General features: G+C 59.9%; 88 protein-coding genes (2 of these 88 running past the window's edge). 32 read left to right on the plus strand and 56 right to left on the minus strand.

The genetic code is table 11. The features are described 5' to 3' along the window. The 8 genes from BW686_RS04320 to BW686_RS04355 all read right to left on the minus strand — a co-directional run. Window positions 1-1519, minus strand: the 5' portion of a protein-coding gene (locus BW686_RS04320) for an ABC transporter substrate-binding protein (RefSeq protein WP_084914599.1). Its footprint begins 47 nt before the window's first position; only the first 1519 of its 1566 coding nucleotides appear in the window; the start codon lies at window positions 1517-1519; the stop codon falls past the left edge of the window. Between the two features lie 50 nt (window positions 1520-1569). Next, on the minus strand, window positions 1570-2583 hold the full coding sequence (locus tag BW686_RS04325; protein ID WP_084914602.1) for an ABC transporter ATP-binding protein: 1014 nt from the start codon (window positions 2581-2583) through the stop codon (window positions 1570-1572). Further along, the gene (locus BW686_RS04330) at window positions 2573-3589 is read right to left on the minus strand and encodes an ABC transporter ATP-binding protein (protein WP_084914604.1); all 1017 of its coding nucleotides are present in this window, start codon (window positions 3587-3589) and stop codon (window positions 2573-2575) included. The genes BW686_RS04325 and BW686_RS04330 overlap by 11 nt, the downstream gene beginning before the upstream one ends. Further along, window positions 3586-4506 (minus strand): ABC transporter permease, encoded by a 921-nt coding sequence (locus BW686_RS04335; protein WP_084914608.1) that lies wholly within the window; start codon window positions 4504-4506, stop codon window positions 3586-3588. Before BW686_RS04335 ends, BW686_RS04330 begins: the two co-directional genes overlap by 4 nt. After that, window positions 4503-5477: an ABC transporter permease gene (locus BW686_RS04340; protein ID WP_084914611.1), complete on the minus strand. Its 975-nt coding sequence runs from the start codon at window positions 5475-5477 to the stop codon at window positions 4503-4505. Before BW686_RS04340 ends, BW686_RS04335 begins: the two co-directional genes overlap by 4 nt. Beyond that, window positions 5474-6934 (minus strand): NAD(P)-binding domain-containing protein, encoded by a 1461-nt coding sequence (locus BW686_RS04345; RefSeq protein WP_084914614.1) that lies wholly within the window; start codon window positions 6932-6934, stop codon window positions 5474-5476. Before BW686_RS04345 ends, BW686_RS04340 begins: the two co-directional genes overlap by 4 nt. Window positions 6935-7297: 363 nt before the next feature. Further along, window positions 7298-8248: a LysR family transcriptional regulator gene (locus BW686_RS04350; protein ID WP_084914617.1), complete on the minus strand. Its 951-nt coding sequence runs from the start codon at window positions 8246-8248 to the stop codon at window positions 7298-7300. A 110-nt stretch (window positions 8249-8358) separates the two neighbouring features. After that, window positions 8359-9411, minus strand: a complete 1053-nt coding sequence (locus BW686_RS04355) for a GGDEF domain-containing protein (protein ID WP_179149170.1) — start codon at window positions 9409-9411, stop codon at window positions 8359-8361. Window positions 9412-9825: 414 nt separating this feature from the next. Here BW686_RS04355 and yghX point away from each other — a divergent pair, with 414 nt between their 5' ends. Further along, entirely contained in the window at window positions 9826-10713 is an 888-nt protein-coding gene (gene yghX / locus BW686_RS04360) for a YghX family hydrolase (RefSeq protein WP_084914619.1), read from the plus strand. 205 nt (window positions 10714-10918) lie between these two features. On the opposite strand, the gene ydiJ is transcribed toward yghX, so the two are convergent. After that, window positions 10919-13966: a D-2-hydroxyglutarate dehydrogenase YdiJ gene (gene ydiJ, locus BW686_RS04365; protein ID WP_084914622.1), complete on the minus strand. Its 3048-nt coding sequence runs from the start codon at window positions 13964-13966 to the stop codon at window positions 10919-10921. 153 nt (window positions 13967-14119) lie between these two features. On the opposite strand from ydiJ, the gene BW686_RS04370 reads away from it, so the two are divergent. The 4 genes from BW686_RS04370 (at window position 14120) to BW686_RS04385 (ending at window position 18729) form a co-directional block, all read left to right on the plus strand. Then, the gene (locus tag BW686_RS04370; protein WP_084914625.1) at window positions 14120-15025 is read left to right on the plus strand and encodes a LysR substrate-binding domain-containing protein; all 906 of its coding nucleotides are present in this window, start codon (window positions 14120-14122) and stop codon (window positions 15023-15025) included. Window positions 15026-15048: 23 nt separating this feature from the next. Then, window positions 15049-15966, plus strand: coding sequence for a LysR substrate-binding domain-containing protein (locus tag BW686_RS04375; RefSeq protein WP_084914628.1), 918 nt, complete (start codon window positions 15049-15051; stop codon window positions 15964-15966). A gap of 193 nt (window positions 15967-16159) precedes the next feature. After that, complete coding sequence (locus BW686_RS04380; RefSeq protein ID WP_084914630.1) at window positions 16160-17473, plus strand: MFS transporter; 1314 nt, start codon at window positions 16160-16162, stop codon at window positions 17471-17473. Then, a complete protein-coding gene (locus BW686_RS04385; RefSeq protein WP_084914634.1) occupies window positions 17470-18729 on the plus strand; it encodes a metal-dependent hydrolase family protein in 1260 nt (419 codons plus the stop codon). The genes BW686_RS04380 and BW686_RS04385 overlap by 4 nt, the downstream gene beginning before the upstream one ends. A gap of 7 nt (window positions 18730-18736) precedes the next feature. Here BW686_RS04385 and BW686_RS04390 read toward each other — a convergent pair whose 3' ends face one another. Further along, a complete protein-coding gene (locus BW686_RS04390) occupies window positions 18737-19636 on the minus strand; it encodes a polysaccharide deacetylase family protein (RefSeq protein WP_084914637.1) in 900 nt (299 codons plus the stop codon). Between the two features lie 38 nt (window positions 19637-19674). Then, complete coding sequence (locus BW686_RS04395; protein WP_084914640.1) at window positions 19675-20796, minus strand: GNAT family N-acetyltransferase/peptidase C39 family protein; 1122 nt, start codon at window positions 20794-20796, stop codon at window positions 19675-19677. A 93-nt stretch (window positions 20797-20889) separates the two neighbouring features. Between BW686_RS04395 and BW686_RS04400 the strand changes: the two genes are divergently transcribed. Together BW686_RS04400 and BW686_RS04405 are read left to right on the plus strand one after the other, a co-directional pair. Further along, window positions 20890-22476 (plus strand): RimK family protein, encoded by a 1587-nt coding sequence (locus BW686_RS04400; RefSeq protein WP_084914643.1) that lies wholly within the window; start codon window positions 20890-20892, stop codon window positions 22474-22476. A 4-nt stretch (window positions 22477-22480) separates the two neighbouring features. Further along, window positions 22481-23410 carry a magnesium transporter CorA family protein gene (locus BW686_RS04405; protein ID WP_084914646.1) on the plus strand — a complete coding sequence of 310 codons (930 nt, stop codon included), beginning with the start codon at window positions 22481-22483 and terminating at the stop codon, window positions 23408-23410. Between the two features lie 4 nt (window positions 23411-23414). Here the strand turns inward: BW686_RS04405 and BW686_RS04410 are convergent, their stop codons facing one another. The 5 genes from BW686_RS04410 to lexA all read right to left on the minus strand — a co-directional run bounded on the left by BW686_RS04410 (window position 23415) and on the right by lexA (window position 30080). Beyond that, window positions 23415-24266, minus strand: a complete 852-nt coding sequence (locus BW686_RS04410) for an urea carboxylase-associated family protein (RefSeq protein WP_084914649.1) — start codon at window positions 24264-24266, stop codon at window positions 23415-23417. Between the two features lie 61 nt (window positions 24267-24327). After that, window positions 24328-27423, minus strand: a complete 3096-nt coding sequence (locus BW686_RS04415) for an error-prone DNA polymerase (protein ID WP_084915061.1) — start codon at window positions 27421-27423, stop codon at window positions 24328-24330. Beyond that, window positions 27420-28835 carry a Y-family DNA polymerase gene (locus tag BW686_RS04420; protein ID WP_084914651.1) on the minus strand — a complete coding sequence of 472 codons (1416 nt, stop codon included), beginning with the start codon at window positions 28833-28835 and terminating at the stop codon, window positions 27420-27422. The genes BW686_RS04415 and BW686_RS04420 overlap by 4 nt, the downstream gene beginning before the upstream one ends. Window positions 28836-28842: 7 nt before the next feature. Continuing rightward, window positions 28843-29463 (minus strand): translesion DNA synthesis-associated protein ImuA, encoded by a 621-nt coding sequence (gene imuA / locus BW686_RS04425; protein ID WP_179149182.1) that lies wholly within the window; start codon window positions 29461-29463, stop codon window positions 28843-28845. Beyond that, entirely contained in the window at window positions 29463-30080 is a 618-nt protein-coding gene (lexA, locus tag BW686_RS04430) for a transcriptional repressor LexA (RefSeq protein ID WP_084914656.1), read from the minus strand. The genes imuA and lexA overlap by 1 nt, the downstream gene beginning before the upstream one ends. A 202-nt stretch (window positions 30081-30282) precedes the next feature. Here lexA and BW686_RS04435 point away from each other — a divergent pair, with 202 nt between their 5' ends. Further along, window positions 30283-31278: an aldo/keto reductase gene (locus tag BW686_RS04435; protein ID WP_084914659.1), complete on the plus strand. Its 996-nt coding sequence runs from the start codon at window positions 30283-30285 to the stop codon at window positions 31276-31278. Window positions 31279-31294: 16 nt separating this feature from the next. On the opposite strand, the gene BW686_RS04440 is transcribed toward BW686_RS04435, so the two are convergent. After that, on the minus strand, window positions 31295-31981 hold the full coding sequence (locus BW686_RS04440; RefSeq protein ID WP_084914661.1) for a hypothetical protein: 687 nt from the start codon (window positions 31979-31981) through the stop codon (window positions 31295-31297). Between the two features lie 505 nt (window positions 31982-32486). Here BW686_RS04440 and BW686_RS04445 point away from each other — a divergent pair. From BW686_RS04445 to BW686_RS04455, 3 genes are read left to right on the plus strand one after another with little or no spacing between them, the layout of a single operon-like run. Next, window positions 32487-33497, plus strand: coding sequence for an aliphatic sulfonate ABC transporter substrate-binding protein (locus BW686_RS04445; protein ID WP_084914664.1), 1011 nt, complete (start codon window positions 32487-32489; stop codon window positions 33495-33497). Beyond that, on the plus strand, window positions 33494-34342 hold the full coding sequence (locus tag BW686_RS04450) for an ABC transporter permease (RefSeq protein ID WP_084914667.1): 849 nt from the start codon (window positions 33494-33496) through the stop codon (window positions 34340-34342). Before BW686_RS04445 ends, BW686_RS04450 begins: the two co-directional genes overlap by 4 nt. A gap of 3 nt (window positions 34343-34345) precedes the next feature. After that, window positions 34346-35059: an ABC transporter ATP-binding protein gene (locus BW686_RS04455; RefSeq protein WP_084914669.1), complete on the plus strand. Its 714-nt coding sequence runs from the start codon at window positions 34346-34348 to the stop codon at window positions 35057-35059. Window positions 35060-35081: 22 nt separating this feature from the next. Here the strand turns inward: BW686_RS04455 and BW686_RS04460 are convergent, their stop codons facing one another. Then, window positions 35082-36161: a polyamine ABC transporter substrate-binding protein gene (locus BW686_RS04460; RefSeq protein ID WP_084914672.1), complete on the minus strand. Its 1080-nt coding sequence runs from the start codon at window positions 36159-36161 to the stop codon at window positions 35082-35084. A 390-nt stretch (window positions 36162-36551) separates the two neighbouring features. Between BW686_RS04460 and BW686_RS04465 the strand changes: the two genes are divergently transcribed. After that, a complete protein-coding gene (locus tag BW686_RS04465; RefSeq protein ID WP_084914674.1) occupies window positions 36552-36818 on the plus strand; it encodes a DUF1652 domain-containing protein in 267 nt (88 codons plus the stop codon). 37 nt (window positions 36819-36855) lie between these two features. On the opposite strand, the gene BW686_RS04470 is transcribed toward BW686_RS04465, so the two are convergent. The 15 genes from BW686_RS04470 to BW686_RS04540 all read right to left on the minus strand — a co-directional run bounded on the left by BW686_RS04470 (window position 36856) and on the right by BW686_RS04540 (window position 49700). Next, a complete protein-coding gene (locus BW686_RS04470) occupies window positions 36856-39345 on the minus strand; it encodes a UvrD-helicase domain-containing protein (RefSeq protein ID WP_179149171.1) in 2490 nt (829 codons plus the stop codon). A 129-nt stretch (window positions 39346-39474) separates the two neighbouring features. Continuing rightward, complete coding sequence (locus tag BW686_RS04475) at window positions 39475-40398, minus strand: sugar kinase (protein ID WP_084914677.1); 924 nt, start codon at window positions 40396-40398, stop codon at window positions 39475-39477. 26 nt (window positions 40399-40424) lie between these two features. Continuing rightward, window positions 40425-41630 (minus strand): amino acid deaminase, encoded by a 1206-nt coding sequence (locus BW686_RS04480; protein ID WP_084914682.1) that lies wholly within the window; start codon window positions 41628-41630, stop codon window positions 40425-40427. A 16-nt stretch (window positions 41631-41646) separates the two neighbouring features. Further along, entirely contained in the window at window positions 41647-42411 is a 765-nt protein-coding gene (locus BW686_RS04485) for an IclR family transcriptional regulator (RefSeq protein ID WP_084914684.1), read from the minus strand. A gap of 28 nt (window positions 42412-42439) precedes the next feature. Next, entirely contained in the window at window positions 42440-42826 is a 387-nt protein-coding gene (locus BW686_RS04490; protein ID WP_084914687.1) for a RidA family protein, read from the minus strand. Window positions 42827-42866: 40 nt separating this feature from the next. Next, window positions 42867-43658: an amino acid ABC transporter ATP-binding protein gene (locus BW686_RS04495; protein WP_084914689.1), complete on the minus strand. Its 792-nt coding sequence runs from the start codon at window positions 43656-43658 to the stop codon at window positions 42867-42869. After that, a complete protein-coding gene (locus tag BW686_RS04500; RefSeq protein WP_084914692.1) occupies window positions 43655-44317 on the minus strand; it encodes an amino acid ABC transporter permease in 663 nt (220 codons plus the stop codon). The genes BW686_RS04495 and BW686_RS04500 overlap by 4 nt, the downstream gene beginning before the upstream one ends. A 9-nt stretch (window positions 44318-44326) precedes the next feature. Further along, window positions 44327-44989: an amino acid ABC transporter permease gene (locus BW686_RS04505; protein ID WP_084914694.1), complete on the minus strand. Its 663-nt coding sequence runs from the start codon at window positions 44987-44989 to the stop codon at window positions 44327-44329. 63 nt (window positions 44990-45052) lie between these two features. After that, the gene (locus BW686_RS04510) at window positions 45053-45904 is read right to left on the minus strand and encodes a transporter substrate-binding domain-containing protein (RefSeq protein ID WP_084914696.1); all 852 of its coding nucleotides are present in this window, start codon (window positions 45902-45904) and stop codon (window positions 45053-45055) included. 336 nt (window positions 45905-46240) lie between these two features. After that, complete coding sequence (locus BW686_RS27055) at window positions 46241-46600, minus strand: 2-oxoacid ferredoxin oxidoreductase (protein ID WP_084914699.1); 360 nt, start codon at window positions 46598-46600, stop codon at window positions 46241-46243. Between the two features lie 48 nt (window positions 46601-46648). Further along, window positions 46649-47092, minus strand: coding sequence for a hemerythrin domain-containing protein (locus BW686_RS04520; RefSeq protein WP_084914701.1), 444 nt, complete (start codon window positions 47090-47092; stop codon window positions 46649-46651). 114 nt (window positions 47093-47206) lie between these two features. After that, entirely contained in the window at window positions 47207-47632 is a 426-nt protein-coding gene (locus tag BW686_RS04525; RefSeq protein WP_084914704.1) for a DUF3830 family protein, read from the minus strand. Window positions 47633-47704: 72 nt separating this feature from the next. Further along, window positions 47705-48328 (minus strand): glutathione S-transferase family protein, encoded by a 624-nt coding sequence (locus BW686_RS04530; RefSeq protein WP_084914707.1) that lies wholly within the window; start codon window positions 48326-48328, stop codon window positions 47705-47707. A 45-nt stretch (window positions 48329-48373) separates the two neighbouring features. Continuing rightward, window positions 48374-48910: a GNAT family N-acetyltransferase gene (locus tag BW686_RS04535; RefSeq protein WP_084914710.1), complete on the minus strand. Its 537-nt coding sequence runs from the start codon at window positions 48908-48910 to the stop codon at window positions 48374-48376. A gap of 88 nt (window positions 48911-48998) precedes the next feature. After that, entirely contained in the window at window positions 48999-49700 is a 702-nt protein-coding gene (locus BW686_RS04540; protein WP_084915066.1) for a DUF3053 domain-containing protein, read from the minus strand. 1046 nt (window positions 49701-50746) lie between these two features. Between BW686_RS04540 and BW686_RS04550 the strand changes: the two genes are divergently transcribed. Both BW686_RS04550 and BW686_RS04560 read left to right on the plus strand, forming a co-directional pair. Further along, a complete protein-coding gene (locus BW686_RS04550; RefSeq protein ID WP_084914716.1) occupies window positions 50747-51589 on the plus strand; it encodes a lipopolysaccharide biosynthesis protein in 843 nt (280 codons plus the stop codon). 381 nt (window positions 51590-51970) lie between these two features. Continuing rightward, entirely contained in the window at window positions 51971-53560 is a 1590-nt protein-coding gene (locus tag BW686_RS04560; protein WP_084914720.1) for an ABC-F family ATPase, read from the plus strand. 62 nt (window positions 53561-53622) lie between these two features. On the opposite strand, the gene BW686_RS04565 is transcribed toward BW686_RS04560, so the two are convergent. Then, window positions 53623-54756, minus strand: coding sequence for a lactonase family protein (locus BW686_RS04565; protein WP_084914722.1), 1134 nt, complete (start codon window positions 54754-54756; stop codon window positions 53623-53625). Window positions 54757-54932: 176 nt separating this feature from the next. On the opposite strand from BW686_RS04565, the gene BW686_RS04570 reads away from it, so the two are divergent. Next, window positions 54933-56117, plus strand: coding sequence for an MFS transporter (locus BW686_RS04570; RefSeq protein WP_179149172.1), 1185 nt, complete (start codon window positions 54933-54935; stop codon window positions 56115-56117). Between the two features lie 257 nt (window positions 56118-56374). Next, entirely contained in the window at window positions 56375-59134 is a 2760-nt protein-coding gene (locus BW686_RS04575; protein WP_084914727.1) for an autotransporter family protein, read from the plus strand. A 39-nt stretch (window positions 59135-59173) separates the two neighbouring features. On the opposite strand, the gene glgB is transcribed toward BW686_RS04575, so the two are convergent. The 3 genes from glgB to BW686_RS04590 are packed head-to-tail and all read right to left on the minus strand — an operon-like array spanning window position 59174 to window position 66757. Next, window positions 59174-61396, minus strand: coding sequence for a 1,4-alpha-glucan branching protein GlgB (glgB, locus tag BW686_RS04580; protein ID WP_084914729.1), 2223 nt, complete (start codon window positions 61394-61396; stop codon window positions 59174-59176). Continuing rightward, window positions 61393-64719, minus strand: a complete 3327-nt coding sequence (gene treS, locus BW686_RS04585; protein ID WP_084914731.1) for a maltose alpha-D-glucosyltransferase — start codon at window positions 64717-64719, stop codon at window positions 61393-61395. The genes glgB and treS overlap by 4 nt, the downstream gene beginning before the upstream one ends. Before the next feature lie 19 nt (window positions 64720-64738). Beyond that, window positions 64739-66757, minus strand: a complete 2019-nt coding sequence (locus BW686_RS04590) for an alpha-1,4-glucan--maltose-1-phosphate maltosyltransferase (protein WP_084914734.1) — start codon at window positions 66755-66757, stop codon at window positions 64739-64741. 294 nt (window positions 66758-67051) lie between these two features. Between BW686_RS04590 and BW686_RS04595 the strand changes: the two genes are divergently transcribed. Next, window positions 67052-67210 carry a hypothetical protein gene (locus BW686_RS04595; RefSeq protein WP_084914736.1) on the plus strand — a complete coding sequence of 53 codons (159 nt, stop codon included), beginning with the start codon at window positions 67052-67054 and terminating at the stop codon, window positions 67208-67210. 45 nt (window positions 67211-67255) lie between these two features. Here BW686_RS04595 and BW686_RS04600 read toward each other — a convergent pair whose 3' ends face one another. From BW686_RS04600 to BW686_RS04650, 11 genes are all read right to left on the minus strand, one after another. Then, window positions 67256-68002 (minus strand): SDR family oxidoreductase, encoded by a 747-nt coding sequence (locus tag BW686_RS04600; protein WP_084914739.1) that lies wholly within the window; start codon window positions 68000-68002, stop codon window positions 67256-67258. A 112-nt stretch (window positions 68003-68114) separates the two neighbouring features. Continuing rightward, entirely contained in the window at window positions 68115-70226 is a 2112-nt protein-coding gene (locus BW686_RS04605) for a putative bifunctional diguanylate cyclase/phosphodiesterase (RefSeq protein ID WP_084914741.1), read from the minus strand. A 169-nt stretch (window positions 70227-70395) separates the two neighbouring features. Continuing rightward, window positions 70396-71859, minus strand: a complete 1464-nt coding sequence (locus tag BW686_RS04610; RefSeq protein WP_084914744.1) for an efflux transporter outer membrane subunit — start codon at window positions 71857-71859, stop codon at window positions 70396-70398. Further along, the gene (locus BW686_RS04615; RefSeq protein ID WP_084914746.1) at window positions 71856-74963 is read right to left on the minus strand and encodes an efflux RND transporter permease subunit; all 3108 of its coding nucleotides are present in this window, start codon (window positions 74961-74963) and stop codon (window positions 71856-71858) included. The genes BW686_RS04610 and BW686_RS04615 overlap by 4 nt, the downstream gene beginning before the upstream one ends. Then, window positions 74960-78070, minus strand: a complete 3111-nt coding sequence (locus tag BW686_RS04620; protein ID WP_084914748.1) for an MdtB/MuxB family multidrug efflux RND transporter permease subunit — start codon at window positions 78068-78070, stop codon at window positions 74960-74962. Before BW686_RS04620 ends, BW686_RS04615 begins: the two co-directional genes overlap by 4 nt. Beyond that, the gene (locus tag BW686_RS04625; RefSeq protein ID WP_084914751.1) at window positions 78067-79368 is read right to left on the minus strand and encodes an MdtA/MuxA family multidrug efflux RND transporter periplasmic adaptor subunit; all 1302 of its coding nucleotides are present in this window, start codon (window positions 79366-79368) and stop codon (window positions 78067-78069) included. The genes BW686_RS04620 and BW686_RS04625 overlap by 4 nt, the downstream gene beginning before the upstream one ends. A 151-nt stretch (window positions 79369-79519) precedes the next feature. Continuing rightward, window positions 79520-80020, minus strand: coding sequence for a thiol peroxidase (gene tpx, locus BW686_RS04630; protein WP_084914753.1), 501 nt, complete (start codon window positions 80018-80020; stop codon window positions 79520-79522). A gap of 92 nt (window positions 80021-80112) precedes the next feature. Beyond that, on the minus strand, window positions 80113-81030 hold the full coding sequence (locus tag BW686_RS04635) for a LysR family transcriptional regulator (protein WP_084914756.1): 918 nt from the start codon (window positions 81028-81030) through the stop codon (window positions 80113-80115). Window positions 81031-81138: 108 nt separating this feature from the next. Continuing rightward, window positions 81139-84819: a translocation/assembly module TamB domain-containing protein gene (locus BW686_RS04640; protein WP_084915071.1), complete on the minus strand. Its 3681-nt coding sequence runs from the start codon at window positions 84817-84819 to the stop codon at window positions 81139-81141. A 5-nt stretch (window positions 84820-84824) separates the two neighbouring features. Next, on the minus strand, window positions 84825-86549 hold the full coding sequence (locus tag BW686_RS04645) for an autotransporter assembly complex protein TamA (RefSeq protein ID WP_084914758.1): 1725 nt from the start codon (window positions 86547-86549) through the stop codon (window positions 84825-84827). Window positions 86550-86608: 59 nt separating this feature from the next. Continuing rightward, window positions 86609-87280, minus strand: coding sequence for a GNAT family N-acetyltransferase (locus BW686_RS04650; protein ID WP_084914761.1), 672 nt, complete (start codon window positions 87278-87280; stop codon window positions 86609-86611). A gap of 190 nt (window positions 87281-87470) precedes the next feature. Between BW686_RS04650 and xthA the strand changes: the two genes are divergently transcribed. Continuing rightward, the gene (gene xthA / locus BW686_RS04655) at window positions 87471-88283 is read left to right on the plus strand and encodes an exodeoxyribonuclease III (RefSeq protein ID WP_084914763.1); all 813 of its coding nucleotides are present in this window, start codon (window positions 87471-87473) and stop codon (window positions 88281-88283) included. Window positions 88284-88415: 132 nt separating this feature from the next. Then, window positions 88416-89759 (plus strand): substrate-binding domain-containing protein, encoded by a 1344-nt coding sequence (locus BW686_RS04660; protein WP_179149173.1) that lies wholly within the window; start codon window positions 88416-88418, stop codon window positions 89757-89759. 12 nt (window positions 89760-89771) lie between these two features. On the opposite strand, the gene BW686_RS04665 is transcribed toward BW686_RS04660, so the two are convergent. Further along, complete coding sequence (locus tag BW686_RS04665) at window positions 89772-91001, minus strand: acyl-CoA dehydrogenase (RefSeq protein ID WP_084914769.1); 1230 nt, start codon at window positions 90999-91001, stop codon at window positions 89772-89774. A 183-nt stretch (window positions 91002-91184) separates the two neighbouring features. On the opposite strand from BW686_RS04665, the gene BW686_RS04670 reads away from it, so the two are divergent. The 3 genes from BW686_RS04670 to BW686_RS04680 all read left to right on the plus strand — a co-directional run bounded on the left by BW686_RS04670 (window position 91185) and on the right by BW686_RS04680 (window position 93586). After that, window positions 91185-92114 carry a LysR family transcriptional regulator gene (locus tag BW686_RS04670; protein WP_084914772.1) on the plus strand — a complete coding sequence of 310 codons (930 nt, stop codon included), beginning with the start codon at window positions 91185-91187 and terminating at the stop codon, window positions 92112-92114. A gap of 163 nt (window positions 92115-92277) precedes the next feature. Beyond that, window positions 92278-92670, plus strand: a complete 393-nt coding sequence (locus BW686_RS04675) for a MerR family transcriptional regulator (protein ID WP_084914774.1) — start codon at window positions 92278-92280, stop codon at window positions 92668-92670. Between the two features lie 16 nt (window positions 92671-92686). Then, a complete protein-coding gene (locus BW686_RS04680) occupies window positions 92687-93586 on the plus strand; it encodes a hydroxymethylglutaryl-CoA lyase (protein ID WP_084914777.1) in 900 nt (299 codons plus the stop codon). A 282-nt stretch (window positions 93587-93868) separates the two neighbouring features. On the opposite strand, the gene BW686_RS04685 is transcribed toward BW686_RS04680, so the two are convergent. Beyond that, a complete protein-coding gene (locus BW686_RS04685; RefSeq protein ID WP_084914779.1) occupies window positions 93869-94126 on the minus strand; it encodes a hypothetical protein in 258 nt (85 codons plus the stop codon). A gap of 231 nt (window positions 94127-94357) precedes the next feature. Here BW686_RS04685 and BW686_RS04690 point away from each other — a divergent pair, with 231 nt between their 5' ends. The 4 genes from BW686_RS04690 to BW686_RS04705 are packed head-to-tail and all read left to right on the plus strand — an operon-like array spanning window position 94358 to window position 99957. After that, complete coding sequence (locus BW686_RS04690; RefSeq protein ID WP_084914782.1) at window positions 94358-95521, plus strand: isovaleryl-CoA dehydrogenase; 1164 nt, start codon at window positions 94358-94360, stop codon at window positions 95519-95521. 13 nt (window positions 95522-95534) lie between these two features. Next, complete coding sequence (locus BW686_RS04695; RefSeq protein WP_084914785.1) at window positions 95535-97142, plus strand: carboxyl transferase domain-containing protein; 1608 nt, start codon at window positions 95535-95537, stop codon at window positions 97140-97142. Window positions 97143-97156: 14 nt separating this feature from the next. Next, on the plus strand, window positions 97157-98011 hold the full coding sequence (locus BW686_RS04700; protein ID WP_084915073.1) for a gamma-carboxygeranoyl-CoA hydratase: 855 nt from the start codon (window positions 97157-97159) through the stop codon (window positions 98009-98011). Beyond that, a complete protein-coding gene (locus BW686_RS04705; protein ID WP_084914787.1) occupies window positions 98008-99957 on the plus strand; it encodes an acetyl/propionyl/methylcrotonyl-CoA carboxylase subunit alpha in 1950 nt (649 codons plus the stop codon). The genes BW686_RS04700 and BW686_RS04705 overlap by 4 nt, the downstream gene beginning before the upstream one ends. 162 nt (window positions 99958-100119) lie before the next feature. Here BW686_RS04705 and nfuA read toward each other — a convergent pair whose 3' ends face one another. The 3 genes from nfuA to BW686_RS04720 form a co-directional block, all read right to left on the minus strand. After that, on the minus strand, window positions 100120-100713 hold the full coding sequence (gene nfuA / locus BW686_RS04710; RefSeq protein WP_005892938.1) for a Fe-S biogenesis protein NfuA: 594 nt from the start codon (window positions 100711-100713) through the stop codon (window positions 100120-100122). Window positions 100714-100783: 70 nt separating this feature from the next. Beyond that, a complete protein-coding gene (locus BW686_RS04715; protein WP_084914790.1) occupies window positions 100784-101806 on the minus strand; it encodes an acyltransferase family protein in 1023 nt (340 codons plus the stop codon). Between the two features lie 176 nt (window positions 101807-101982). Next, complete coding sequence (locus BW686_RS04720) at window positions 101983-104115, minus strand: fatty acid cis/trans isomerase (protein ID WP_179149184.1); 2133 nt, start codon at window positions 104113-104115, stop codon at window positions 101983-101985. A 331-nt stretch (window positions 104116-104446) separates the two neighbouring features. Between BW686_RS04720 and metH the strand changes: the two genes are divergently transcribed. After that, complete coding sequence (gene metH / locus BW686_RS04725; protein WP_084914795.1) at window positions 104447-108166, plus strand: methionine synthase; 3720 nt, start codon at window positions 104447-104449, stop codon at window positions 108164-108166. Between the two features lie 10 nt (window positions 108167-108176). Here metH and BW686_RS04730 read toward each other — a convergent pair whose 3' ends face one another. Beyond that, on the minus strand, window positions 108177-109277 hold the full coding sequence (locus BW686_RS04730) for an ABC transporter substrate-binding protein (RefSeq protein ID WP_179149174.1): 1101 nt from the start codon (window positions 109275-109277) through the stop codon (window positions 108177-108179). 101 nt (window positions 109278-109378) lie between these two features. Further along, entirely contained in the window at window positions 109379-109612 is a 234-nt protein-coding gene (locus tag BW686_RS04735; protein ID WP_084914799.1) for a hypothetical protein, read from the minus strand. Between the two features lie 220 nt (window positions 109613-109832). Between BW686_RS04735 and BW686_RS04740 the strand changes: the two genes are divergently transcribed. Then, complete coding sequence (locus BW686_RS04740; protein ID WP_084914801.1) at window positions 109833-111491, plus strand: nitrite/sulfite reductase; 1659 nt, start codon at window positions 109833-109835, stop codon at window positions 111489-111491. Next, window positions 111475-111969 carry a DUF934 domain-containing protein gene (locus BW686_RS04745; protein WP_084914804.1) on the plus strand — a complete coding sequence of 165 codons (495 nt, stop codon included), beginning with the start codon at window positions 111475-111477 and terminating at the stop codon, window positions 111967-111969. Before BW686_RS04740 ends, BW686_RS04745 begins: the two co-directional genes overlap by 17 nt. 303 nt (window positions 111970-112272) lie before the next feature. On the opposite strand, the gene sohB is transcribed toward BW686_RS04745, so the two are convergent. Beyond that, window positions 112273-113295 carry a protease SohB gene (gene sohB, locus BW686_RS04750; RefSeq protein ID WP_084914806.1) on the minus strand — a complete coding sequence of 341 codons (1023 nt, stop codon included), beginning with the start codon at window positions 113293-113295 and terminating at the stop codon, window positions 112273-112275. A 205-nt stretch (window positions 113296-113500) separates the two neighbouring features. On the opposite strand from sohB, the gene BW686_RS04755 reads away from it, so the two are divergent. The 3 genes from BW686_RS04755 to BW686_RS04765 all read left to right on the plus strand — a co-directional run. After that, window positions 113501-114205, plus strand: coding sequence for a histidine phosphatase family protein (locus tag BW686_RS04755; protein WP_084914808.1), 705 nt, complete (start codon window positions 113501-113503; stop codon window positions 114203-114205). A gap of 55 nt (window positions 114206-114260) precedes the next feature. Further along, window positions 114261-114578, plus strand: coding sequence for an SCP2 sterol-binding domain-containing protein (locus BW686_RS04760; RefSeq protein WP_084914811.1), 318 nt, complete (start codon window positions 114261-114263; stop codon window positions 114576-114578). A gap of 193 nt (window positions 114579-114771) precedes the next feature. Continuing rightward, window positions 114772-115343, plus strand: partial view of a phosphotransferase family protein gene (locus BW686_RS04765; protein ID WP_084914813.1) — the 5' portion only. It continues 496 nt past the right edge of the window; the window shows 572 of its 1068 coding nt (coding positions 1-572); it begins with the start codon at window positions 114772-114774; the stop codon falls past the right edge of the window.

Below are 115343 nucleotides of genomic sequence, written 5' to 3' on the forward strand. Positions count from 1 at the left end.
GCGGCTCGACTTTCAGGCCTTTGCGCGCGGCCCAGATGTTCTGGTAATGAAACAGCGGAATGATGCCAACGTCGTCACTGACCACCTTGACCGAGTCCTGAAGAATCGTGCGGCGTCTGGCTTCGTCGAACTCAGCGGTTGAATCGGCCAGCGCCTTGTCCACCAGCGGGTTGCTGTAATGCCCCCAATTGGACGCGCCCTGCCCTTTGCTGCTGTCGACCGTGGTCAGGATGTTGGTCAGCGCATAGGCCGCTTCGCCTGTGCCATTACCCCAGGCGATCACACTGATAGCCAGTTCGTTCTTGTTCGCCTTGCCCGCGTAGACCGCCCACGGCAGCACTTCCAGCTGCACCTTGACGCCGATTCGCGTCCAGAACTGCGCCACGGCCTGCATCACTTCCGGTGCTTGCGGGTAACGATCACCCGGTACGTGAACAGTCAATTGAAAACCTTCAGGAAAACCGGCCTGCGCCAGCAGGTCCTTGGCCTGTTTCACGTCATACGGGATGTTCTTGATCTCAGGGTTGTACCCGAAGGTGTTGGCCGGCATCCACTGGTTGGCCTCGGTGACCGTGCCCTGCATGATGCGTTCGTCGATGGCCGGGCGGTTGATCGCCAGAGACAACGCCTTGCGCACCCGCACATCCAGCAACGGGTTCTCGGCCAGTGGCTTGCCTGCATTGTCACGAATGAACGCGTTCGGACCGGCGCGGAAGCTCGGCTGAATGATCAGCGCACGCAAGCCCTGGTAGGCGAACACATTCACACCTGGTGTTTTACGCAGGCGTTCCACATCGGTAGGCGATACCTTGTCGATCACGTCCACGTCGCCCGCCAGCAACGCTGCCGTGCGGTTCGCAGCGTTGGCAATAAAGCGGAAATCCACCTTGTCCCAGGTCGGCTTTGCGCCCCAGTAGCTGTCGTTACGGGCAAAGATCGTGCGGTCGCCCGGCACATAGGACACAAAGCGATAAGGCCCGGTGCCGATCATCGCCTTGCCCGAGTTGTAATCGGCGCTGCTGGCGGTGGCGCCCGCGTGACGGCTGACGATGTAGATCGAATCCACGTCCGGCAGCAGGTTGGCGTTGGGCTGGCGGGTTTTGATGATCAGCGTGTGATCATCCTTGGCCTTGACTGATTCGACGGTGCGCATGGCCCCCGCGTAAGACGCAACGCTGCCGGGCACGCTGCGCGCACGCTCGAACGAAAACACCAGATCGTCGGCCTTCAGCGGCGTCCCGTCCTGCCATTTCACGTCATCACGCAGGGCAAACTCCCACGTCGTGTCATCAACGACTTTCCAGCTTTTCGCGAGGCCCGGCAGGGTCTTGTCGTCGCGACGGCTGACCAGTGATTCAAAGGCATGCAGGGCCACCGAGCGGTCGCCCGCATAGTTATTCAGCTGGGGGTCGAGAGACGAGACCGGGTCGGCGTAACCGATACGCAGGTCCTGTGCCGAAACACCGCCGGCGGCCAGCACGAACGCCGAGGCCAGTAACGAACGAACGAGTGGTTTCATGGTGATTCCTTGTACGCAATGGCAGAGAGTGACGAGCCTCGGGGGCTCGTTCAGCGTTGATCATTCAAATGGCACGCACTCAGGTGGTTCGGCGAAACCTCCCTCAGCGCTGGAACTTCCTCGCGGCAGCGCGGCATGGCGTGCGGACAACGAGGGTGGAAATGACACCCGGCAGGCGGGTTCAGCGGGCTGGGGATTTCCCCTTTGATCGCGTCATATCGGGTACTGCGAATATCGAAACGCGGGATCTGCGCCAACAGCGCCTGGGTGTACGGGTGGTTGGCCCGTGCAAACAGGTCATCGACCGAGGCGGTCTCGACCACCCGCCCCAGGTACATCACCACCACACGATCACAGAGGTGTTCGACCACCCCCAGGTCATGGCTGATGAACAGATAGGTCAGGCCCAGCTCATCGCGCAGGTCCATGAACAGGTTGAGGATCTGCGCCTGAATCGACACATCCAGCGCTGCCACCGATTCGTCGCAGACCAGCAATTCTGGCTGTACCGCCAGCGCGCGGGCGATGCCGATACGCTGGCGTTGGCCGCCGCTGAACTGATGCGGGTAGCGCTGCCGTAACTGCGGGCTGAGCCCGGCACGCTGCAATTGAGCACTGACATAGTCATCGGCACCTTTGCGGTCGGTCAGGCCATGCAGCAGCGCGCCTTCGCCGACGATACGGTCGACCCGCAAACGCGGGTTGAGGCTCGACGACGGGTCCTGAAAGATCATCTGCACTTTGAGGCGCAACGCCTTGCGCTCCTGTGTGGTCAGGCTGTCGAGAGGCTTGCCGTCCACCCATGCGCTGCCGGAAGACACCGGCAACAGCCCGGCAACCATGCGCCCCAGGGTCGATTTACCGCAGCCCGACTCACCCACCAGACCGACCACTTCGCCACGAACGATGCGCAGATCAACCCGATCCACCGCATGCGTCACCGGCTTGGGGCGTGTCAGGTGCAGGCGCTGCAACAGCCCTTGCAACGAGTGCTCGTCCACCGGTTTGCCAAACGTCTTGCTGACCTGTTGCAACTCGATCAGGGGGATCTGTTCACTGGACATCGGCGGCAGCTCCTGGGTGAAAGCAGCGAACCGTGTGGCCCGGCAGAATTTCGCGTGGTTCGGGGTCTTGCGCGCACACCTCAGACGCTCTGGAGCAGCGCGCGGCAAACGCACAGCCGGCAGGCATCGACAGCAGGTCCGGCGCCATGCCGGGGATCTGCCGCAAGCGCTGACCACGCTTGTTACGGCTGGGCAAACTGTCGATCAGCCCCTGTGTGTAAGGGTGTTGCGGACGGTCCAGCACGTCAGCGACCGAGCCCTGTTCTACGATCCGCCCGGCGTACATCACCGCCACGTCGTCAGCCAGACCGGCCACCACCGACAGGTCATGGGTAATCCAGATCAGTGACGTGCCCTGCTCGCGCACCAGCTTCTGCACTTCACTGAGAATCTGCGCCTGAATGGTCACGTCCAGCGCGGTGGTCGGCTCGTCGGCAATGATCAGGTCCGGGGCGTGCAGCAGCGCGATGGCAATCGCGACCCGCTGGCGCATGCCGCCGGACAACTGATGCGGGTAAGCACGCAGGCGCTCTTCGGGGCTGGGGATGCCCATCAGCGCGAGCGTACGACTGGCCTGTTCGCGGGCTTCACGCTTACCGAGCGGGCTGTGTGCGCGCACGGCTTCGATCATTTGCGTATCGACGCGCAACACCGGGTTGAGGGTCATCATCGGGTCCTGAAAAATCATTGCTACCCGGTTGCCCTGGATTTCACGCAGTTGCGCGGTCGAGAGCCGGGTCAGGTCACGGCCCTTGAACAGCACCTGGCCGCCGCTGATCCGTCCTGGTTCGTCCACCAGACCGAGAATCGAGAAGCCGGTCACCGACTTGCCCGACCCAGACTCCCCCACCAGCCCCAGGATACGGCCCGGCTGCACACGCAACGACACGTTGCGCACCGCAGGCAGTACACCGGCGCGGGTATGAAAGGAGGTACACAGATCGCGAACATCGAGGGTCGGCTGCTCGACGGCGACCGGCACGGACGGCACTTCAGGCAGGCTCATCGCTGCAACCTCGGGTTCAGGACATCGCGTAGACGGTCGCCTACCAGATTGATCGCAACAATGGTGATCAGCAGGGCCAGCCCCGGAAACAGGCTGATCCAGTATTCATTGCTGAGCATGTACTGAAAGCCGTTGGCGATCAGCAGCCCCAGCGACGGCTCGGTAACCGGCACACCCAGGCCAAGGAACGACAGCGTCGCTTCCAGCGTGATGGCGCGGGCGATCTGCAAGGCCCCGATCACGATCAATGGCGGCAGGCAGTTGGGCAGGATGTGGCCGATCACCAGACGCCACGGGCCAACGCCCTGCCCGCGCGCGGCATCGACGTATTCGCGACGGCTTTCAGTCAGCGCCTGACCGCGAGCAGTGCGCGCGTAATAGGCCCATTCGAGCAGGATCAGGGTGAGCATCACATTGCCGACCCCTTTGCCCAGCCAGGCCAGAATCATCAGCGCCATCAGAATCACCGGGAACGACAGCAGCAGGTCGACCAGACGCATCAGCAAGGCGTCGACCCAGCCGCCGACATACGCCGACACCAGCCCCAGCAACGTGCCGATCACCGCCGCGATCAATGCCGAGCCGATACCGACCCACAGGCTGATGCGCAAGCCATAGATAATCGCCGACACCAGATCACGGCCCTGCCCGTCAGTGCCCAGCCAATAGGTGTAACCGCTGTCCATATTGAGGCTGCCGGGCGGCATCCGCGCATCCATGACGTTGAGCTGCATCAGGTCGTAGGGGTTCTGCACCACGATCCACGGTGCCAACGCTGCCACTAGCACAATGATCACCAACAGCAGCAGACCGACCACCGCCGTGCCGGAACTCATGAACTCGACCGCCACCCGACGCCACGGCGACTGGGCCTGCAACGGCGTGCTGGCAGGCAAGGCTTTTTCAGTGACATTCATCGGGAGGCCTCGATACGCACGCGGGGGTCCAGCCAGTAGTACAAGCCATCGACAATCAGGTTGAGCACCACAAAAATCACCACAACCACCATCAGATAGGCGACCACCACCGGGCGATCAAGCATGTTGATGCTGTCGAGAATCAGCTTGCCGGCGCCGGGCCAGGCAAAAATGCTTTCAGTCACCACGGCGTAGGCGATGGTCGAACCCAGCTCCATCGCCAGCACGGTCACGACCGGGATCAAGGTGTTGCGCATGACGTGCATGCACATCACACGCATCGGCGACAGGCCTTTGGCGCGGGCAAACTTGACGAATTCTTGCGGCAGCACCTCGCGCACGCCTGCTCGGGTCAGGCGCAGCACCAGCGAAATCTTGAACAGCGCCAGGTTCAGCGCGGGCAACAGCAAGTGCTGCAACCCGTCCAGCGTCAGCCACGACCACTGCACACCGAGCCATTCCCGGGTCTCGCCACGGCCGCTGGCCGGCAGCCAGCCGAGTGTGATCGAGAACAGCATGATCATCATCAGCGCGACCCAGAACGCAGGCAGTGAAAAACCGACAATACTGGCGGCCATCATCAGTCGGGACAGCGGGTGATCCGGATAAAGACCGGCGAACATGCCCAGTGGCACGCCGATCACCACAGCCAGAAACAGCGCGCTGAACGCCAGCTCGAAGGTGGCGGGTAGCCGTTGCAGGATCAGGCGCATGGCGTCTTCGTGGTAAACGAAGCTCTGCCCCAGATTGCCGTGGACAGCGCCCTTGAGAAAGATCAGGTACTGCTGCCACAGCGGTTTGTCCAGCCCCAGATGGGCGATGGCCTGCAAGCGTTCGGCCTGATTGAGGTCTTCGCCAACCAGAATGTCCATCGGGTTGCCGATGGCGTTGAGGCCGACGAACACCACCAGCGTCATCAACACGATGACCAGCAACGACTGGGTGAGTCGGCGCAGGGCCCAGCCGATCATGGACGTGACTCGTCGGCGGTCGGCTCGCTGGCCACCCACTCATCGCCCAGCAGTTCTGGCTCGGCATACTCGCGCATGGATTCGAAATGCAGGGCGATGTCGTCGTTGAACAGCAGCCCGACCAGCGCGTGGGCCAGACGTTTGGAGCCTTCGCTGATGGCCGGAATGTCGCCGGATACCGCGCCGTAGCTCAGTGCTGCCGGGTAGCTGAAACAGTGAATATGATTCAGCCCCGGACAACTGCCTGGGGTCTTTTCCTGAAACTCGAAACAACTGCCCAGATCAGGCAGTACTGCCAGCTCCGCGTCGGCCTCGCCAGCCGGCGCCTCAAAACGGTCTTGCCAGACACGAATCTGCGACGAGAACGGTGCGAATTCGGGACGCTGCTCGAAATCTGTCCGGAAACCGGTGGCGAACACCACGAAGTCCGCCTCGATGCGCGCCTTGGATGTCTGCAACCATACCCCGCCTGCCGGACTGACTTCGGCAGAGCGCACCGGATTGTCGAGCAGAAAACGCGCCCTGCCCGAGTTCGAGACCCTGAGCGTGCTGCCGCGCGGCGGCGGCACTTGCTGCGTGTTGAGGTAATGGCGAATGCGCCACTTCCAGACATCCGGCAGGCGCCAGTAACCGTGGACCATGCCCGGATTGCCAACGCCCTTGCCCTTGTTGATCCGGGGCAGCTCGGCGCGGCGGATCAACAGGTCAACCCGTGTCGCGCCTGCTTCCAGTGCAGTCGCGGCGCTGTCCATCGCCGACGCGCCGCCGCCGATGACCGCAACGCGTTTGCCTTCGAACCATTCATCCTGCAAACCGGACGCCGAGTGTGTCCACAGATGCTTCGGCAGTTGCCGGGCGAAATCCGGCACCCACGGCCCGCCCAGCCCGTCTCGCCCTGTCGCGAGCACGACATGCCGGGCCAGCAGGAAATGCGTCTGCACAGGCGTCATGACATCCAGCTCGATCAGCCCGTCTGCTCTTGGTGCGACCCGGCTCACGCGGTGTTCGTTACGCACATCCAGCGCCAGCACCTTGCGATACCAGCGCAGGTATTCGGCCCATTGCAGGCGCGGAATCTTGTCCAGCGCGGCCCAGCCATCGGCACCGAATTGCGCTTCATACCAGGCGCGAAAGGTCAGCGCCGGCAAACCCAGCGCCGGTCCGGTCAGTTGCTTTGGCGAGCGCAGCGTTTCCATGCGCGCCGTGGTCGCCCAAGGGCCTTCGAAGCCCGCCGGAGACTGATCGAAAATCACCGCCGCCACGCCGAGATGCCGCAGCTCGGCCGCGAGCGCCAGACCGGCCATGCCGCCCCCAATGATCGCCACGTCAAGCACCGCCAGCCCGGCGCTGATCCGGGGTTTGACCCACGGCTTGGCAGGCAGGTCCAGCCAGGTCAGGTCCTGTTGCAAGCGAGCTTCCAGTGCCGCGAGACCTGCGGGGGCGTTTACATCAGACATTGATCGGTACTCGGAAAATGTACAGGCCCGAAGCACGGGCGTTGACTCAAATCAATTCAAAAACTGTTCCACATCAACAAAAAATGAATTCTTGATGCCTTTGAATGCTTAATACGAATAGTAAAAGCCGCTTTTTATTCTCGCAACACGCAAAAAAGCATATTGATATTCCTGAATGGAATTTAAGGAGGGTCTGGAGCGTTGAGTGGCGGGGATTTGTGGCGCAGAGAAACACGGGGGCGCTCCCACACTGGGGCGCGGGGAACGAGAAGAGTCAGGACTGACGCGCGTTCGTGACGCTCTGCGCCACGAAATCTTCAGCCTTGCGCGATGACAGGCCTCAACGCTGCCTGCACCGTTCGATCACTCGGCGTAGATGCTCTGCAACAGCGCATCGTGAGCACTGGCTTCGTGCATGATCATCTCCGGCAACAGGATCCTGGCAGAAATGGCAATCTCGTCGACCAACGCACGCGCGACGTCAGACAGCGGGTTGGCGAACGCTGAGATAAGGCCGAAGAAGAACGGAATGGAGCAGGCAATCGGCCTGACCACGACACCCTTCAGCGGTACGCCCATCGCAGTGAACGGGTCGACCAGCGCAATGCCCAGCCCGACCCTGGCCATCTGCATGGCAATCAGCGAGGTATTGGTGTCGAGCATGCGCGGCGGCTCGCCTCCGGCGTCGTGAAAGGCCTTGTCGATGCGCCTGCGAAAACGGTAAGGGTTGGCCATGGTGATCAGCGTCTGTTGCCGCAGCAGCTCCATCGACAAAACGTCATGAGCGGCCAGGTCAGAGTCAGCGGGCAAGACCGCCACACACGGCGCTTCGCCGATCCAGTGAATCTCCAGACCGCGGTGCTCCAGCGGCAGGCTCACCGCGCCCAGGTCCATTGTTTTCGACAGCACCGCCTGAACCACATTCTCCGGCGACATGCTTTGCAACTGGATCTGTTGCGGACGCAGGGCCTCGGACAGCCGGGACAACGCGGTGGGCAGCAGCCCGGCAGCCAGGGCCGAGATCGCCACCAGTTTGATCTGATGGTTTTCTTCCTGCGCAATGTGCTGCGCGCGCTGACGGATATTGCGGACACCCAGCAACGCGCTTTCCACCTCGCCATACATCATGAAGGCTTTGTGGGTAGGCGTGACCTTGGGGCCGCTGCGTTCGAAAAGCGAGAAGCCCAGCTCCAGTTCAAGCTCCTGAATGGCCCGGGTGACCGATGGCTGAGAGCGGCCAAGCATTTTTCCGGCGGCGGTGACACTGCCCGCCGACATGACCGCCGCGAAGGCTTCAAGCTGACGCAAATCCATAAGTACGCCTTGATCAACACACAGACTTTAGGGGCAGCCCGCAACGCAAGACTCCCCGATTCGAAGCGCGAAAGTCTACACGCTGGCGGCGTGTGCAGTGAATTCGCTGCTCACCCGGCAACCATGACCCGATTTCGCCCTTGCTGCTTGCCCATGTAGAGCGAGGTGTCTGCGCGGTTGAGTGTGACCTGAAACGTCTCTCCTGTGGCGAGCGTGGCCACCGCCAGGGTCGCGGTAACCGGAATTTCGCGCTTTTCGATCCGGCCGGCCTCTTCACTGATGCGCTGCCAGATACGTTCCGCCACCCTCAGCGCGTCTTCCGGCCTGGTGTCCGGCATCAACACCAGAAACTCCTCACCGCCCCAGCGCGCGGCGATGTCACTGCCGCGCACGCTGGTACTGATGACTTCAGCCACACGCTGGAGCACAGCGTCTCCGGTCTCGTGCCCGTGACGATCATTGATCTGTTTGAAATGATCGATGTCCAGCAGGACCAGAGAAGCAGACAACCCCAGACGTCTTCCCTCCAGTTCCCGCACGCGTTGCAGCACCCGCCTGCGGGTGTAGAGGTTGGTCAGGCTGTCACGATTGGCAATATGAAACAGGCTCAGCTGCATCGACGATGTGAAGCGTACTGACAAAGCGGTGGCATAAATCGACAAGATGGTCGCCGTCAGTATGTTGATAATGCCGAACGCGTCCAGCACGCCCTGGCCCAAGCCGTAGCCTTGTCCCATGTAGCGGCGAAAGGTGAAGCATCCGACCAGCGACAGGAGGATCGCCAGGCTATAGCCGATACGCCTGACCGGGACCAGTTGAAAGGTAAAGGCGATGATCGGGATCACGCAAAACAGGTAAAAGCTGAAGTTGCTTTCCCACCCCAGTTCCCATGTCGCGAGCAGCGCATGACCGATGATCTCCAGGGACATCAATTGCCCGGCCTGGCGGTAACGCTGCCGGCGGATCAGGTAAAGGCAATTGACATAGATCAGCGTGCTGACAATGTTTGCTATCCACATGACCTGCATGCCCAGGCCAATGAACACTACCAGCAGCACACAGTGAATGCTCAGCGCGACGTAAACGATCGTGATGTGTTTCCAGAACTGGATAGCTGTGTCCTTGAACAGCTGGGCGCGGTCTTCCGCTGGAAGAGTCATCATCACGTTATCTCGAAATGCAGGTGGAATATGAGCATGAATAGCGGGTCTGTACGAAAAATCGGCGAGCGCAGCCACTGTTCGTGCAAAGCCCAGGTCGAGATCATGATCTATTGTCGGCCTGAACCGATCACGCTGGATACGGCGGCTCGACAATAAAGTGTACCTGCAGGCGCGCAATCAAGCGTCGCGGCGTGCAGGGAGGTGTCAAATGGACATCACTTAGGGCAGGTAGTGCAATCTCGACCCCCTTTTTAAATTCGCAGACCAGATCGCAAAGGCCGCAGCTGTTCGTCAATTGGCAGTAGCGATCCCGGGTTCCTGGAAATACTATCGGCAACGGCATTGCGTTGATCGCGCATGCCTGTGGCCCGTCAAGACGCGGGCAGTCCTGAATGACTCAAAAGGAACGCACCGATGGAACGTCTCACCGCGAAAGACTTTGCGCCTGAACTGCTTGAGCTGTACGACTACTACGCACACGGCAAGATCAACCGGCGCGAGTTTCTTGACCGTGCAGCGCTGTTCTCGTTGGGCGGCCTGACCGCAGGCGCGCTGCTTGCCTCCCTCAGCCCGAATTACGCGATGGCCACACAGATCGAGTTCACTGACCCGGACATCATTGCCGAGTACGTGTCCTACCCCTCGCCCAAGGGGCATGGTCAGGTGCGCGGCTACCTGGTGCGTCCGGCCAAAGCCACCGGCAAAGTGCCTGCCGTTGTGGTGGCGCACGAGAATCGCGGTTTGAACCCTTATATCGAAGATGTCGCCCGCCGCGTGGCCAAAGCCGGGTTCATCGCCTTGGCGCCTGACGGACTCTCATCGGTCGGTGGTTACCCGGGCAATGACGACAAGGGCCGAGAGCTGCAACAGAAAGTGGACCCGGAAAAGCTCATGAACGACTTCTTCGCTGCCGTCGAGTGGCTGATGAAACATGATGCAACCACCGGCAAGGTCGGAATCACCGGTTTTTGCTACGGCGGCGGCGTGGCTAACGCTGCGGCGGTTGCGTACCCGGAGCTGGGCGCGGCGGTCTCGTTCTACGGGCGTCAGCCTGACGCCAAAGACGTGGCGAAGATCAAGGCACCGGTGATGATTCACTACGGCGAACTGGACACGCGCATCAACGAAGGCTGGCCCGCTTATGAAAAAGCCTTGAAAGCGGCCGGCACGACGTATGAGACCTACATCTATCCGGGTGCCAACCACGGCTTTCACAACGACTCCACCCCGCGCTACGACGAAGTTGCCGCCAAACTGGCCTGGGAGCGAACGTTGGGGTGGTTCAACAAGTACCTGGTGTGAGGGCTGATCCTAAAAATGCATCTTCGGCGATCATACCGACCCTTTCACGAACAAACGAAGCGTCGCCCGGCCCGCGCCCACGGCCTTCGGCCAGAATCAAAAGCGGACGTGGGTATACGCTGAGCGCCAGAGCGTACGGAACGATAATTCAAGCCATCGGGCGACGCTCCGCGTCGCATGTCGTTCTGGGCGCTCCGCGTGCTGATTAACTCGCCCGCACCCGCTCCAGCAGTACTTGCAACGGATGTTGCACAACCTTGCCATCCTGGCGTTTGACCTGGCTGCGGCATGAGTAGCCGTCGGCGACCAATCGGCCATCACCTGCGTGGCGTGCTACCAGAGGTTGCCAGGACTGGCGATAGATCGTTTCACTGGTTTTTACGTTTCGGGTTTCATGCCCATAAGTGCCGGACATGCCACAGCAGCCGCTTGCCAGCACCTCCAGTTTGAGGCCTGCGCGGGCGAAGGCTGTCTGCCAGAGGCCGATACTGCCCGGTTCGTTGGTCTTTTCAGTGCAGTGCGGCAGGAAATAATAGGTTTCGTCTGACTGAGCGTCGCTCTGCGCCTCAAGTTCGGTCGCCAGCCATTCCTGCGGCAACATCACGATCGGCACGTGCTCGCTGCCCAGAGCCTTGCTGTATTCCTGGCGATAGACCAGGGTCATGGCCGGGTCCAGGCCAATCAGCGGGATGCCGTATTCCGCCAGTTTGCCCAGTGACTGACTGTTGACGATGGCGGCCTTTTCAAACGCAGCGAGAAAGCCCTGCACCTGCAACGGCTTGCCATTGGGCGCAAACGGCGCGAGGTAGACCTGATACCCCAGACGCGAAATCAACTCCAGCCAGTCTGCTACCACGGGCGTTTCGAAATAACGGGTAAACGCATCCTGCACCAGCACCACCGTGCGCTTGCGCTGCTGATCGGTCAGCGCGGCCAGCCGCTGCGGCGTGGCGATCCCGACATTCCAGCGGGCGCACACGGCTCTGAAATCCATCAGGCTCAGCAACGGGCTGTCGACCATCCCGGCAACGTGTTCAAGCAGGTAACGCACCGGTTTTGCGCCCATGAGCGCGTTGTACAGCTTCGGAAAGCGTGCCAGGTGCGGGATGCTGAACTCCAGCGAGCCAATCAGGTAATCCTTGACCGGGCGCAGGTAGCGGCTGTGGTACAGCTCCAGAAAACGCGAACGGAATTCGGGCACGTTGACCTTGACCGGACACTGCCCAGCGCAGGACTTACACGCCAGGCAACCGGCCATAGCGTCAAACACTTCGTGGGAGAAATCCTTCTGCCCCGCCACTCTGGCCACACTGTTGAACGTTCGCTCGGCCAGGCTCTTCAGCACGTTGGCCGTGCGCGCCCTGGCACTGGCGGTCAAGACGTTCACATCCTGCTCGCCTTGCAGGCGCAGCCACTCACGCACCAGCGACGCCCGGCCTTTGGGCGAGTGAATCCGGTCGCGGGTGGCTTTCCACGAGGGGCACATGGCGTCGTCGGTGTCGTAGTTGTAACAGGCCCCATTGCCGTTGCAATGCAGCGCGCTGTCGTAGCTCTGCCACACGCGCTCGTCAATCTTGCGGTCCAGATCGCCGCGCAGCGTCACCTCGTCCACCAGGGTCAGGCGCGCGTCGGGCACGGTCGCAGGCGTGGCGATTTTCCCGGGGTTAAGCTGGTTGAAGGGGTCACAGGCAGCCTTGAGCGCCTGCAACGCCGGGTACAGCTCGCCAAAATACTCGGGAACGTATTGCGAACGCAGGCCCTTGCCATGCTCGCCCCACAACAAGCCGCCATAGCGTTTGGTGAGCGCCGCAACGGCGTCAGAGATGGGGCGAATCAGCGCTGCCTGCGCCGGGTCTTTCATGTCCAGAATCGGTCGCACATGCAGCACGCCGGCATCCACATGGCCGAACATGCCGTATTGCAGGCCATAGCTGTCCAGCAACGCGCGAAACTCCTGGATGTAATCGGCGAGATTTTCCGGCGGCACGGCGGTGTCTTCTACAAAAGGCTGAGGCCGGGCCTCGCCCTTGACGTTGCCGAGCAATCCCACCGAGCGTTTGCGCATCGCGTAGACCCGATTCACCGCCGCACTGCCGATTGCCAGCGTATGACCGAGGCGCACGACAGAGGTGTCTGCCTGCAAATGGCCGACGAAGGCATGCACGCGCTGCTCCACGTCGCTCAACTCATCGCCACTGAACTCGATCAGGTTGATGCCCAGCGTCGGTGTTGCCGGGTCCTGCGGAAAGTACTCGGCCACGCCGTGCCAGACGATGTCCTGCATCGCCAGCATCAGCACCTTGGAATCCACGGTCTCGATGGACAGCGGCTTGTGCGCCATCAAGGCCTTGGCGTCGCGCAAGGCGTCCATGAAGCCTGCATAGCGCACGTTGACCAGGATCGAATGCTTGGGAATCGGCAACACATTGAGCCTGGCTTCGACGATGAAGCCCAGCGAGCCTTCAGAGCCGCACAGCACGCTGTTGAGGTTGAAGCGCCCGTCTTCCTCACGCAGGTGCGCCAGGTCGTAGCCGGTCAGGCAGCGATTGAGTGGCGGAAAGACATCTTTTATCAACTGCGCCTGAGTGTCGGCAATCTGCTGGGCACAGCGGTACACGTCACCGGCCCGGTCGACGCGTGCCTGCTCGCTGGCCAGTTGCTCGGCGCCCATTGCCTGGCTGTGAACATACGAACCACCGAGCAAAACGGTGGTCAGTTCCAGCACATGGCCGCGGGTCTTGCCGTAGGTGCAACTGCCCTGCCCGCTGGCGTCGGTATTGATCATGCCGCCCACGGTGGCGCGGTTGGAGGTCGACAGTTCAGGCGCGAAAAACAGCCCGTGCGGTTTGAGCGCGGCGTTGAGCTGGTCTTTGACCACGCCCGTCTGTACACGCACCCAGCGCTCCTCGACATTGATTTCGAGGATGGTGTTCATGTGCCGCGACAGGTCGACAACCACCCCATCGGTCAGTGACTGGCCATTGGTGCCGGTGCCGCCGCCACGCGGGGTCAGCACGACGTCCTTGTGCTCGGGCCGCGCAGCCAGACGGGCAACAATCGCCACATCGTGGCTGTCCATCGGGAACACCGCCGCCTGTGGCAGGCGCTGATAGATGGAGTTGTCGGTGGCCAGCACCGTGCGCGAACCGTGATCCCTGGCGATTTCGCCGCGAAAGCCACCTTCACTCAAGGCATTGAGAAAACGGTCGTAGTGACCGGCCTGCTCGGAGGTCGGTTTCAACAGCGCGATCATGGGGTCTTCCTGGCTGGCTAGGCGTTTTATATGCAAAGCACGTATGCTTTGAAACGCTCGAATGCATGGCGTTATCAACGGTTACAGGGATTCTCCAGCCTGTCACGCGTCGGTGCAAACGTAAAACCTGCCGTTTTTCCATGAGTTTTATGAATGAACACGCGACGACTGACGCCCTCGATGTCACTGCTGCTGGCTTTTGAAGCTGCGGCGCGGCACGGCAGTTTCACCAAAGCGGCCGACGAACTGGCCCTGACCCAGAGTGCGGTGAGCCGACAGGTACAGGCGCTGGAGGCGCAACTGGACGTGGAGCTGTTCAAGCGTGACGGCCGGCGCATCGAGCTGACCACAGCAGGTGCGCTGTATCAGCACGAACTGGCCGCTGCACTGGGTCGCATCCGCAGTGCAACCTTGCAGACCATTGCGCACAAGGCCGAAGGCGGCACGCTGCACCTGGCGGTACTGCCGACGTTCGGCTCCAAATGGCTGCTGCCGCGGATGAATGACTTTTACGCCAGGCACCCCGGCTACGTGGTGCATATCCATTCACGCATCGTGCATGCCGACCTGACACCTGCGGCCAGCGAAATGAACGCCATCATCTGTGCCGGCCACGGCAACTGGCCAGGCTACAGGGCTCATTCGCTGGTCAGCGAAAAGCTGGTGGTCATCGCCAGCCCGACGGCGCTTCCCGGTTACCGGTCGATGACCCCGGCGCACGTTGCCCAACAGTCGTTGCTGAGCGTCGTGTCCCGGCCCAATGCCTGGTCGGACTGGTTTGACAGCAATCACCTGGCCCACCACATCATGCGCCCCGGCCCGAGCTTCGAGTTGACCTCGCACCTGATCCAGGCTGTGGCGGCGGGTATTGGTATTGCACTGGTGCCACGCATTCTGGTGCAGGACGAAATCGCCAACGGCGAACTGGTCACGCTGTTCGAACCGCTGGACAGCGGGCGCAGTTACTACCTGGTCTATGCCACGCGCTTTCAGAACCTGCCGTCGTTGTGCGTGTTCAGAGACTGGCTGCTGTCGACGCCCTTTCCTGATCCTTTGTAAACCGGCCCGCAACAGGAGCCATTGTGCGTATAGAACCGCTTCCGCCGCTGCAGAACCTGATCGCTTTCGAAGCCGCTGTGCGGCACGGCAGCTTTACCCGCGCCGCCACGGAACTGAACCTGACGCAGAGCGCGATCAGTCGACAGGTCGCGCAACTCGAAGAATTCCTCGGTCGGGCGTTGTTCCGTCGCGAGCACAAGCGCATTCACCTGACGGTTGCCGGGCAGGTCTACGCCGAGCAGATTCAACGGATGCTGACCCTGTGTGCCGAGGCCACCGCACAAGTCATCGCCCACAGCGGCGAACAGCAACTGACACTGGCCTGCTCCAGCGGTGTCGCCGCCCTGTGGCTCGGCCCGCTGCTGGGGCGTTATCGCGATGCGTTCCCGGCGGTGGACATCCGTTTGCGAGTGGTCGACGGGCTGGACTCGCTGATCCGCGCCGAATTCGACCTGGCCTTGTATTTTTTGCGCGAAGTGTCACCGGCAGGCCTGGACAGCACGTTGCTGTTTGCCGAATCGGTGAATGCCTACTGTTCGCCCGACTACCTCAAAGGTCAGGTGCTTGAGCCTGCCCGGTTGCTCGATCATTGCCTGTTGATGCTGGAGGACGGACAGCGTCAGTGGCTGTCCTGGGCTGACTGGTTCGACCGCCAAGGCGTGGATGCGTCAGTGATCCGCCAGCGGATGACCGTCAACCTGTACCCGGTTCTGGTGGACCTGGCGCTGGCCGGTCACGGCATTGTGCTCGGCTGGCAACCGATGATTGATCGTCATGTGCAATCCGGCGCTCTGGTGCCGGCCTGCAACTCCAGCGTAGGTGCCGTCGGGGGCTACTACTTGCTGACACCCAGCGGCAAGACGCCTCGGCGGGCAGCGCGGGCCTTCGAGAAATGGCTGACCGACGAAATAGCGCTGCACCCGGGCACCCCGACACCTTGAAAGCCTGACAACTTGCATGCGCCCTGCGCATGCAAATCTGCGTAATGAACGTTTTCTCAAAAACCGCCTAGCGCCTACTCTCGAATGACGCGGGCAAAAGACCCGCCTCTGCTGCACCAAGCCCATTCTGCCCCTTAATCAATGCAGCCAATGCAGGGGCTTCCCTGCGTGAATCGCATGCAGGAGCCCACTCGTGAGCACGACTACACAACAATCCGCCTCACACACGCATGATCAGAAAGCCCGTCGCGCCGTCACTGCCATAGTGATCGGCAATGGCCTGGAGTGGTTCGACTTCACGGTCTACAGTTTTTTCTCGGTGATCATCGCCAAGGTCTTCTTCCCCACCGGCAGCGAACTGACCTCTTACCTGCTGGCACTGGCCACCTTTGGCGTCGGGTTCTTCATGCGGCCAGTAGGCGGTATCGTGCTGGGCATCTACAGTGACAAGCGCGGGCGTAAAGCGGCGCTCTCGCTGACCATCCTGCTCATGGCAATGGGCACGCTGATCATCGGCCTGACGCCGAGCTTCGCGCAGATCGGCTACCTGGCACCGGTATTGATCGTGCTGGCGCGTCTGCTGCAAGGGTTTTCCGCAGGCGGCGAAATGGGCAGCGCCACGGCGTTCCTGACCGAACATGCGCCCGAGGGCAAGAAAGCCTTCTACTCCAGCTGGATTCAGGCCAGCATCGGTGTTGCGGTGCTGCTCGGCTCTGCGCTGGGTGCGATTCTGTCGAGCTACCTGACCCAGGCGCAGCTGGAAAGCTGGGGCTGGCGCGTGCCATTCCTGATCGGTACGTTGATCGGTCCGGTGGGCTTTTACATCCGCAGCCGCGTCGACGAGACCCCGGCCTACACGGCTGCCAAACCCGTCGAGTCACCGCTGCGCGAAGTCATCAAGACGTATCCGCGCCAGACGCTGATCAGCTTTTCTCTGGTCGTGCTGTGGACCGTCTGCACTTACGCGATCCTCTTCTACATCCCGTCCTATGCACAGCGCGTCCTGGGTTTGCCATCGTGGATGGGGTTCAGCGCCGGCATGATGGGCGGTGCCGTGCTGATCGTCGCCACCCCGATTGTCGGCGCACTGGCCGACCGCAGCGGTCATCGCCCGTGGCTGTTGGGTTCGGCGATTGCCATTTTTTTCAGCGCGTACCCGATGTTCCTGTTCATCAACCAGATGCCGGGGCTGTATTCACTGCTGATCTTCGAACTGGTACTGGGCCTGCTGATCTCCGGCTATATCGGTTCGATCCTCGCCGCCTTCGGGCAATTGCTGCCCACCCACGTGCTGTCCACGGGGCTTTCAGTGGCCTACAACTTTGCCGTGACGATTTTCGGCGGCTTCGCCACGTTCACTATCACCTGGCTGATTGCCACAACCGGCAGCAACCTCGCGCCCGCCTTCTACATCATGTTCGCCGCCATCGTCAGCGGCATCGGCGCGCTGCTGTACCGTGATCCTGCGCCCACTGTTCATCGCCCTTTGTCTGGAGTTTATCAATGAGTACCCCTGAATCCGCCCGCTTGATCCTGCGCAATGGCCGTCTGCTGGACCTGCAACGGGGCCAGCTCGTTACGGGCCAGGAAGTCGTGATCGAGGGCGAACGCATTGTCGAGGTCCGCGCTGAAGGCCAGCCTGCACCGGCCAATGCCCAAGTGATCGATCTGGGCGGCAGAACCCTGATGCCCGGCCTGATCGACTGCCATGTGCATGTGCTGGCCTCCAATGCCAACCTGGGCATGAATGCCCTGCAACCCAACGCCATCATCATGTACCGCGCCTTGCCGATTCTGGCCGCGATGCTGGATCGTGGTTTTACCACCGTACGCGACGCAGGCGGTGCAGACTGGGCGCTGGCGCGTTCGATTCAGATGGGCCTGATTCCAGGGCCAAGAATCTTCGCCTCCGGCAAAGCCTTGTCGCAGACTGGCGGGCATGGCGACATGCGCGCCCGTGGCGAACTGCTGCTTAATGAACCCTGCTCGTGCTGCTTCAGGGCCGGTGCCATCGCCCGTGTGGTAGACGGCGTCGATAACGTGCGCCTGGCGGTGCGCGAAGAGCTGCAACAGGGCGCCAATCAGATCAAGATCATGGCATCGGGCGGCGTGTCCTCGCCGACCGATCCGATTGCCAACACCCAGTACAGCGAGGCCGAAATTCGCGCCATCGTTGACGAAGCGGCCGCAGCGAATACCTACGTCATGGCCCATGCTTACACCGCACGGGCTATTCGCCGTGCTGTCGAGTGCGGCGTCCGGACCATCGAGCACGGCAATCTGGTGGACGCCGACACGGCTCGGCTGATGGCCGAAAAAGGCGCGTTTGCCGTGCCGACCCAGGTGACTTACGAAATGCTGGCCGAATACGGCGAACGCTTCGGCCTGCCTGCCGACTCGGTGGCCAAGATCGAGGATGTCCGTCAGGCCGGGCGTAACGCCCTGCTGCTGTTCGCCGAAGCGGGCGTGCCAATGGGTTATGGCTCCGACCTGCTGGGCGAAATGCACGAATACCAGACCCACGAACTGAAGATCCGCGCAGAACTGCTGGGTAATCTGGCGGCGCTGCGCAGTGCGACCAGCGTTGCCGCGCAAATTCTGCAACGCGAAGGTGAACTGGGTTGCATCGCGGCGGGCGCCATTGCCGACCTGCTGGTGGTGGATGGCGATCCGCTGAGCGATATCAATTGCCTGGTTGGCCAGGGTGAGCAGTTGGCAATGATTGTTCAGGGTGGCCAGGTGCGCAAGAACACCCTGGTCTGATCAACCGTCAGTGGGCGTTGCGGTCCCAGATCCAGTTCCACACGCCGGGCAGTTGCACTGGCTGCGCATCGTCCTTGACCGTGCGGGCCAGTGCAGCGCGCTGCAATTGCGCGCTGTCGTCGTAAAACGGTTTGTCGGCCAGCCGCACGCCGGTCTGCGCAGCACTGTCGACCAGAATCTGCAGGTATTCCCGTGCATGCCGTGCGGTGTAACGGTTCAGGTCATGAAAGGTCACCACCACCGGAACCACACCCTCCACGGCTGGCAGCTCTCCGGCGGCAATACGTTCGCGCACCCGGGAAAGCTGGCTGACCATGTTCGAACGGCGTCGCAGACTGAAGTTGTAGCCCCAGATCTTGCCGTCATTGGCGCTCAGGTCGGTTAGCAGCACCTGCAAGCCGTGCCGCTGGTACGCACCGAACGTGCGTTTGTCGTAGTTCCAGAATGGCGGACGCAGCAAAACGGTCGGTGAGCCGGTGATTGACGCCAGGATGGCACAGCCTTGGGTCAGGGATTGCTCCAGCTCGTCATCGGTCAACGAACGATGATTGGTGTGGTGCGGCGTGGCGGTGTGAAACCCCAGCAGATGACCCTCTTCATGCTGACGATGCATGATCGCCCGGCCTTGATCACTGTTGCCCGCGCCCGTAGCGCCGGTCTGCACGAAAAACACCGCTTTGATGTGCGGCTGGACCGGGTTGTCGGCCAGGCTGTCGAGCACGGTGATGCTCGGGTTGTAGAACGTCGAAGCACTCGGACCGTCGTCGAAGCTCAGCAGGAAGCGAACCGGCGGCTGCTGACGCAACTTCTCGGTGGTGCTGGCCGTCAGCGGGACTGGCGCGCTGATGCAGGCCGACAGGCTCAGGGCGATGCCGAGCATCCACAGGGTTCTGAAGACGGTTTTCATCTGGGCACCGGATCCTTTGAGTGAACGGTTTGAGCCGCTTATGAAGCCGGCGAATGATCATCCACTGGCGCAGCAAACACAATCACCGCCGCGCGGAGTTTGTCGGCCCCGAAACAACTCATGCGGTTGAAATCGGCATGGCTCACGGGCAGATGCTGGCAGTCGATGGCCTGACGATGCAGGCTGTGATCAATGTCGGGATCATGCAGGTAGACAAAATCACTGTCGCAATCCGTCACCATCACCCAATGCGGGGCCTTGGAGCGAGTCAGGCGGTAGCTGCTGATCAACACCAACGGCCTGCCGCCTTCGGCCAGCACACGCGGCAGGTTCAAGGAGCGATCGGGTAACAACTGCACGCTGGACGCCTCAAGCTCGCAACAGAACTGTTCGTGAACCAGGCGGATGACCTGTTTCTTGTTGTCGCTGCGCACCCCGCCCAGAAACAGCGGGCCTGACACCGAGACCAACAGATGCACCGCAAAGCCACGCCGCCATGCCGCCAGCGCCAACCCTTGCGGGCTGCATCCGCCGTGGCCGGAAGTCATGAATACCGTGGTTGCTTCGCGCCATATCTGCAACTCTTCCGCACGGCCCATCAGGCGCTCTGGCTGCAAGGCTTTCATGGCCATCAGCAGACAAGCCGGGCCGCAGGTGAACTCCAGGGTTTGCTGGTAATAAGGCACCGAGCGGCTGCCCTGCCTGACAGGCTCGACAATGCGCTTCTCGTAACGCAACGCTGGCGCATGGTCCTGATAATAGTCGTCAACCTGAGCAAAACGCCGATAACCACTGCGTTCGTACAGCGCGATGGCGGCGGCATTGTCAGGGCGCACTTCCAGCCGCAGATAGGCACAATCGCGCTCCACCGCCTGCTGTTCGGCGCGCTGCAACAACTGCCTGCCCAGCCCCTGCCCCCGTGCAACGTCGGCAATCGCCAGCGAGTACAAGCGCCCCAGCGACGTACCGCGATGGAACAGCACCAGCGCGTAACCGGTGAGTTGCCCGGCGTGTTCGGCAACGATCAGACACGCGTTGGCGCGACGGATCATCCAGTGAAAACTGCGTGCCGTCAGTCGGTCGCCTTCAAAGCACCGGTTCTCCAGAAACAGCAGCGCATCGACATCATCGGCCACTGCGTCACGAAATATAAAGTCCATCTGCACCGCCGTAAAAGTTGTGTAACGAAACGGGACATTTCAAAAAGCACATGCTTAATAGAAAGGACTTGTTTCCCATCGGATCGATTACACATGTCAGCGGCACAGGTGAAGATGAACGAAGTATCGGCCCAACTTGCACTTTCAGCAACGAGTAAACGTGCATTCACACCCCCCTCCTTTGCGACACAGAGGCAACTGTTGATCATTGTCGAGCGGCTTGAAGACTGGGCATCCTACTTCCCCAGCGAAGACTTGATCAGCGCGCAGGATTACCTGGAAAAACCGCTGAAGGCCACGCCTGGCAAGCGTGTGCAGGTCATCAACCTGTGCCGGAGTTACAAGTACCTCGGCCACGGCTATTACTGCTCGCTGCTGGCCGAGGCGCGGCAACACAATGTCATTCCGTCGGTCAAGACCATCAGTGAGCTGACCCGAAAGTCACTCTACGGCCTGGCGCTGGACGACCTCGACAAGTTGCTGGAAACGGCACTTCGGGACCACCCCTATGACGACACCGAAGGCTTTACGCTGACCCTGTATTTCGGCCAGACCACACTTGAACCGTTGAAAGATCTGGCCCGCCAGTTGTTTGAAGCCTTCCCCTGCCCGATCCTCATGGTCGAGTTTCGCAAGCGTGACAACTGGCACATCGCAGGCATCAAGGCCGGCGCCCTGCCGCGCTTGCGCGATGATCAGCAGGATGAGTTTGCCACTGCGCTGGACGGTTTCAGTCGCAAGATCTGGCGACAGCCCAGTTCGCGTCGCATGGCGCGCTATGACCTGGCGATTCTCCATGACCCGCAAGAGCAACTGCCGCCCTCCAACGCCGAGGCACTGGCCAGCTTCATTCGCGTCGGTCAGCGCTTAGGCATTGATGTCGAGCTGATCGAGAAGAAGGATTACGCGCGCCTGGCCGAGTACGACGCACTCTTGATTCGTGAAACGACCAGCGTCGACAACCACACTTACCGGTTCGCCAAAAAGGCCGAAAGCGAGGGCCTGGTGGTCATGGATGACCCCACGTCAATTCTGCGCTGCACCAACAAGGTGTACCTGACCGACCTGCTTAAAAGCCATGACCTGGGCATGCCTCGAACAGAAATCCTCTACAAGGATCGCCCTGAGGAGCTGCAACACGTTGCGACGCGACTGGGCTTCCCGCTGGTGCTGAAAATCCCTGACGGCTGCTTCTCCAGAGGCGTGATCAAGGTCAGCACGGCCGAGGAAATGCACACCGCCACCGCCCAGTTGTTCGAACACTCTGTGTTGTTGTTGGCGCAGGAGTTTTTCTACACCGAATACGACTGGCGTATCGGCATTCTCAATCGCAAACCGATCTTCGCCTGCCAGTACTTCATGTCCAAGGGCCATTGGCAGATCTACAACCACAAGGCGATAGGGGCCGAGGTGATTGGCGAGTGCCGGACGCTGGCGGTACACGAAGCCCCGCGAGCCGTGGTCGAACTGGCGCTCAAGACCGCCAACCTGATCGGTGACGGGCTGTACGGCGTGGATTTGAAACAGTCCGGCGACCAGGTGGTGGTGATCGAGGTCAACGACAACCCGAACCTGGATGCCGGTATTGAAGACGCGTACCTGCAGGACGACCTGTACAGCCTGGTGCTGGAAGAATTCATTCGTCGCCTGGAACTCAAACGCCTCGGTCAGGCATGGTGAGACGATGATTCAAGGTCTGGAACTCAATGACGGTCGGTTGCAAGCCTGTAACCCGCAGAAGGCGCAGGTTCTGTGGTTCAGCAAACCCGACGCTGGCGAGCGCAGGTTGTTGCTGGAGCAGTTTCACCTTGATGAGCATGCAGTAGCGTCGGCACTCGACCCGGACGAAATATCACGCATCGAGTTTCACCCCGATGCGTTGTTTGTGATCTGGAAACGTCCTGAAAACTACTCGGGCAAGGACAGCTTTTCGTTCGACGTCTCGTCGTTTGGCGTGCTGCTGAGTCAGGATCAGCTGGTCTTGATCTGTGGTGATGACCAGCCATTGAGTACGCTCGGGACCCATCGTCCACTGAACCAGCCGCTGGATATCCTGCTGGAGTTGCTGTTCAACAACATTCACCACTACCTGGGCCATCTGAAGGTCATCAAGATGGTCGCCCGGGAACTGCAGCAGAAATTCAATTCCTCGCTGGAAAACCGCCACCTGGTGCAGATGTTCAACCTCAGCGAAAGCCTGGTCTATTACATCAACGCCATCCACAGCAACGGCGCGGTGCTGACACGCCTGCGCAATCATGCGCAGGGCAAACAATACGCTGCCGCCAGCCTCGCGCTGATCGACGACATGATCATCGAGAACGACCAGTGCTACAAACAGGCGGAAATCTATTCCACCGTGTTCGCCGGCTTGATGGACGCCCGGGGCAATCTGGTCAACAACAGCACTAACACCCTGCTGCGCAAACTGACGTTGATCAACGTGGTGTTTCTGCCCCTGAACCTGATTGCCGGGATCGGCGGCATGTCCGAATTCAGCATGATGACCGCCCCATTGCACTGGTGGGTCTCCTACCCGGCCTTGTTGTTGGCCATGTTGGGCATGGGAGCGGTGATGGTCTGGGGGCTGCGCAAAATGGCCCGCTCGTCCTGAGCGGTTACTTTTCCCAATCGGCCCTGGCAATCTTCAAGCCGTGCAGACCGTCATACGCCGCCCGCTCGGGAGACTGCCAGCCGTCCAGCAGCGCGGCGTCGAGGTCATAGATCTCGACGCCCAGCGGTCGGCAGACACTCAGCGGGTCTTGCGCCTCTGGTCCCCACATTGGCAGTGACAGGTCACCACCCGGGCAGGTCGACAAGGCGCACAGCAGGTCGATTTCCGCGAAAAACTCCAGATAATCGCCTTTTTGCGCCGGGCAGGCCTTCATGAAATACAGGTCGTCATGGTTCAGGCCGGTGCATTGAAAGATATTCAGCACGTCATGCACATCAAACTCGGTCAGACCGTGCGGCAGCACCGCGCGAGTCAGGTTCGAGTGACAGTGATGATGAAAGTCTTCGCCGGTCAGCATCTTGTTGATGTACGGGTCGCAGCGCGTGCCCAGCAAGTCATGCAGGCGCCCACCGTGTTCGTCGATGCCATAACTGGCGAGGCTGTCATCGGTGATGGTGACCAGTGGCCGCAAGAACGGCAGGTTCGACCACAACCGGTCATGGGTGCTGACATGCGCGCCCTGTAACTGACGCGTACGCGCCGCCCACAGCCGTTCGCGAGTGTCGTGGGCATTCCACACGTTGAAATCCCCCACTTGCGGCCCCACCGGTGTGGTCACTCGAAACACCTGCCCCGCCTTGACCTTCCAGGCGCGCCCGGTGCGAATCGGCACGTCGAACTGTTCGACCAGCGTGCGCTGCTGCGCATTCGTACGGATGCGCTCGTAGAAGGCCGTGTCCACGCGCAGCGCTGCGCCTTTGCTGACCTGGTAAGCGGCCGGGTAGTCTTTGTACATTCGGGGGCTTCTCGTTGGCGGGGTGTACCGATTATTGCTGCAAATTGCAGGCCTGATCGGATCACTGAAAATCCCGACTCCGCACATCCAGCCCGGTCAATAACGGCGTCAGGTCATACAGGCGCTGGGCGATCAGGTGGCGTACGCCGCTTTTCGACTCCAGCCGCCCGAACACCTGCAGCAACTGCGAACCGACCAGCACTTTGCGCTGGCGCTCGGCCAGGTCGCGCCAGACCACCACGTTGACCATGCCGAATTCGTCTTCCAGCGTCACGAAGGTCACACCGCTGGCGGTGCCGGGCCGTTGGCGGCCGATGACCAGTCCGGCCAGGCTGAGGGTTCGGTCGTTTTCGAGGGTCAGCAGGTCTTGCGAACTGCGAAAGCGTTTGGCGGCCAGTTGGCGCCGCAGCAGTGCCAAGGGATGCGGGCCGAGGGTGGTCCCCAGCGACGCGTAGTCGGCCATCAGGTCTTCGGCCACTGTTGGCAGCGGCAGTGTCACCTGGACCTCCTCACTGGTCAGCTCATCGAACAACGGGCGCTGGGCTTCAACCCCGGCCACTTCCCAACGCGCCCGATGCCGATGGCCGATCAGGCCACGCAAGGCCCCGGCATCCGCCAGTGCTTCGGCGGCGCGAGAGTCCAGACCGGCGCGCTGCGTGAGGTCGGTGGCATCGGTAAATGGCCGTGTCGAGCGAGCCGCCTCGATGCGCAGCGCATCTTCTTCACGAAAGCTGCGCAGCATGCGCAGCCCGAGGCGAATCGCCAGATTGCGCGTGCTGTCAGGATGGTCAACCGGTTCCAGCGTGCAATCCCAGTGGCTGTAGCGCACATCCACCGGGCGAATGTCGATGTGATGGCGGCGCGCATCCTGCAACAGTTGATCCGGGTTGTAAAAGCCCATCGGCCAACTGTTGATCAACGCACAGGTGAACGCTGCCGGTTCGTGGCATTTGAGCCAGCAACTGGCGTAGGTCAGCAAGGCAAAACTGGCGGCATGGGATTCAGGAAAGCCGTAACTGCCGAACCCCTTGATCTGCTCGAAGATGCGGTCGGCAAAATCCGCTTCGTAGCCATTTTCCAGCATGCCGCTGCGCAGACGCTCGCGATGCGGGTCCAGCCCGCCATGACGCTTCCAGGCCGCCATTGCACGACGCAACTGGTCCGCCTCGCCGGGGGAGTAATCAGCAGCGATGATCGCCACTTCCATGACCTGCTCCTGAAACAACGGCACGCCCAGGGTGCGCTCAAAGACACTTTTCAGTTTGGGCGGATAGGTAATGGCCTCTTCACCATTGCGCCGACGCAGGTACGGATGAACCATGTCGCCCTGAATCGGCCCAGGCCGAACGATGGCGACTTCGATCACCAGATCGTAAAACTTCTCCGGCCTGAGGCGCGGCAGCATGGCCATCTGCGCACGGGATTCGATCTGAAACACACCGAGGGTGTCGGCGCGGCTGATCATTTCGTAGGTTTTTGGGTCATCACCCGACATGTCTGCCAATGTCCACTGCTTGCCCCGGTGCAGATGCACCAGGTCAAACGTTCTGCGCAGTGCGCTGAGCATGCCCAGGGCGAGGATGTCGACTTTCAGCAGGCCGACCAGGTCCAGATCGTCCTTGTCCCACTGGATGATGGTGCGGTCAGCCATCGCGGCGTTTTCGACCGGCACCAGTGTGTCCAGCGGATGCTCGGAAATCACGAAACCACCCGGATGCTGCGACAGGTGCCGGGGGAAACCGATCAGTTCGCCGGTCAGGGCCAGCACGCGCTTGAGAATAGGTGTTTCAGCATCGAATCCGTATTCGCGCAGGCGTTCGGGCGACGGCAGCGCGTCACTCCAGCGACTGAACGCCTCGGCCAAGGCGTTGATCTGGTCTGGTGGCAAGCCCAGCACCTTGGCCACGTCAAGCAGTGCGCCGGAACCGTGATAGGTGCTGGCCACCGCAGTCAGCGCCGCCCTGCCCCGGCCGTAGCGCCGGAATATGTACTGGATGACTTCTTCGCGGCGGTCATGCTCGAAATCCACGTCGATGTCCGGTGGCTCGTCGCGCTCTTTGGAAATAAAGCGTTCGAACAGCAGGTTGCTCTTTTCCGGGTTCAGCTCGGTGATCCCCAGCGCGTAACAAACCGCCGAGTTGGCCGCTGACCCACGGCCCTGACAGAGGATATGCTGGCTGCGGGCAAACTCGACGATGTCATGGACCGTCAGAAAATAGCTGTCGAACTTCTTTTCCGTGATCAGGGCCAGTTCCTTCTCGACCTGCGCCCGCCCCGCCACACTTAAACCTGTCGGCCAACGCCTGCGAATGCCGCGCTCGGTCAGTTCGCGCAACCAGGACGAGGGCGTCTGGCCTTTGGGGACCAGTTCATGGGGGTATTCGTACTTCAATTGTTCAAAATCGAATGTGCAGCGCCGGGCAATGCGCGCCGATTCGGCCAGCAGCCAGTCCGGGTAATGCTCGGCCAGCGCCTCCAGTGGACGTAGATGGCGCTCGCCATTGGCAAACAGCAGATGCCCGGCCTCGGCCACCGTGGTGTGATGGCGGATGGCAGTCATGGTGTCCTGCAGCGCTCGCCGCCCACGGGCGTGCATATGCACGTCACCGCTGGCCACTGCCGGGATGCCCAGCCTCTGCGCCAGCGTCAGCAGGTCGGCCAGACGCTGGTCATCATCGGCACCGCGATGCAGTTCTACGCCAAGCCACAGCCGCTCGGCAAAATGCCCGCGCAGCCAGTTGCCCTGCGCCAGACAGGCCTGAGCATCATCCGCGATGTCCGGCAGCCAGATGGCCAGCAAACCGTCCAGCGACAGGTCGAAATCTTCACGCAGCAGCCGGTACTCGCCCTTTCTGGCTCTCCGCCGCGCTGCCGTGATCAACTTGCACAGTGCTTCATACCCCGTCTTGTTCTCCACCAGAAGAACCATTTTCGGGCCATGCTCGATGTGCATTTCGCTGCCGACGATCAGCGGCAATCCGGTGTCTTTCGACGCCTGCCAGGCGCGGACGATGCCTGCCAAGGTGCATTCATCGGTGATCGCCAGCGCCGTATACCCGTGGCGCAAGGCGCGTTCGAACAGTTCACGGGCGCTTGAGGCACCGCGCTGAAAGCTGAAGTTGGACAGGCAATGCAGCTCGGCGTAATCCGTCGTCATGCGAACCAGCCATGCAGCAGCCATTCGCCCTGCTCGCCAACGCGGCGATAGGCCCAGGCGCGCTGGCCACTGGCGGTTTCGACCAGGTAGTAGTCACGACGCACATCGCCACCGTCCCACCAGCCGGACTCGATTCGCTCAGGCCCTGCAATGATGCGCGTCGCGTGAACCGGCAACGGCTGCGGCTCCCGCAGCAGCCAGCCAGGGCGCGTCCCCCCCTGCGCTGGCAAGACCGGTTTGCGGGTACTCTGCGGCTGCCAGGCACATTCGGGGCGGTGGTCGGCCTGAGCGCGCAGGCCATTGACCGATTCGTCACCGAGCCGCGCACGCAGGCGTTCGCGCAGTTGCTCCCAAGGCAGGGTCTGCTGTACACGTTCATCGAACAGCTCACGGTGCGCCGGCACAAAGTCCGGCAAGTCGCGGGCCTGCAAGCGCACCGCACGTACCGGCGAGGCCACCACTGCCTGTTCCAGCCTGCCGCGAGCCAGTTCGAAGAGCATTGATGAATCACGTTCGGCACTGAGCAACCCGACCGGAACCACGGTCTCCGGGCCATCGACATGTTCCAGATGCAGGGCGAACCGTTGCACGCCGCTGTCACGTCCGGCCAGAAACAAAGCCAGATCGGCAATCAGGCGCTTGAGGGGGAACAACAGGGCCTGATGCGATTCGACGTCGAAATTCAGCTCGATACGCACATCGAAAAAGTCAGGTGGCGTGTAGCACTCCAGCGCCACCGGCCGTTCGCCGAGCAAGGTGTCGAGGTGTTGCAAAACGCTGGCCGGAAAACGCCGCGCCAGGGTATTGCGCGGCAAAGCCAGCACCTGTCGCAGGTTGCGCAGGCCCATACGCGTCAGGGCGGTGGCCACCTCACGGCTCAGCCCGATGCGCTCCAGTGGCATCTGTTCCAGGGTGCGGCGCAGTTCATGCGGGCAATCAATGCTCAGTCCGTCGTGCATGTTGGCCAGCATTCGCGCCGCTATCGGGTTGGGCGCCACCACGATGCGATGCCGAAAGCCCTGGGTGGTCAGCTCTTCACGCAGGCGCGCCTCGAACACCGGCCACGGCCCGAACAGCTTGAGGCTGGATTCGATTTCCATCAGCAGCACCCGAGGGTATGTGAGGCTGACACTGGAACTGAAGCCATACGCCCAGGCGGCAAGCAACTGTTGCAACCGCTCGGTGTCATCGGGGTCATGCACGACTGTCGCAACGTTCGGGACCAGCGCGTGCGCGGCCGTCAATGACTGCCCGGCCCTCAGCCCCAACGCCCGCGCAGCCGGGTTGACGGTTTGCAGGATGCGGCGATGCGCACTGCCACTGATCAGCGCCAGCGGTGCATCAGGGTCGCTGCAACGGCGCATGACGCCGTCGAGCGCCAGTTGCGGCAACAAGACACAGGCCCAAAGCATAAGAACCTCAAGCGTCGGTCGAAAACGGGATGGGAAAAGGCGGCGCAAGACCGCCCCGGCACTTGAGCACCCGCACTTGTGCGGGCCGGGTATCGACAGCGATCCGCAGTGCGGCTGGTGAAGGGTTGGCCGCCGCCTGCTGAGGGCGGCAGGCAAAGGCCAGGGTCTGCCCGGTTTCGGCGGCGACCTGCAAGCGCCGCAATGCGCGGTCATCGACCATGCCGGGCCAGCACACTACCGCGCCACAACTGCCGGAACGCAGGCATTGCTCGGCGGCCCACAGGGCATCGCGGCTTCCGGCCTCGATCACCACCAGATGACGCAGGTCGACCCCGGCGGCCAGCCAGGCTTGCGGATAGGGAATGTAAGGCGGTGCGACCAGCACGATGCGTTCACCGAGACCCGAGAGCCGCGCCAGACTTGGCCACAGCAGGCGCAATTCACCACTGCCATTGGCCGGAATGAGGATTTCGGTCAATGCCGAAGCAGGCCAGCCGCCGGTGGGCAACGCGCTGTCCAGGGCCGCATGACCACTGGGGTGCGGGCTGCCCTGAGGCGCGCTCTGCTGACGCCCCTTCCAGACCCTGCGCTCGTCCAGCAAGGCATCGAGGCTGACGACGGCGCCCATCATTCGCGCCGGACCAGCCCGCAGAACACGCCTTCGATGGCGAACTCCTGATCAGGCGTGACGATGATCGGCTGGTAGGCCGGGTTGCGCGGCAACAGGTGTAACTGATCACCTCGATGTTGCAGGCGCTTGATGGTGACTTCGCCGTCCAGACGGGCGACGATGATCTGTCCGTCACTGGCCTGCGGGTTGCGATGCACGCCGACCAGATCTCCGTCGAGAATGCCGTCCTCGATCATCGAGTCGCCCTGCACGCGCAACAGATAGTCCGGCACGCGGGTGAACGTGCTGCGATCCAGGTGCAACGTGGTGTGTATGTCCAGATCCGGCCCGATAGGTGCGCCTGCCGCAACACGGCCCAGCACGGGTATTTCCAGCAATTCGGGACGCAGTTCGGTGTTCAGCAGCCGTATGCCGCGTGCCTGGTGCGGCACAACCTCGATCAGACCGGCGTCCGTGAGGGCCACAATGTGCTTGCGCGCCACGCTGCGCGAAGCAAACCCGAAGGCTTCGGAGATTTCCGCCAGGCTCGGCGATTGCCCTTGCTGCGCGATGCGATCGCGGATGAAGGTAAGGATTGCGCTGCGACGGGGAGATAATAGGCTCATGGAGTACATTTGTACTCTTTTCGGTGTTTTGTGGCTAGCGCAGTTGGTCGGATGGGAGCGCAGGGATTGCATGGCCTTTGCCCGGAGGGCGTGGGGCAAGCAAGGGGATTATTCAGAATTTCCCAACAGTGAAATCACAATCACCCGGTTTATCGAGCCATTCAAAGGGCACAGACTCAACCGCTCTTTCAAAACGTCAGGAGCACTCATTGTGATCACGCGCCAACTGGGCAAAAACGGCCCGCAGGTGTCTGCCGTCGGGCTGGGCTGCATGGGCATGTCGGACTTCTACACCACCGGCATTGACGAAAAAGAATCCGTTGCCACGCTGCACCGCGCGCTGGAGCTGGGGGTCACCTTTCTCGATACTGCCGACATGTATGGCCCGCACACCAATGAGACCCTGCTGGGCCGTGCTTTGGAGGGCAAGCGCGAAAGTGTTTACCTGGCCAGCAAGTTCGGCATTGTGCGTGGCGATGATCCGCATGCGCGGGGTGTCAACGGCAGCCCTGAATACATTCGTCAGGCCATAGAGGGCAGTCTCAAGCGGCTGAACACGGATTACCTCGATCTGTACTACCAGCACCGCGTAGACCCTGGCGTGCCGATCGAGGACACCGTTGGCGCAATGGCCGAGCTCGTCAAGGCAGGCAAGGTTCGCCACATCGGCCTCTGTGAAGCCAGTGCAGCGACCATCGAGAGAGCGCACAAGGCGCATCCGCTGGCGGCCGTGCAAAGTGAATACTCGTTATGGTCCCGAGACCCGGAACACAATGATGTGCTCGCCACATGCCGCCGTCTGGGCATAGCCTTTGTGGCCTACAGCCCGCTGGGACGCGGTTTTCTGACCGGGGCATTGCGGACCCCGGACGACTTTGCTGCAGATGATTACCGTCGTTTCAGCCCACGCTTTCAGGGTGAGAACTTCAGTCGTAATCTCGTGCTGGTGGAAAAGGTCAAGGCGCTGGCATCGGCCAAGGGCATCAGTGCGTCTCAACTGGCACTGGCCTGGGTTTTGGCGCAGGGCAACGACATCATCCCGATTCCGGGCACCAAGCAGCGTAAATACCTGGAGAGCAATGTTGCCGCAGCCACTCTGGAACTGAGCGACGACGAACTCGCCCAACTGGATGCAATCTTCCCATCCCGTGGAGCGGCATCAGGCGAGCGTTACAACCCGGCGTCGATGAAGGCGCTGGACGGCTGACAAGCCCGGCCCGAGGTCAGGTCGTTGTAGGGCAAGCCACGGTGCCGTTGTTAAGGCCCTGTTTGTGATTCTTGTAATCCAGCGTGGCTTTGCCGTCGACCCACTTCAGGGTGACAACGACCACCGAATCGAAATCATCGCCTGTCCAGTCATCCACCAGATTGACCGGTTTGCCGGATGCCTCTTCAGCCACCTTGTTGATCAGTTCCGGCAGGTAGCCGTGTGACCAGGCGGTGTAGATGATGGCGTTATGGTACTTGTCACGCATCAACTCGTCGGCCAGGTCACTGGTGTCATTGGCACCGAAGTCGATATTGACTGGCAAGCCCAGCTTGATCGCGCTGGGTCCGACCGTCATCAAAGGCCGCACATAGCTGTAGGACAGATCTCCCTCGCCCTCTTCGACATGCCGGCTCGGATTGGCGGCGAAGATGAAGTCAGCCTTGCCGAATTCTCTGGGGAGCACTTCCGACAGTTCTATGGCCCGGTTGAGACCCTGACAATTCAATTGCCCCAACCCCATGGCCGGCTTTTCAGCATGACGAAGAAACACCAGTGTCTGCGTACCGTTCTTGGGTTCGGCATGCACACCTTTGCCGAGTGTGAACAGCACCAGCGCAGAAGCCACGAGCAATGAAGGGAAAAAGAACCAGGCGATGCGGCGCTGAAGACGGGCGGTCAAAGGCATTTTTGGAATATTCATCAGTTTCTGAGTCCGTTGCGCATTTGAAAGGGGATCAGCCGTACGGCTGGTGCGAATGTGCAAGCGTGTGCCGTTCGTCCCGAGAGTTTCTGCGGATCAGTAGAACAAGGGCGCAGTCAGCGCTCACCCGTGATCACGCGCGAATCTTAGTGCGCACATGTTTCGAAATTAAGAATGTGGACGATTAAGAGTGTCAAAAAACGATTCTGTTGCATGCACCCTGAAATAAAGTGCCGCTGCGCTGAGAAAACCGTCAGAAAATCGTCGAAAACCGAGACAAAAAGCCGGACTGTTGCCCAGCCAACAGCCCTTCAACAGGTTGCTACCCGAGCAACATCAGACAGCGCTTGAAAAACACCCTGAGCCCTTGAACGGCGAGGCTCTCATGCCTTTGGCACAGAGCATGCAATATTCCATTTGTGAATTTCATACCCTTCGGACTGCTGATTTTGAAATATGCAAATCCGTTATTGCAGCCACGTTTCCCTGATCTGGACGCCTCACTATGCCACAACCCCCTGTTTCTTTTCGGTTACAGACGCCCCGCGCTCTGATTCGCTGGATGGTTACGGCCTGCGCAGTCGTACTGAGCCAGCAGGGCGTGGCACAAGCCGCTGAAACGGCACCTTCTGAAGTACGCCTGGATTACGCTTATTACTCACCGGTAAGCTTGGCACTCAAGCATTTCGGCTGGCTGGAAAAAGCGCTGCCGGAGGCCAGGGTGACCTGGGTGCTGAGTCAGGGCAGTAATCGCTCGCTGGAATACCTGAACAGCGGCAGCGTCGATTTTGCTTCGTCCGCCAGCCTCTCCGCCGTGCTGGCCCGCGCCAACGGCAGCCCGATCAAGTCTGTCTACGTCTACAGCCGGGCAGAATGGACCGCGTTGGTCGTGCGCAAGGATTCGCCCCTGCAATCGGTTGCCGAGCTGAAAGGCAAGAAAATCGCGGCCACCAAGGGCACCGATCCCTACCTGTTCACGCTGCGTGCCCTGCAACAGGCCGGATTGAAAAAGGATGATGTCGAGTTGCTGCACCTGCAGCATCCAGACGGTCGTACGGCCCTCGAGAAAGATGACGTAGACGCCTGGGCCGGGCTTGACCCGCACATGGCGGCCAGTGAACTCCAGTCCGGGTCCCGCCTGCTTTACCGTAACAAGGACTTCAACAGCTACGGTGTTTTGAGCGTCACAGAAACCTATGCGAAAGAGCATCCACAAGCGATCAAAACAGTATTGAGCGCCTACGAAAAAGCCCGCGAATGGGCCGTGAGCAACCCGGATGAGCTGGCCAAATTACTCGCCACAGAGTCCGGACTGCCGCTGGAAGTCGCCCGACTGCAATTGTCCCGCACCGACCTGAGCAACCCGCAACTGAGCGCTAACGATGTAGAGGCGTCCAAATCGGCGGCGCCGATTCTGGTGTCCGAAGAGCTGGTGCGCAAAGGCGTGAATGTCGAACAAGTGATCGATCAGTTGATCACGCCTGACTTCTCCAAAGCCGTGATCGCAGCCCCATGACCCGCCGGGACGAATCCTTGCCTGCCGTGGCGCAACCAGCCTTGCCTGACAGCGCGCAGGGCACACGTGATCAGCGTTACAGGACGCCGCTCAAGGGGCTGGTGGTTCCCGCCTTGATCATTGTCGTGCTGGAAATAGTCGTGCGCATCGGCTGGTTGCCGTCGTATCAGATGCCCGCGCCCAGCGATATCGTGCTGACACTGCGCGATCTGGCTGACGGCGCCTTGTGGAAACACGTCAGTGCCAGCCTGTTGCGCGTACTCAGCGGCTTTTTCATCGGTGCCAGTCTGGCGCTGGTGTTTGCCGCCTGGGTGGGCCTCAGTCGCGAGGCGGAGGCTTACCTGGAGCCGACGTTCGCCGGGCTGCGCTCGATCCCGAGCCTGGCCTGGGTGCCGCTTTTGCTGCTGTGGCTGGGCATCGGCGAAACCTCGAAAGTCGTGCTGATTGCGATTGGCGCGTTTTTCCCGGTGTATCTCAACGGTGTGGCAGCGATTCGTGGCATTGACCGCAAGCTGGTGGAAGTCGGCCAGATGTACGGGTTCAGCCGCTACCGACTGACCCGGCGCATTCTGCTGCCCGCCGCCCTGCCCGGCCTGTTCACCGGCTTGCGCAGCGGCATGAGCCTGGCGTGGATGTTTCTGGTGGCTGCCGAGTTGATCGCGGCCACCAAAGGCTTGGGCTACCTGCTCAGTGACGGCCGGGAAACCTCGCGTCCGGACATCGTGCTGGCTGCCATTATTGTTCTGGCAACCCTGGGCAAGCTGAGCGACGGCGTGCTGGCGGGCCTGGAAAAACGTTGCCTCGCCTGGCGAGACACATTCAACGGTCAGCGCCGTGAGGGGTGATCAATGCCGGATTCGTTGATGGACATTCGGGTAGAACGCAAGGTCTTCGCCGGCAACACGGTGCTGTGTGACATCGCCCTGTCACTGCAATCGGGCGAAATTGTCAGCCTGCTCGGCCCCAGCGGCTGCGGTAAGAGTACGCTGCTCAGAATAGTCGCCGGGCTGGAGCAGGACTTTCGTGGCTCGGTGGCGCGTGTCCAGGGCGAGGTTGCTTTTGTGTTCCAGGAACCGCGTCTGATGCCCTGGCTGACCGTCGAGCAGAACATCGGTTTCAGCGACGATGACGGCTACGACCGCGCCTGGGTCGCCCAACTGATCGAAGAAGTGGGGCTGTCCGGTTTTGCCGACACCTTGCCAAAGGCGCTCTCAGGGGGAATGGCGCAACGTGTGGCACTCGCTCGAGGCCTTTACTCGCACCCGGCCATATTGCTGCTGGATGAGCCTTTCAGCGCGGTGGACGCATTCACTCGCATGAAACTTCAGGACTTGCTGCTGCAACTGGCCCGGCGTCACGCCATCACCCTGCTGCTGGTCACTCACGATGTCGACGAAGCGTTGTACCTGGGCGACCGCGTGTTGGTGATGGGCAACCGGCCCGGCACGATTACCCATGAACTGCCGGTCGGGCTGCACGCGCCAAGGGATCGACGTGACCCGCTACTGGCCCGGCTGAAAGCCCAGGTGTTGACCGGATTGCATCAGGCTCACCTCATCTGAACCGGGATATCGGGCTGGACGTTCAATGATCAGCCTTGAAGGCGTCCCAGATGCCCAGGCGCAGCACCTCGATATTGACTGGCACCTGAACCATCACGAATAACCGGCTCAACATCTCTGCATCGGGGTAGACATCGGTGTCGGTCCAGAGGGCTGGACTGATCAAGGCATCCGCTTTCTCGTTACCGTTGGCGTAATGCACGGTGTTGGTGATGTTCGCGATCACTTCCGGCCGCAACAGGTAATTCATGAAGGCGTAAGCGCCCTTGGTGTCTTGGGCATCGGCAGGGATGGCAACCATGTCGAACCACATCGGCGCGCCCTCTTTGGGCACCACGTAGTTGATTGTCGAGCCATTGCCCGCTTTTTCAGCCAACGCCTGGGCCTGGGAGATATCCCCGGAGTAGCCGACGGCCACGCAGACTTTCCCTGCTGCCAGGTCGGCAATGTAATCGGCAGAACTGAAATTCCGTATATACGGCCTGACGCTGTCGAGTACCGCCTTGGCCTGTGCATAGTCGCTCGGCACTTCGCTGTGAGGCGGCAAACCGAGGTAGTTCAGGGTAATGGGCAAGAGCGCTGGCGCGCTGTCCAGAAACGCAACACCGCACTGGGCGAGCTTTTTCATGTTCTCAGGTTTCAGTACCAGGTCCCAGGAATCAAGCGGCGCATCTTTACCGAGTATCGCCTTGACCTTGACGGCGTCGTAGCCGATTCCGGTGCTGCCCCACAGGTAGGGAAAACCGTGCTTGTTGCCCGGATCCCCGGCCTCCAGTGCCTTGAGCAGCACCGGATTGAGGTTCTTCCAGTTAGGTAACTGGCTTCTGTCGAGGGTCTTGAGCAGGCCTTTCTCGACCTGTCGGCCCATGAAATGAATGGACGGAAAGACCAGGTCATAGCCGGAATGGCCCGCGACCAGCTTTGCATTCAATGCCTCGTTGCTGTCAAACGTCTCGTAGGAAGTTTTATAGCCCGTGGCAGCTTCGAAGTTTTTCAGTGTGTCCGGCGCAATGTAATCGGTCCAGTTGTAGATATTGACCGTCTCCGCCGCATGGCTGGTCGAGGCCAGCATCATGAGTGCGGCAAAGGATTTTTTCAGCATGCGCAGCTCCTCGGGTCAATAGCGACAGCTTGCCCCAGGCGCTGCGGGAAAACCACCTTCGTTCGAGTAAAATCCGCTCTATTTCAGCGTTTCTTGATTGCAAATAGCGCTGCACAGAACGTGCCCGGCCATCCCTTTTCATGATGCCGTTCATGTCATTGAATTTCTCACTCACCGTCATAAAAATTTTTTCCAGAAACGGCTTCGCAAGTGCTATTTTCAATACTCGTCAGACCGCTTGGCAGTCTTGCCGTAAAGCAACGTTCCGACAGATGAATGGAAGCGCCAGTCATCGTCCGGCAAGCATGGCTTTACCTGATCAATCCTGCCTTGGTCTGCCTACCCCGTAGAGCACAGTAAGTGTTCGGTTTATTCAGGTGGGCCATCGTCATGAACAAAGTCACTTTTCCCAATGCTTGCCAATTGATGCGCTGGCACTTCCATCCGGTCGGCTTTGAAGCCTCTATGGATGCACCTGGGAGCATGATTGCCCGACTGTTCGATCGCGCCAGTGGCGAAACAGTGGTGGCCATTGCAGGCTTGCCTTGTTCTACGGTTATGAACGCAGCCGATGTCGAGCGCATCATCGAGGCTATCGAGGATGAGCTCGAATTATTTGGCTCGCACACGCCTCAGCAAATGGTCGGGTTTTCCTGAACGGGTCGATGTGAACTCCCCCCACGCTGCCTGAGGCTCAGCCCGCACGAGTCCTGCGCCTATCATCAAAGAATGGCTTGTCTCGAGCCACCCGGTCAGATGCCTTGGGCATATGAGCGCCGTCTGCGGCCCCTGCACTTTCGTCGATGTACCAATAGCAATGCCGCGCCGAGCGCGTAATGGCCACATAAGCCAGACGCAAGACTTCGTCTTTCTGTGCGGTGTCGAACGGCTGAAGATCGTTAGCGTCGCCCAGCCCAGCCAGCCGATAGACCTGATTCTTGTAAGGCGATACGGTCAGGTGCTGACAATCTCCCAGCAAGAACACCGCATCCGCCTGTAACCCCTTGGAGCTGTGATACGTCAGGGTTTTGATACGGCGGCCCTGGTGCCCCATTGCAGCGTCGGCGTCGATCAATGCCTGCAGGCGCTCGGCAAACCGGGCCTTCTCGCTTCCCTTGCGATAGAGCAGCAGAATCGAGTCGCCATCGTTGTAGTGCTCGGCTACACGCTCGGCCAGTTCGTTTTCGTCGCGGTCCAGCACTTTGACCGGCAGCAGCTCCTGAGGCGCACCACTGGCGCGAGCCTTTTTGCCCGGAATGGCCGGGGCTGCACGAACGATGTGCTCGGCGGCGTCGATAATGTGCTGATGGCTGCGGAAATTCTCACTGAGCATGACTTTGGTGGTGGCCGGTGATGAAAACTCTTTAGCGAACTCCATGAAGTATTTCGGCGAACTGCCCCGCCACCCGTAGATCGATTGCCAGTCATCGCCCACGCACAGCAGCGAAGAACGCTGTGCAATCCGTCCCACGTGCAGGGCAGGACCACGACGCCGGATCTCCCTCAGGCTGGCGCGTATCCACGACACTATCTGTGGCGACACGTCCTGAAACTCGTCGATCATCAGGTGCGACAGCGGCCTCAGCCTCTCATCACTGACATGCTTGAGGTTTTCCGGCGATGTTTCACCGAACAGGGCAAACATCCGGTTGTAGGTCATGATCGGAGGCGTCTGGGCCTGCAGGTGATTTTCGAAGGCCTTCCAGAACAGGCTCAGCGCTTCGAAAAAGAAACGGTCCGGGTCATCGCTGGCAAAGCTCATATTGGCGACAGCATCCGGTACATCCAGGCCGAGGTTCTCGATAAAACTGGCCGCCGTGACAAAACAGTCCAGCAGCGGCGCAGCGCCCAGTTCACCCTTGACCCGATATTCGAACCCCGGTCCGGCCACCGCCGTGCCTGACAATGACTGCAAGACTTCGCTGGCAGAACGGTAATTATCGAACCATATCAGCGGCTTGCTGCAGAAAGCTTGAAACAGGGTGCGCTTTATGACGCCCTCGGCCCATACCGGCAACTTAGCGCCCGGCCGTTTGAGCTGCTGGTCTTCGCTGGCATCCAGCCCCAGTACGACCCATGCATCCAGCTCAGCGATATAGCCGTGAAAATGGAAAGGAAAACCATTGATTTCAACCGCTTGGCGCATAGGCTCAATGCCTTTTATGGGCCAGGCGCCAGCCCGGATCCACAGGTCCTCAACGGTGTCACACCATTCCTCATCCCGTTTAGAGGAAAGCTCTGTCACAGCGACGCGTTTCTGCACGTCCGGGTGATCGCGGTCCAGCTCCTTGAGCTGCAAGGCATGGCGATACAGCGGCGCCATGACCTCGCGAAAACGCGGATTGCTGGCGTACAGATCGCGATAGCAGAGGTTCAATTGCTGGCGCTGCGCGTCATTGATGCGCAGATCGAAAGGGTTGCTGTCCGCCTCTTCCTGGCCCGATGCCTGGCTACTGAGGTTTTCGAACGCACGCAGCTGTTCAAACCCCGGCAGGCTGCGCACCAGTGGCAGAATGCGCGAGTGAAAGGTGCGCACCACGTCTCTGGCCTGCTTTTGGTCCACTGCGTGCCCCCACAGGGCCATGACGTCGATCAGCTTGTTGATGAAGTCCTTGCGCGATTCACGCGTGAAGGTCACGACCGTCATCGCATTCAGTTCAAAGCCCAGGTAGTGATGCAGCAGCAGGATTCGCAACACCAGCGATGTGGACTTGCCCGCCCCGGCGCCTGCGATCACGTAGGTGGACGGTGTGTCACTGAAAATCATTTTCCACTGCGCAGCGCTGGGCTGGGCGTGAGCCGGAAGCTTTTCAGCCACGTCGCCCTTGATGCGTCTTTTCAGTTCGGGCGTCAGCGCCAGCCGCCAGTCGTCGAACAGGTGATCGTCCACCTTCGGTCCGCGATGGAGGGCCGGGCGCTTGTCGTTGATCACCAGCACCTGACGGCCCAGCTCCTGACCATCGAGATAACCTTCGGCATAGCCCTCGCTGACACCTTCGATATGCCCGTTCAGGTAACCGTCGGCGTGCCCCTGAAACCAGGAGGGCGTGTGCTGCGAACCCAGCCTTGTCAGGCTGCGTCCCATCACGCGTGCCAGCAGACGCCTGAGAAACGGCAACTGCCGTGGCGGTAGCAGATCGACATCCAGGTCATGAGGAAGCTCGGAAGGCAGGTCGTCGGGCACGCAGACTCCATTGGGTGGCTTGCAGGCAGAATAAGCGCCTATGGTGGCCGGATTCGCCTGCAGGTTCCAGTGAAATGCTTTGCTGTCAGTGCGTTAGCCGATCAACTGCATGCAATATGGCAAGTGCTATCAAACCGGCATGACGGATTTCGGTATCAAGGCACCGCGATGCTGAATGACCACACCGGCAAGACGATGCCCTGCTTCAGCGGCCTGTCGGGGGTGTTCACCCATCAGCCGCGCAGCCAGATAGGCAGCACTGAACGAATCTCCGGCTGCCGTGGTATCAACAATATTGTTCACCTGCTGGGGCTCGATTTCAAAATGCTCGCCACCCGCCTCGATCAGGCAGCTCTGTGCGCCACGCTTGACGACCACTTCGCCGATGCCGCGTTCGCGATAAGCCGCCAGCAACTGTTCGCTGTCGGTGTAGCCATAGAGTGCCTGCTCATCGTCTTCGGTCAGTAACGCCAGGTCGACATGCGGCAGGCAGGCCAGATACGCCTCACGTGCCTGCTCGACACTGGCCCACAGACGAGGCCGGTAATTGTTGTCGAAGGCCACCCTGACGCCTCGCAAGCGAGCACGACCCAATGCTTCCAGCAACCGCGCACGCCCTTGTTCGCCCAGGACTGCCAGCGTGATGCCACTGAAATACAGCACGTCATAGCTGGCCAGCGCCGACAGGATCGGCTCGGCAGCCGGCGTCATGAAACAGTCCCGCACAGCGGCTTCGTTGCGCCAGTAGAGAAAACGGCGCTCTCCGCTGTCATCGGTCTGAATGCAGTAAAGCCCCGGCAACCGGCCCGGCATGCGCTGCACTTTGCCCAGCCCGATCCCCTCGTCCGCCCAGGCCCGGCACATGGCATCGCTGAAACTGTCATCGCCCAGCGCTGTGACATAGTCCACTTTGGCCCGCTCACCCAGCAGGCGAGAAAGGTAGACAGCGGTATTCAGCGTGTCACCGCCAAAGCTCTGGTGCAGACTGCCATCGGCGTGCTGCTGCAATTCGATCATGCACTCGCCGATCAGGGCGATTCGTGGAAGGCTCATGACGGTAACTCCTGCAGAGGTCTGAACTAGAAACAGGTACTGAAAGGCTCGATAACCCGCAGGTCATCATCCACCAGGCAACCTGAACGCCACTTGTCGAAAGTCAGACACGGGTGTGAAGTACCAAAGGAAATGATGTCGCCCACCTCCAGCTCGCAACCGGGCGCAACCGTCATGAAGGCGTGCTGATCCATCACCGCCGTGACCGTACAGGCGCTGACGTCAGCGCCCGAGGCTGCCAACACACCGGGTTTGTAGCGCAACAGCGGATTAGGCAGGCCCGCATCGTAGGCCACATCGCGCTTGCCCATGGCGATCACGGCAAACCCCGGCTCCGGCAGAGACGGCACATGCGCCCAGACTTCCAGCGCCGGACGCAGCGCTTCGCTCAACCCGGCACGCCGATCCAGCACACAACATTGCGCATCCTTATAGATCCCGTGGTCATGGACGACGTAGCTGCCGGGTCGTAAAACGCTGAGAAACCGCTCGCGCACCGCCTGGGCATCGAACGCTTCGGCAATCAGGTCGTACCAGGCCGAGCCCGACGCAGTCACGATCGGGCGATCCCGCGCAAAGGCGCCCTTGTTCTGCAACTCGACCGCCAAACGCACCAGCGACGCTGCGAACGCCTTGATGCCGGCAACGGCCTGGTCACCGTGGATGACACCCTCGTACCCCTCGATGCCGGTCAATGCCAGCGCCGGCTGAGCCTGAACCGCATCCGCCAGGGCCAGCACCTGAGCTTCGGTGCGGCAGCCGCAGCGACCGCCCGGCACACCGTACTCGATCATCACGTTCAGCCGCAGCCCGCGAGCCGCAAAAAACGCACCCAGCGCCGCGACGTTGTCCGGGTGATCGACCATGCAGTGGAATTCAAACATCGGGTCGGCCAGCAGGTCGGCGATCACCGCCATGTTGGGTGTACCGACCAGTTGATTGGCCATCAACACGCGCCTTACCCCGTGGGCATAAGCGGCCTGGGTCTGTACCGCGGTGGCCAGGGTCATGCCCCAGGCGCCCGCGTCCAGTTGGCGGCGAAACAACGCCGGAACCATGCTGGTCTTGCCATGCGGCGCCAGCTCGGCACCGCTGTCGCTGACAAAGCGCTGCATCCAGCGAATGTTGTGTTCCAGCGCCCTGTTGTGAATGACCAGCGCGGGCAGGCTGACATCGCTGACCAGGCTGCTACCCGGTTGCGCAGTACCCTTTTCCATGACGGCGATGCTCATCAGTAAACTCCTGCAGTTATTCGTTGATCCGGCGAGCCAAGCCATTGGCGCTGTCGATCAGCACCCGCCGATAATCGTTGTAATGGGTTTTGGCGTCGTCCCGTGGCGCGACGATGCATAAGGTCGCGATGCACTGGCCCTGCTCATCCCTGACCGGCGCGGCAAAGCAATGGGTAAAGGTATCGGCCACGCTATCGAAGGAAAAGAAGCCGTCTTCACCCGCCTGGCGAATCTCGCGCAGAAAGGTGTCCAGCGGCAGACGCTCACCGCCTGGCAAAACGAAATCATCCGGGTCGATGAGGTCGATGATCTGCTGGTCCGTCAGATGACTGAGCAGTAAACGCCCGGAAGCGGTCCAGGGGATCGGAGCGTTTTCACCGATGTCCGACGAAATACGGAAGTGCCGTTCACCCTCCTTCATCAGCGCAACCGTGTATTTGCGGCCGTTGAGCAGGCACATTTGCGCGGTTTCCCGGGTCTGGCTGACGATGTCGCCCAGGCAGGCTTCCGCCTCCCGCGTGAAATCGAAATGCCGCAGGTGTGCCTGACCGAGAAAGTACAGCTGTCGACCCAGGTAGACATGCCCGTCCCTGCCGACAGTCTCCAGAATCCGCCGTTCCAGCAAAGACGCCACCAGTTCGTAGACGGTCGACTTGGGGCTGCCGATGCCGCTGGCGATCTCGTTGGGGCGCATGGGCCTGGCCTTTTCCTTGAGGAAATCCAGAATATCGAACGCCCGGTCCAGCCCGCGTGCCCGGCGCTTGATGAGGTCTTCGGTCATGCTCATTCCTTCAGAAAGCTTGCCGCTGCTACTTGCGCTTGTAAGCGATGCAGTCGATTTCGACCTTGCAGTCGACCATCATGCTGGCCTGTACGCAAGCGCGTGCCGGGGCGTGTTCGGGGCTGAAGTATTCGCCGAACACCTTGTTGAAGCTCCAGAAATCCCGCGGATCGTCCAGCCATACACCGACGCGTACCACGTCCTTGATGTCGTAACCGGCCTCTTCGAGGATTGCGATCAGGTTGCGCATGGTCTGGTGCGTCTGCTCGACGATGCCGCCAACGATAATCTCGCCATCCTGCGCCGGCACCTGGCCGGAAACGTGCAGCCAGCCATCGGCCTCTACCGCTCGGGCAAATGGACGCGGTTGACCGCCACCTGCGGTGCTGCCTGCACCATAACGGGTAATAGTCATGCAATTCTCCTTGGGTTAAAACGTTGAAAGGGGTGAAACGTTAAAAACGGATGTTCTTGAGAAATTCGCTCAGCCGCGCCGATTTCGGCTGCTCGAACACGATTTTCGGTGGCCCCTGCTCTTCGATGCGGCCTTGATTCATGAACACGATCTGGTCTGACACTTCATAGGCAAAACGCATCTCGTGGGTGACCAGCAGCATGGTCATGCCCTCCTCGGCCAGGTCTTTGATCACGCTCAGCACTTCGCCCACCAGCTCAGGGTCGAGTGCCGACGTGACTTCGTCGAACAGCATCAGGCTGGGATTCATGGCAATGGCACGCGCAATGGCCACGCGCTGCTGCTGTCCGCCCGACAACTGGCCGGGAAAGTGATTGCGTCGCTCCAGCAACCCGACCCGGTCCAGCCATTTTTCGGCCAGGGCAATCGCCTGATCCTTGGGCATCTTCTTGACCTTCAGCAGGCCCAGGGTCACGTTCTGCAAGGCGCTGAGGTGCGGAAACAGATTGAATTGCTGGAACGCCATGCCGGTCATCGCCCGGTGTTGCGCGATCAGACGCTCCGGGTGGCGAACACGCCTGCCATCGACGTCGCTGTAACCGATGTCCTGACCTTCAAGGCGGATGTGACCGCCCTGAAACTCTTCCAGCAGGTTGACGCAGCGCAGCAAGGTGGTCTTCCCCGACCCGCTGGAGCCGATCAGGGTCACAACGTTGCCTTTCTGCATGCGTAAATCGACGCCCTTGAGCACTTCCACATCGCCGTAGGACTTGTGCAGGCCCTCAATGCTGAGCAGCGCCGGGCCGGGGGTTGCGGTATGAGTCTGTGTCATGGCAAGGCCACCCGTTTTTCGATGTGTCGCCCGAGAAGCTCGATGGCGTAGTTGATAAGGAAGAACAGAAAACCTGCAAACAGGTAGAACTCCAGGGTCATGAACGTGCGGGCAATCACCTGCTGAGTGCTCAATAGCAGTTCAGCGACGCCAATGACTGAAAGCAGCGTCGAGGCCTTGACGATCTCGGTCGAAGAGTTGACCCAGGTCGGCAGGATCTGACGCATGGCCTGAGGCAACAGCACATGGCGCAACGTCTGGTTGAAACGCAGGCCAATCGCTTTGCTCGCCTCGATCTGACCCCGTGGGATGGCCTGCAGCGCGCCGCGCACGATCTCTGACACGTGAGAGCCGCAAAACAGCGTCAAGCCTATTGCTCCCGCCTGAAACGCGCTGATCTGCCAGCCCAGCGCAGGCACCATGTAGAAAACCGCCAGTACCAGAACGAACACTGGCGTGCCGCGAATCAGGTCGACATACAGGCGCACCGGCAATCGTGCGAAGAACCCGCCATAGGTCAGCACCAGACCGGCACACATGCCGATCAGCGTGCCCGCCACAATGGCCAGCGCCGAACATTGAATACTGGTCAGAAAACCCGACCAGAGCACTTCTCGTGCGGTCCACAACTCCTGCAACCAGCCAGGGGGTTGATACATGACAGCCTCCTAGCGGCGAATCGCCAGACGTTGTTCAAGGGCGCGCAACAGCATCGCAATCACGTAGCAGGCCACCACGTACAGTGCCGTGGTCGCCAGCCAGGTTTCGATGACCCGGTAGCTTTCGACGTTTATCTTGCGCGCGTAATAGGTCAGTTCAGGTACTGCAATGGCCGCCGCCAGCGACGTGTCCTTGAACAGTGAGATGAAGTTGTTGGAGAGCGCTGGCAACACATTGCGCAACATGACCGGCACAATGATGTAAGCCCTCACCTGCCATTCACCCAGGCCGATGGCCAGCCCTGCCTCGCGCTGCCCTTTGTGGATGCTCAGCAGACCGGCACGAAACACTTCAGTCAGGTAGGCCCCTGCGTACAGCGACAGCGTGACTACAAATGACGCCAGCTTGTCGAGGCGAATGCCAAGTCCGGGCAAGGCGAAGTAGATCAGCAGGATCAACACCAGAATCGGCGTGTTACGCACCACCGTCACGTAGATCGAGGCCACGATCCGCAGCGCACGGTAACGCGACAACAGTGCAAAAGCGTTCATCAGACCGATCACGCAACCGATGGCGATCGAGATCAGGGCCAGTTCCAGCCCGAGGCCCAACCCTGCCAGCAGGTTGGGAAAGTCGCGCCATACGGCGTCAAAATTCAATTGATAATTCATGCGTGCCCGTACCTGGCAGAAAGGACTGAACAGCCCTCCCTGCCCTCGAAGGTCAGAGTGGACTTATTTGTATTCCATCGGGAAACCGATTGCCGGGACGGGCAGGTCCACGCCAAACCATTGCTTGAACGAAGCGGCATACGCCGGGAACTCGACACCGGTCATGGCCTCATGCAAAGCGGTGTTGACGAAGTTCAGCCAGTCCTGATCGCCCCGTTTGACGGCGCACGCGTAGGTTTGCGGGCTCCAGGCAAAAGCCGGTGAGCGGTAACGGCCAGGGTTCTGCACCATCAGGTATTTCACCGAAGACTGATCGGTGGCGGCCGTGTCGGCACGACCGGAGTTGATGGCCTGATACATCAAGTCGACGCTGTCGTACTGATCGACCTTGGCCTTGGGCAGCGCCTGATGGACCAGCTCTTCGGCGTACACGTTTTGCAGCACCGCAACGGTCACGCCATCGCCCGCCGCTTTCAGGTCATCGATTTCCTTGAATTTGCTGTTGGCCGGTAGCAGCAAGGCCACGCCTTCGCGGTAATACGGCAAGGTAAAGGCCACCTGTTGCGCACGGCTGGCGGTGACAGTGATGAACTGGCAACTGATGTCGACCTTGTCGGTCAGCAGATTGGGTATCCGCGCATCCGACGACTGCACCACGAACTCGACCTTGCTCGGGTCATTGAACAGGCCTTTAGCGATGATTCTGCCGATGTCGATATCGAACCCCTGCAGCTTCCCGTCCGCGCCCTGAAAATGCCACGGCGCATTGGTGCTGCCCGTGCCGACGATCAGGTTGCCGCGTTTCAACACCGCGTCCAGTTTGCTGCCCTCGGCCGCCTGCGCCGTGTTGGCAAGCGTGAATGAGGCTGCAAGAACAAATGCACAAGCTTTCAGAAAAGAAGGTCCGCGATGCATGACATAAACTCCGCCGAGGTATTCGTTATTCCGCTATAGCGGACACTGGTATGTAACAACGGAATAGACAGCAGAAAGTGTGCCACAGGAGACAGGCAGAAAACACCGCATAAAAAAGCCGAAGCAAATCAACAGGCTGGTGAAGGGAAGCAACGCGAAAAGATGAAGGTATCTTTAAGGGGGCGCCGCTACCTTTTGTCACATTTGAGTGATAAGGCCCCACGCGTGTGCGTGCGCGCCGATAGCGGGCATCGATAATAAAAGCGCTGACGCATCCGGAAACGGGGCTCAAACCGCAGCATCACGCTGAGTAAAGCCCCCGTGTGGGGACGAGAATCAGAGACAGGTGGCAATCGCTGCAGACCGCAAGGCCGTCTGGGGATCGCCTTGCGGTGCATAGAACTCAACGGTGGTGACCGAGCCCTTGGCGTGTACGTCCGCGAAATACCTGGTCTCGGTGGTGAACACCGTAAAGCCGCCTTCAGCCAGGTCATGCATGAACACGTCCGAAGACGTGCCAAACATGGCCTCGTTCTGCCAGGTCACCTGAATGCACTGAGCCACGGCGCTGTCCTGCTTGGCGCTGGACAGTACCTTGGACGGTCCCGCCGAGCGCGCCGAGCTGGAAGGTGCCGCGCACCCGGCCAGCATCGCTGCGGATATCATTGTGACGCTTGTCAGAAACAGAAACTTCATGTCATGCCTGCGCTGATAAAAAGCCGATTCTAGCACTGCTACGCAGCCTCAGCTCTCGGCCAATTGCTCTTCGTACTCTTTCACGTATTCGCCGGCCAGCGTCTCTTTCTGTTTGTCGTCGAGCAACTTTCCCGCCATCTGGAAGAACTTCTGCTCTTCTTCCTTCAAGTGGTGATGCACTTTTTCCGAAAGCTTTTTCGCGGTCGCCAACCAGGCAGGACTGGACATCTCGGTTTCGTCGAGTTCTTCCATCATTTCATCCATTTCATGGTGCTCGGAAATGGCATGACGGCTGAGGTCCACACCATTGTCGTGGGCCATCAATGGAATGTAGAAATGACGCTCTTCCGCAGTCTCGTGGGCTTGAAGCTCTTCCTTGAGCTGCTTGTACGCCTGCTCGCGTTCGGCACTGTCGCCACTGGTCTTGATGAGTGCATCGGCGTAGCCGCGTTGACGGTCATGGCTTTCGCGCAGGGCTTCGAAAATATTCAAGGTCTGGTCTCCTGGTGGCTTCCGGGAGATGGAAGCATTGTGGACTAGACCCTTGGGGAAGATCAGCAGTTCCAAGAAATGCTGGCAAATGACTATCGTGCTGTAGAAGCGAACTCAAGCCCGTTCGAAAACCACGTCCTGAGCGCCTTCCCACAACGTTTTGACGCCCAGTTTGCGCAGGTTTTCCTTGCCTTGGGTAATCGTCAGAAAGTGATTGCCCGCCAACTGGCCCATTTTGCTGGCAAAGCAGCACGAACCGTAGGCCAGGAGAATCTCGGTTTCACTGTAGCCGCCCGGATAGAACAGAATATCGCCCACCGAAGGGTGGCTGGTCGCGTTCTCGAAGCCGATCAGTTTGTCATCAAGCTTCAACTGGTAATCATCCAGCGGCACCCAGCAGCCTTCACCGCTCCAGCGCACATGGATGAACTTCTGCCGGTAAGGCAGCAACTTCAGAAACGCTTCGACCGTCTGCGGCGCGTCCGGATTGGCTTCGGCCAGAAACTCATACCCGCCGGCGGTAATTTTAATGGTGGTCACTGAAAAAGGACTCCTTGAAAGCTTCGAAACCCGAAACGGGTGCGAAAGCATAAACGCGGCCATCATACGGCGTCACGGAGTTCCGTTTCGGCCATACACGAGGTACCCGGGTCGACTGCTCAAACGCTCGTAATACCTGTTCACCGCTGGCAGATGCGGATGTTCAAGCGGTGTCTCGAACCAGCGGTTGACTGAAAGCCCCACGGGAATGTCGGCCAGCGTGAATGTTTGCCCGGCGACATAAGCACCCGTGACCTCGAGCTGTTGATTGAGTATCTGCATGTGCCGGGCCCAATTCGCGCAGGACGCAGCCGTGGCCAATGCGTCTTGATGATCGGTCGAGCGGCGTACCAGAGACATGAATGCATAGGCCCATGATCTGTTCAGGTCTGCACTTTGCCAATCGATCCATTGATCGATCCGCGCTCTTGCCTGTGGCTCTTGCGGATAAAGACAGCGGCCATCGTGACGGGCAGCCAGATAGCGCAGGATGCTGTTGGATTCCCACAACACAAAATCATCATCGACAATGACCGGCACCATAGCATTGGGATTAAGGGCCATGAACTCGTCAGTGTCAGTGCGTTTGAAGCCACTGCCCCAGTCCTCCTGACTGAACGGTATGTTCAACTCTTCACACACCCACAGCACTTTGCGCACGTTGATAGACGATGCCTTCCCTAATACTCGTAACATTCAGCCTCCTGGTTGCAGAGCCACGTCTTTCAGTGATCTAAGCGCTCACATCACACATTTAGCGAACAGGCGATTCTCGTGTATTTCGTCCTGCAATGCATAGTGCGGCGAGCCCTTCATCTGGTAGCCACGGCGCGGATAAAACCCCAGAGCGCGCTCGTTACCCACCCAGACGGTCGCCCACAGCTGCGAGGCATGCTGAGCAGCGGCACGTTGTTCGGCGGCATCTAGCAACCGTTGGCCGGCTCCGCGCCCGGTGAAACGCTCTTGTATGTACAGACGCTGCAGTTCAGCGGCAGTCGAGTCGCCAAGCATTGGGTGATCCGTGCGCAACGTGACCTGAGCAAAGCCGATCAGATGCCCCTTTGACTCTGCCACGATAACAAGCGTTGCCGGCTCAGCAAGCAGACGCGCAAAGGCTGCGGGGGAAAACGCGTCGAGGGCTTCTCTTGCGATGGACTCCCGGATGCCCTGCGTGGCGTAGGTGTCGAGAAAAACCTGCAGGCCGAGCGCGCTCAGGCAGACCGAGTCTGCGGCCGAGGCGTCGCGCAGTGTCATCATGAAGGAAGGGGTTACGGTCATGGTCTCAGTTGATCCGGGTGCCAAGGACTGGAACCCGGATCATACCCGACATGCGGGCAGGCCCGGCACGGCTGCCGGGGCGCCGGTTTTAGCGTCCGGTCATGAGCGACTGGAGACGCGCTTGAGCTTGCTGAGCATTTTTGCCTTGCTCATTCAGCTCTTGCAGCAGTTTATTGAGTTCGGTCTGCACCACCGGGTCTTTGACGGTAATCGCCGAACCCGAAATATCGATTTGCGACTTGTGCGCCTCAACGTAGTCAGCAACCTTCAGACCGCTGGCGAAGGTACCTTTGATCTGCGGCAAGACTTCGCGAAAGGTGTTCGCCGGCACGCTGACTGTACGGTCGTAAGCCTTGTCGTAGACAACTTTCAAATCATCAGGCTGTTTCAGCTTCGCATGCGCCGCATCGGCCTTGCCTTGTTCGACGGTCAGTTTTTCACCGACCTCATCAAGGCCTGTCTGCACCGCAGCAAGGTCGGCACGACGCTCGATGACATCGCTGACCGAGTGAAACGACCCCTTCTGCATCAACCCGCTGAGAGGCTGCACCGCAGTGTCCATGCCCGCTCCGAAGTCGGAAATCACGGCGTAGTGCGAGCTGTAATCGCCAAAGGCTTTCTTCTCGTCTTCCGTCAGCTTGGGCACATGCAGGCCTGGCTTGTCGATAATGCGGGTTTGCAGGAACTGAGTGAACGCCGTGCGCTGCTCAGGCTCCTTGTCGCCGCAGCCAGCCAGAAACAAGGGTAACGCGACTGCCAGCAACAAGCCTGGACGGAAAAGGGACTTCATGTCATGAACCTCCGAAATCATAAGAATGCACGTCCAGGAACACCGTTCACTGAACACGAGCGTGCTTATAGTCTCGTCATGACATCATCTAGTTCCGCGATGACGGTAAAGATACGGGGTTAAAGGTCCGAGCCGCACGCTATTCGAATGACTGGACTTCAGCGTTTGAAACGGCGGACCGCGGCGTGGCGATCAGGCTGGAATCGAGGCGTTAACGATACTGGCGCAGCGCGTTACGGCAGAGGCCGTCAGGATGAGCGAGATTTTCCAGACAGATAGCCAGCCGAATTTCGCAACTCCGTTGCTTGAGATGTCGAAAAATAGCATTCACCAATCACAAAAATAAAAATGTTATTTATCAATAGTTTAAAAAACTGACTACGACTTTCCGAGAGCCCATGTATTCCTGTGCCCCACGCAAATGCTGCCTGATGAGCACACGGAAAAAAGTTCCTTAACAATTCTTCATGAGGTGAAACGTTTCAGCGACTAGCCTTCTCCGGACCTGCAACGTGAACAACAGGAGTCAATCACGATGTTTGCACACGAAGGCCTGGGCCTGATTCTTATCTCCATCGTCTTTCTGCTTGGAGCGATCGCGATGTTCATTCACCCATTTCATGCGTTGGGGAGCTGGCTCAGGAAAAAACGACAGGAACGGAAATCCGGCTAGCTATTGCTCAACAAATAGCCAGTTCTAAATTCACCAGAAAAAGCCAGCCCGGCGACAGTCGGGCTAGCGGGCCCTTTCTCTGGATCACACGCGCCGCTTAGTTCATGTCGAGATTCCTCGCTGACGTCAGCGATATCAGCGCCCCCTTATCAATACTGGCCAATTAACACTAACTAGTGATCAACATTGCACGCGCTATCAGGACAATACTTAGATGTGAGGCACACTGCCGCAATGAGTAATCTGCTTGCAATCTAATGTTTCCAGTGTGATACGATTCTGAAACTATTTGATATTGAATAAGTGGCCACTTGCAATTACCGTGTGTGCCACGTATCGAAACCAATTTGCCACTAGTGCTGACAGAGTAGTTATGACTAGTCCCTCAATCAATGCGACCGGTTATATACGCGAGTCCGTTAGCGACTACGCTCTCCCACCTGCACGTGTGTTTGATTTCAGCACGTGCAAGGGCACCCGGAAAGGCCCTGTCTTCCTGATTGGCTCAGGAAGCTCTGCCGGCGATTTTCCGGTCAGGGAGTTTGCAAACACCCCCATGATCACAATGAACGGTGCGTTCTCGATGTTTGCCGGGACGAAAATCAAACCGTTGTTCTATGTATGCTCCGACCGGGATTTTCCTAATCAGCAGCCTGAACTCTTCGCCGCAGCCCTGCGTGGCAGCGAGAATGTGGGCCTCTGGGAAGACCAGTTTCAATCCGGCATTCCAAAGCCTGCCGGACGCGCTTATGCACTGAAGAAATCAGCGCGCTCATCAACGGTGGCTGCCCTTTGTTCAAGGGAGGAAGCATTGGTCCGAAAGCTGTCGCTGTGGAGCAGTCGAAGCAGAGACATCGGCTTCAGTAAAAACCTGGAGCTAGGCTTTTTTGATGCGCGTACGGTCATGTACCTGGCATTGCAACTCGCTCACCACTTGGGTTTCGATACCGTCTTTCTGGTCGGTTTTGATTTGAACCAGTCTGCGGGCAGATTCTATGAATCTTCGACAGACTCGCGCTCGCCTTGCGGTCTGGATCAGCACTACGAATCAAGAATTCTTCCTTCGCTCGAACTCATGTCAAAGCATGTAATGGGCGACGACTTTCAGGTGTTCAATTTGTCGGAAAGCTCGAGAGTCCCCCACGACATCATCCCCAGGATGAGTATTGATGAAGCCCGACGCAAAGTAAGCGCCGTCAGTAACAACACCCTGTGAACAGCGGCGCCGAGTCGCTGGCCCTTTTGCCACCGCAGTCGCATTGATCCGGAAAAGCCCACTCTGGACGCCAAAAGAAACGGATGCTCGCCATCACGGATGCCTGGATAACCCGGCAGACGCTGCAATCCTGCATCACCCACCATGTCACTGCCGCCCGACCTATGCGACAATGCGCGCCAATGTCTGGCATGAACCCCCACATTCATATCCCGGCAACGCGGTCATGGCAGGCTGACGTTGCTGTCGACGTATGCCCGTTGGATCAGCTCATGCTCAGGCGGAGCGGGCTGAACAGCTATGGCCGGTATCGAACGCGGTACCCGCTGCTGACACCAGCGCTCCTCCAGTTATTGCCCAAGTTATTGATAGGTAAAGTAATTGATCTCCACAGCTAACATCACGATGCAGTTCGGCCCCAAACCTTTGTTCGAGAATGTCTCGGTCAAGTTCGGCGCCGGTAACCGTTACGGCCTGATTGGCGCGAACGGCTGCGGTAAATCCACATTCATGAAAATCCTGGGCGGTGATCTCGAGCCGTCGGGTGGTCAGGTGATGCTGGAGCCGAACGTGCGTCTGGGTAAGCTGCGCCAGGATCAGTTCGCCTACGAAGAATTCACCGTGCTCGACACCGTGATCATGGGTCACGAAGAGCTGTGGAAGGTCAAGGCCGAGCGCGACCGTATCTACTCGCTGCCGGAAATGAGCGAAGACGACGGCATGGCCGTGGCCGAGCTGGAAACCGAGTTTGCGGAAATGGACGGCTACACCGCCGAGTCCCGCGCTGGCGAATTGCTGTTGGGCCTGGGCATCGGCATCGAGCAGCACAACGGCCCGATGAGTGAAGTGTCGCCGGGCTGGAAGCTGCGCGTTCTGCTGGCTCAGGCGCTGTTCTCCGATCCGGAAGTGCTGTTGCTCGACGAACCGACCAACCACCTGGACATCAACACCATTCGCTGGCTGGAAAACATTCTGACCCAGCGTAACAGCCTGATGATCATCATCTCCCACGACCGTCACTTCCTGAACAGCGTGTGTACTCACATGGCTGACCTGGATTACGGCGAGTTGCGCCTGTTCCCGGGCAACTACGACGAGTACATGACCGTGGCGACCCAATCGCGCGAGCAACTGCTGTCGGACAACGCCAAGAAGAAGGCGCAGATTTCCGAATTGCAATCGTTCGTCAGCCGCTTCTCGGCCAACGCCTCGAAAGCCAAGCAAGCAACTTCCCGCGCCAAGGCGATCGACAAGATCCAGCTGGCCGAGGTCAAGCCTTCGAGCCGTGTGAGCCCGTTCATCCGTTTCGAACAGACCAAAAAGCTGCACCGTCAGGCGGTCATTGTTGATCGCATGGCCAAAGGCTTTGACGGCAAGACACTGTTCAAGGACTTCAGCTTCCAGGTTGAAGCAGGCGAACGCGTTGCAATCATCGGCCCGAACGGTATTGGCAAGACCACCCTGCTGCGCACCCTGGTCAACGAACTGACCCCGGATGCGGGCACCGTGAAATGGACCGATGCAGCGGAACTCGGCTACTACGCCCAGGACCACGCCCACGATTTCGAGGATGACTGCACCCTCTTCGACTGGATGGGCCAGTGGACGCAAGGCGGTGAGCAAATGGTACGCGGCACGCTAGGCCGCATGCTGTTCTCCAACGACGAGATCCTCAAGTCGGTGAAGGTGATTTCCGGTGGTGAACAGGGCCGTATGCTGTTCGGCAAGCTGATCCTGCAAAAGCCGAACGTGCTGGTCATGGACGAACCCACCAACCACTTGGACATGGAATCCATCGAGGCGCTGAACCTGGCGCTGGAAAACTACCCGGGCACGCTGATCTTCGTCAGCCATGACCGCGAGTTCGTGTCTTCCCTGGCAACCCGCATCATCGAACTCAGCCCCAGCGGCGTGATCGACTTCAGCGGCACCTACGATGACTACCTGCGCAGTCAGGGCGTTTCGTTCTAAGCCTTGTCGTCTGGCGGTACCAAAAGCCCTGTCCTGTGACAGGGCTTTTTTGATTGGGCCGTTTACGGTTTCGGCTGACTCAGCATCTCGATCCACAAAGCACCCTTGCCGGAAGGTGCCTCGCTGACCCGCTTCAAAGCGCCGTCCGCACCAATCGCGTAACTGCCGATTTTGTCGCTTTTTTCTCCGCTGACCAGTAACCAGCGCCCGTTGGGTGATACCGCAATGTTACGCGGCTGCTTTTCCTCAACCGGGTAGTTTTCAACAAACGTCAATTTGCCCTTGCCCGGATCAACACTGAACACCGACACACTGCTGGTGGTTCGTTCGCTGATAAACAACCACTTGCCGTCCGGCGCAAGACGTATATCTGCGGCCCAGACACGTGGCACAGGATCATCCTTGAGGTCGTTATTGCGTGCATCGCGGACCTGACCTGGCGCAAGTTTCAAGCGCTCTGGAATACCGCCAGCCTGGCTCACCTGTTTCAAGGCACCGGTTTTTTCATTGATCGCAAACGCTGTGACCGTGCCGCTCATTTCGCCCACCACGTACAGAAACCGGCCATCGGGCGAAAACGCAAGGTGGCGCGGGCCGGTATTGTCGGGAACCGTCACAAAGCCTTTACCGATGGGGACGAGTTTGCCGTCCTTGGGTTCAAGCCGGTATTGCAGGACGCGGTCGACCCCCAGATTACCGGCGTAAACGAAACGATTACTCGGGTCGGTGCGCACCGAATGCGCATGCATGCCCGTCTTGTAGGTTGCAATGCTGTCGCTGGGACGGTGTTGCGCATCGATAGGCTGAACGCTGATCAGGTCTGCGCCGTAGGACGCACCCAACAGAAAGCGCCCGCTGCGGTCGGTTGAAAGGTACGCCAGGCTTTCCGCCAGGGGCGCCTGACTCAGCGGCTTGAGATGCCCTGTTTCAGGCTCTATGGTGAAGCTCAGTACCTGATAGGGTTTTGCACGCAGCGCAGCAAATAACGCCTTGCCATCGGGTGAGAGGGCCATCGGATTGACCTGATCACCCGCCTTGGTCTGTTCGACAAGGCTGAGCGCTCCGTCTTGCTCGTCCAGGCGATATTGGGAGATCAGCCCATCTGCGGGGCTGGAGATATAAGCAAAGGTGGAAGCCTGGACAGGCAGGCCGAACGAACATCCGACCGCAGCAGCCAGCATCAGGATTTTTCTCATGGTGAACCTTTTTATTTTTATGGTTTGAGTTGTTGCGTGATCAGTCATCCTATGACCATCTCTACACAACAGCAACCGGATGATGAGCCGCCCGCCTAAAAACGGTAGCCTGCTTTCTTTTCTCCGCGACGCGCGCCATGATGAGGCACTCCCACCGCCTGCCAGCGAAGAGTCCAATGCCTGTCACGCAACCCGATGCCCCGAATATCACCCTGCAGATCGTCTCCATCGTTTTCTATACGTTCATTGCCTTCCTGTGCATCGGTCTGCCTATCGCGGTACTGCCCGGTTACGTCCACGATCAACTAGGCTTCAGCCCGTTGATCGCCGGGCTGACCATTGCTTCGCAATACCTGGCCACCCTGCTCAGCCGGCCCTTTGCCGGTCGGGCGACGGACACGCTGGGCAGCAAGCGTTCGATCGTGTTCGGACTGTGGGGCATCGGCATCAGTGGCGTGCTGACGCTAATGGCCACCCTGCTTCATGAGTTTGCGACGGTCAGCCTGTCGATTCTGATCACCGCGCGATTGTTTCTGGGCGTCTCTCAAGGACTGATCGGAGTCGGCACCATCAGTTGGTGCATCGGCAAGGTCGGGCCGGAACATACGGCCCGCTCGATTTCATGGAACGGCATTGCCTCCTATGGCGCAATCGCTATTGGTGCGCCGCTGGGCGTGGTGGTCATCGACACGGCAGGTTTCAATAGCCTGGGAGTCGCCTTGATCGCGATGTCGGGGCTAGCGCTCTGGTTGATTCGCCACAAGCCGTCAGTGCCGGTCATCGTCGGCGAGCGTCTTCCCTACTGGTCCGTGTTCGGCAGAATAGCGCCCTATGGTCTGGGCCTGACCCTGTCTTCCATCGGCTACGGCACGCTGACCACGTTCATCACGCTGTTCTATCTGAGCCGTGGCTGGGAAGGCGCTGCCTACTGCCTGAGCATGTTCGGCGTGTGTTTCATCCTCGCGCGCTTATTGTTCATCGGCGCCATCAATCGGCTTGGCGGCTATAACGCAGCCATGCTGTGCATGGCCATTGAAACCTGCGGGCTGGTCATGCTGTGGCTTTCGCCCAGCAGCGGCATGGCACTGGCCGGGGCCGGACTGACCGGCGTGGGGCTGTCGCTGGTTTACCCGGCGCTGGGGGTGGAAGCCATCAAAAACGTCCCGACACCCAGCCGCGGTGCGGGGTTGAGTGCCTATGCGGTGTTCTTCGACCTGGCACTGGCGATTGCCGGTCCGGTAATGGGCGCCATCGCTTTGGGCCAAGGTTATGACTGGATCTTTTTCTACGCGTCGCTGCTCTCATTGTCTGCGCTCGGCCTGACGATCTGGCTGTCCCGCAAGGCTGGCCAGCGCTCTTGAAAAAGACGTGGCAGTGTCTTTCGGGCATAAGCTTTTTGCTTATTGTTCCAATAGTTAGTACACAAAGCCGAAATAACGCCGCCGGTCGGTCAATTTCTTGACGACCACTCCCACAGGCTCTTGACTTGATGCTGCAGGCCTCGAAACAGGCTCGCTAAGCCGTCGTCGCCCGCTCCACTGCGACGTCACATGCGTGGCAGTTCGGCGCTTTCCCCCTCTTCAATGGCCTCCCTGTCCGCTCGACCGGGAGAGCCGTCATGAGATTCAGCAGTCGTCCTCTGTGCCATACCCGCAAAGTCCTGCCAGTCTTCATCATGGCGATCATCCCGCACTCTGCCGAAGGGGCCTGTGAGCTGGCGCCTACTGGCGACAACCCGGTTCAGGTCTGCGACAGCGGCAGCAGCGGCCCTTATAGCGATGTCAGTGATACACGGCATAACCTGGTGTTCCCGGCAGGCGGCACAGCGACGGTCAACGGCGGCATCAGCTACGGCGGGGAAGCAGACACAATCGACATGGGCTCGGGTCGGGTCCTCGGCGGCATCAATCAAGGCGCAGGCGCCGACACATTCACGTTTTCAAGCGGCGAAATCACGGGCGAGATCAGCCAGGGCGCCGCGCCCGACAGCTTCACCATGAGTGGCGGCACGCTGGGTTCACTGGCCCAGGGCGACGGACTGGATACTTTCCTGATGACCGGGGGCACGATTACCCGCGCATTCGAAGACGGTGACCGGGCAGTCATGACCGGAGGCAGCATCGGCCGGGTCGACATGAAGCTGGACAACAACGTGTTCGACCTGTCGGGCGGCAGCATCCTCAACAACCTGGTGGCCGGATTCGGTCAGGATACGATTACAGTGTCGGGCGGGAGCGTTGGCGGCGCGGTCAGCGTCAGTGGCGGTGACGACCGGATAACCGTCAGCGGTGGAGAGATTCGCGGCGAAGTGCGCACCAGCTTTGGTAACGACCGTTTCGAGTGGCTCAATAACGGTTATGTTCGCAGCAGCGTGCTGATGGCAGACGGGAACGACACGGCGCAGCTGTACAACCTGAGCGAGTACCTGACCAGCAGCAACCCACGGCTTGACGGTGGGCCTGGCAATGATGTGCTGACGTTCGACAGCACCAGGGCGTCCTACCCGAGTCGCTATCCCCACTGGGAAGCAGTCAACCTGCTCAACGGCTCACAACTGGACCTGGACGGCCCACTGACGCTGGGCGATAGCGTCAGCCAGACCGGCAGCCTGAGTCTCGACGCCACAAGCACCGTGCGTTCAACCTCAGGCAGCATCGTTGCGTTCAACGCGACCTCGCTGGCAACCCTGGACAACGCCGGCACGCTGGACCTGACCGGCAGCGGCAGTTCTGTCTCCGACACCCTTACGGTTAACGGAAACTACACCGGACGTGGAGGCCGCCTGTTGCTGCAATCGACGCTGGGTGACGAGACGTCGCCCAGCGACAAACTGGTGGTTTCACAAGGCACTATCGGCGGCACCACCGGCATGCTCGTCAGTAATGTCGGCGGTGTCGGGGCGCTTACCCAAGGCAATGGCATCGAGGTCGTGCAGGCCATCAATGGCGCGGCTAGTGACGAGGCCGCGTTCTCGCTACAAAACTCGCTGTCTGCCGGGGCCTATGACTACTATCTGTTCAAGGGCGGATCGACAGCAGGCTCCGAAAACAGCTGGTTTCTGCGCTCGGCAGTCATTGCCCCTCCCCAGCCGGAACCACCCGTTCCGAATGAGCCGGTGCCGGTGCCGGTGCCGGTGCCGGTGCCGAATCCCATTCCAGATCCCGCACCACCTCCGGTGCCAACGCCGGCACCGGACCCCACACCAGAACCAGAACCACAACCAGAGCCAGAGCCTGAGCCTGAACCCGAGTCTCCACCCCCGATCGTGCCCGAACCACCCTCACCCATCGAGCCGACCACGCCTCCTACAGAGCCTCGCCCACCCGCGCCACCACCCACACCGACACCAGCGGTCGCTCTCCCCGTACCGGCAATGGGCACACCGCCTTTGCCGGCGCCGGTTCGCGGGGCTGATCCCATTGCCCTGTATCGCCCGGAAGTGGCCAATTACTCGGTCATGCCTCCCGCTGCGGCAACGCTGGCCCTGGCATCACTGGGCACGTTCCATGAGCGTCAGGGCGATCAGCGCCTGCTGACGCAATCGGGCGCAATCCCGGCCGGCTGGGCAAGGGTGTTTGGCAGTGACTTCAAACAACAGTGGTCAGGCACGGTAAGCCCGGGGCTGGATGCCTCGTTCAAGGGGTATCAAATCGGTCACGATCTGTATGCCTGGCAACGGGATGCAGAACGTCTCCAGCGTGTCGGCCTGTTCGTCGCTCATAACCACCTGAACGGCGACGTCGAGGGCTTCGCAGGAGGTTTTCACGGACGGCAGACGGGACGGATCGCGTTACGCGGCGACAGCGTGGGCGCGTACTGGACGCTTTCGACGCCTGAAGGCGGGTACATCGATGCCGTGGTGATGGGGACGCGACTGGAAGGCCGCAGTCGCTCTGACCGAGGCGTCCGTATCGACACACAGGGACACGCCTTGAGCCTGTCCATCGAAGCCGGCCTCCAGATGGACCTGTCCTCTCGCTGGGTCCTAGAACATCAGGTGCAGATCATCCATCAGCGCGTCGCGCTTGACGATCAGCATGATGGTATTGCTCAGGTGAGCTTCGACAGCCAGCCCTACAACACCGGAAGACTGGGTGTACGTATCAAAGGACGCCATACGCTGGCCGGCATGCCGATAGAGCCTTACCTTCGGGCCAATGTCTGGCGCAACGCGGGCGGACACGACACGGTGATGTTCGACCACACAGAACGCGTCAGGACCGCTCATCAATCAACGACGGGCAGCCTGGGCGGCGGCATGATCATAAAGATCGCCAGCGAGACCCGTCTGTACTGGAACGCTGACTACAACCGTGATCTGGACAATCACAAGCTGAACGGAATAAGCGCCAGCCTGGGAGTCAGGCTGGCGTGGTGAAGCGTTAACGGCTGTCGGACGTGCTGAAGCCTGTGCCCATCAGTTTTTAGGTTTGAGAATCAGCACAGCCAACGGCGGCAGATTCAAGGTGACAGACGCTGGCTTACCGTGAGCCGGTTTGTCTTCGCTGTGTACTTCCCCACCGTTGCCGAAGTTCGAACCGGCGTAGGTTTCCGCATCGGTGTTCAACAGTTCCGTCCAGGCGCCCGGCAAAGGCACGCCAACGCGATAGCCTTCACGCGGTACAGGGGTCATGTTGACCACCACCAGAACCGGATCGCCCTCACGCCCTTTGCGCAGATAGGCAAATACGCTATTGGCCATGTCGTCGCCGATCAACCACTGGAAACCGTCAGGATCGGCATCGAGTTCGTGCAGCGCCTTTTCGTCACGGTAGATACGGTTCAGGTCACTGACCAACTGTTTCACGCCGACGTGCTCAGCGTATTGCAGCAAGTACCAGTCCAGCTCCTGGTCGTGGTTCCACTCACGCCACTGACCGAATTCACAACCCATGAACAGCAGCTTCTTGCCTGGGTGGGTCCACATGAACGCCAGATAAGCGCGCAGGTTGGCAAACTTCTGCCAGTGATCACCCGGCATCTTGTCGATCAACGAATGCTTGCCGTGAACCACCTCATCGTGGGAAATCGGCAGAACGAAGCGTTCGGAATACGCATACACCAGGCTGAACGTCAATTCACCGTGGTGGTACTCACGGTGGATCGGGTCCTGCTCCATGTAACGCAGCGAGTCGTTCATCCAGCCCATGTTCCACTTGTAAGTGAAACCCAGGCCGCCTTCCTGAACAGGCTTGCTGACCCCTGGCCACGCTGTGGATTCTTCTGCGATGACCATCGTGCCTGGCGCCTCAAGCGCGACCACCTCGTTGAGGTGACGCAGGAAGTCAATCGCCTCAAGGTTTTCACGACCACCATGCTTATTGGGCACCCATTCGCCCGCCTTGCGCGAATAATCGCGGTACAGCATTGAAGCCACCGCATCCACACGCAGGCCGTCGATGTGATAATGCTTGAGCCAGTGCAGCGCCGAGGCCAGCATGAAGCCGTGAACTTCGGTGCGCCCCAGGTTGTAGATCAGCGTGTCCCAATCCTGATGGAAGCCTTCCTTGGGGTCAGCGTATTCATACAGCGCAGTGCCGTCGAATTGTGCCAGCCCGTGGGTGTCGGTCGGAAAGTGCGCAGGGACCCAGTCAAGAATGACGCCGATTTCTGCCCGATGGCAGGCGTCGACGAATGCAGCGAAATCTTCCGGCGAGCCGTAACGGGCGGTCGGTGCAAACTGGGCCAGCAATTGATAGCCCCACGAGCCACCGAACGGGTGCTCCATGATTGGCATCAGCTCGATATGCGTGAAACCGAGCTCCTTGACGTAGGGGATCAGATGATCGGCCAGCTCACGCCAGTTGTACTGACGCCATTGGCCGTCACTGTTCTCCTCCATCTTCCACGAGCCGGCGTGCAGCTCGTAGATCGACAGCGGCGCTGATACATCATGACGTGCTGCACGAGAGTCCAGCCATTCTTTGTCATGCCATTCGAATTTCAGGGGCGCAGAAATCTTCGACGCCGTGTCAGGCGGCAGCGTGGTGGCCAAGGCCATCGGGTCGCTCTTGAGCGGCAGAATCCCGTGGGGACCCAGAATTTCGTACTTGTAGACCTCGCCCGGCTGCAGGCGCGGGACGAATACCTCCCACACACCGGTCGGGTGCCGCAGACGCATCGGATGGCGGCGGCCATCCCAGCTATTGAAGCTGCCCACCACGGATACACGTCGTGCATTCGGCGCCCAGACGGCAAACCGCACGCCGTCAATACCGTCGACAGTGGTCACCTGCGCACCCAGGCAGTTGCTCAGGTCACGATGGTTGCCTTCGGCAAACAGGTACAGGTCCATTTCGCCCAGCAGCGGGCCAAAGCTATACGGGTCTTCAGTGATCTGCTCACCGCCGGCCCAATTGATTTTCAACAGATAAGGCTGCGGTTGCTCGAGATGCCCCACAAAAAAGCCAGGCACCTCGCTCATTTCCATTTGCCCAAGCTCTCTGCCGTCATCCCTGGCCAGCAGTCGTGCGCTCAAAGCGCCCGGCAGATAGGCGCGGACAAACTGCCCTCCCTCACCGTCGCCGTGCGGACCGAGAATCGAAAACGGGTCGTGATGTTCAGCGCGGATCAGCGCGTCCAGATCCACAGCAGCGGGGATCGCGCGGCGACCCTTGGCGGTTTTTTCAGGCGCATTCATAGTGGCTCTCCATCAGACGGTTGCAGCAACCCACGCAAGCCTTGCAAGGGAACGGCCAGCCAGGCTGGGCGATTCTCGGCCTCGTAAATCACTTCATAAGCAGCTTTTTCCAGGGTGAACAACTCCAGTGCGGCGTCCTCCCCTTTTGCATCTTTCCAGGCATGGGCCATGTCGGTGGTTGCCGAGCGGTAGCCTTCGATAAAGGCGGCGCGCGCCTGGGACAGGTAAGTCTCGGCAACGCGCTTGCGGGCTGCCGCCGCTTCTGGCGATGTGTCGACGCTTTGCGCGCTGCGTACAGCCATTGCAGCCGCGTAGTCGAACGAACGGAGTACACCGCTGACGTCCTTGAACGGGCTGTGTTTGGCGCGTCGTTCTTCCAGTGCGCGAGCCGGCTCGCCTTCGAAATCGATCAGGTAGGCATCGCCTTTGACCACCAGCACCTGGCCGAGGTGCAAGTCACCATGCACACGGATACGCAAACCGCCCGCAGAACGCTTGGCGAGGCCGTCGACGCGCTGACGAATCTGTTTGCGATGCGCGAGTAAATCGCTGACCAGTTGCTGGTCGTCCTTTTCCAGGTCGCCCTTGCGTTGCTCGAGCAACTGCAGCGCGCGCTCAAGCTGAGCGTTGACGCTTGCTCCCGAGGCCTTGCTGTCAGAGGCACTGGTGACTTCGACGGCAAAATCCGGGTTATCGGTCGGTGCGGCGAGGATCTGATGCATTTCACCCAGACGCTGACCGAGGCTGCGCGAGAAGTCAGCCAGCTCAAGCAGCGCGTTGTAGTGCTGCTCCTGGCCGGAAACACCGTGCGCCAGTTCGTCGCGAACGGCACGTTCGAGGTTGTTCTGCGTCCACTCCCAGGCGTCGCCCTGATTGCTCAGATAACCTTGGGCGATCATCAGCAGGTTCGGTTTGCCATCGTTGCCGACGCGTACCAGCGAGCCCAGCAACGGCGAGATGTTCTTGAAGCCGGCCTGGGTCAGGAAGGCACCCATTTCCAATTCCGGGTGCGTCCCGGCGCTGACCTTGCGGATCAGCTTGAGCACAAGACTGCTGCCCACTACAACTGAACTGTTGGACTGCTCGGCGGATAGATAACGCACTTCCGATTCGTTGTTCAGGCCCAACGGCGCAAGTTGCGAACTCTGCTCGAAACGCAGCTCGCCATCGGCGCACGGGATCACGGTCTGCGACTGCATGCCCTGAATCACTGCGCGGATGAAGGTTTCCAGCGTAAAGCCATCGGTAATCAGGCCGACATCGCGATTGCGGCGAACCCTGGCGAGCGCCAGTTGCTGCGGCAATGCGCTGCTAATGTCGTCTTCGGCCAGCAAGCCGAAGGGCAATTGATAACGCTCGGTCTGCCCGTCTGCGGTGACTTCGATTTCGCTGAGCAAGACCGGATTTTTCTCATCGCCAAAGCGGACTGCGTAAGCGATGTGGACCTGCTCGATAGGCTTGTCCTTGCCGCCGAACCAGCGGCGTTTCGGCAAGTAGTTCGCCAGCGAGGTGTTTTCCATGGTGCCGCGCAGCGGTTCGTCGAGCAATTCTTCAAGATGCTTCTTGAGCACCAGGGTCGGAAAGTCCGGCATGCTTTGCGCGGGTTCAACGTGCCAACTGGGCATTTGATTCTCCGAAGCCAATAGAAACCAATAAAAACCGTACGGCGGAAGCGTCAACAGGTAGCTCAACTGCCCGATAGGCGGGAAAGCGCTGCCGCCGAGCATCTCTACCGGCACCGTACCCGCGTAGGCTGACAATTCCAGTTCGGCCGCCTGGGCGGCGCTGGAAACGTTGGCCACACACAACACGATCTCGCTATGGCCATCAGGCGCGGTGTATTCACGCGTGTACGCCAGAATGCGCCGGTTGGACGGCGAAAGCATTTTCAGCGTGCCGCGACCGAACGCTTTCTGCTGTTTACGCACGGCCAGCATGCGCCGGTTCCAGTTCAGCAGCGAGTGCGGGTCGCGCTCCTGGCTTTCGACGTTGACCGACTGGAAACCGTACATCGGGTCCATGATCGGCGGCAGCACAAGGCTGGCCGGATCGGCACGCGAAAACCCGCCATTGCGGTCGATGGACCACTGCATCGGCGTCCGGACGCCGTCCCGGTCCCCCAGGTAAATGTTGTCGCCCATGCCGATCTCGTCGCCGTAATACAAGGTCGGTGTGCCCGGCATCGACAGCAACATGCTGTTGAGCAATTCGACACGACGTCGATCACGGGCCACCAACGGCGCCAGACGACGGCGAATGCCCAGATTGATACGTGCGCGGCGATCGGCGGCGTAATAATTCCACAGGTAGTCACGCTCACGATCAGTGACCATTTCCAGGGTCAGTTCATCGTGGTTACGCAGGAAAATCGCCCATTGGCAGTTTTCCGGAATCTCCGGGGTCTGGCGCAGAATGTCGGTAATCGGAAAGCGGTCTTCCTGTGCCAGCGCCATGTACATGCGCGGCATCAGCGGAAAGTGAAACGCCATGTGGCATTCATCACCGTCCGGCCCTTTGCTGTCGCCGAAATACAATTGCGTGTCTTCCGGCCACTGATTGGCCTCGGCCAGCAGCATGCGGTCCGGGTAATTGGCATCGATCTCGGCCCGGATGCGCTTGAGCACCTGATGGGTTTCCGGCAGGTTCTCGTTGTTGGTGCCGTCCCGCTCGATCAGATACGGAATGGCATCCAGACGCAGGCCATCGATGCCCAGATCCAGCCAGAAACGCATGACCTCCAGTACAGCTTCCAGTACGTGCGGGTTGTCGAAGTTGAGGTCCGGCTGATGGGAGTAGAAACGGTGCCAGAAATACTGGCCCGCCACCGGATCCCATGTCCAGTTGGAGGTTTCGGTGTCGAGGAAGATGATCCTCGTGCCGTCGTATTTCTGATCGGTGTCCGACCACACATAAAAGTCACGCGCCTTGGAGCCAGGCTTGGCATTGCGGGCTTTCTGAAACCAGGGATGCTGGTCTGAGGTGTGATTGATGACCAGCTCGCTGATCACCCGCAAACCGCGCTTGTGTGCCTGGGCGATAAAACGTTTGGCATCGGCCATCGTGCCGTAATCGCTGTGAACATCGCGGTATTCGGAAATATCGTAACCATCATCCCGGCGCGGCGACGGATAGAAAGGCAAAAGCCAGATTGTGTTGACGCCAAGCGCGGCGATGTAATCGAGCTTTTCGATCAGGCCTGCGAAATCGCCGATACCGTCGTTATTGGCGTCGAAGAACGATTTCACATGAACCTGGTAGATCACCGCATCCTTGTACCAGAGCGGGTCTTTGATAAATGTCGCGTCACCGGGTTTCTTAGCCATTGCTGACTCCTTGGGAGTGTTACTGCGAGGCCTGGATACGCCAGATTCCAAAAGGTTGCGACGGGTCGAGACGTGTGTGCTGGTACTTGCCATGCCAGGTCCAGCGGTGACCGCTCATCAGGTCCTCGCCAATGGTTTTGGCATCGTCCGGCAAGCCCATCTCCCAGAGTGGCAGTTCGAACCGCGCCTCTTGAACGTTGTGCGGATCAAGGTTGATGGCAACCAGAACGAAATTGCTACCGTCCGCAGAACGCTTGCCGAAATACAGAATGTTGTCGTTCCAGGCGTTGTACAGCTTCAGCCCCAAGTGGGTCTGCAACGCAGAATTCTGTCGGCGAATACGATTGAGCTGGGCGATCTCCACAATGATATTGCCGGGCGCAGCATAGTCCCGAACACGGATCTCGTATTTCTCCGAATCCAGGTACTCTTCTTTGCCCGGAATAGGCGCGGCTTCACACAGCTCGAACCCGGAATACATGCCCCACAGCCCCGACCCCATCGTGGCGAGCGCAGCGCGAATCAGGAAACCGGCACGCCCGGAATCGTGCAGAAACCGCGGATTGATGTCCGGCGTGTTGACGAAGAAGTTCGGGCGATAGCAATCACGCCACGGCGCTTCATTCAGCTCGGTGAAGTACTCCGACAGTTCGGCCTTGGTGTTGCGCCAGGTGAAATAGGTATAGCTCTGGGTGTAACCGACTTTGCCCAGACGCGCCATCATCGCCGGCTTGGTAAACGCCTCGGCGAGGAACATCACCTCAGGGTGCTGGCTGCGCACTTCGCCAATCATCCACTGCCAGAACGGCAACGGCTTGGTGTGCGGGTTGTCGACGCGGAAGATCTTCACGCCCTCCTCGACCCAGCCCAGCACGATGTCACGCAGCTCGAGCCACAGGCCCGGAATTGCATCCGGCGCGTAGAAGTCGACGTTGACGATGTCCTGGTATTTCTTCGGCGGGTTCTCCGCATAACGAATCGTGCCGTCCGGACGCCACGAAAACCAGCCCGGGTGCTGCTTGAGCCACGGGTGATCCTGTGAACACTGAATAGCGAAATCCAGAGCGATTTCCAGGCCGTGATCGGCCGCCGCTTTCACCAGGTTACGGAAGTCTTCGAGGCTGCCCAGTTGCGGGTGGATCGCTTCATGGCCGCCATCTTCACTGCCAATCGCGTACGGGCTGCCCGGATCATCAGGGCCTGCTGTCAGGGAGTTGTTAGGCCCCTTGCGGTGGGCGCGCCCGATAGGATGGATCGGCGGGAAATACAGCACGTCAAAGCCCATGTCGCGAATCATCGGCAGACGCGAGTGGACGTCATTGAACGTGCCGTGGCGAGCCTTGTCATCGGTGATCGAGCGGGGAAACAGCTCATACCAGCTAGCGAACTGCGCGAGCGTGCGCTCGACATCCAGCGGAAACTCCACGCTGCGGCTCAGAAACGCCTGGTTGTCGGCCTGCTTCATCAGCTTCGCGGTGTCGCTCTGCAACAGCAGCGCGACTTTCTCATCGTTGTCAGCGTTTTCGAGCTGACTGACAAGGCTTTCGATCTGCTGGCGCTGTTCGCCCTGGCTGCGCTCTGCGGCATGCACTAAATGAATACGCCCTTCTTCGAGCTCCAGTTCGATAGACACACCCGCGCCGAACTTCTTTTCCAGTTCGTAGCGATAGCTGCCAAATTGGTCAATCCAGGCTTCGAGGCGAAACACATGGCGGCTGACGGATGTCGGGGTGAACTCACCGACCCAGCTGTCATTGCCCAGTTCGCGCATCGTCGCGGTGTGCCAGTGTTCCTCGTCGGCAGCACGCCAGCGAATGTTGACTGCCATCTTGTCATGCCCATCAGCGTAGACCTTGCTGGTGACCGTAACCGGTTGCCCGCTGATCGCCTTGGCCGCAAACAGACCACCATCAATCACCGGCGACGTGTCTTCGATCACGATGCGGGGCAGTTGCAGCGCCTGGGTCAGTGACAATGGAAGGGTTGGGTGCGGGACATCGGTGGCCAGGGAATCCGGACCGTATGGCTGTTCATTCATCGAGCATCACTCCTCACGCCCCAGGGACGCTCCTGTGCATTCCATGCAATGGAAAAATTGACGGTATGGCAGCAGACGGTCGCAGGATAATCACGCCTCGTCTAATTCGGCTGCCTAGGTTCCGAGCGGTCAACGGAGGTAAAGTTCAAAGGTTTTACGGTTGTTTGACGGGTGTGTCGAGGGGTAATTGAAGGCGCGCCCGGGAAATCAGGCAATGGCCGTGTGGGGGGAAATCAATTGAATCATCAACGTGTCGAGGCAGTCGAAACGAATACCCACAAGGAGGCTGACACCATGACGCTACCTGATCCGACAAAAGTACCTGATCCAAACATTGATGAGCCCGTCCTGCCCGGAACACCGCCTGACCAAGAGCCGCCGCCGTCGACACCACCGCCCAATGAAACGCCGGTAGGTGACCCGCCAGCCAATGCGCCACCTGTCGTGGTGTGACCGTTCCGCCATTGCATGAAGGCGTCTGTTAGGTCACAGACGTCTTCAGCGCCCGCCCGCCAGATCAATGAACGTACCCGTCGCATACGACGCTTTGTCCGACAGCAGCCAGAGAATCGCTTCTGCCACTTCCTCAGCGGTGCCGCCGCGGCCCATTGGCAAGGCACCTTCCAGCTTGCTGACACGAAACGGATCGCCGCTCAGGGCGTGAAAGTCGGTGAAGATGAAACCCGGCCTGACCGCGTTGACGCGGATGTTCTCTCCCGCCACCTCTTTCGACAGCCCGATGGTAAAGGTGTCCAGCGCGCCCTTGGACGCGGCGTAGTCCACATATTCGCCCGCCGAGCCCAGCCGCGAAGCCAGTGAGGACACGTTGACGATACTGCCTCCGTGCCCACCATGACGCGGGAGCATGCGCAGCAAGGCGTGTTTACTGCACAGCATCGGACCGACCACATTGTTCATCATCATCTTGAGCATGCGAAACTCAGACATGTCCTCGACCCTTGAAGCCTGTGCCAGGGTGCCGGCATTGTTGACCAGGTGAGTGACGTGCCCGAGTTCCGAGTCGACTCGGGCGAACAGCCGCATGATTTCGTCTTCGTTACTGACATCGGCCTGCACGGTGATCGCCTGCGCGCCCAGTGCCCTGACCTGCCCGGCGGTCTTTTCTGCCGAAGCGTGATCCGACAGGTAATTGATACAGATCCGGTAGCCCTGCGACGCAGCAAGACGCGCGGTCGCCGCGCCGATCCCGCGCGAGCCACCGGTGATGATGAGGACTTTTTCCATGGGCGTTCTCGTATTTTTTCAGAAGCCGGCACTGAGGCGCAGTTGACACTCGCACGTTAGCCAAACGCCGCTGATCGTGCCAGCCTTTAGCGTCCAGCGCCATCAAAGCGTGTCAGAAAGCCGATTGCCTGCCATCAACCGCACCCGGTGCAGCCTTTGCCTCCGTAGCACGGATCTCGTCGAGAAACTGCCGCGCGGGCAAAGGGTGACCCAGTAAAAAACCTTGCAGGGCGTGACAGCCCAGATGCGTCAGAAAGCGCTGCTGCACAGCGGTTTCGACACCTTCGGCAACAATCCGGAGGTTCAGTGCCTGCCCTACCGCGACAATGGCCGAAACGATGGCGGCATCGTCGGTGTCATGCTCAAGATCACGCACGAACCCCCGGTCAATCTTGATTTCATTGGCAGGCAGCCGCTTGAGGTACATCAGGCTGGAATAGCCCGTGCCAAAATCGTCAATCGACAGGTCTACGTCCATCTCCGACAGCCTTTTCAGTACCGCCAGGCTGGCATCGGCATCATGCATGGCGGTGGTTTCGGTGATTTCCAGCGTCAGGCAGTTGGCCGGGAGCTGATGTCGGGCCAATGTGTCCGCAACCGCCGTGACCAGCCCGGAATGGCAGAACTGCAAAGCCGACAGGTTCACCGATATGCGCCAGTGGTGATAACCCTGGGTGTACCACTCGTGCATTTGCCGACAGGCTTCATCCAGCACCCACTCACCGATCTGGATGATCAGCCCGGTCTTTTCCGCCAGGCCGATGAACAGGTCCGGCCCCAACAGGCCGCGTTCGGGATGGTTCCAGCGCAACAGCGCCTCGGCCCCCACCGGCAAGCCGCTCAGTGCGTCGAATTTGGGCTGGTAATACAGGCAGAAATGCTTTTTTTTGAGCGCCACCCGCAAATCCTGCGACAGCTGAAGCTGGTTGAGCGCGTTGCTGTTCATGGATGCATCGAAACAGCTGTAACCGTTCTTGCCCGCAGCCTTGGTGTGATACATGGCCGCGTCCGCATTGACCAGCAGCTCGTGCTGCGTCATGCCATTGCCGGGATACACACAGATACCGATGCTCAGGGAAATCTGTAGCTGGTGCCCGCCTATTTCGAACGGATGACTGATCACACTGACCTGGCGTGCCGCGACCACCGTCGCTTCCTGCGGGTCGTTCAGTTCGATCAGCAGCACGAACTCGTCACCCCCGACTCTGGCAAGCGTGTCGTGGCGGTGCAGGTTCTCGCGCAGTCGCATCGCCACCTGGCGCAACAGCAGGTCGCCGACATGGTGACCGAACGCATCATTGACCGGTTTAAAACCATCCAGGTCCATGAACATCAGCGCAAAACAGCCTCCCTGCTCCCGGGTCTTTTTCATGGCGTATTCGATGCGGTCTGTCAGCAGGATCCGGTTCGGCAAGCCCGTCAGCTTGTCATGCAGAGCCAGGTGGGTCAGCTCCAGATTGGCCTGGGTCAACGAGTTCGCGAGCACGGCGGTGCGGGCTTCCAGATGGGAATCAAGAATGCAGGTCAACAGCGTCAGGCTCAGCACTGCGAGGCTGGTCACCAGCACGACGGTGTCGAGGCCGTCGGCACTCACGCCGCTACCCCACGCGCCGCAGAAACTGCCATCGGCGAAGTTGGCAGCGGCCATCCCGGTGTAGTGCATGCCGACAATCGCCACACCAAGTACCAGCGCAGACCCGGCACGCGCCAGATAGACACGCGGCCTTTGCTGGCGAAGCCTGAACCCCATCCACAATCCGGCGGCTGATGCCAGAACGGCAATGATCAGCGACAACAGCAGCCATCCAGGGGCGTACTCGATACCGGGCTGCATGCGCATTGCAGCCATAGCGATGTAATGCATCGCGCTGATACCCAGCCCGAGCAGCAATGCGCCGAGAGACAGCTGCAGCGCAGACAAGCGCGGTTGGCTCACCAGCCACAAGGCAAATCCCGATGACAGTATTCCGATAACAAGCGAGCACAGCAGCAGAGGAATGTCGTACGCCAGCTCAAATGGCAGCGCGACTGCCGACATGCCAATGAAATGCACGGACCACATACCGACGCCCATCGCAAACGCCCCGCCCGCGATCCAAACATACAGCGCTTTGCCGTGAGCGGAGGCAATCCGGCCGGCGAGATCGAGGGAGGTATAGGAGGCGAGTACCGCGACAACCACGGAGATCATGACAAGCGAGGGGGTATAACTGCCAATCAACATAAACGCACCTGGAGCCCAATGAGCGCGTCCCTGCCGATCTTGTGAGGCCGATTGTACGCAATAGCCACCAAATGTCGCGGCACTTGGTCGAAAAGGATGGCAACGAGCCATTAATTTCGCAGTTATGAGCGCTACGTCGAAGAAAGTCGTTCGTAGCGCTCTCGAAAACTCACTCCCTGAGTGTCAATCCGCTCTCGGCATCCCAGCCGCCGCCCAAGGCAGCGATCAACTGAACACTGGCGATCAACCGGCTTTGCAACACGCTCAGGACACTGCGTTCGTTGCTCAGCGCGGTGGCTTGCACATTGACCACATCCAGATAACCGATCAGGCCGGCCTTGTACTGATTGTTGGTCAGGCGCAGTGAATCACGGGCCGAAACCAGCGCTTCCTGACGCACTGCCGCTTCCTGCTCATATACCTTGAGCTGAATCAGGTAGTTTTCGACTTCCTGAAAACCATTCAGCACCGTCTGCCGGTACTGGGCGACCGTCTGGTCGTAGACTGCTTCTATGCGGTCGACCTCGGCAGTCCGCCGGCCGCCGTCGAACAGGGTCATCGCCAGTTGCGGCCCCACTGACCAGAAGCGGTTGGGCATGCTGATCCAGTTGGCAAACGTACTGCTGTTGTAGCCACCGCTCATGCTCAGGGTGAAATCCGGATAGTACGCAGCTTTGGCCACCCCGATATTGGCGTTGGCGCTCATCACCGAGCGCTCGGCGGCAGCGATGTCAGGCCGACGCTCAAGCAGTTGCGAAGGCAGTCCTGGTGGAATCTGCGGCAGTTGCGGGATCGACGTCGTGGCTGGCAGATTGAACTCTGCCGGCGCCATGCCCATCAGCACGGCGATGGCATTCTCGAACTGGGCACGTTGCCAGGCCAGGTCGATCAGGTCGGCCTGGGTGCTTTTCAGTTGAGTCTGCGCCTGCGCCACCGAGTCACTGCCGGAGATACCGGCGCGGTACTGGTTCTGCGTCAGGGTCAGGGAACGCTGATAAGCGTCCACCGTGGATTCCAGCAACCGCTTCTGCTCGTCGATCACCCGCAGCTGCAAGTAGTTCTGGACCAGCTCCGATTGCAGACTCAAGCGCATGGCTGCCAGATCCGCAAGGCTTGCCTGAGCGCTGGCGGTGTCAGCCTCCAGCCCGCGCCGCAACTTGCCCCAGACATCGGCTTCCCAACTGACGCCCAGTTGTGCGTTGTAACTGTTACGGATGCCCGAGACACTGGTGCTGCTGGTTGATGTGCCGGTGCCCTGCCCTGAGCGGGTTTTGCCGGTGGTCAAATCCAGCGTCGGAAAAAACGCGCCTCGGGAGCTGCGCACCAGCGCTTGCGCCTGTCGGTACTGGGCCTCGTATTGAGCAACCGTCTGGTTGGAGGTATTGAGGCGTTCGACCAGCGAGTTCAACTGCGGGTCCTCGTACACTTCCCACCACGCGCCTCTGACCATCGCGTCACTTGGCGTGGCCGCGCGCCAGCCCTCGGCGGCCTTGAACTGCATGGGCGCGGCCATCGACGGCTTCTGGTAATCAGGTCCGACTGCGCAGGCGCTGAGCAGCACCATGCAGAGACCCAGCCCGAGTGGACGAATCAGCCCCTTCGGGCGGGATATGAATGCCAGGCGTTCGGTCATAGCGGGTTTTCCAGAGCTGCATCGGTACGCACGCCGCGCCATTTGTTGAAGCGATGGCGCAGGCGGTCGAGATAAAGGTAAACCACCGGGGTGGTGTATAGGGTCAGGATCTGGCTGAAGACCAGCCCGCCAATGATGGTCAGGCCCAGCGGTTTGCGCATCTCGGCACCTTCCGCAGTGCTCAGCAACAGCGGCAAGGCACCAAGAATCGCTGCCATCGTGGTCATCAGAATCGGGCGCAAGCGTTGCAGGCAGGCACTGCGGATCGAGTCCTGAGGCGTCATCCCCTGCTCGCGTTCAAGGTGCAGGGCCAGGTCGATCATCATGATGGCGTTCTTCTTGACCACGCCGATCAGCAAGAACAGGCCCAACAGGGAGATCAGACTGAATTCGCTGCCCAGCACGTAGATTGTCAGTAACGCGCCGACGCCTGCCGATGGCAGTGTCGACAGAATCGTCAGCGGATGAATATAACTTTCATACAGAATCCCCAGCACCAGGTACACGGCGAGCAACGACCCGAGAATCATCCACGGCTGACTTTTCTGGGTCGAAGCAAATGCGTTGGCGGTGCCGGCCATCTTCGAAATAATGTCGGACGGCAGCCCGATGGCGGCAATGGCACGCTCTATCGCCACGGTCGCCTTGTCGAGGCTGGCGCCTTCGGCCAGATCGAACGAAATGTTCTCCGCGGCAAACTGACCGTCGTGGGAAACCCGGTCATTCGCCAGGCTGCGTTCGTAATGGGCAATGCTCGACAGCGGCACACGCTGCCCGTCAGCAGTAATCACCTGAACCTGCTCGAGCGTGACAGGGTCCTGAGCGTATTTGGGATTGACCTCCATCACCACCTTGTACTGGTTGAGGCTGTCATAGATGGTCGATACCTGACGCTGGCTGTAAGCGTTATTGAGCACCGCTGTGACCATGTTCATGTCGATACCCAGCCGCTTGGCCGTGTCGCGGTTGACCACCAGGGTCACTTGCTGCGCCCCGCGACCTTCACGTGCGTCGATGGCGGTCAGTTCCGGGACCGACTTGAGCGCCGCCACGATTTTCGGATACCACGTGCGCAGGCTGGCAAGGTCGGCGCTTTGCACGATGTATTGGTACTGGGAGCTGGTCTGCTCGCGCCCGCCGCCCAATTGCAGGTCCTGATCCGGGGCCAGGAACAGCCTGCCGCCCGGTACATGCGGCATATTCTTGCGCAGGCGCTCGACCACCTTTTCCGCCGACAGCTTGCGCTCGCCAATCGGCTTGAGGCGCACGATCATGAAGGCGTTATTGGTGCCGCCGCTGCCGCCGATGAAACCGGCGACACTTTCCACGGCAGGATCAGCCAGCACCGAGCGGCGAAATATTTCCATCTTCGGCTGCATGACCGAAAACGACAGGCCATCGTCGCCTCGCACAAAGCCCATCAGTTGACCGGTGTCCTGCTGCGGCAGAAACGTCTTGGGCACCACCACATACAGCGCGACATTGACGATGACAGTGACCAGCAGGCTGAACAGCGTCAACCTGGGATGGCGCAGTACCCAACCCAGCGAGCGGTCATAGCCTGCCACCATGCGGTCATTGACCCGCTCGCTCCAGCGTTGAAAGGCATTCTCACCGCCCGCGTCATGAGGTTTCAGCCAGCGCGCGCACAACATCGGCGTCAAGGTCAGAGACACGATCAGCGAGACAATGATCGCCACCGACAAGGTGATGGAAAACTCGCGAAACAGACTTTCGACCAACCCGCCCATGAACAGAATCGAAATGAACACCGCTACCAGCGAGACGTTCATCGACAGCAAGGTGAAGCCCACCTCTTTGGCCCCCAGAAAAGCGGCTTTCATGGGGTCAAGACCGTTGTGAATGTGCCTGGAGATGTTCTCCAGCACCACGATTGCATCATCCACCACCAGCCCGGTGGCCAGGATCAAGGCCATCAACGACAGGTTGTTCAGGGAGAAACCGAACAGGTGCATGATCGCAAAGGTGCCCACCAGCGAGACCGGCACCGCCAGGGTGGGAATCAGCGAGGCGCGAAAGCTGCCGAGGAACAGAAAGACCACCATTACCACCAGAACCACGGCGATAAGAAGGGTCATTTCGGCTTCGTGCAGGGTCGCCTTGATCACCGGTGAACGGTCCATCGCGATGTTGAGGCTGACGCTGGCAGGCAGCACGGCCCGCAGGGCTGGCAGTTGTGCCTTTATCTGCGCCACGGTTTCAATGATATTGGCACCGGCCTGACGGTTCACCACCAGCAACACGGCCTGATCATTGTTGTAGAACCCGCTGTTGTAGCGGTCTTCCACGGCATCGCTGACCTTGGCGACATCCTTCAGTCGCAGCGTCGCGCCATCTTGATAGCGAATGATCAGCGGCGCGTAGTCCTTGGCGGTTTCCAGCTGGTCGTTGGCCTGGACCTGCCAGTTGTGCTGGTCGTCTTCGACAAACCCCTTGGGCCGTCTTACGTTGGAACCGGTGATCGCGGTGCGCACATCGTCAAGCGACACGCCGTACTGGGACAGCATCTGCGGCTCCAGCTCGATACGTACCGCAGGCAGCGAGCTGCCGCCGATCTGCACTTCGCCAACCCCTGATACCTGCGACAGGCTCTGTGACAGGATGGTCGACGCCAGGTCGTAAAGCTGGCCCTTTTCAAGCACGGTCGAGGTCATCGACAGGACCATGATCGGTGCCTGGGACGGGTTGACCTTCTTGTACGTCGGCATGCTGCGCATACCGCTGGGCAGCAGGTTGCGCGACGCATTGATGGCTGCCTGAACTTCACGGGCCGCGCCATTGATGTCGCGTGCCAGATCGAACTGCAGAATGATCCGCGTCGTTCCCTGGCTCGAATTGCTGGTCATGGTGTTGACCCCGGCAATGCTGCCCAGCGAACGTTCCAGCGGAGTCGCCACAGTGGAAGCCATGACTTCCGGGCTGGCCCCCGCGAGGCTGGCCGATACCACGATGACCGGAAAGTCCATGTTCGGCAACGGCGCCACCGGCAGCAAGCGGAAGCTGACGGCGCCCAGCAGCATGATCGCCAGACTCAGCAGGACGGTCGCCACCGGGCGACGGATAAACGGCGCTGACAGGTTCATGCGTCAGCCCGTTCCAGTCGGTCCGGGTCGGCAGGCTTGCGACTCCAGCGACGCCCCAGGCGGTCGAAGTAAAGGTAGATGACGGGCGTGGTAAACAGCGTCAGGACCTGACTGAGCAGCAGACCGCCGACCATCACCAGCCCCAGCGGCTGACGCAATTCGGCGCCGGAACCGCTGGCCAGCATCAGCGGGATCGCGCCAAACAATGCCGCCAGCGTGGTCATCAGAATGGGGCGGAAGCGCAACAGCGCGGCCTCATAGATCGCCCTCTCGGGCGCCACGCCGCGGTTTCGCTCCGCATCCAGTGCGAAGTCGATCATCATGATCGCGTTTTTCTTGACGATGCCGATCAACAGGATAATCCCGATGATCGCAATCATCCCCAGATCGTTGCCGCTGATCAGCAGCGCCAGTAACGCACCGACCGCCGCCGAAGGCAGTGTCGAAAGGATGGTGATCGGGTGAATGTAGCTTTCATACAGCACGCCCAGCACGATGTACATGGTCACCACGGCCGCCAGAATCAGCAGCAGCGTGCTGGACAGCGACGCCTGGAACGCTTCGGCGGCGCCCTGAAATTGCGTCTGAACGCCGATCGGCATGGCAATCTCGTGCTGAACCTGCTCGATGACCTCAACAGCCTTGCCCAGTGCAACGCCGGGCGCGAGGTTGAACGACATCATGACGGCCGGAAACTGCCCGAGGTGAGCAATAGCCAGCTGCGCCTGACGCTGTTCGACCCGTGCCAGGCTCGACAGCTTCACCTGTGCGCCATCGGTGGTCTTGACGTGGATCTGCTCGAGCGCTTCCGGGCCGAGTTCGCTGGCAGACGCTGCCTGCAATACAACCCGGTACTGGCTGGCCTGGGTATAAATAGTGGAAATCTGTCGCTGACCGAACGCGTCGTACAGCGCGTCGGTGATGTTGGCGACGGTAACGCCTACCCGACTGGCAGCATCGCGATCGATATTCAGGTACACCTGCAAGCCTTTGTCCTGAAGGTCGCTGGCAACGTCCGTCAACTCGGGCCGTTTGCCGAGCGCGTCCACCAGCTTCGCACTCCATTTCGTCAGCAGTTCGGCATCGGGAGACGACATGCTGAATTGATACTGGGTACGACTGACCCGGTCCTCGATGGTCAGGTCCTGCACCGGCTGCATGAACAGGCGAATGTCGGACAGCTTGTCCACCTCGGGTTGCAGGCGCTGAATCACTTCGCTCGCGGTGAGGTCCCGCGCGCTGTGGGGCTTAAGGTTGATCAACAGACGCCCGCTGTTCAGTGTTGCGTTGTCGCCATCGACGCCGATGTAGGACGACAGGCTGACCACTGCGGGGTCTTTCAGGATGATATCCGCCAGCGCTTGCTGACGCTGGCTCATGGCCGCAAACGAAACCGACTGCGGGGCTTCGGAGATCCCCTGGATCACGCCGGTGTCCTGCACCGGAAAGAACCCTTTGGGCACGACAATGTACAGCAGCACGGTCAGCGCCAGGGTGCCCACGGCAACCAGCAGCGTCAGCGGCTGATGCTTGAGCACCCAGCGCAGCCTGCCTGCATAGATGTCGATCAGCCAGTCGATCCACGCACCGCTGGCGCGGTAGAAACGGCTCTGGTCCTCTTCCTTCGGCTCGCGCTTGAGCAGGCGCGCGCACATCATCGGTGTCAGGGTCAGTGATACGACCAGCGATATCAGGATCGCGACCGCCAGGGTGATGGCGAACTCGCGGAACAGGCGCCCTACCACATCGGCCATGAACAGCAGCGGAATCAGCACCGCGATCAGCGACAGGGTCAGGGAAATGAGGGTGAAACCAATCTGCTTCGCGCCCTTGAGCGCGGCCTGCATCGGTGTCTCGCCCTCTTCGATGTGCCGGGAAATGTTTTCCAGCATCACAATGGCGTCATCCACCACAAAGCCGGTCGCAATGGTCAGGGCCATCAACGTCAGATTGTTGACCGAGAAGCCGGCCAGGTACATGACCCCGAACGTGCCGACCAGCGACAACGGTACGGCAATCGAGGGAATGATCGTCGCACTGAAACGTCGCAGAAACAGGAAGGTCACCAACACCACAAGCACAATGGCGATCATCAATTCGTGCTGAACATCGGTCACCGACGCGCGAATGGTTTGCGTACGGTCTGTGAGCACCACGACATCCAGCCCGGCCGGAAGGTTTTCGGTGATGCCGGGCAGCAATGTCTTGATCCGGTCGACCACGTCAATCACGTTGGCGCCTGGCTGGCGCTGGATGTTCAGCAACACCGCCTGACTGCGATTGGCCCAGGCCGCCAGGCGTTCGTTCTCGGCACCGTCAACGATTTCAGCCACATCCTTCAGACGCAACGGCGCGCCGTCTTTGTAGGCCAGGATCAGGTTGGCGTATTCCTCCGGAGACTGCAGCTGATCGTTGGCGTCGAGCATGGAAACCCGAGTCGGGCCGTCGAAGTTGCCCTTGGGCTGGTTGACGTTGGACGCGCTGATCAGCGTGCGCACATCGGACAGATTAAGGCTGTTGGCCGCCAGTGCCTCGGGATTGACCTTGATCCTCACCGCCTGACGCTGACCACCCGCGATGCTGACCATACCGACGCCGCTGATCTGCGAGATCTTCTGCGCCATACGGGTATCGACCAGGTCATTGAGCTTGGGCAACAGCATGGTTTTCGAGGTGATCGCGAGCGTCAGGACCGGCGTATCGGCCGGGTTGACCTTGTTGTAGACCGGTGGCGCCGGCAGGTCGGTCGGCAACAGGTTGGTGGCCGCATTGATCGCTGCCTGCACCTGCTGCTCGGCCACGTCCATATTGATTTCGAGGCTGAAGCGCAGGGTAATGACCGACGCACCGCCTGAACTGGTGGACGCCATCTGGGTCAGCCCGGGCATCTGCCCGAACTGGCGCTCCAGCGGCGCGGTCACGGAACTGGTCATGACCTGCGGGCTGGCGCCGGGGTACAGCGTCATCACGCGGATGGTCGGATAGTCGACCTGAGGCAACGCCGAAACCGGCAGCAAGGTGTAGGCAATCAGGCCTGCCAGCACAATGGCCAGCATGCTAAGCGTGGTGGCGACCGGACGCAGGATGAACAGGCGCGACATGTTCATACGTTTGGTTTTTCCACCTTGCCGAGCGCCGCCGACTTGTCTGCACTGCTGTCAGGCTTGCCTTGCAGCTTCTGACCCGGACCTGCCGGTACATCCTTGCTGTCATTGACGACTTCCACTTCAGCACCATCGCGCAGACGGTCAGTGCCTTCAAGCACGACCCGCTCGCCGACAGCCAGGCCTTCGGTGATGACTGTCGACGTCTCGTCGCTGGGGCCGGTTTTCAGCAGTTTGAGCTTGACCTTCTTCTCACCGTCGAGCACATACACGAACGTGCCGTCGGTGCCGAACTGAACGGCCGCCGTCGGCACCAGAACCGCCTGTTTCAGGGTGTCGGCGCGCAGGCGGACGTTGACGAACTGATTCGGGAACAGGATTTCGTCACCATTATCGAAACGGGCCTTGAACTTCAGGGTGCCGGTCGCCACGTCGATCTGGTTGTCCAGGCTGGCCAGTACGCCGGTGGCCTGCAATTTCGTATCGCCGCGGTCCCAGGCTTCGACAGGCAGTTTGTCGCCTGTGCGATAGCGGGCGATGACCTTCGTCAGGTCCTTCTCCGGCAAGGTGAACGCAACCGAAATCGGCTGGGTCTGAGTAATCACGACCAGCGCCGTGGTGTCATTGGCGGCCACCAGATTGCCGACATCCAGCTGTTTGAGGCCGACACGGCCTGCAATCGGCGCGCGGATCCGCGTGAAATCCAGGCTCAGCTTTGCATCAGCCACGGCGGCCTGATTGGTCTTGATGGTGCCCTGATACTGATTGACCAGCGACTCGGCGGTGTCCAGTGTCTGTTTGGCGATGCTGTCTTCGGCATACAGGCCACGATAGCGCTTCACATCCAGCTGGGCATTCTTGAGCAGCGCCTGATTGGTGGCCAGCGTGCCCTCGGCCTGTTGCAACGCGACCTGATAACTGCGCGGATCTATTTCCGCCAACAGTTCACCGGCCTTGACCATCTGCCCTTCCTGAAAGTAGAGCTTGACCAGCTCCCCCGCCACCCGGCTGCGGACATTGATGGTGTTCATCGCCGTCACTGTGCCGAGCGCCTTGTAGTAGATCGGAAAATCACCTTCAGTGGCCGGGGCGACCCGAACAGGGACCGCAATGGCCGATGCACCGAAGCCAGGACGCCCCATGCCGCCGGCGCCCGTCTTTTTGCTCTCGGCACCTTTGCCGGAAGTGGATGCGGGCCAGAGCCACCAGCACAGGGCGACAATGACCAACAGGATCAGCAAACTGATCAACCAGCGACGGGATTTACGGGAGCCAGACGATTGCATGAATAAATCAACCATTACAGGTGGGGGTTCTTCAGGAGGCAGAACAATAAACACAGATGCGTGACAAGCAAAAGCGCCTTTACCAAGCGCTTACTTTTGTTAAACGTATGAAGCACAGATAAAAAAACGGCCTGATCGGACTCAGGCCGTAGTGTGTTGCAGAACGTTACTTCAATACTGCCAATGCAGCGTCGTAGTTCGGCTCTTCGGCAATTTCAGAAACCAGTTCGCTGTGCAATACCTTGTCGTTCTCGTCCAGAACCACAACCGCACGAGCGGTCAGGCCTTTCAATGGACCATCTGCGATGGCAACACCATAGTTCTGGCTGAAATCGGCACTGCGGAAAGAGGACAGGTTCTGAACGTTTTCCAGACCTTCGGAGCCGCAGAAACGCGACTGGGCGAATGGCAGGTCGGCGGAGATGCACAGCACGACAGCGTTGCTCAGCTCGTTGGCCTGGGCATTGAACTTACGCACCGACGTTGCGCAGGTCGGCGTATCGACGCTCGGGAAGATGTTCAGCACCTTGCGCTTGCCAGCGAAGTCGGCCAGGGTCTTTTCGGCAAGACCTGCACCCACCAGCGTGAAGGCGTGTGCCTTGCTGCCGACTTCAGGCAGGTTGCCATTGACTTGGACAGGGCCGCCTTTGAGGGTCACTTGAGCCATGAAACACATTCCTTTTTCTGAGGGGATAAAAGAGCCGGAAGTTAAACACGAAAGTGTGGCTGGGGCCTATATCGGATAATTCCGATTTTTTTTCAGGAAACCAGTCTGTCCCTGATATCCGGGTGGGCACATAATTCCACCAGCCAGTCAACGAATACCCTGACGCGTCGCGACAATTGCCGATGGGGTGGGTAAAGTGCCGTCAACGGTAACGGCGGCGGACGATAATCGCGCAGCACTTCAATCAGCGCACCGCTGCGCAGTTGCGCGGCGACATGATAACGCGGCACCTGAATGAGTCCAAAACCGGCCTCACAGGCCGCTACATAGCCGTCGGCACTGCTGACTGAAATCGAGCAGTCCATGCCATGTTCATCCGACCCGCCATTGGCCATGAACTCCAGGCCGTAGCGCTTGCTGCTACTGGGGGAAAAATATTCGATGACCTGATGTTGCGCGAGGTCCTGCAAATGACGAGGCGTGCCTTTGCGCTTCAGGTACTCGCTACTCGCACAGGTGATCTGGGTCAAGCTGCCCAACGGCCTGGCGACAAGCGCCTCATCCAGCGCGGCGCCGGCGCGCAATACGCAGTCAACCCCCTCGCGAATCAGGTCGACCGGCCTGTCACTCATGCCGACCTCGAGCCTGATCTGCGGGTAACGCCGGGCGAATTCAGGCAGCGCCGGGATCACGATCATGCGCCCAAGGCTGACCGGCACATCGACCCGCAGCAAACCTTTCGGCTCGGCACCCGTCGCTGAAAAGGCGGCCTCGGTTTCTTCCAGATCGGCCAACAGACTGACGCAGCGCAGGTAGTAAGCCTTGCCGTCAGGCGTTGTACTTACCTGCCGCGTGGTGCGCTGCAGAAGTTGCACACCCAGATGCGCTTCAAGCTGTTTGATCAGCATCGTCACGGACGCACGAGGCACGTGCAGGCTCTCGGCAGCTTTGGCAAAGCCGCCCAGTTCCACGATACGGGTGAATACGCGCATGGCGTTGAATCGATCCATGATTGCCAGAAGCCTGAGAACGGAACATGTGTTCGAAATTGAACGGTCTTTGACAGGGTAAACCGGTCTGGCGCGAAGCGCTGACCACGTGCCAGCGGCCAGCCCTCGTCAAAAGTCTCTTTTATAGAAAATATCCAGCGAACTGGCAACACCGCTGGCCGCCTCAAGGTAAACCCGCTTACTGAGCAAGTAACGTAATGCAATGGTATTGGCAGGTTCGAACACACCGACCCCGTAACGCAAACTGAGCTTTTCGGTGATCTTGCCGCTGGCGACCACGTTGGTCTTGTCGCCGGTTCCAGAGGTGTCCAGCTCAAAGTCCTTGATGCCCAGATTATCCGCCAGTTTGCCGGTGGTCGACGAGCTGCCGGCAACACCAAGCGCCAGCGCTGCCTGGGCGACCATGTTGTTGTCTTCGCCGGAAGTGCTCAAGGGCCTGCCCATGACCAGATAGGAGAGCGCCTGTTCCTGGCTCATCGCAGGCTCGGAAAACACTTCGGTGGTGGGCTGTTCGGCACTGCCGGTCAGGCGAATACCGGCAATCACGTCATCGGTCTGGCGGATTGCTTCGATGTCCAGATAGGGCTGATCCACAGGGCCTGCGAACAGCAGACGGGCTTTGCGGATGGTCAACCGCTGCCCGTAGGCGCGATATCGGCCGTCGTTGAGGTTGAGTTCTCCACGGGTGTCCAGGTTGTCGCCAATGTGTACCTGCCCGACCAGATTGGCGGTCAGCCCGAAACCGCTGAAGCTGAGTTTTTCCTGACCGACCTGCACATTGATGTCCATCGCCACGGCCAGCGGGGGCGCGCCCTCCTCGGTCTGTTGCCCGACGATCACCGTGTCGCCTGACAGTTTGACGGTGGACGGCGGCAGTTCACGCACGGTAATCGTGCCCTTGGGCACCAGCACCTTGCCGGAAATCGCCAACCGGTCGCCTTTCATGGAGATCTTCAGGTCCGGCGCCGCCTCCACGGCCGCATACGGTTCGACATTGATTGGCAGGCGAGCGCCTTTCAGGCTCACGTCCACGACCAGATTCTGCCCCCAGGCCACTTGCCCGCCCATTGAACCCTGACCGGTGCTGCCACTTTTCCAGCCCCCATCGATCTGTACACTTTCTCCAGCGATCAGCGCCTGAACCTTGAGGTCATGCAATTCCATTGGCAACTCTGCACCGGCCACTTCACCGCCTTCAAGCGTCACGCTGCCGTTGACCAGAGGCGCCAGCAAGCTGCCCGACAACCGGCCGGCACCGTTCAGGCGCCCGTTAAGCTTCTGGACGCCCGGTGCAAAAGGCCGTGCTACCGAGATATCCAGCCCGGAAAGGTTGAAGTCGCCTGACAGGGTCTTGTCCTTTGCCAGCGGATCGATCTGCGCATTCAACAGCAAACGCCCCAGCTTGCCGCCCTCGAAATCCAGGCGCGAGTCGATACGCTTGGGGGTCATCGTGCTGCTGAGCTTCAAGGTCTGGTACGGGAAATCCACCCATTGATCGTTATTGCGAACCCGCAGCGTACCGCTCCCGGCGTCCAGCGTGATCTGACCGCTAGGGCCTGCCGCCGGGATGTCGAGCCGGATGTCGGCATTCAATGCGCCCTTCCAGGCAAAGTCTTTCGGCATCCACTGCGCCAGACTGTCGAGCGGAAACTGCTTCAACTGGTAACGCAGATGGGGCTCGGGCATCAGACGCTGATCGCCCCCGCACAGGCTGGCGTCTCCGGACAGCCAGCAATGCGCACCGAAGTTCAGCCTGCCATCAACCAGGCGCTCGATTTTCGCAGGCTGCTGCAAACGCCAGTTCTGGCCGCCGCTCTGCACGCTGCCACTGGCCAGCCGACCACGCCAGTCGCCTTTGTCGAGGCCGCCGTCCAGCGCAACAGCGAGTTTGAGCAACGGGCCTTGCAGGTCGAGCTTCAACTGTTGGGCTTTGAGCGTGCCTTGCCCGTCCACCAACAGCGTGCCCAATGCCGTGTCGCCTGCCTGAATGCCTGCGCCTTTCAGATTGATGATTGCGCGTTGCGCCGGATCCAGTCTGGCATTGAGCGTCAGGCTTTGCAGGCGGTTTTCCTGAAACGCGAGCTGACCAGCCTGCAAGGCGACTTTCCCTTCGGGCGCCTGCAGCGTACCCGCGAGGTCGACCCGTCCTTTGACCTGTCCCGCCAGACGCGGCCATAACTGGCCCAGGCGCGGCAGATCAAGGTCAAGTTGCCCCTTCAAACGCTGCTGCAGACTGCCAGTGCCCTGAATACGGTTATCGCCCAGACGAATGTTCAACTGGCTGACATTCCATTGCTGATCGCGACCATCCGCTTTGGCTTGAAGCACGGCAGGTTGACCACGCAGACGGCCCTTCAAATCGAGGTCTGCGGTGAGTGCCAGTTGTTCGTTCCTGAGCAACCCCTGACTGCGCAGCGGGCCGGCCAGCGTTCCGGGCAACTCGGCGACCCAGAACGAAGGGTCCAGCGCGCTCAGGTCCAGCGCAGTGTCCCAGCCAAAACCGTCGGCAAATTGCAGGTTCAGATGACCGCTGGCCTTGCCCTGCCCTGCGACCAGCTCCAGTTGGGGCAGGTGAACCTCTTGCAGGTTGCCGCTGAATGGACTGACCAGCGTGAATGGGCCCGCAGGGCCTTTGAGGCGGGCGTTGAAGTTGCCCAGATATTGGCCGTCGGTGTAGGAAATCTCGCCTTTGAGCGCTTGAAGCGTCACCTGTGGCTCGGACGCCAGCGGATACAGCCGCTGCCAGGGAAAGTCCAGCCAGTCGATGGTTGCATCGGCCGACAACCCGCTCTGCCAATTCAGGTTGCCCGTGACGGCAAGACGCTGTTGATCATTGGCGGCAAGGTCCAGCGCCGCAAGGGTGGCGCCTTTGGCATCCACACGCCCTTGCAACGACAACGCTACAGGGCCTTTTTCGGCCGGCAGACTGGCCGAGCCACTGATCCGATAACCCTGATCGAGGTTGCCCTCGGCCTCCAGCAGCAACTGTTCGAGCTGCAGCGTATCGGGCAAAGACGAACTTGGTTTGAAATGCTCGGCAACCAGTTTCAGCCGCGCAGGCAGATGCTCAGTCAGAGGTTGCAGCTCTGCGCTCAGTACACCTGGCAGATACCCGCTGCTGTCGGCCTTGAGGTGGAGGGTTTTGAGCACGTCGCCCTGAATATCCAGGGCCAACACCCACGGTTGCCCGTCCTGCGGCGGAAGTTGCAGTTGGCCCTGTGCAGTCAATGGCCAGTCGCCCTGAGGGTTGAGCAGACCGCTGAGGTCCAGAACCATCGCGTCGCGTTGCAGGTGTACGCTGTCTATCTGCAACCCCTCGGAGGTCCAGTGCGCCGCCAGCTTCAGATCGCGCAACTGCTCGACGCCATCCAGTTGCACACTGCCCACCTGGACGTCCCCCAGTTGCAGGGCCAGCGGCAACTTGAGCGCAGGCAGGCTGATCGGCTCATCGTTGCCCGGCGAGTTGCTCGGAGGGAAGTGCAACAGCACTTGCCCCGCCTGCAAGCGGTCGATACACAGGGTCATCTTGAGCAGGCAAGCCGGTGTCCACTCGAATTCGGGCGACTGCACGTCGACACGGTCCTCGCCTTGCTGCCATATCAGTCGGTCAGCGCGCCATTGCCCGCCCAGCCGCCCCTGAAAATTCTCCAGTTGCAGTCCGGGGACTCGAGCCAGCGCCCATTGGCTGCCGGTCTGGGTGCCGAGCAGTAGCGAGACACCCACGACGATCAGCACCAGAAAAACGACCAGACCAAGACCGAAAAGCGTTGCGCCGCGTTTGATATTCACCGTGTTCAAAGCTCCGGCCCCATCGAGAAATGCAGGCGGATACCGCCGTCATCGTCCAGCCCGTGTGCCAGATCAAGGCGCAGCGGCCCCACCGGTGAAACCCAGCGCACGCCGAAGCCGACACCGGTTTTCAGGTCTGGCCTGTCCAGATTGTTGAACGAGTTACCCTGATCGACAAAGGTCGCCAGCCGCCACTTTTCGGCAATCGAATACTGATACTCGACACTGCCGGCGAACATGTAGCGACCGCCGATGCGGTCGCCGTCGGAGTTGGTCGGCGACAGCTTCTGGTAGTCATAGCCGCGTACGCTTTGATCACCGCCCGCAAAGAAGCGCAGCGAAGGCGGAATGGAGGTGTAGCCGTCGGTGAGGTTTGCGCCGACCTGCACACGGCCAAGGAAGCGATGGTTCTGCGCAACCGTCGTCAGGCCCTTGAGCAGCACATTGGCATGCACCAGGTTGGCGTCCGATAACAGGCCCTCTTTGGCCACCTGCGTCTCGAATTGCAGGCGATAGCCCTGATGCGGGTCGATACGATTATCGCTGCGCAGGTACGAGTAACTGATGCCGGGCATCAACAGCGTGCTCAGGCCCGCATCATCGCCCAGCCGGTACTCTTCACGCTGCCATTTCAGGGAAATGACCCGTTCCCAACCGCTGGGCAGTTTGCTGTGCCACTCAGGTCCTGCGGTCAGCAGCTTGCTGAGGCTGTCGGTGCCGGCAATCTCTTCATACTGATAGCCACCGGCGTAACGCATCTTGTCGGTCAAAGGCGGATCGAGCGGCACGTCATACCACAGCCCTATGTTCTGCCGTGGCGCGGATATCTCCGATTCGAAGCCGTAGCTGTGACCCTGCGGGTTGGCCCAGTGCCGGGTCCAGTTGGCTTTGCCGCGCGGCCCCACGTCGGTGGAATAACCCAGACCAAGGCCCATCGTGCGAGGCTTGCGGGTTTCCAGCTGGACGATGACCGGGATGACATCATTCACCGCAGCTGTCGGTGCTGCGTCCACACGCACGCCTTCAAAATAGCCGCTGGCCTGCATGTCCTGAGTGAGTTCGGCAATCAGTTGCGAATCGTAAGGTGTGTTTTCCTTGAAGGGCACCATGCGTCTGAGCAGCTCTTCATCGAACGGCGTGTTGCCGCTGAACTTCACCTGCCCAAGCGTGTAGCGCGGCCCGCTGTCATAGACCAGCTCGATGTCGGCAACCCCGGCTCGCGGGTCGATGGCCAGGCGCTGCTGGACGAAGCGACCACTGAAGAAGCCGTAGCGAGACGCCTGATTCTGGATCAGGCGCTTGGCATCTTCGTAATTACCATGATTCAGCACTGCGCCGGTCTTGAGCGCGTCACTCTTTGGCACTTTGAAAGCGCTCAGCGACGCTGCCGGGCCTTCGACCCGAATCACCACGTTGCGCAAGTGAACAGGCTCGCCCGGTTTGATATGGATCACCAGACGCGGGTCGGCACCGTCCTTGATCTCGCTGTCGATCTGCGCCTGATAATACCCGAGCGCCTGCGCCGCTTTCTCGGCCTGCTGCTCGGCACCGAGGCTGAAGTTACGCAGGGCCTTGGCGTCGCGCTCGCCCAAGTCGCCGATGTACCCTTCAACGTTGGCCTTGAGGTCGGGATTGGCAGGTTCGACCCTGACATCAAGACGCGCCTCGGCCAGCGCCGTGGCACTCATGGTCATCAGACACAGGCTGCTGAATAATCTGAAAAGCTTCATGGGCGTAGATGCTATCACGATCGACAGGCCGTTCTGGAAGCCCGCGAATTGGCGGACATTCAAACCATTACGTCAGCTACCGGCAGTGAAACCTGAGGATTAGGGTGGAAGAACACATGCTCTCGGACGGGTCCCACAGCGATCTCGCCAATTTCCTCGTAGCCTTGTCGTCTATAGAACTCAAGATAACGGGGGTTTCCTGTGTCTACGACGATGCCTTGAGAGTTTTCATCCACCGCGCACCAGTCGTGCAACGCGCCAAGCAATTGCTCGCTCAGGTCCTGACCCAGCTTCTGACCCTGAAACTCAGGGTCCAGGCCGATCAATGGCAGCACGTGAACGGTTTCTGAAGGCACACATGCCAGTACGGCGTTGTAATAGGCCAGATAACGCTGCGTGCAGCCCAACCCGGTGTCCATCACCATGCGCAGGCGCCAGGCCCAGCTTTCGGTCACACCCAGACGGCGCTGCGGCGGCGCTATCAACGCTACACCCACCAGACGATCCTCCAGAAACAGGCCCAGCGCAGGCTGATTCTGCAGGAAATGCTGTTTGACCAGTTGGCGAATGGTTGCCAGTACGCGTTGTTCGTAGCCCTCACGCTCGGCATTGAACAGGTACGCAAACGTCGGGTCGTGCCGGTAGGCCCTGAACAGCAAAGAGCGGGTTTCACGGGAATAACCGCTGTCGAGCTGGCGGATTTCGCCCGTGATGGCAACAGGTAGGGACATAAAGGGCCTCGTGTTAACGGAACTGCGTCAGGCGCAGCGGTTTTGGCAAGCAGGCTTTCGAGTGATGGCCTTTGATAACAGTTCCAATAAATTGTCTGCCCTGCGCTTGCGGCGTGCCCGACGTGACACTGGTCCTGAGCCGGCAGGTCGGCTAGCATCGCCGTTTGTTTTTGCTCAGGACCGCCGTTTTATGAAAATCGTCTCGTTCAACATCAATGGGCTGCGCGCCCGACCCCATCAGTTGGCGGCACTGATCGACAAACACCAGCCCGACGTGATCGGCCTTCAGGAAACCAAGGTTTCAGATGAGCAGTTCCCTCACGCGGACATCGAGGCGCTGGGCTACCACGTGCATTTCCACGGCCAGAAAGGCCACTACGGTGTGGCCTTGCTGTCGCGCAATGCTCCACTGGCCCTGCACAAAGGCTTTGAGGGCGATGACGAGGAATCCCAGAAACGCTTCATCTGGGGCACCTACGCCGACAGCAATGGTCAGCCGGTCACCATCATGAACGGCTACTTTCCCCAGGGCGAAAGCCGCGACCACCCCACCAAGTTTCCTGCCAAGCAACGCTTCTACGAAAACCTTCAGACGCTGCTGGAAAGCCACTTCAGCAATGACCAACCGCTGATCGTCATGGGCGATGTCAACATCTCCCCTCAGGATTGCGACATCGGTATCGGTGCCGACAATGCCAAACGCTGGCTGAAAACCGGCAAGTGCAGTTTTCTGCCGGAAGAGCGCGAGTGGATGGAACGCTTGAAGAACTGGGGGCTGGTGGACAGCTTTCGCTATCTGTACCCGGAAGTCAGTGATCGGTTCAGCTGGTTCGACTACCGCAGCCGCGGTTTTGAAGACGAACCCAAGCGCGGTCTGCGCATCGACCTGATCATGACGTCGACAGGGCTGCAGCCGCGCATCAAGGCTGCGGGTGTGGATTACGATTTGCGCGGCATGGAAAAGCCATCTGATCACGCGCCGATCTGGCTTGAACTGAACTGACGAGACACAAGGGTGCGCGACCCGTCTTCATGCAAAGACGGGTTGCCTGCGCAACCTTCGAGCAACTGTCATATTCCAGCAACCTCTCTGTCTTATTCTCCCGGCACCCTCCCGTGACTCATGGTGACGCTGATGCTGCGCGCTCTGCTAACGGCGCTGATCCTGACGAGCGCCACCCTGCCCGCCACCTTGATGGCGGCATTGCCCACGCCCTCAGGCGATATGCCGGTGTTGCGTATCCAGGGTTCCAACACCATCAATGCCCAACTGGCGCCTGCGCTGGTTGAGGAATTGATGCGCCAGCAAGGCCTGCAATCGGTGCAGACGACGCCGGGCAACGCCGTCAACGAGCTTCGAGTGACCGGCAAGACAGCGGCCGGGCAACCCGTCAGCGTCGATGTCGCCGCGCATGGTTCGGGCACCGGCTTTTCTGCGTTAAAAGCCGGCAACACGGACATTGCTGCCTCTTCGCGCCCGATCAAGGATCAGGAAGCGAAAGAGCTGGCCAGCCTTGGCGACCTTAAAAGTGCGGCAGGCGAGCAAGTCATCGGCATTGATGGCGTCGCCGTCATTGTAAACCCTGCCAATCCGCTGCGGCAGCTGGATACGTTGCAACTGGCGCGAATTTTCAGCGGCGAGATCAAGGACTGGAGCGAGGCAGGCGGCAATCCCGGAGCCATTCACCTGTATGTACGCGACGACAAGTCCGGCACCTACGAAACATTCAAAGAACTGGTGCTCACCAAGTACGGCAAGCAGCTGGCGGCTAACGCCTCACGTTTTGAATCCAGCGAACAGCTCTCCGACGAGGTCAGCAAAGACGTCAACGGCATCGGATTTACCGGGCTGCCCTCAGTCAGACACGCCAAAGCCGTGGCCATCGCAGACGGTGAGTCCCGACCGATGCTGCCGACCACCAGCCTGATTGCCACCGAGGATTATCCACTGTCACGACGCCTTTACCTCTACGTGCCGCCTGCGGCCCACCAGCGCTGGTCACAGGCGCTGGTGCGTTTTGCGCAGAGCGCCGAAGGGCAAACCATCGTGGCGCAAAGCGGTTTTGTCGCGCAGACCGTGCAGGCGCTCAAGGTGCAACCCACTGCGCAGATGCCGGCCGATTATCAGGCGCTGACCCGCAAGGCCGAGCGGCTGTCTGTCAACTTTCGTTTTGCCCAAGGCAGCGCCAGGCTGGACAACAAGGCCCAGCAGGACCTGAAGCGGGTAGCCGATTACCTGAAAGCGAATGACAAGCTGGATCAGCACGTCACGCTGGTCGGCTTCGGAGACGCTAAAAGCGATCCCGCCCGTGCCGCCTTGCTCTCACGGTTGCGTGCGATGGCCGTGCGCCGCGAACTGCTCAAGAGCGGCGTGACCTTTCGCGAGATTCTGGGCCTGGGCGACGAGATGCCGGTGGCGAACAATGATATCGACGACGGCAGAATCAAGAACCGCCGTGTCGAAGTCTGGGTGCAATAGCGGGCTTGCGGCTCAAGCGCGACTGCGCGACAGGTCTGCGGGCAGGTACTTGCCCAGCTCAAACTTGCCAATGGCCGCGCGATGGACTTCATCGGGGCCATCGGCCAGACGCAGCGTACGCTGCATGGCGTACATGTAGGCCAGCGGGAAGTCATTGGAAACGCCGGCTCCGCCATGCATCTGGATAGCCCGATCAATGACTTTCAACGCAACGTTGGGCGCAACCACCTTGATCTGCGCGATCTCGCTTTTGGCGACCTTGTTACCCACCGTGTCCATCATATAAGCCGCTTTGAGCGTCAGCAGCCGCGCCATGTCGATTTCCATGCGAGAGTCGGCGATCTTGTCGATGTTGCCCCCCAGCCTCGCCAGCGGCTTGCCGAACGCGACCCGGTCGATTGAGCGCTTGCACATCAGCTCGAGTGCCCGTTCCGCCATGCCGATGGAGCGCATGCAGTGATGAATACGACCAGGCCCCAGTCGGCCCTGCGCAATCTCGAAACCTCTGCCCTCGCCCAGCAATACGTTCTCGAACGGCACCCTGACGTTTTCGAACAGCACTTCGGCGTGACCGTGAGGAGCGTCGTCGTAGCCGAACACCGGCAGCGGCCGGACAATTTTCACGCCCGGCGTGTCGACCGGCACCAGAATCATCGAGTGCTGCTGATGACGCGGCCCGTCCGGGTTGGTGAGGCCCATGAAGATCAGGATCTTGCAGCGCGGGTCGCATGCGCCGGACGTCCACCACTTGCGGCCGTTGATGATCCACTCATCGCCTGAGCGCTCGGCGCGAGCGGCCATATTGGTCGCGTCTGACGACGCCACTTCAGGCTCGGTCATGGCAAATGCCGATCGAATCTCTCCACGCAATAACGGTTCGAGCCAGCGGGCCTTCTGCTCCTCGCTGGCATAGCGGACCAAGACTTCCATGTTGCCGGTGTCGGGCGCAGAACAATTGAACGGCTCAGGCCCAAGCAAAGAACGGCCCATGATTTCCGCCAGTGGCGCGTATTCCAGGTTGGTCAGCCCGGCGCCCAGCGCCGACTCCGGCAAAAACAGATTCCACAACCCCTCTGCTTTTGCACGGGCCTTGAGCTCTTCCATGATCGCGGTGGGCTGCCAGCGATCCCCTTCGGCGACCTGCCGTTCGAAAACCGGCTCGGCCGGATAAACGTGAGCGTCCATGAACGCCGTGACTCGCTCACGCAGTGCCTGCACCTTGGGGGAATACGCAAAATTCATGGGGTCGCTACCTTCTCGATCAGGGTGTCGAAGTCATGACCTGATGCTAGAGAAGCCGCGCTCATTTATCTAATCTATTCTCGGCGTGTATAAACATTCATAACCGATATATGATTCTTCACCGCTGCGGCACCCACAGCCGGCCGAGCAGCTATCACAATAACAGCACGAGGCGCCCCATCAATGAACCTGAACAAGGTCGATCTCAACCTTTTCATTGTCTTCGACGCCATCTACACCGAAGCCAATCTGACCCGTGCCGGGCAGATTGTCGGCATCACCCAGCCTGCCGTGTCCAATGCGCTGGCGCGCCTGCGCGAGACCTTCAACGACCCGTTGTTCGTACGGACAGCGCAGGGCATGGTGCCCACGCCTATGGCGCAAAACATCATCGGTCCGGTGCGCAACGCCTTGTCGTTGCTGAGAGTCTCGGTACAGGAAAGCCGGATTTTCAATCCGCTGCAGGCCAACAAGAACTATCGCATCAGCATGACCGACCTGACCGAGGCGGTCATTCTGCCGGTGCTGTTTCAGCGGCTGCGGCGCCTCGCGCCTGCTGTCACCATCGAAAGCTTCCTGTCCAAGCGCCGGGAAACCACCAAGGAGCTGGCTGCCGGACGCCTCGACTTTGCCGTGGACGCACCGCTCAATACTGACCCGCAGGTTCGTCACGTCAAGCTCATGGAGGACCGTTACGTGTGCGGCATGCGCAAGGGTCATCCGCTGGCGAACAAGACCGTCCTGACGCTGGACGATTACCTGGCTCAGGCCCATATCCATATCTCCAGCCGCCGCAGCGGGTTGGGCCATGTGGACCTTGCGCTCGGCAAGATGGGTATTCAGCGCCGGATCGCGCTGCGCTCGCAACATTACCTGATGGCGACCCAGGTGCTGCAGCAGACAGACATGGTCATGACAGTGCCGGAACGCTTCGCCCACCGTAACGACCTGCATTATGTCTACCTGCCGGTGAACGATGTTCCGTCTGTGGAAACCCATCTTTACTGGCACGAAAGCACCGACCAGGATCCGGCCAACCGCTGGATGCGCGAACAGATCATCGAGCTTTCGCAGCGGGTAGTGGCCCAGGAAAAAGGCCTTGAAAGAGCCTGAGATAATCACGCCAAGCCTGTGCTTATAAACAACTTTTAACTAACAGTTAAAGTTGTTTCTAGTATGGATATCCCTGATATGGCTGCGTACGCAACCCCTTGCTGCTTGACGTTTACGTAAAGCGAGCCGTAGGTTAGCGCTGTATATTTTGCCGAGCACAGCCATGAGCAGTCAGACCTACAGTATTTCCGAGCTTGCCCGCGAACTGGACATCACCACCCGTGCCATTCGTTTTTACGAAGAGCAAGGCATGCTCAGTCCCGAGCGCAAGGGTCTTGAACGTATCTATTCGGCCCGTGACAAAGTCACCCTGAAACTGATCCTGCGCGGCAAACGTATCGGTTTTTCGCTGGCCGAATGCAAGGAGCTGATCTCACTGTACGACCCCCGCGGTGGTAATCAAAAACAGTTGCAGACCATGCTGGGCAAGATCGCCGAACGCCGGGAACAACTGGAACAGCAACTGCTGGATATCCAGCAGATGCAACTGGAGCTGGACACCGCCGAAGAGCGGTGTCGCGCCGAGCTCGACAGAACCGCTGCCCTTTCACATTGATCTCGAAGGCCCTGCCATGTCGCTCCCGCAACACGTGAATATCGTCGAAGTCGGCCCGCGTGACGGCCTCCAGAATGAAGCCCGGACCATCAGTGTCGAGGACAAGGTACGGCTCGTGGATGACTTGACGAGTGCCGGACTCACCCATATCGAGGTCGGCAGTTTTGTGTCCGCGAAATGGGTCCCGCAGATGGCGGGTTCGGCTCAAGTGTTCGAACGCATCCAGCGCCGCGATGGGGTTATCTACTCGGCTCTGGCGCCCAATCTTCGTGGGTTCGAAGACGCGCTGGCAGCTGGCGTCAAGGAAGTCGCGGTGTTCGCCGCCGCCACTGAAGGATTTTCCCGGGCCAACCTCAACTGCTCGATCAGCGAGAGCCTGGAGCGCTTCGTCCCCATCATGGCTGCCGCCCGCCTGCACGGCCTGCGGGTCAGGGGTTATGTGTCCTGCGTTCTGGGTTGTCCGTACGAAGGCAATGTCTCCCCGGAGCAGGTGGCGGCAGTGGCCAACGAACTGCACGCCATGGGCTGCTACGAGATTTCACTGGGCGACACCATTGGCACTGGCACGCCGGGCGCGACACGGGCGCTGATCAATGCGGTTGCGAGCCAGATCCCGCGGGGCAAGCTGGCCGGGCATTTTCACGACACGTACGGCCAGGCACTGGTGAACATCTACGCCAGCCTGGAAGAAGGCATTCAGGTGTTCGACAGTTCTACCGCCGGCCTCGGTGGCTGCCCTTATGCAAAAGGCGCCAGCGGCAATGTGGCCACCGAAGATGTGCTGTACATGTTGCAAGGCCTGGGCATCGACACCGGCATAGATCTGGACACCGTCATCAACGCTGGCCAGCGCATCTGCGACGTCTTGCAACGCAGCAACGGCTCTCGTGTGGCCAAAGCGCGACTGGCGGCGTGACAAACGTCACCGGTCGGTAACAGGGTGCGACATCTTGTCACAGAGTGTTACTCTCCCCCGCGTTCGGTCGAGACAAACGGGTAACACGGAAACAATCGACACGTGAAATCAACAGTCCCGATGCTTGGAAAAACCTGAACCCCTCTGTTTTAAAGGGTTTCAAAAAACTGGCACGGGTCCTGCTATACCCTTTGTACAACAAGAATAAAAACACGCAGCACTCCAATAAAAACAATACGTACCGGCTCTGACATAACAAGAACAACACGGACAGAGACGCAGCTAACAGATTTTTTTGAAGTGGACAGCTTTTCTGAACAGCTTGCCTGGCAAGCCGTTCGCGGTCAGACAGAGAACAATAAAACTGCCCTGAGGCAGCTCCCGTACTGGCTGGATCAATGTGATAAAAGTGGCATCAGCGCTCAAAAAAATACGTTTGCTTTTGGTCCCGACTGAGGATCGCTCAAAAAAGAAGTGAAGGGCCAGGTCGCCAAAAACAACAACAGGCCTCCCGATAAACAAAAAAGAGCATAGCAACATACCTTGAAGGGGAGCCCAGGCTCCCCTTCGTGCTTTCCGGCATTTGACGCTGTTGCCCCCCTGCGCGGGCGCCTTTCGTGGCGCTCTGTACCGACGGCCTTCATGCCTTGCCCCCTGCCTGACGCATCTCAGCCTTGACGTTGACAGCACACACACTCAGGCTTACGTTAACGTAAAGGTCATAGCCACTCCGACAGAACCCTCTCCAAGAATAAAACAGGAACGCTGCCCATGAGTTACCCCAGCCTGAACTTCGCCCTGGGCGAAACCATCGACATGCTGCGCGATCAATTGCAATCGTTCGTGGCCGCAGAACTCTCCCCCCGCGCCGCCCAGATCGACAAGGACAACCTGTTTCCCGTCGACATGTGGCGCAAATTCGGCGAGATGGGTGTGCTGGGTATCACCGTCAGCGAAGAATACGGCGGCGCGGGTCTGGGCTACCTGGCGCATGTGGTGGCGATGGAAGAAATCAGCCGTGGGTCGGCATCCGTAGCGCTGTCCTACGGCGCGCATTCGAACCTCTGCGTGAATCAGATCAACCGCAACGGCACGCCTGCGCAGAAAGCCCGCTACCTGCCGAAGCTGATCAGTGGCGAACACGTCGGCGCGCTGGCCATGAGCGAACCCAATGCGGGCTCGGATGTGGTGTCGATGAAGCTGCGCGCCGACAAGCGTGGCGACCGTTACGTCCTCAACGGCAGCAAGACCTGGATCACCAATGGGCCGGACGCCGACACATACGTGATCTACGCCAAGACCGATCTGGAAAAGGCCGCGCACGGCATCAGCGCATTCATCGTCGAGCGGAACTGGAAAGGATTCTCTCGTGGCAGCAAGTTCGACAAGCTCGGCATGCGCGGCTCCAACACCTGCGAGTTGTTTTTCGATGACGTCGAGGTGCCGGAGGAAAACCTGCTGGGCGCGCTCGACGGTGGCGTCCGGGTGTTGATGAGCGGCCTGGATTACGAGCGCGTTGTGCTCTCTGGCGGGCCGACCGGGATCATGCAGGCCTGCATGGACGTGGTCGTGCCTTACATTCATGACCGCAAGCAGTTCGGCCAGAGCATTGGCGAGTTCCAGCTGATTCAGGGCAAAGTCGCCGACATGTACACCCAGCTGAATGCCAGCCGCGCGTATTTATACGCCGTGGCTCAGGCCTGTGACCGCGGCGAGACCACGCGCAAGGACGCCGCAGGGGTGATCCTTTACAGCGCTGAGCGGGCGACCCAGATGGCGCTGGACGCCATTCAGATTCTCGGTGGCAACGGCTACATCAACGAGTTTCCGGCCGGACGGCTGTTGCGCGACGCCAAACTCTACGAGATCGGCGCAGGCACCAGTGAAATCCGGCGCATGCTGATCGGTCGCGAACTGTTCAACGAAACCCGTTGATTCCGGAGTGCTCATGGCCATTCTTCACACCCGCATCAATGTCCGCTCCGCAGAGTTTGCGCTTAACCACGCGGCCTTGCTCAAACAGGTTCAGGCGCTGCGTGTCCTGCTGAATCAGGTGCAGCAAGGTGGCGGCCTCAGCGCCCAGGAGCGTCACACATCACGTGGCAAACTGCTGCCGCGCGAACGTATCAATCGCCTGCTGGACACCGGCTCGCCGTTTCTGGAAATCGGCCAACTGGCTGCCCATGAGGTGTATGGCGAGGACGTACCGGCTGCCGGCGTGATTGCCGGCATTGGTCGTATCGAAGGCGTCGAATGCATGATCATTGCCAATGACGCGACGGTGAAAGGCGGTTCCTACTACCCGCTGACCGTGAAGAAGCATCTGCGGGCGCAGACCATTGCCCAGCAAAACCGCCTGCCGTGCATCTACCTCGTGGACTCGGGCGGCGCCAACCTGCCGCGTCAGGATGAGGTGTTCCCTGATCGCGAACACTTCGGGCGGATTTTCTTCAATCAGGCCAACATGAGCGCCCAGGGCATCCCGCAAATTGCCGTGGTGATGGGTTCCTGCACCGCAGGCGGTGCCTATGTTCCGGCCATGGCCGACGAAGCGATCATGGTTCGTCAGCAGGCCACCATCTTTTTGGCCGGTCCGCCGCTGGTCAAGGCCGCCACCGGCGAAGTGGTCAGCGCCGAAGACCTGGGCGGTGCCGATGTGCATTGCCGCACCTCCGGGGTCGCCGATCACTACGCCGACAGCGACGAGCATGCTCTGGCGCTGGCGCGGCGCAGTATCGCCAATCTGAACTGGCACAAGCAGGGCCGACTGAACACCGTGCCACCCGTGGCGCCGCTGTACGCCAGCGACGAGCTGTATGGCGTCATTCCGGCCGACACCAAGCAGCCGTTCGATGTGCGTGAAGTCATTGCGCGGCTGGTGGACGGCTCCGTACTGGATGAGTTCAAGGCGCTGTTCGGCACCACGCTGGTCTGCGGCTTCGCCCGGCTGCACGGCTACCCGGTCGCGATTCTGGCCAACAACGGCATTCTGTTCGCCGAGGCGGCTCAGAAAGGCGCACATTTCATCGAACTGGCCTGCCAGCGCGGCATTCCCCTGCTTTTTCTGCAGAACATCACGGGGTTCATGGTCGGCCAGAAGTACGAAGCAGGCGGCATTGCCAAACACGGTGCCAAACTGGTCACCGCCGTGGCCTGCGCGAAAGTGCCGAAGTTCACGGTGATTATCGGCGGCAGTTTCGGGGCCGGTAACTACGGCATGTGTGGCCGTGCCTACGACCCGCGTTTTCTGTGGATGTGGCCAAATGCACGAATCGGCGTGATGGGCGGCGAGCAGGCCGCCGGCGTGCTGGTACAGGTCAAATGCGAACAGGCCGAACGCGCCGGCCAGGCCTTCAGCGCGCAGCAGCAGACCGAGCTCAAGCAACCGATCCTCGATCAGTACGAACATCAGGGCCACCCGTACTACTCCAGCGCCCGCCTGTGGGACGACGGGGTCATCGACCCGGCACAAACCCGTGACGTGCTGGCCCTCGCCCTCTCCGCCTCGCTCAATGCGCCCATCGAACCTACCACCTTCGGGCTGTTCAGAATGTGAGCCGGGAAATGACCATGACTTCGACTTCATTCGCCACTCTGGAACTGATCCACGACCCGCGCGGTTTTGCCACGTTATGGCTGAACCGGCCGGACAAGAACAATGCCTTCAACGCGCAGATGATACGTGAGCTGATCCTCGCGCTGGATCAGGTACAAGGCCATGCAAACCTGCGCTTTCTACTGCTGCGTGGGCGTGGCCGGCATTTCAGTGCCGGTGCCGACCTGGCCTGGATGCAGCAGGCGGCGGATCTGGACTACAACACCAACCTGGACGATGCCCGCGAACTGGCCGAGCTGATGTACAACCTCGCCCGATTGAAAATCCCCACGCTCGCAGTGGTGCAAGGCGCAGCGTTCGGCGGCGCGCTGGGGCTGATCAGTTGCTGCGACATGGCCATCGCCGCCGAAGACGCGCAATTCTGCTTGTCCGAGGTGCGCATCGGGCTGGCGCCTGCGGTTATCAGCCCTTTTGTCGTACAGGCCATCGGCGAACGTGCGGCCCGCCGCTATGCCTTGACCGCCGAACGCTTCGACGGACAGCAAGCGCGCCAGATCGGCCTGATCGCCGAATGCTATCCCCCGGCAGACCTTGAAGCCAGGACCCTGACGTGGATAGACAACCTGCTGCTCAACAGCCCTCAGGCCATGCGCGTCAGCAAGGAGTTGCTGCGTGAAGTCGGCAGTGGCGAACTCACACCCGCGTTGCGTCGTTACTGCGAAAGCGCCATTGCGCGCATCCGTACCAGCGCCGAAGGCCAGGAAGGTCTGCGGGCTTTCCTGCAAAAGCGTATACCCGGCTGGCAGCGCCAGGATGAAGAGCCCAAACCCACGGCCCCGAAAGAACCACAGAAGGACTCGCAGTCATGAACACGCCTGAGCTGACCACACTGCTGATCGCCAACCGGGGCGAAATTGCCTGTCGCATCATGCGCACTGCCAAAAAAATGGGCCTGACCACCGTCGCCGTACACAGCGCCATTGACCGCGACGCACGCCACAGTCGCGAGGCCGATATCTGCATCGATCTGGGCGGCAGCAAAGCAGCGGAAAGCTACCTGGTGATCGACAAACTGATCGATGCGGCCAAGGCCAGTGGCGCCCAGGCCATCCACCCCGGTTACGGTTTTCTGTCCGAAAACGCCGACTTTGCCCGAGCCATTGAAAAAGCAGGCCTGATGTTCCTTGGGCCGCCCGCCTCGGCCATTGACGCCATGGGCAGCAAGTCTGCCGCCAAGTCGCTGATGGAACAGGCAGGCGTACCGCTGGTGCCGGGCTATCACGGTGACGCACAGGACATCGACACATTCGTTGCTGCCGCCGAGCGCATTGGTTACCCCGTGCTGCTGAAAGCCACAGCCGGTGGCGGTGGCAAAGGCATGAAAGTGGTCGAGCAGGTCCGCGAGATGGCCGAAGCGCTGGCGTCGGCTCAACGCGAGGCGCTGTCGTCGTTTGGCGATTCGCGAATGCTGGTAGAGAAATATGTCCTCACACCGCGACACGTCGAGATTCAGGTGTTCGCGGATCAACACGGAAACTGCCTTTACCTGAATGAACGCGACTGCTCTATTCAGCGTCGTCATCAAAAGGTGGTCGAAGAGGCGCCTGCGCCCGGCCTGACACCTGAACTGCGCAGGGCGATGGGCGAAGCCGCGGTCAAGGCCGCCCAGGCGATTGGCTACGTAGGCGCGGGGACGGTGGAGTTTCTGCTGGATGCACGTGGCGAGTTCTTCTTCATGGAGATGAATACGCGCCTGCAAGTAGAACACCCGGTGACCGAGTACATCACCGGGCTGGACCTGGTGGAATGGCAGATCCGCGTCGCTCGTGGCGAGCCTTTGCCGATCACTCAAACCCAGGTTCCGTTGATCGGTCACGCCATCGAAGTCCGGCTGTACGCCGAAGACCCTGGCAATGACTTTATGCCCGCAACCGGCACGCTGAACCTCTATCGGGAGCCAGAACCCGGCCCCGGCAGGCGTGTGGACAGCGGTGTGGTCGAGGGCGACCGCATCTCTCCATTTTATGACCCCATGCTCGGCAAGCTGATTGCCTGGGGCGAAGACCGTGAAGAAGCGCGTTTGCGCCTGCTGGGCATGCTGGACCAGTTCGCCGTCGGCGGGGTCAGAACCAACCTGGCGTTCCTGAGGCGCATCATCGCCCACCCGGCATTCGCTGCGGCTGAGCTGGACACCGGCTTCATCCCCCGCTATCAGGACCAGCTGTTGCCGCAAACCCGCGAACCCGACGAGAGGTTCTGGCAAGCCGCCGCCGAGGCGTTCAGGCAAAGCGAACCGGCTCGCCTCGATTCGACAGATCTGCACTCGCCGTGGGCCGCCGCATCAGGCTTTCGTGCCGGCCTGCCTGCACAGACGAACGTCAACCTGAGCTGCAACGGACAAACCCGGGCAGTTCGCCTGCTGAATGACGGCATGTCGCTGTTCCGTCTGCATGAACAGCATCTGCATAGCGAGTGCGACGGCCTGCGGCAACAACACCTGGCCATCCGTCGCGGCGACACGCTTTACCTCAAATGGCAGGGTGAGCTGTACACCCTCAGCAAAATGGACCCTGTCAGTCAGACAGACGCTGCACAGGGCAAGCACGGCGGACTGACTGCGCCCATGAACGGCAGTATCGTACGTGTACTGGTCGAGGTCGGGCAAACGGTCGAGGCCGGGGCGCAACTGGTGGTGCTGGAGGCCATGAAGATGGAGCACAGTATCCGCGCCGCCGCTGCCGGGGTGATCAACGCGCTTTATTGCCATGAGGGAGAAATGGTCAATGAGGGGGCGGTGCTGGTGGAGATGGACTGATCCTTCCACGCACAAAAAACTGGCCCCACCCACCACCTTGCGGGAGCAAGCTTGCGCGCGAAGAGGCCAGTGCAGCAGCCCTAGAACACTATCCGCACATTTTTCGCCGCAAAAAAAAACGCCCTGGCGGCCAGGCCAGAGCGTTTTTTGCAGCAAAACGACTCAGTAGTAGGCGTTTTCTTTCTGCGTATGGTCCGTCACGTCGCGGACGCCCGACAGCTCGGGAATACGCTCCAGCAACGTGCGCTCGATACCTTCCTTCAGCGTGACATCTGCCTGACCGCAACCCTGGCAACCGCCACCGAATTGCAGGACAGCGATGTTCTTCGCCTCTTCTTCGACCACATCGATCAGCGTGACCTGACCACCGTGGCTGGCAAGCCCCGGATTGATCTCGGTTTGCAGGTAATAGTTGATGCGCTCGTTGATAGGGCTGTCGGCATTGACCATCGGCACTTTGGCGTTAGGTGCCTTGATGGTCAGCTGACCACCCATGCGGTCGGTCGCGTAATCGACAACGGCATCATCCAGAAAAGCTTCACTGAAGCCATCGATCCAGGCGGTAAAACTCTTCAGGCCAATGGCCTTGTCATCAGGTTTTTCTTCGCCCGGCTTGCAGTAGGCAATGCAGGTTTCGGCGTACTGAGTACCGGGCTGGGTGATAAATACGCGGATGCCGATGCCCGGGGTATTCTGCTTTTCCAGCAGATCGGCCAGATAATCGTGGGCGGCGTCGGTAATAGTGATAGCGGTCATGAACATTCCTCGCAGACGTGCGGGCAGTTTACGCCAATCGGCCGCACCATACAAAGTCCTAGTGTTTTTGTCAGGTTAATGCCTGCACCCGGCTGCCCGAGCGGCGCTCGTCCAGCCAGCCCTTCATCCTCCGATAGAGACCCTTCTCGATCCACTCGTAGCTGAGCCAGGCGCCAATGGCGATGATCGGTACGCAAAAAGCAAAAACCACGTAAGGACTCAGGCCGAAACGCTGTGCCATCAGTAACCCGCCGTACAGCACCAGCACGTGCAACAGGTACACCGAATACGAACAGTCACCCAGCACCTTGAGCAAACGACTGCCCTTGAAAACGGGCTCCAGCGAAATGCATGACAGCACAATCAAAGCGCTTGGCAGCCCCCAATTGAGCAGACGATGCTCGTTCGTCAGGCTGTTGATGGCATACAGCCCTACCGCGATACCTGCCAGCGGCAACCATACCGCCTGTTTGATCCAGCCACGGCGATAGAGGATGCCGATACCGATGCCCAGAAGAAACTCGTAAACGATGTCATTGCCGTAGAACCGGCTGATCAAGCCTGCCTTTGCCAGCACTTCACTGACCGCAAACAGGGCGGCAGCAATAATCAACGGCCTGTGGCGCTGCTCAAACAGAAACACCATCGAGAACAGCAGATAGAAGAACATTTCATAATTGAGCGTCCAGCCGACATTCAACGTCGGGTAAAGGCCATAGCCGCCGGGATTTTCCGAGGGGATGAATATCAGCGACAACAGGAAGTTTTGCCAGCCAATGACCTGATGGGGCAGCATCGGCGCGGCAATCAGCAACAGCAAGCCCATAGCGGCGGTGTACAGCCAGTAAGCCGGAACGATGCGAATCAGTCGATGGAGGATGAAGCGCCGAGGGGGCATGTCGCTGTTCTGGGTAGAGAGGAAAATCACCAGGCCGCTGATGACGAAGAAGATATCGACGCCGACCGCACCTTTGGAAACGAAGAACTCGCCAATCGGACCACTGGCCTTGAAGTCGAAAAAAATCTGCATGAAGTGGTGGCACACCACGACCCACGCGGCGAACGCCCGCAGGGCCTGAACTGAAATCAACATGACAAAAAACCTCTACCGCCTGACTTTCAATCACGTGCCGGTCAGCAACCGGCACATGACGCGCCCCCTGTCCGACCGCTGTTTTGAAAAAAAGGTCGCGCAAGATGCGTTTCGTTCAGGAAGTCACGATGGCCGCAGGCCATGTTCTACAGGGCCTGCGGTTGAATGACGGCGGTCTAGAGGTTCTCGTAGCGATTCATGTCCAGCACCGCCGCTTCCCGCGGCTCGGTCTCCTGGAGATACCGATTCAGGTCATGGAAATACGTCCAGAACAGCGGATGGGTTCGTCGAATACCCCAGCGCTGGACGATCTGTTCGAAGCTTGCCTGATCCTGGCTCTGCTGCATGGCTTCGACAAAAGCAGGCACTTGCGCGGCAGGAATATTGAAGATGAAATTCGGGTAGCTGCTGAGTACCCCAGGATAAATGGTCAACGTGTCCAGGCCCGGTATATAGCGGTAAGACTCGCCCAGCAGAAACGCGACATTGGTGTGCGCGCGGTTGCGCAGCATGCTGTACATGACCCGCTTACCGTGGCTACCCTCGATGCGCAGCATGCTCGCTTCCGGCAATTGGTCAATGACCTTCAAGCCCGCCGCCGGACGCGACGCCAACTGGCTCAGCGCCTGCTCTGCCTGAGCAAAGTCACTGTCCAGGCCGGCCCGTGAACAATACGCACCCGTGCAGCGATTGATCGGATCAGGCGCTGCATTCAGGCTGCCGACACGCTCGATCAGCCTGAACGCGAAATCCCGTTGCGGGGCCTTCTCATCAAGCGTTATTCCGCTGGGCGTGCTGTCGTCGATGTCCTGATAATCCAGCCACATCTTGAGTTTGCCGCTGTCCTGATACAAATCGCCGAGCAAGCCATCACGCAGATCGGCAGGCATCAGACGCAGGAAATTGATTTCGGCGCCATTGCGGATCAGGTCGAAGTACAGCCGGGTCTGCGCCTGATGCGAGACATTGCCATAGACATCGAAATTCACCGCCAACTGGTAATAGGTGCGCTCCAGCAGCGGGAAATCGAACAGCCACGTGGAATGCGGCACATCGCCAATCAGGCCCTTGTTCACCGAAGCACTGTCGAAATGGCGAAACACGCTCAGCAGTGCATTGTCATTGCCCGCCCACAGCGTGTTCCAGCCCGGCGCGGGCATTTTCGCGTAGCTGTCGCGGCGCAGGTCTTCATACTGGTTGCGCCGGTCCCGGTAGGACAGCCACAGGCTGAGGACACTGCCCACGTCGTCATTCTGCCCCGGCATCGCCAGCAACGGCGTAGCCTGCCCGCGATAAGCTGCATCGGTGATGTAACGGTCGTGCGCCGGGTCCTGAAACAGCACCCAGAAATGATCGCGAATCACATCGGTCGCTATCTGTCCGCGACAAACCGGCCCGCGAATGAATGTACGAACAAAGTACTCGGCGTTGTCGAGCATGAACTGATAGCGCGCAGCCGCTGGAATTGCTTCAAAGGTCAGAAACGGGTTGGCGCGATGGCCAGGGCCATAGCCAGGCAGCGCACCGACTTTCCAGTCGTTGCCGTAAAACAACTGCCTGACCCGCGCCAGTTTCTGCGGGCTCATGGCATAGGTGATATGGGTCTTATGGACGATGACGCCCTGCACGGGTACCAGGCGGTAATAGAAGTCGCTGCCGGGATCGTCATCCGGGCGTCGCGTGGCAATCAGATCGACAGGCTGGCCGCTTGGCGTTCGCGAGCGTACCCATTGAAAAAAGTGCCCGGCCTCGCCGCCTTCGAAATAGATGTGCGCCAGAAACAGATGCTCGAACAGCCAGCGGCCCGCCAGCGCCTGCGTGGCGCCGGGCTGATTGAGCTGCGCCTCCCAGGCATTGATTTGCGCCGCCTCAGCGACGCTGGGGGTGATCGACTGCCGCTCGACCGGAGCACCTGCAGCCAGCCAGCGCTTCAGCGTCTGGTATTCGGCATCGGTCAGGCCGGTCACCGCCAGCGGCATGCCCTGTTGCGCATGGGCGGCGGCGTAGGCGTTGAATTCGCCAGGCAGCGGGCAGACGTTCTCGCGATTGAGGCCCAGCGCGATTTCATCCGGGATCTTGCTGTTGGCGGGCAGCGGCGCACTACGCCCCAGATCAAGCATGCGCGCCATCAATGCCGCCTGACCGCCCTGCGCCTCAAGCACCGAGTAAAAGCCCTTGCCACGCCACGCGTCGGTGTCGCGCGCGTCATAAAACAATCGGGTCGGCGCAACCGCCTCACTGCGTTCGCCCTGATACACCGGGATTTTGCTCGCGCCACGGCTCAGCCCCTCCCCGCTGCCCAGGTTCAGCTGGCACGGAGCGTCGTTACAGGCATGGCAGGCAACGCACTTCTCGGTGAGGATCGGCTGAATATCCCGGGTGTAGGAAATAGCCGGGGATGCCGGTGTAACGGAGGGGGTCTGAGCCTGGGCAGCACAGCAGATAAACAGCAAGGCGACGCTTGCCAACAAACGGTGCGGCATATCCCGAAGGCTCTGATATTAAAATGGCACAATTCTACAAGGCCACAACCGCCGCCAACATGAATGATTTTCATGGAAAAGCCGCAGCACCACCAAAAGCGCTCCGGTTTGCTATCATCGCCATCTTTAAAGCATCGGCCTTCTCAAGGTAGCCCTCATGTCTGACCGCAGCGCCCGCCATCAAGCCTTTCTCACTGCTCTCAAACAGCGGATCCTGATCCTCGATGGCGGCATGGGCACCATGATCCAGAGCTACAGGCTCGAGGAACAGGACTACCGTGGCAAGCGCTTCGCCGACTGGCCCAGTGACGTCAAAGGCAACAACGACCTGTTGATCCTGACCCGTCCGGACGTCATCGGTGCCATCGAGAAGGCTTACCTGGATGCAGGTGCCGACATCCTCGAAACCAACACCTTCAATGCCACGCAGGTGTCCCAGGCCGACTACGGCATGGAGTCCATCGTCTACGAGCTGAACGTCGAAGGTGCCCGTCTGGCCCGCAAGGTCGCGGACGCCAAGACCCTGGAGACCCCGGACAAACCACGCTTCGTCGCCGGTGTGCTTGGCCCTACCAGCCGCACCTGCTCGCTGTCGCCGGACGTCAACAACCCCGGCTATCGCAACGTCACCTTCGATGAACTGGTAGAGAACTACACCGAGGCGACCAAGGGGCTGATCGAAGGCGGCGCCGACCTGATCCTGATTGAAACCATCTTTGACACCCTCAACGCCAAAGCCGCGATCTTCGCCGTGCAGGGTGTCTTCGAAGAACTGGGTTTCGAGCTGCCGATCATGATTTCCGGCACAATCACCGACGCCTCCGGCCGCACCCTCTCGGGGCAGACCACAGAAGCCTTCTGGAACTCGATCAGTCACGCCAAACCCGTCTCGGTCGGCCTGAACTGCGCCTTGGGTGCCAGCGAACTGCGCCCTTACCTGCAGGAACTGGCCAACAAGGCCAGCACGCATGTGTCTGCACACCCCAACGCCGGCCTGCCTAATGCCTTTGGCGAGTACGACGAGCTGCCGAGCCAGACGGCGAAAATCATTGAAGAATTCGCCGAGAGCGGTTTTCTGAACATTGTCGGTGGCTGCTGCGGTACGACACCGGCTCACATCAAGGCGATTGCCGAGGCCGTATCCGGTTACGCGCCGCGTGAAATTCCGGACATTCCGAAAGCCTGCCGCCTGTCGGGCCTTGAGCCGTTCACCATTGATCGTCAGTCGCTGTTCGTCAACGTCGGTGAGCGGACCAACATCACCGGCTCTGCGCGCTTCGCCCGCCTGATTCGTGAAGACAACTACACCGAAGCCCTGGAAGTCGCCCTGCAGCAGGTCGAAGCCGGCGCTCAGGTGATCGACATCAACATGGACGAGGGGATGCTCGACTCGAAGAAGGCGATGGTGACCTTCCTCAACCTGATCGCAGGCGAACCCGACATTTCGCGGGTGCCGATCATGATCGACTCCTCCAAGTGGGAAGTCATCGAGGCCGGCCTCAAGTGCATTCAGGGCAAGGGCATCGTCAACTCGATCAGCATGAAAGAAGGCGTCGAGCAGTTCATTCATCACGCTCGCCTGTGCAAACGCTACGGCGCGGCGGTGGTGGTCATGGCCTTCGATGAACAGGGCCAGGCCGACACCGAGGCGCGCAAGAAGGAAATCTGCAAGCGTTCCTACGACATTCTGGTCAACGAAGTGGGCTTCCCGCCGGAAGACATCATCTTCGACCCGAACATCTTCGCCATTGCCACCGGCATCGAAGAACACAACAACTATGCCGTGGACTTCATCAACGCGTGTGCCTACATTCGCGATGAGCTGCCCTACGCCCTGACCTCGGGCGGGGTGTCCAACGTCTCGTTCTCGTTCCGCGGCAATAATCCGGTGCGCGAAGCGATCCACTCGGTGTTCCTGCTGCATGCGATCCGCAACGGCCTGAGCATGGGCATCGTCAACGCCGGGCAACTGGAGATCTACGACCAGATTCCCGCCGAACTGCGTGATTGCGTCGAAGACGTTGTGCTCAACCGTACCGCGGATGGCACCGATGCCTTGCTGGCCATCGCCGACAAATACAAAGGCGACGGCAGCGTAAAAGAAGCCGAAACCGAAGAGTGGCGCAGTTGGCCGGTCAATCAGCGGCTGGAACATGCGCTGGTCAAAGGCATTACCACCCACATCGTTCAGGACACCGAAGAGTCGCGACTGGGCTTTGCCCGCCCCATCGAAGTGATCGAAGGCCCGCTGATGTCAGGCATGAACGTGGTCGGCGACCTGTTCGGTGCGGGCAAGATGTTCCTGCCGCAAGTGGTGAAATCCGCACGGGTGATGAAACAGGCGGTAGCGCACCTGATCCCGTTCATCGAGCTGGAAAAAGGCGACAAGCCCGAAGCCAAGGGCAAGATCCTCATGGCCACGGTCAAGGGCGACGTCCACGACATCGGCAAGAACATCGTCGGCGTGGTGCTGGGCTGTAACGGCTATGACATCGTCGACCTCGGCGTGATGGTGCCTGCCGAGAAGATCCTGCAGGTCGCTCGCGAAGAAAAGTGCGACATCATCGGCCTGTCCGGCCTGATTACCCCGTCGCTGGACGAAATGGTGCATGTGGCCCGTGAAATGCAGCGTCAGGATTTCCACCTGCCATTGATGATCGGCGGCGCAACCACGTCCAAGGCCCACACAGCGGTCAAGATCGAACCCAAGTACAGCAACGATGCGGTGATCTACGTCACCGACGCGTCCCGTGCGGTCGGTGTCGCCACCCAGTTGCTGTCGAAAGAGCTGAAGCCGGCCTTCATCGAAAAAACCCGTCTTGAGTATGTCGAAGTGCGTGAGCGCACGTCGGCCCGCAGCGCACGCACCGAGCGCTTGAGTTATGGCGCGGCCGTGGCGAAGAAGCCGCAGTTCGACTGGGAAAACTACACCCCTGCCCAGCCAACGTTTACGGGCACGCGCATCCTGCAGGACATCGACCTGAACGTGCTGGCCGAGTACATCGACTGGACGCCGTTCTTCATTTCCTGGGACCTGGCCGGCAAATACCCGCGCATTCTGACCGACGAAGTGGTCGGTGAAGCCGCCACTGCACTGTTTGAAGATGCACGGCAGATGTTGCGCAAGCTGATTGATGAAAAGCTGATCAGCGCGCGTGCAGTGTTCGGTTTCTGGCCGGCCAATCAGGTCGATCATGACGACCTGGAAGTCTACGGCGACGACGGCAAGCCGCTGGCCAAGCTTCACCATTTACGCCAGCAGACCATCAAGCCCGACGGCAAGCCGAACTTCTCGCTGGCCGACTTCGTCGCCCCCAAGGACAGCGGCCTGACGGACTACATCGGCGGTTTCATCACCACCGCAGGCATTGGTGCCGAAGAAGTCGCCAAGGCGTATCAGGACAACGGCGACGACTACAACTCGATCATGGTCAAGGCCTTGGCCGACCGTCTTGCCGAAGCGTGCGCTGAATGGCTGCACCAACAGGTGCGCAAGGAGTATTGGGGCTACGCGAAAGACGAAGCGCTGGATAACGAAGCGCTGATCAAAGAACAGTACATGGGCATTCGTCCCGCCCCTGGCTACCCGGCATGCCCCGACCACACTGAAAAAAGTACGCTGTTCGCCCTGCTCGACCCTCTGCCGGAAGGCACGCCAGAGCATACGCCGGGTAAAAGCGGCGTGTTCCTGACCGAGCACTACGCCATGTTCCCTGCCGCAGCGGTCAGCGGCTGGTATTTCGCGCACCCTCAGGCGCAGTACTTTGCGGTGGGCAAGGTCGACAAGGATCAGGTTGAAAGCTACACCGCGCGCAAGGGTCAGGACCTGAGCGTCACCGAGCGCTGGCTGGCGCCCAACCTCGGCTACGACGAGTAACGCACCAGGCTTATTGGCCGCCTGCTTCCACAGGCGGCAACATGCTTTTCAGTGAAAACGGCGATTTTTCGCCAAAAGCGCCGACATTGAAGGCCTGCGGGTCGAGTCGGTAACGCTCATCACGTGTCGCTTCCAGAAAACGCTGCGTGTCTTGCGGTTCGACCAGATGCAGCACATCGATGATGCGTGTTCCGACCTGCAAGCGCGCATGCCGTTGAGCGGTGTCGTAGCGATGCAGCAGAATGATCGCCCACCCACCCAGCGTGAAGTGCCCGGTAGCGACCACGCCAAGACTGCCATTGAGTTTCGCCTGTAACGAGAGGGACGTGCCGTTGATGGCACTGAACAAGATGTCTTCACCCGGTTTGCCACCTCGCTCCCGCAAGGCATCCATCGCGCCGAACGCCATTTGCTCATTGGCCGACCACACCAGGCGAATATCCGGATAACGCGCCAGCAACATCCGCGCCTGCTCAAGTGCGCGATCACGACGCCAGCCGCCCAGCACAATCTGCCGCAGATGAACGTCGGGATGCTCCGACAGTGCGCGCAGCAAGCCCTTTTCACGGTACAACGACACCGGCGTGGTATTGGTGCCCGAAAAGGCCAGCATCTCGATCATCTGTCCTTGCGCGACCGACCTGGCCTGGCCGATCAGCCGCTTGGCCGTGAGGTACCCGGCCTCCTCGTCATTGCCGACAAGGCTGCCGATGAAGTCCGGGTAACGCGACGGCAAGTCTCCGATAATGCGCAACTGGTCAGCCGTCAACGTGTTGTTCACGGCGAACAGCTTGACCCCGCTGCCTTGCGAGAGACGCAGAACTTCTGGCGCAACGTTCAGTTCGTTCGAGAACAGCAAATAATCCGGGCGCGCATTTCCCTGCAACACGTCACGCGCCTCCGTCACCAGCTTGCGGGTATCCCGGTCCGTGAAGCGCACTTCGAGCGACATGCCCGTAGTGTGGGCCGCGGTCTGCATGACGCGGACATAGCTGCGCCAGTAGCCGTCGGTGTCAAAACCGGGACACAGAAAAACCACTGACGCTGCCCATGTCGAACCGGCCCACACCATGCCGGACATCATCAGCCCGAGGGCATACAAGACCTTCATATCACCGAACCTTGAAGTGGCGGAAATTGAGCGCCACAGGCGATCTATCGGCCGCAACCGCAAGATTCTGGAGACTCGGGGCAGATTCTTTGCTCAGTCCGTCAGCGACCGCTGACCCAGAACATCGCCACCCCCACCGCCAGAACGACAATGAAAAAGATGGCCCATGTGTCCACGGACCTGCCCGGTTTTGTTACTTTGGGGTGCTTGCTCATCGCATCGCCTCTTGTCTGTCTTGTGGCTGATTGCATATGAAAAGAAGTGTCCCGGTGCGGGTTAAACACCGGACAATTCTTAGTTAAGCCGAGTCTTGCCCACACGGCAAGCAGGGACATACGCAATTCTCCATTTGCTTATCGCTTTTAGTGATTTGCATATATATAAACATCACTTTTATCGATATCTGCAAACTGCTATCGTCGCCTCCGCTCCGCAGGGAGTGCGCGGCCGTGCGCGCAGAATCGACCCGATGAGGCAGGCAGCAAGCGGCGGATAGTTTTCCGGACCGCATGTGATCGGACCTGCTTCATGACGAAGCCTGAGAACAGGACCTATATGTACGTATACGACGATTACGATCAGAAGATCATCGAGGACCGCGTCAAGCAGTTCCGGGATCAGACCCGCCGCTACCTGGCCGGGGAACTGAGCGAAGAAGAGTTTCGACCGTTGCGCCTGCAAAACGGGCTCTATGTTCAGCGCTTCGCGCCGATGTTGCGCGTGGCGGTTCCTTATGGGCAACTGACCTCGCGTCAGGCGCGCATGATGGCGAAGATTGCCCGCGATTATGACAAGGGCTACGCACACATCAGCACCCGTCAGAACGTGCAGTTCAACTGGCCCGCGCTGGAAGACGTGCCCGAGATTCTGGCCGAACTCGCGACGGTGCAGATGCACGCCATCCAGACCAGCGGCAACTGCCTGCGCAACGTGACCACCGATCAGTTTGCCGGCGTCGCGGCCGATGAGCTGGTCGATCCGCGCCCCTGGTGCGAGATTGTCCGCCAGTGGACGACGTTTCACCCGGAATTTGCCTACCTGCCGCGCAAGTTCAAGATCGCGATCAATGGTTCGACCCGTGATCGCGCCGCCATCGAAGTGCATGATATCGGTCTCGAACCCGTGCGCAACGACGCCGGCGAGCTGGGCTTTCGCGTGCTGGTCGGCGGCGGTCTGGGCCGTACGCCCGTCGTGGGCGCTTTTATCAACGAGTTCCTGCCGTGGCAGGATCTGTTGAGCTATCTGGACGCCATTCTGCGGGTCTATAACCGCTATGGCCGTCGCGACAACAAGTACAAGGCGCGGATCAAGATTCTGGTCAAGGCGCTGACGCCTGAAGTCTTCGCGGAAAAGGTCGAGGCCGAAATGGCCCACCTGCGCGGCGGCCAGACCACCCTCACCGACGCTGAAGTGCAGCGTGTTTCGCGGCACTTTGTCGACCCTGACTACAAGGCCCTCAGCGATCAGCATGCCGAACTGGCGGCGCTGGATGCCCAGCATCCCGGCTTCGCACGCTGGCGCCAGCGCAATGTGCTGGCACACAAGAAGCCGGGTTACATCGCCGTGACCCTGTCGCTCAAGCCGACCGGTGTTGCGCCGGGCGACCTGACGGACAAACAGCTGGACGCCGTTGCCGACCTGGCCGATCGCTTCAGCTTCGGGCAACTGCGCACCTCCCACGAGCAGAACATCATCCTCGCCGACGTCGAGCAGGCTGAACTGTTCACGCTGTGGAACGAGCTGCGCGAAAACGGTTTTGCGACCCCGAACATCGGCCTGCTGACCGACATCATCTGCTGCCCTGGCGGCGATTTCTGCTCGCTGGCCAACGCCAAGTCGATCCCGATTGCCGAGTCTATCCAGCGCCGCTTCGACGACCTGGATTACCTGTTCGATATCGGCGAGCTGGACCTGAACATTTCTGGCTGCATGAACGCCTGCGGTCACCACCATGTGGGCCACATCGGCGTATTGGGCGTCGACAAGAAAGGCGAAGAGTTCTATCAGGTTTCACTCGGCGGCAGTGCCAGCCGTGACGCAAGCCTGGGCAAGATCCTCGGCCCGTCCTTTGCCCAGGATGCGATGCCGGATGTGATCGAAAAACTGATCGACGTGTACGTTGAAAAACGCACCGAAGACGAGCGTTTCATCGACACCTATCAGCGTATTGGCATTGACCCTTTCAAGGAGCGCGTCTATGCAGCGAATCATTAAGAACAACGAAGTCATCGATGAAACCTGGCACCTGCTGCCAAAGGACACCACCTTTGACAGCCTGTCCAACTGTGACGACCTGATCGTGCCGCTGGCGCTGTGGCGCGAGCACGCGACGGCGCTCAAGGCGCGTGACGGCGAGCTGGGCGTCTGGCTGGACAGCGATGAAGAGGCTGAAGAAATCGGAGACGAGGTGGATCAGTTTCAGGTTATCGCCCTGAACTTCCCGGCATTTACCGATGGCCGCAGCTTTTCCAATGCGCGCCTGTTGCGTGATCGCTACGGCTTCAAGGGCGAATTACGCGCCATCGGCGATGTGTTGCGTGATCAATTGTTCTACATGCGCCGCTGTGGCTTCGACGCCTTCGCCGTGCGTGCCGACAAGGACCCGTACGACGCGCTGGAAGGCCTTAAGGACTTCTCGGTCACCTATCAGGCCGCAACCGACGAACCGCTGCCGCTGTTCCGGCGCCGCTGATTCGGGCGCCCTGGCGTCAATGACTGTCGTGCCCACGCTCCGCGTGGACATGCAGTTCATGACGCTCTGCATCACATAGCGGTTCTGGATGCCAGGTAGATTGAGGGTCAACTCAGGTGACCTTTTCGCCCTCGGCGAGTTACTTTGATGAGGCCAAAGTAACCAAAGCCGTTCACTCCTGTTTCCGGCCCGACTTCGCCCTGTCACTTGCGTCGCATTCTGCGTCGTCGTTGCCATCGCGGATGAAAAGCGCTTTAGCAGTTTGGCTAAACGCACCGCTCAGATTCTATAGCTCACCCACACCTACCAGAACCGCTGCTGAGTCAAACGACCCCACCACTTCGTTGCCAATTGATCCGCCGACGTTGCAGCCGCCATGCCCATGCGTTCCTGCAGGCTTTTGCGCTGCACGTAATGCAGATGGAACACGTCAGCCTCTTTGGCACGCTCAGCCAGATACTCGTCGCTGGTCTTGAGTTCATCGACCAGCTGTTTGTCGACCGCCGCCATGCCCAGCCACACTTCGCCGGTGGCAACTTCGTCGATGGACAGTTGCGGGCGATAGCTGGCGACGAAGTTCTTGAACAGGTCGTGGGTGATGTCCAGGTCCTGCTGGAACTTCTCACGGCCCTTTTCAGTGTTTTCGCCAAACACCGTCAGGGTGCGCTTGTACTCGCCAGCGGTCAGGACCTCGAAATCGATGTCGTGTTTCTTCAACAGGCGATTGACGTTAGGCAGTTGCGCTACAACACCGATGGAGCCAAGGATGGCGAACGGTGCGCTGATGATCTTGTTGCCGATGCAGGCCATCATATAACCGCCACTGGCAGCCACCTTGTCGATGCACACGGTCAGTGGAATGCCCGCCTGACGAATACGCGCCAGTTGTGAGGACGCCAGACCATAGCTGTGAACCATGCCGCCGCCGCTTTCCAGGCGCAAGACCACTTCGTCCTTGTCTGTCGCGAGGGTCAACAGTGCAGTGATTTCATGACGCATGCTTTCGGTGGCAGAAGCTTTGATATCACCGTCGAAGTCCAGCACGTAGACGCGAGATTTGGGCTCGGCCTGCTTTTTGTCTTTCTTCAGCGCCTTGCCCTGCTCCTTGCGCAAGGCCTTGAGGCGGTCCTTGTCCAGCAACGACTGCTCGAGCCGCTCGCGCAGCCCTTTGTAGAAGTCATTGAGCCGGGTGACCTGCAACTGCCCGGCAGACTTGCGACGGCCTTTGCCACGCATGGACGCAATGGCAACCAGCACCACGACGATGGCAATCACCAGCGTCACGGTTCTGGCCAGAAAACCTGCGTAATCGACAACGAAATCCACGAATATTCCTCACTTGCGTTACGCCCTCAGTGTTCAAGGGCTGCGATGAATGCAGCATACCGACGGCCTGTGCGACGCACCAGCCGCCGCGCCGTTACAAACCATTAAAACGATGATTTCAAACGAGCGTATGTTTTTTCATTGACAGTTCCCGGGCATCCCTCATAACCTCGCTGGACCTTCAACGTACCGAGACGACACGGACGTGGGCAGCATCTACCTGATACGACATGGCCAGGCCTCATTTGGTGCAGACGATTATGACGTCCTGTCGCCCGTGGGCATTCGTCAGGCACAGGTTCTGGGCGCTCACCTCGCTGATCAGGGGCTGACGTTCGACCGTTGCCTGTCCGGTGAATTGCGCAGACAGAAAGACACGGCGCAGCACACGCTGGCCCGGCTCGCCGAAGCCGGTATCGATACACCGCCTCTGGAACTCGACAGCGCTTTTGACGAATTCGATGCCGAAGCGGTCATCAAGGCGCTGATCCCGGCCATGCTGCACGACGAGCCCGAGGCGCTGGAGATTCTGCGCAATGCTCCCGGGAACCCCGCCGGTTTCCAGCGCCTGTTCAACCTGATCACCGCGCGCTGGCTGAGTGGCGACCACGACACGCCAGGGCTGCAAAGCTGGCTATGTTTTGTAGCGCGGGTCAAGGCAGGTCTGGACAGAATTATCGAGGCAGCGGGGCCGCACGAACGCATTGCCGTGTTCACCTCCGGCGGCACCATTACCGCCCTGCTGCACCTGATTACCGAAATGCCAGCGTTGAAAGCATTGGAGCTTCACTGGCACATCGTCAACACGTCACTGCATCAGCTCAAATTCAGAAACCACCAGGTCAGCCTGGCGTCTTTCAACGGTTACCCCCATTTGCAGCTACTGCCCGAACTCGTTACCTATCGCTGACACCGGCCAAACGCATTATCGCGCACGCCATCACTCCCCCTGAAAGGATCAAGACATGACCTCAGTCGCCGAAGCCGTCAAGAGCATGAAAGAAAAATTCAACCCAGCCGCTGCTGCCGGACTGGACCTGATCTTCGGTTTCAACATTACCGATGAAGACAAGCACTACGCCCTGATCGTCAAAGACAGCACCTGCGAATTGCAGGAAAGCGAAAACCCTGACGCCAACGTGACGCTGGTCATGGACAGCGAAACGCTCAAAGGCATCGTCAGCGGTGATACCGATGGCATGCAGGCGTTCATGGGCGGCAAGCTGCGCGCTGAAGGCGACATGATGCTGGCCATGAAGTTGAGCGAACTGTTTCCGGTGTAAATTGCAGCCCGTTTCACACCAGAACCGAAGCCTGGCGCTTCGGTTTTTTATTGGCCTGCATTATGGCGATCAGGGCCACTGATTGCTCAGCAACACGCTGGCCTATAAAGCTGTCACAAGGTTGATAGCGGATCGACAGATCATTAGATTAGTCAATGATTGAAGCGCCCCATCATAAGCAAAAGGGATAAGCATGGCTCTGACCGATCAGTCCACCGAGATTCGCGCAGGCGAAGAACTGGACATTTCCCTTATCGACCCTTATCTGAAAGCTCACCTCCCGCAGCTGCAGGGCGCGCCGACCATCAGCCAGTTTCCAGGCGGTGCGTCGAACCTCACCTACCTTATCCAGTACCCTGAACGAGAGCTGGTCCTGCGCCGCCCGCCGTTCGGGCAGAAGGCACGTTCGGCACACGACATGGGACGGGAATACCGCATTCTCAATCAACTCAAGGAGGCGTTCCCCTTTTGTCCCGAGGCTTATCTGCACTGCACCGACGAGTCGGTGATCGGATCAGAGTTTTACGTCATGCAGCGCGTCAAGGGCGTCATCCTGCGCTCTGACCTACCGCCCGAGCTGGCACTGGACGCCCGACAGACCGAACATCTGTGCAAAAACTTCATCGACAGGCTGGTGGACCTGCACCGGGTCGATTATCACGCCTGCGGCCTGGGCGATCTGGGCAAGCCGCAAGGTTACGTGCAGCGACAGATTGAGGGCTGGTCCGAGCGCTATGAAAAAGCCATGACCCCGGACGCCCCCGC

It is taken from the genome of Pseudomonas syringae (genome assembly GCF_002157375.1).
Lineage (GTDB): Bacteria > Pseudomonadota > Gammaproteobacteria > Pseudomonadales > Pseudomonadaceae > Aquipseudomonas > Aquipseudomonas syringae_T.

Excerpts from the sequence above, each read along its gene's own strand:
- BW686_RS04325 (WP_084914602.1), bottom strand. The coding sequence starts at position 2,583 with ATGTCCAGTGAACAGATCCCCCTGATCGAGTTGCAACAGGTCAGCAAG.
- BW686_RS04330 (WP_084914604.1), bottom strand. The coding sequence starts at position 3,589 with ATGAGCCTGCCTGAAGTGCCGTCCGTGCCGGTCGCCGTCGAGCAGCCG.
- BW686_RS04335 (WP_084914608.1), bottom strand. The coding sequence starts at position 4,506 with ATGAATGTCACTGAAAAAGCCTTGCCTGCCAGCACGCCGTTGCAGGCC.
- BW686_RS04340 (WP_084914611.1), bottom strand. The coding sequence starts at position 5,477 with ATGATCGGCTGGGCCCTGCGCCGACTCACCCAGTCGTTGCTGGTCATC.
- BW686_RS04345 (WP_084914614.1), bottom strand. The coding sequence starts at position 6,934 with ATGTCTGATGTAAACGCCCCCGCAGGTCTCGCGGCACTGGAAGCTCGC.
- BW686_RS04350 (WP_084914617.1), bottom strand. The coding sequence starts at position 8,248 with ATGGATTTGCGTCAGCTTGAAGCCTTCGCGGCGGTCATGTCGGCGGGC.
- BW686_RS04355 (WP_179149170.1), bottom strand. The coding sequence starts at position 9,411 with ATGATGACTCTTCCAGCGGAAGACCGCGCCCAGCTGTTCAAGGACACA.
- yghX (WP_084914619.1), top strand. The coding sequence starts at position 9,826 with ATGGAACGTCTCACCGCGAAAGACTTTGCGCCTGAACTGCTTGAGCTG.
- ydiJ (WP_084914622.1), bottom strand. The coding sequence starts at position 13,966 with ATGATCGCGCTGTTGAAACCGACCTCCGAGCAGGCCGGTCACTACGAC.
- BW686_RS04370 (WP_084914625.1), top strand. The coding sequence starts at position 14,120 with ATGAACACGCGACGACTGACGCCCTCGATGTCACTGCTGCTGGCTTTT.
- BW686_RS04385 (WP_084914634.1), top strand. The coding sequence starts at position 17,470 with ATGAGTACCCCTGAATCCGCCCGCTTGATCCTGCGCAATGGCCGTCTG.
- BW686_RS04390 (WP_084914637.1), bottom strand. The coding sequence starts at position 19,636 with ATGAAAACCGTCTTCAGAACCCTGTGGATGCTCGGCATCGCCCTGAGC.
- BW686_RS04395 (WP_084914640.1), bottom strand. The coding sequence starts at position 20,796 with ATGGACTTTATATTTCGTGACGCAGTGGCCGATGATGTCGATGCGCTG.
- BW686_RS04400 (WP_084914643.1), top strand. The coding sequence starts at position 20,890 with ATGTCAGCGGCACAGGTGAAGATGAACGAAGTATCGGCCCAACTTGCA.
- BW686_RS04405 (WP_084914646.1), top strand. The coding sequence starts at position 22,481 with ATGATTCAAGGTCTGGAACTCAATGACGGTCGGTTGCAAGCCTGTAAC.
- BW686_RS04410 (WP_084914649.1), bottom strand. The coding sequence starts at position 24,266 with ATGTACAAAGACTACCCGGCCGCTTACCAGGTCAGCAAAGGCGCAGCG.
- BW686_RS04415 (WP_084915061.1), bottom strand. The coding sequence starts at position 27,423 with ATGACGACGGATTACGCCGAGCTGCATTGCCTGTCCAACTTCAGCTTT.
- BW686_RS04420 (WP_084914651.1), bottom strand. The coding sequence starts at position 28,835 with ATGCTTTGGGCCTGTGTCTTGTTGCCGCAACTGGCGCTCGACGGCGTC.
- imuA (WP_179149182.1), bottom strand. The coding sequence starts at position 29,463 with ATGGGCGCCGTCGTCAGCCTCGATGCCTTGCTGGACGAGCGCAGGGTC.
- lexA (WP_084914656.1), bottom strand. The coding sequence starts at position 30,080 with ATGTACTCCATGAGCCTATTATCTCCCCGTCGCAGCGCAATCCTTACC.
- BW686_RS04440 (WP_084914661.1), bottom strand. The coding sequence starts at position 31,981 with ATGAATATTCCAAAAATGCCTTTGACCGCCCGTCTTCAGCGCCGCATC.
- BW686_RS04445 (WP_084914664.1), top strand. The coding sequence starts at position 32,487 with ATGCCACAACCCCCTGTTTCTTTTCGGTTACAGACGCCCCGCGCTCTG.
- BW686_RS04450 (WP_084914667.1), top strand. The coding sequence starts at position 33,494 with ATGACCCGCCGGGACGAATCCTTGCCTGCCGTGGCGCAACCAGCCTTG.
- BW686_RS04455 (WP_084914669.1), top strand. The coding sequence starts at position 34,346 with ATGCCGGATTCGTTGATGGACATTCGGGTAGAACGCAAGGTCTTCGCC.
- BW686_RS04460 (WP_084914672.1), bottom strand. The coding sequence starts at position 36,161 with ATGCTGAAAAAATCCTTTGCCGCACTCATGATGCTGGCCTCGACCAGC.
- BW686_RS04465 (WP_084914674.1), top strand. The coding sequence starts at position 36,552 with ATGAACAAAGTCACTTTTCCCAATGCTTGCCAATTGATGCGCTGGCAC.
- BW686_RS04475 (WP_084914677.1), bottom strand. The coding sequence starts at position 40,398 with ATGAGCCTTCCACGAATCGCCCTGATCGGCGAGTGCATGATCGAATTG.
- BW686_RS04480 (WP_084914682.1), bottom strand. The coding sequence starts at position 41,630 with ATGAGCATCGCCGTCATGGAAAAGGGTACTGCGCAACCGGGTAGCAGC.
- BW686_RS04485 (WP_084914684.1), bottom strand. The coding sequence starts at position 42,411 with ATGACCGAAGACCTCATCAAGCGCCGGGCACGCGGGCTGGACCGGGCG.
- BW686_RS04490 (WP_084914687.1), bottom strand. The coding sequence starts at position 42,826 with ATGACTATTACCCGTTATGGTGCAGGCAGCACCGCAGGTGGCGGTCAA.
- BW686_RS04495 (WP_084914689.1), bottom strand. The coding sequence starts at position 43,658 with ATGACACAGACTCATACCGCAACCCCCGGCCCGGCGCTGCTCAGCATT.
- BW686_RS04500 (WP_084914692.1), bottom strand. The coding sequence starts at position 44,317 with ATGTATCAACCCCCTGGCTGGTTGCAGGAGTTGTGGACCGCACGAGAA.
- BW686_RS04505 (WP_084914694.1), bottom strand. The coding sequence starts at position 44,989 with ATGAATTATCAATTGAATTTTGACGCCGTATGGCGCGACTTTCCCAAC.
- BW686_RS04510 (WP_084914696.1), bottom strand. The coding sequence starts at position 45,904 with ATGCATCGCGGACCTTCTTTTCTGAAAGCTTGTGCATTTGTTCTTGCA.
- BW686_RS27055 (WP_084914699.1), bottom strand. The coding sequence starts at position 46,600 with ATGAAGTTTCTGTTTCTGACAAGCGTCACAATGATATCCGCAGCGATG.
- BW686_RS04530 (WP_084914707.1), bottom strand. The coding sequence starts at position 48,328 with ATGTTACGAGTATTAGGGAAGGCATCGTCTATCAACGTGCGCAAAGTG.
- BW686_RS04535 (WP_084914710.1), bottom strand. The coding sequence starts at position 48,910 with ATGACCGTAACCCCTTCCTTCATGATGACACTGCGCGACGCCTCGGCC.
- BW686_RS04540 (WP_084915066.1), bottom strand. The coding sequence starts at position 49,700 with ATGAAGTCCCTTTTCCGTCCAGGCTTGTTGCTGGCAGTCGCGTTACCC.
- BW686_RS04550 (WP_084914716.1), top strand. The coding sequence starts at position 50,747 with ATGACTAGTCCCTCAATCAATGCGACCGGTTATATACGCGAGTCCGTT.
- BW686_RS04565 (WP_084914722.1), bottom strand. The coding sequence starts at position 54,756 with ATGAGAAAAATCCTGATGCTGGCTGCTGCGGTCGGATGTTCGTTCGGC.
- BW686_RS04570 (WP_179149172.1), top strand. The coding sequence starts at position 54,933 with ATGCCTGTCACGCAACCCGATGCCCCGAATATCACCCTGCAGATCGTC.
- BW686_RS04575 (WP_084914727.1), top strand. The coding sequence starts at position 56,375 with ATGAGATTCAGCAGTCGTCCTCTGTGCCATACCCGCAAAGTCCTGCCA.
- glgB (WP_084914729.1), bottom strand. The coding sequence starts at position 61,396 with ATGAATGCGCCTGAAAAAACCGCCAAGGGTCGCCGCGCGATCCCCGCT.
- treS (WP_084914731.1), bottom strand. The coding sequence starts at position 64,719 with ATGGCTAAGAAACCCGGTGACGCGACATTTATCAAAGACCCGCTCTGG.
- BW686_RS04590 (WP_084914734.1), bottom strand. The coding sequence starts at position 66,757 with ATGAATGAACAGCCATACGGTCCGGATTCCCTGGCCACCGATGTCCCG.
- BW686_RS04595 (WP_084914736.1), top strand. The coding sequence starts at position 67,052 with ATGACGCTACCTGATCCGACAAAAGTACCTGATCCAAACATTGATGAG.
- BW686_RS04600 (WP_084914739.1), bottom strand. The coding sequence starts at position 68,002 with ATGGAAAAAGTCCTCATCATCACCGGTGGCTCGCGCGGGATCGGCGCG.
- BW686_RS04605 (WP_084914741.1), bottom strand. The coding sequence starts at position 70,226 with ATGTTGATTGGCAGTTATACCCCCTCGCTTGTCATGATCTCCGTGGTT.
- BW686_RS04610 (WP_084914744.1), bottom strand. The coding sequence starts at position 71,859 with ATGACCGAACGCCTGGCATTCATATCCCGCCCGAAGGGGCTGATTCGT.
- BW686_RS04615 (WP_084914746.1), bottom strand. The coding sequence starts at position 74,963 with ATGAACCTGTCAGCGCCGTTTATCCGTCGCCCGGTGGCGACCGTCCTG.
- BW686_RS04620 (WP_084914748.1), bottom strand. The coding sequence starts at position 78,070 with ATGAACATGTCGCGCCTGTTCATCCTGCGTCCGGTCGCCACCACGCTT.
- BW686_RS04625 (WP_084914751.1), bottom strand. The coding sequence starts at position 79,368 with ATGGTTGATTTATTCATGCAATCGTCTGGCTCCCGTAAATCCCGTCGC.
- tpx (WP_084914753.1), bottom strand. The coding sequence starts at position 80,020 with ATGGCTCAAGTGACCCTCAAAGGCGGCCCTGTCCAAGTCAATGGCAAC.
- BW686_RS04635 (WP_084914756.1), bottom strand. The coding sequence starts at position 81,030 with ATGGATCGATTCAACGCCATGCGCGTATTCACCCGTATCGTGGAACTG.
- BW686_RS04645 (WP_084914758.1), bottom strand. The coding sequence starts at position 86,549 with ATGAAGCTTTTCAGATTATTCAGCAGCCTGTGTCTGATGACCATGAGT.
- BW686_RS04650 (WP_084914761.1), bottom strand. The coding sequence starts at position 87,280 with ATGTCCCTACCTGTTGCCATCACGGGCGAAATCCGCCAGCTCGACAGC.
- xthA (WP_084914763.1), top strand. The coding sequence starts at position 87,471 with ATGAAAATCGTCTCGTTCAACATCAATGGGCTGCGCGCCCGACCCCAT.
- BW686_RS04660 (WP_179149173.1), top strand. The coding sequence starts at position 88,416 with ATGCTGCGCGCTCTGCTAACGGCGCTGATCCTGACGAGCGCCACCCTG.
- BW686_RS04665 (WP_084914769.1), bottom strand. The coding sequence starts at position 91,001 with ATGAATTTTGCGTATTCCCCCAAGGTGCAGGCACTGCGTGAGCGAGTC.
- BW686_RS04670 (WP_084914772.1), top strand. The coding sequence starts at position 91,185 with ATGAACCTGAACAAGGTCGATCTCAACCTTTTCATTGTCTTCGACGCC.
- BW686_RS04675 (WP_084914774.1), top strand. The coding sequence starts at position 92,278 with ATGAGCAGTCAGACCTACAGTATTTCCGAGCTTGCCCGCGAACTGGAC.
- BW686_RS04680 (WP_084914777.1), top strand. The coding sequence starts at position 92,687 with ATGTCGCTCCCGCAACACGTGAATATCGTCGAAGTCGGCCCGCGTGAC.
- BW686_RS04685 (WP_084914779.1), bottom strand. The coding sequence starts at position 94,126 with ATGTTGCTATGCTCTTTTTTGTTTATCGGGAGGCCTGTTGTTGTTTTT.
- BW686_RS04690 (WP_084914782.1), top strand. The coding sequence starts at position 94,358 with ATGAGTTACCCCAGCCTGAACTTCGCCCTGGGCGAAACCATCGACATG.
- BW686_RS04695 (WP_084914785.1), top strand. The coding sequence starts at position 95,535 with ATGGCCATTCTTCACACCCGCATCAATGTCCGCTCCGCAGAGTTTGCG.
- BW686_RS04700 (WP_084915073.1), top strand. The coding sequence starts at position 97,157 with ATGACTTCGACTTCATTCGCCACTCTGGAACTGATCCACGACCCGCGC.
- BW686_RS04705 (WP_084914787.1), top strand. The coding sequence starts at position 98,008 with ATGAACACGCCTGAGCTGACCACACTGCTGATCGCCAACCGGGGCGAA.
- nfuA (WP_005892938.1), bottom strand. The coding sequence starts at position 100,713 with ATGACCGCTATCACTATTACCGACGCCGCCCACGATTATCTGGCCGAT.
- BW686_RS04715 (WP_084914790.1), bottom strand. The coding sequence starts at position 101,806 with ATGTTGATTTCAGTTCAGGCCCTGCGGGCGTTCGCCGCGTGGGTCGTG.
- metH (WP_084914795.1), top strand. The coding sequence starts at position 104,447 with ATGTCTGACCGCAGCGCCCGCCATCAAGCCTTTCTCACTGCTCTCAAA.
- BW686_RS04730 (WP_179149174.1), bottom strand. The coding sequence starts at position 109,277 with ATGAAGGTCTTGTATGCCCTCGGGCTGATGATGTCCGGCATGGTGTGG.
- BW686_RS04735 (WP_084914799.1), bottom strand. The coding sequence starts at position 109,612 with ATGTCCCTGCTTGCCGTGTGGGCAAGACTCGGCTTAACTAAGAATTGT.
- BW686_RS04740 (WP_084914801.1), top strand. The coding sequence starts at position 109,833 with ATGTACGTATACGACGATTACGATCAGAAGATCATCGAGGACCGCGTC.
- BW686_RS04745 (WP_084914804.1), top strand. The coding sequence starts at position 111,475 with ATGCAGCGAATCATTAAGAACAACGAAGTCATCGATGAAACCTGGCAC.
- BW686_RS04760 (WP_084914811.1), top strand. The coding sequence starts at position 114,261 with ATGACCTCAGTCGCCGAAGCCGTCAAGAGCATGAAAGAAAAATTCAAC.